Annotated in this window: 108 protein-coding genes and 1 pseudogene (2 of these 109 cut by a window edge); 43 read left to right on the top strand and 66 right to left on the bottom strand. The window is 64.2% G+C overall.

Translation table 11 applies throughout. The features are described from left to right. Positions 1-384: the 5' portion of a Gfo/Idh/MocA family protein gene (locus AC4CS3_RS07570; RefSeq protein ID WP_490782880.1), read on the bottom strand. 723 nt of this gene lie to the left of the window's left edge; only the first 384 of its 1,107 coding nucleotides appear in the window; the start codon lies at positions 382-384; its stop codon lies off the left edge, out of view. 187 nt (positions 385-571) lie between these two features. Here AC4CS3_RS07570 and AC4CS3_RS07575 point away from each other — a divergent pair, with 187 nt between their 5' ends. Then, positions 572-1,792: an ROK family transcriptional regulator gene (locus AC4CS3_RS07575; protein ID WP_490782881.1), complete on the top strand. Its 1,221-nt coding sequence runs from the start codon at positions 572-574 to the stop codon at positions 1,790-1,792. Positions 1,793-1,874: 82 nt separating this feature from the next. Next, positions 1,875-3,071, top strand: a complete 1,197-nt coding sequence (locus AC4CS3_RS07580) for an MFS transporter (RefSeq protein WP_490782882.1) — start codon at positions 1,875-1,877, stop codon at positions 3,069-3,071. Positions 3,072-3,268: 197 nt separating this feature from the next. Here AC4CS3_RS07580 and aceB read toward each other — a convergent pair whose 3' ends face one another. Together aceB and aceA are read right to left on the bottom strand one after the other, a co-directional pair. Next, entirely contained in the window at positions 3,269-4,921 is a 1,653-nt protein-coding gene (aceB, locus tag AC4CS3_RS07585) for a malate synthase A (protein WP_490782883.1), read from the bottom strand. A gap of 434 nt (positions 4,922-5,355) precedes the next feature. Beyond that, complete coding sequence (gene aceA / locus AC4CS3_RS07590; protein WP_490782884.1) at positions 5,356-6,684, bottom strand: isocitrate lyase; 1,329 nt, start codon at positions 6,682-6,684, stop codon at positions 5,356-5,358. Between the two features lie 155 nt (positions 6,685-6,839). Here aceA and AC4CS3_RS07595 point away from each other — a divergent pair, with 155 nt between their 5' ends. Then, positions 6,840-8,348 carry a helix-turn-helix domain-containing protein gene (locus AC4CS3_RS07595; RefSeq protein ID WP_490782885.1) on the top strand — a complete coding sequence of 503 codons (1,509 nt, stop codon included), beginning with the start codon at positions 6,840-6,842 and terminating at the stop codon, positions 8,346-8,348. A gap of 129 nt (positions 8,349-8,477) precedes the next feature. Here AC4CS3_RS07595 and AC4CS3_RS07600 read toward each other — a convergent pair whose 3' ends face one another. From AC4CS3_RS07600 to AC4CS3_RS07610, 3 genes are read right to left on the bottom strand one after another with little or no spacing between them, the layout of a single operon-like run. Then, positions 8,478-9,068, bottom strand: a complete 591-nt coding sequence (locus tag AC4CS3_RS07600) for a dihydrofolate reductase family protein (protein WP_490782886.1) — start codon at positions 9,066-9,068, stop codon at positions 8,478-8,480. 38 nt (positions 9,069-9,106) lie between these two features. Beyond that, positions 9,107-9,640 (bottom strand): DUF6036 family nucleotidyltransferase, encoded by a 534-nt coding sequence (locus AC4CS3_RS07605; RefSeq protein ID WP_490782887.1) that lies wholly within the window; start codon positions 9,638-9,640, stop codon positions 9,107-9,109. Between the two features lie 31 nt (positions 9,641-9,671). Next, positions 9,672-9,830 (bottom strand): hypothetical protein, encoded by a 159-nt coding sequence (locus AC4CS3_RS07610; protein ID WP_490782888.1) that lies wholly within the window; start codon positions 9,828-9,830, stop codon positions 9,672-9,674. 568 nt (positions 9,831-10,398) lie between these two features. Here AC4CS3_RS07610 and AC4CS3_RS07615 point away from each other — a divergent pair. The 4 genes from AC4CS3_RS07615 to AC4CS3_RS07630 all read left to right on the top strand — a co-directional run bounded on the left by AC4CS3_RS07615 (position 10,399) and on the right by AC4CS3_RS07630 (position 14,086). Further along, the gene (locus AC4CS3_RS07615) at positions 10,399-11,100 is read left to right on the top strand and encodes a queuosine precursor transporter (protein ID WP_490782889.1); all 702 of its coding nucleotides are present in this window, start codon (positions 10,399-10,401) and stop codon (positions 11,098-11,100) included. 121 nt (positions 11,101-11,221) lie between these two features. Next, on the top strand, positions 11,222-11,908 hold the full coding sequence (locus AC4CS3_RS07620) for an ABC transporter ATP-binding protein (RefSeq protein ID WP_490782890.1): 687 nt from the start codon (positions 11,222-11,224) through the stop codon (positions 11,906-11,908). 2 nt (positions 11,909-11,910) lie between these two features. Continuing rightward, positions 11,911-13,449, top strand: a complete 1,539-nt coding sequence (locus AC4CS3_RS07625; protein WP_490783049.1) for a DUF6297 family protein — start codon at positions 11,911-11,913, stop codon at positions 13,447-13,449. A gap of 391 nt (positions 13,450-13,840) precedes the next feature. Beyond that, the gene (locus tag AC4CS3_RS07630; RefSeq protein WP_490782891.1) at positions 13,841-14,086 is read left to right on the top strand and encodes a hypothetical protein; all 246 of its coding nucleotides are present in this window, start codon (positions 13,841-13,843) and stop codon (positions 14,084-14,086) included. Positions 14,087-14,445: 359 nt separating this feature from the next. Here the strand turns inward: AC4CS3_RS07630 and tgt are convergent, their stop codons facing one another. The 8 genes from tgt to AC4CS3_RS07670 all read right to left on the bottom strand — a co-directional run bounded on the left by tgt (position 14,446) and on the right by AC4CS3_RS07670 (position 22,147). Beyond that, positions 14,446-15,780, bottom strand: a complete 1,335-nt coding sequence (gene tgt, locus AC4CS3_RS07635; RefSeq protein WP_490783050.1) for a tRNA guanosine(34) transglycosylase Tgt — start codon at positions 15,778-15,780, stop codon at positions 14,446-14,448. Positions 15,781-15,831: 51 nt separating this feature from the next. After that, a complete protein-coding gene (locus AC4CS3_RS07640; protein WP_490782892.1) occupies positions 15,832-16,557 on the bottom strand; it encodes an SRPBCC family protein in 726 nt (241 codons plus the stop codon). Between the two features lie 61 nt (positions 16,558-16,618). Continuing rightward, entirely contained in the window at positions 16,619-17,656 is a 1,038-nt protein-coding gene (locus AC4CS3_RS07645; protein WP_490782893.1) for a DUF6707 family protein, read from the bottom strand. A gap of 89 nt (positions 17,657-17,745) precedes the next feature. Beyond that, the gene (locus tag AC4CS3_RS07650; RefSeq protein WP_059388553.1) at positions 17,746-18,285 is read right to left on the bottom strand and encodes an NUDIX hydrolase family protein; all 540 of its coding nucleotides are present in this window, start codon (positions 18,283-18,285) and stop codon (positions 17,746-17,748) included. 43 nt (positions 18,286-18,328) lie between these two features. Further along, positions 18,329-18,994, bottom strand: a complete 666-nt coding sequence (locus AC4CS3_RS07655; protein WP_490782894.1) for an RraA family protein — start codon at positions 18,992-18,994, stop codon at positions 18,329-18,331. Continuing rightward, positions 18,991-19,416 carry a RidA family protein gene (locus tag AC4CS3_RS07660; RefSeq protein ID WP_490782895.1) on the bottom strand — a complete coding sequence of 142 codons (426 nt, stop codon included), beginning with the start codon at positions 19,414-19,416 and terminating at the stop codon, positions 18,991-18,993. The genes AC4CS3_RS07655 and AC4CS3_RS07660 overlap by 4 nt, the downstream gene beginning before the upstream one ends. Beyond that, on the bottom strand, positions 19,413-20,771 hold the full coding sequence (locus tag AC4CS3_RS07665; protein WP_490782896.1) for an MFS transporter: 1,359 nt from the start codon (positions 20,769-20,771) through the stop codon (positions 19,413-19,415). The genes AC4CS3_RS07660 and AC4CS3_RS07665 overlap by 4 nt, the downstream gene beginning before the upstream one ends. Positions 20,772-20,929: 158 nt before the next feature. Then, complete coding sequence (locus AC4CS3_RS07670; protein WP_490782897.1) at positions 20,930-22,147, bottom strand: PucR family transcriptional regulator; 1,218 nt, start codon at positions 22,145-22,147, stop codon at positions 20,930-20,932. 152 nt (positions 22,148-22,299) lie between these two features. On the opposite strand from AC4CS3_RS07670, the gene AC4CS3_RS07675 reads away from it, so the two are divergent. From AC4CS3_RS07675 to AC4CS3_RS07695, 5 genes are read left to right on the top strand one after another with little or no spacing between them, the layout of a single operon-like run. Further along, positions 22,300-23,637 (top strand): MFS transporter, encoded by a 1,338-nt coding sequence (locus AC4CS3_RS07675; RefSeq protein WP_490782898.1) that lies wholly within the window; start codon positions 22,300-22,302, stop codon positions 23,635-23,637. Next, positions 23,634-25,265 carry a thiamine pyrophosphate-dependent enzyme gene (locus AC4CS3_RS07680; protein WP_490782899.1) on the top strand — a complete coding sequence of 544 codons (1,632 nt, stop codon included), beginning with the start codon at positions 23,634-23,636 and terminating at the stop codon, positions 25,263-25,265. The genes AC4CS3_RS07675 and AC4CS3_RS07680 overlap by 4 nt, the downstream gene beginning before the upstream one ends. A 12-nt stretch (positions 25,266-25,277) precedes the next feature. Next, positions 25,278-26,684 (top strand): aldehyde dehydrogenase family protein, encoded by a 1,407-nt coding sequence (locus AC4CS3_RS07685; RefSeq protein ID WP_490782900.1) that lies wholly within the window; start codon positions 25,278-25,280, stop codon positions 26,682-26,684. A 9-nt stretch (positions 26,685-26,693) separates the two neighbouring features. Then, entirely contained in the window at positions 26,694-28,400 is a 1,707-nt protein-coding gene (locus AC4CS3_RS07690; RefSeq protein WP_490782901.1) for an amidohydrolase, read from the top strand. 44 nt (positions 28,401-28,444) lie between these two features. Next, a complete protein-coding gene (locus AC4CS3_RS07695) occupies positions 28,445-29,704 on the top strand; it encodes a M20 family metallo-hydrolase (protein ID WP_490782902.1) in 1,260 nt (419 codons plus the stop codon). Between the two features lie 133 nt (positions 29,705-29,837). Here the strand turns inward: AC4CS3_RS07695 and AC4CS3_RS07700 are convergent, their stop codons facing one another. After that, positions 29,838-30,506 carry a VOC family protein gene (locus AC4CS3_RS07700; protein WP_490782903.1) on the bottom strand — a complete coding sequence of 223 codons (669 nt, stop codon included), beginning with the start codon at positions 30,504-30,506 and terminating at the stop codon, positions 29,838-29,840. Between the two features lie 60 nt (positions 30,507-30,566). Here AC4CS3_RS07700 and AC4CS3_RS07705 point away from each other — a divergent pair, with 60 nt between their 5' ends. Further along, positions 30,567-31,169, top strand: coding sequence for a YdeI/OmpD-associated family protein (locus AC4CS3_RS07705; RefSeq protein ID WP_490782904.1), 603 nt, complete (start codon positions 30,567-30,569; stop codon positions 31,167-31,169). Positions 31,170-31,179: 10 nt separating this feature from the next. Here AC4CS3_RS07705 and AC4CS3_RS07710 read toward each other — a convergent pair whose 3' ends face one another. Together AC4CS3_RS07710 and AC4CS3_RS07715 are read right to left on the bottom strand one after the other, a co-directional pair. Further along, positions 31,180-31,707, bottom strand: a complete 528-nt coding sequence (locus AC4CS3_RS07710) for a hypothetical protein (protein ID WP_490782905.1) — start codon at positions 31,705-31,707, stop codon at positions 31,180-31,182. Beyond that, the gene (locus AC4CS3_RS07715) at positions 31,704-32,915 is read right to left on the bottom strand and encodes a glycoside hydrolase family 76 protein (RefSeq protein WP_490782906.1); all 1,212 of its coding nucleotides are present in this window, start codon (positions 32,913-32,915) and stop codon (positions 31,704-31,706) included. The genes AC4CS3_RS07710 and AC4CS3_RS07715 overlap by 4 nt, the downstream gene beginning before the upstream one ends. A gap of 110 nt (positions 32,916-33,025) precedes the next feature. Here AC4CS3_RS07715 and AC4CS3_RS07720 point away from each other — a divergent pair, with 110 nt between their 5' ends. Both AC4CS3_RS07720 and AC4CS3_RS07725 read left to right on the top strand, forming a co-directional pair. Beyond that, positions 33,026-33,817: an SDR family NAD(P)-dependent oxidoreductase gene (locus tag AC4CS3_RS07720; protein ID WP_490782907.1), complete on the top strand. Its 792-nt coding sequence runs from the start codon at positions 33,026-33,028 to the stop codon at positions 33,815-33,817. Next, the gene (locus AC4CS3_RS07725; RefSeq protein ID WP_490782908.1) at positions 33,814-35,067 is read left to right on the top strand and encodes an acyl-CoA dehydrogenase family protein; all 1,254 of its coding nucleotides are present in this window, start codon (positions 33,814-33,816) and stop codon (positions 35,065-35,067) included. The genes AC4CS3_RS07720 and AC4CS3_RS07725 overlap by 4 nt, the downstream gene beginning before the upstream one ends. Positions 35,068-35,185: 118 nt before the next feature. Here AC4CS3_RS07725 and AC4CS3_RS07730 read toward each other — a convergent pair whose 3' ends face one another. The 3 genes from AC4CS3_RS07730 to AC4CS3_RS07740 all read right to left on the bottom strand — a co-directional run bounded on the left by AC4CS3_RS07730 (position 35,186) and on the right by AC4CS3_RS07740 (position 38,301). Then, a complete protein-coding gene (locus AC4CS3_RS07730) occupies positions 35,186-35,518 on the bottom strand; it encodes an L-rhamnose mutarotase (RefSeq protein ID WP_490782909.1) in 333 nt (110 codons plus the stop codon). 67 nt (positions 35,519-35,585) lie between these two features. Next, on the bottom strand, positions 35,586-36,980 hold the full coding sequence (locus tag AC4CS3_RS07735; protein ID WP_490782910.1) for an MFS transporter: 1,395 nt from the start codon (positions 36,978-36,980) through the stop codon (positions 35,586-35,588). Between the two features lie 262 nt (positions 36,981-37,242). Further along, on the bottom strand, positions 37,243-38,301 hold the full coding sequence (locus AC4CS3_RS07740) for a LacI family DNA-binding transcriptional regulator (RefSeq protein WP_490782911.1): 1,059 nt from the start codon (positions 38,299-38,301) through the stop codon (positions 37,243-37,245). 169 nt (positions 38,302-38,470) lie between these two features. Here AC4CS3_RS07740 and AC4CS3_RS07745 point away from each other — a divergent pair, with 169 nt between their 5' ends. From AC4CS3_RS07745 to AC4CS3_RS07755, 3 genes are read left to right on the top strand one after another with little or no spacing between them, the layout of a single operon-like run. Then, complete coding sequence (locus tag AC4CS3_RS07745; RefSeq protein ID WP_490782912.1) at positions 38,471-39,640, top strand: Gfo/Idh/MocA family protein; 1,170 nt, start codon at positions 38,471-38,473, stop codon at positions 39,638-39,640. After that, positions 39,640-40,854 carry a dihydrodipicolinate synthase family protein gene (locus AC4CS3_RS07750; protein WP_490782913.1) on the top strand — a complete coding sequence of 405 codons (1,215 nt, stop codon included), beginning with the start codon at positions 39,640-39,642 and terminating at the stop codon, positions 40,852-40,854. The genes AC4CS3_RS07745 and AC4CS3_RS07750 overlap by 1 nt, the downstream gene beginning before the upstream one ends. After that, positions 40,851-41,705: a sugar phosphate isomerase/epimerase family protein gene (locus AC4CS3_RS07755; RefSeq protein ID WP_490782914.1), complete on the top strand. Its 855-nt coding sequence runs from the start codon at positions 40,851-40,853 to the stop codon at positions 41,703-41,705. The genes AC4CS3_RS07750 and AC4CS3_RS07755 overlap by 4 nt, the downstream gene beginning before the upstream one ends. Positions 41,706-41,753: 48 nt before the next feature. Here the strand turns inward: AC4CS3_RS07755 and AC4CS3_RS07760 are convergent, their stop codons facing one another. Then, positions 41,754-42,557: a helix-turn-helix domain-containing protein gene (locus AC4CS3_RS07760; RefSeq protein WP_490782915.1), complete on the bottom strand. Its 804-nt coding sequence runs from the start codon at positions 42,555-42,557 to the stop codon at positions 41,754-41,756. A gap of 69 nt (positions 42,558-42,626) precedes the next feature. Between AC4CS3_RS07760 and AC4CS3_RS07765 the strand changes: the two genes are divergently transcribed. After that, complete coding sequence (locus AC4CS3_RS07765) at positions 42,627-43,142, top strand: VOC family protein (protein WP_441428459.1); 516 nt, start codon at positions 42,627-42,629, stop codon at positions 43,140-43,142. Positions 43,143-43,197: 55 nt separating this feature from the next. On the opposite strand, the gene AC4CS3_RS07770 is transcribed toward AC4CS3_RS07765, so the two are convergent. Next, positions 43,198-45,309, bottom strand: a complete 2,112-nt coding sequence (locus AC4CS3_RS07770; RefSeq protein ID WP_490782916.1) for a DUF6807 family protein — start codon at positions 45,307-45,309, stop codon at positions 43,198-43,200. Positions 45,310-45,465: 156 nt separating this feature from the next. Beyond that, positions 45,466-46,314: a DUF1684 domain-containing protein gene (locus AC4CS3_RS07775; protein WP_490782917.1), complete on the bottom strand. Its 849-nt coding sequence runs from the start codon at positions 46,312-46,314 to the stop codon at positions 45,466-45,468. A 290-nt stretch (positions 46,315-46,604) separates the two neighbouring features. Here AC4CS3_RS07775 and ppc point away from each other — a divergent pair, with 290 nt between their 5' ends. Together ppc and AC4CS3_RS07785 are read left to right on the top strand one after the other, a co-directional pair. After that, a complete protein-coding gene (ppc, locus tag AC4CS3_RS07780) occupies positions 46,605-49,403 on the top strand; it encodes a phosphoenolpyruvate carboxylase (protein WP_490782918.1) in 2,799 nt (932 codons plus the stop codon). A 159-nt stretch (positions 49,404-49,562) separates the two neighbouring features. After that, positions 49,563-49,868: a hypothetical protein gene (locus tag AC4CS3_RS07785; RefSeq protein ID WP_059388561.1), complete on the top strand. Its 306-nt coding sequence runs from the start codon at positions 49,563-49,565 to the stop codon at positions 49,866-49,868. Between the two features lie 19 nt (positions 49,869-49,887). On the opposite strand, the gene AC4CS3_RS07790 is transcribed toward AC4CS3_RS07785, so the two are convergent. Further along, positions 49,888-50,511, bottom strand: coding sequence for a DedA family protein (locus tag AC4CS3_RS07790; protein ID WP_490782919.1), 624 nt, complete (start codon positions 50,509-50,511; stop codon positions 49,888-49,890). A 57-nt stretch (positions 50,512-50,568) separates the two neighbouring features. On the opposite strand from AC4CS3_RS07790, the gene AC4CS3_RS07795 reads away from it, so the two are divergent. Further along, on the top strand, positions 50,569-51,096 hold the full coding sequence (locus AC4CS3_RS07795) for an O-acetyl-ADP-ribose deacetylase (RefSeq protein ID WP_490782920.1): 528 nt from the start codon (positions 50,569-50,571) through the stop codon (positions 51,094-51,096). A 61-nt stretch (positions 51,097-51,157) separates the two neighbouring features. Here AC4CS3_RS07795 and AC4CS3_RS07800 read toward each other — a convergent pair whose 3' ends face one another. The 3 genes from AC4CS3_RS07800 to AC4CS3_RS07810 form a co-directional block, all read right to left on the bottom strand. Next, a complete protein-coding gene (locus tag AC4CS3_RS07800; protein ID WP_490782921.1) occupies positions 51,158-51,598 on the bottom strand; it encodes an SRPBCC family protein in 441 nt (146 codons plus the stop codon). A 372-nt stretch (positions 51,599-51,970) separates the two neighbouring features. After that, a complete protein-coding gene (locus AC4CS3_RS07805) occupies positions 51,971-52,918 on the bottom strand; it encodes an RluA family pseudouridine synthase (protein ID WP_490783051.1) in 948 nt (315 codons plus the stop codon). Positions 52,919-52,949: 31 nt separating this feature from the next. Further along, a complete protein-coding gene (locus tag AC4CS3_RS07810; RefSeq protein WP_490782922.1) occupies positions 52,950-54,608 on the bottom strand; it encodes an alkaline phosphatase family protein in 1,659 nt (552 codons plus the stop codon). A 236-nt stretch (positions 54,609-54,844) separates the two neighbouring features. Between AC4CS3_RS07810 and AC4CS3_RS07815 the strand changes: the two genes are divergently transcribed. Both AC4CS3_RS07815 and AC4CS3_RS07820 read left to right on the top strand, forming a co-directional pair. Further along, entirely contained in the window at positions 54,845-55,477 is a 633-nt protein-coding gene (locus tag AC4CS3_RS07815) for an ArsR/SmtB family transcription factor (protein WP_490782923.1), read from the top strand. Beyond that, positions 55,470-56,162 (top strand): SRPBCC family protein, encoded by a 693-nt coding sequence (locus AC4CS3_RS07820; protein ID WP_490782924.1) that lies wholly within the window; start codon positions 55,470-55,472, stop codon positions 56,160-56,162. Before AC4CS3_RS07815 ends, AC4CS3_RS07820 begins: the two co-directional genes overlap by 8 nt. Before the next feature lie 69 nt (positions 56,163-56,231). On the opposite strand, the gene AC4CS3_RS07825 is transcribed toward AC4CS3_RS07820, so the two are convergent. Then, complete coding sequence (locus AC4CS3_RS07825; protein ID WP_490782925.1) at positions 56,232-56,834, bottom strand: TetR-like C-terminal domain-containing protein; 603 nt, start codon at positions 56,832-56,834, stop codon at positions 56,232-56,234. A gap of 92 nt (positions 56,835-56,926) precedes the next feature. Between AC4CS3_RS07825 and AC4CS3_RS07830 the strand changes: the two genes are divergently transcribed. Then, positions 56,927-57,415, top strand: coding sequence for a DUF4188 domain-containing protein (locus AC4CS3_RS07830; protein ID WP_490782926.1), 489 nt, complete (start codon positions 56,927-56,929; stop codon positions 57,413-57,415). 72 nt (positions 57,416-57,487) lie between these two features. Here AC4CS3_RS07830 and yczR read toward each other — a convergent pair whose 3' ends face one another. Continuing rightward, positions 57,488-58,972 (bottom strand): MocR-like transcription factor YczR, encoded by a 1,485-nt coding sequence (gene yczR / locus AC4CS3_RS07835; protein WP_490782927.1) that lies wholly within the window; start codon positions 58,970-58,972, stop codon positions 57,488-57,490. 60 nt (positions 58,973-59,032) lie between these two features. Between yczR and yczE the strand changes: the two genes are divergently transcribed. Continuing rightward, positions 59,033-59,653 carry a membrane protein YczE gene (gene yczE / locus AC4CS3_RS07840; RefSeq protein ID WP_490782928.1) on the top strand — a complete coding sequence of 207 codons (621 nt, stop codon included), beginning with the start codon at positions 59,033-59,035 and terminating at the stop codon, positions 59,651-59,653. A 115-nt stretch (positions 59,654-59,768) separates the two neighbouring features. Here the strand turns inward: yczE and AC4CS3_RS07845 are convergent, their stop codons facing one another. The 11 genes from AC4CS3_RS07845 to AC4CS3_RS07895 form a co-directional block, all read right to left on the bottom strand. Then, positions 59,769-60,692: an Fpg/Nei family DNA glycosylase gene (locus tag AC4CS3_RS07845; protein WP_490782929.1), complete on the bottom strand. Its 924-nt coding sequence runs from the start codon at positions 60,690-60,692 to the stop codon at positions 59,769-59,771. Further along, positions 60,685-65,709 (bottom strand): ATP-dependent helicase, encoded by a 5,025-nt coding sequence (locus tag AC4CS3_RS07850; RefSeq protein ID WP_490782930.1) that lies wholly within the window; start codon positions 65,707-65,709, stop codon positions 60,685-60,687. The genes AC4CS3_RS07845 and AC4CS3_RS07850 overlap by 8 nt, the downstream gene beginning before the upstream one ends. Before the next feature lie 70 nt (positions 65,710-65,779). Beyond that, positions 65,780-66,418: a DUF4232 domain-containing protein gene (locus AC4CS3_RS07855; RefSeq protein ID WP_490782931.1), complete on the bottom strand. Its 639-nt coding sequence runs from the start codon at positions 66,416-66,418 to the stop codon at positions 65,780-65,782. 105 nt (positions 66,419-66,523) lie between these two features. Continuing rightward, positions 66,524-67,252, bottom strand: coding sequence for a YcnI family copper-binding membrane protein (locus AC4CS3_RS07860; RefSeq protein ID WP_490782932.1), 729 nt, complete (start codon positions 67,250-67,252; stop codon positions 66,524-66,526). A gap of 85 nt (positions 67,253-67,337) precedes the next feature. Continuing rightward, positions 67,338-67,961: a hypothetical protein gene (locus AC4CS3_RS07865; protein WP_490782933.1), complete on the bottom strand. Its 624-nt coding sequence runs from the start codon at positions 67,959-67,961 to the stop codon at positions 67,338-67,340. Positions 67,962-68,029: 68 nt separating this feature from the next. Further along, positions 68,030-69,280: a hypothetical protein gene (locus tag AC4CS3_RS07870; protein WP_490782934.1), complete on the bottom strand. Its 1,251-nt coding sequence runs from the start codon at positions 69,278-69,280 to the stop codon at positions 68,030-68,032. A gap of 121 nt (positions 69,281-69,401) precedes the next feature. Continuing rightward, positions 69,402-69,842 (bottom strand): hypothetical protein, encoded by a 441-nt coding sequence (locus AC4CS3_RS07875; protein ID WP_490782935.1) that lies wholly within the window; start codon positions 69,840-69,842, stop codon positions 69,402-69,404. Positions 69,843-69,920: 78 nt separating this feature from the next. After that, the gene (locus AC4CS3_RS07880) at positions 69,921-71,195 is read right to left on the bottom strand and encodes a cation:proton antiporter (protein ID WP_490782936.1); all 1,275 of its coding nucleotides are present in this window, start codon (positions 71,193-71,195) and stop codon (positions 69,921-69,923) included. 36 nt (positions 71,196-71,231) lie between these two features. Continuing rightward, positions 71,232-71,627, bottom strand: coding sequence for a hypothetical protein (locus AC4CS3_RS07885; RefSeq protein ID WP_490782937.1), 396 nt, complete (start codon positions 71,625-71,627; stop codon positions 71,232-71,234). After that, positions 71,620-72,192: an SRPBCC family protein gene (locus tag AC4CS3_RS07890; protein WP_490783052.1), complete on the bottom strand. Its 573-nt coding sequence runs from the start codon at positions 72,190-72,192 to the stop codon at positions 71,620-71,622. Before AC4CS3_RS07890 ends, AC4CS3_RS07885 begins: the two co-directional genes overlap by 8 nt. A 93-nt stretch (positions 72,193-72,285) precedes the next feature. Continuing rightward, complete coding sequence (locus AC4CS3_RS07895) at positions 72,286-73,437, bottom strand: sulfite oxidase (protein WP_490782938.1); 1,152 nt, start codon at positions 73,435-73,437, stop codon at positions 72,286-72,288. A 28-nt stretch (positions 73,438-73,465) separates the two neighbouring features. On the opposite strand from AC4CS3_RS07895, the gene AC4CS3_RS07900 reads away from it, so the two are divergent. Further along, positions 73,466-73,633 (top strand): hypothetical protein, encoded by a 168-nt coding sequence (locus tag AC4CS3_RS07900; protein ID WP_490782939.1) that lies wholly within the window; start codon positions 73,466-73,468, stop codon positions 73,631-73,633. A gap of 199 nt (positions 73,634-73,832) precedes the next feature. Here AC4CS3_RS07900 and AC4CS3_RS07905 read toward each other — a convergent pair whose 3' ends face one another. Next, complete coding sequence (locus AC4CS3_RS07905; RefSeq protein ID WP_490782940.1) at positions 73,833-74,327, bottom strand: hypothetical protein; 495 nt, start codon at positions 74,325-74,327, stop codon at positions 73,833-73,835. 287 nt (positions 74,328-74,614) lie between these two features. Continuing rightward, the gene (locus AC4CS3_RS07910) at positions 74,615-74,995 is read right to left on the bottom strand and encodes a hypothetical protein (RefSeq protein ID WP_490782941.1); all 381 of its coding nucleotides are present in this window, start codon (positions 74,993-74,995) and stop codon (positions 74,615-74,617) included. A 371-nt stretch (positions 74,996-75,366) separates the two neighbouring features. Here AC4CS3_RS07910 and AC4CS3_RS07915 point away from each other — a divergent pair, with 371 nt between their 5' ends. The 5 genes from AC4CS3_RS07915 (at position 75,367) to AC4CS3_RS07935 (ending at position 77,349) form a co-directional block, all read left to right on the top strand. After that, a complete protein-coding gene (locus tag AC4CS3_RS07915; protein ID WP_490783053.1) occupies positions 75,367-75,489 on the top strand; it encodes a hypothetical protein in 123 nt (40 codons plus the stop codon). Next, on the top strand, positions 75,470-75,619 hold the full coding sequence (locus AC4CS3_RS07920; RefSeq protein ID WP_490782942.1) for a hypothetical protein: 150 nt from the start codon (positions 75,470-75,472) through the stop codon (positions 75,617-75,619). The genes AC4CS3_RS07915 and AC4CS3_RS07920 overlap by 20 nt, the downstream gene beginning before the upstream one ends. Before the next feature lie 220 nt (positions 75,620-75,839). Beyond that, positions 75,840-75,980 carry a hypothetical protein gene (locus tag AC4CS3_RS07925; RefSeq protein ID WP_490782943.1) on the top strand — a complete coding sequence of 47 codons (141 nt, stop codon included), beginning with the start codon at positions 75,840-75,842 and terminating at the stop codon, positions 75,978-75,980. A 111-nt stretch (positions 75,981-76,091) separates the two neighbouring features. Then, positions 76,092-76,694, top strand: coding sequence for a DUF1214 domain-containing protein (locus AC4CS3_RS07930; protein ID WP_490782944.1), 603 nt, complete (start codon positions 76,092-76,094; stop codon positions 76,692-76,694). Between the two features lies 1 nt (position 76,695). Continuing rightward, positions 76,696-77,349, top strand: coding sequence for a DUF1254 domain-containing protein (locus AC4CS3_RS07935; RefSeq protein ID WP_490782945.1), 654 nt, complete (start codon positions 76,696-76,698; stop codon positions 77,347-77,349). A gap of 223 nt (positions 77,350-77,572) precedes the next feature. Here the strand turns inward: AC4CS3_RS07935 and AC4CS3_RS07940 are convergent, their stop codons facing one another. Both AC4CS3_RS07940 and AC4CS3_RS07945 read right to left on the bottom strand, forming a co-directional pair. Further along, the gene (locus AC4CS3_RS07940; protein ID WP_490782946.1) at positions 77,573-78,214 is read right to left on the bottom strand and encodes a dihydrofolate reductase family protein; all 642 of its coding nucleotides are present in this window, start codon (positions 78,212-78,214) and stop codon (positions 77,573-77,575) included. Between the two features lie 76 nt (positions 78,215-78,290). Beyond that, complete coding sequence (locus AC4CS3_RS07945; protein ID WP_490782947.1) at positions 78,291-79,232, bottom strand: methyltransferase family protein; 942 nt, start codon at positions 79,230-79,232, stop codon at positions 78,291-78,293. A gap of 150 nt (positions 79,233-79,382) precedes the next feature. Here AC4CS3_RS07945 and AC4CS3_RS07950 point away from each other — a divergent pair, with 150 nt between their 5' ends. Next, entirely contained in the window at positions 79,383-79,856 is a 474-nt protein-coding gene (locus AC4CS3_RS07950) for a MarR family winged helix-turn-helix transcriptional regulator (RefSeq protein ID WP_441412676.1), read from the top strand. On the opposite strand, the gene AC4CS3_RS07955 is transcribed toward AC4CS3_RS07950, so the two are convergent. The 10 genes from AC4CS3_RS07955 to AC4CS3_RS08000 form a co-directional block, all read right to left on the bottom strand. Further along, positions 79,853-80,107 (bottom strand): hypothetical protein, encoded by a 255-nt coding sequence (locus AC4CS3_RS07955; protein WP_490782948.1) that lies wholly within the window; start codon positions 80,105-80,107, stop codon positions 79,853-79,855. The genes AC4CS3_RS07950 and AC4CS3_RS07955 overlap by 4 nt on opposite strands. Positions 80,108-80,304: 197 nt before the next feature. Further along, a complete protein-coding gene (locus AC4CS3_RS07960) occupies positions 80,305-81,090 on the bottom strand; it encodes an SRPBCC family protein (protein ID WP_490782949.1) in 786 nt (261 codons plus the stop codon). Between the two features lie 21 nt (positions 81,091-81,111). Continuing rightward, positions 81,112-81,966 carry an FAD binding domain-containing protein gene (locus tag AC4CS3_RS07965; protein ID WP_490782950.1) on the bottom strand — a complete coding sequence of 285 codons (855 nt, stop codon included), beginning with the start codon at positions 81,964-81,966 and terminating at the stop codon, positions 81,112-81,114. Then, on the bottom strand, positions 81,963-84,332 hold the full coding sequence (locus AC4CS3_RS07970; protein WP_490782951.1) for a xanthine dehydrogenase family protein molybdopterin-binding subunit: 2,370 nt from the start codon (positions 84,330-84,332) through the stop codon (positions 81,963-81,965). Before AC4CS3_RS07970 ends, AC4CS3_RS07965 begins: the two co-directional genes overlap by 4 nt. Next, the gene (locus AC4CS3_RS07975) at positions 84,329-84,859 is read right to left on the bottom strand and encodes a (2Fe-2S)-binding protein (RefSeq protein ID WP_490782952.1); all 531 of its coding nucleotides are present in this window, start codon (positions 84,857-84,859) and stop codon (positions 84,329-84,331) included. The genes AC4CS3_RS07970 and AC4CS3_RS07975 overlap by 4 nt, the downstream gene beginning before the upstream one ends. Positions 84,860-84,949: 90 nt before the next feature. Beyond that, a complete protein-coding gene (locus tag AC4CS3_RS07980; protein WP_490782953.1) occupies positions 84,950-86,116 on the bottom strand; it encodes an XdhC family protein in 1,167 nt (388 codons plus the stop codon). Continuing rightward, a complete protein-coding gene (locus AC4CS3_RS07985) occupies positions 86,109-87,254 on the bottom strand; it encodes a vWA domain-containing protein (RefSeq protein ID WP_490782954.1) in 1,146 nt (381 codons plus the stop codon). The genes AC4CS3_RS07980 and AC4CS3_RS07985 overlap by 8 nt, the downstream gene beginning before the upstream one ends. A 4-nt stretch (positions 87,255-87,258) precedes the next feature. Next, a complete protein-coding gene (locus AC4CS3_RS07990) occupies positions 87,259-88,155 on the bottom strand; it encodes an AAA family ATPase (protein ID WP_490782955.1) in 897 nt (298 codons plus the stop codon). Between the two features lie 43 nt (positions 88,156-88,198). Next, positions 88,199-89,233 (bottom strand): GTP 3',8-cyclase MoaA, encoded by a 1,035-nt coding sequence (gene moaA, locus AC4CS3_RS07995; RefSeq protein WP_441412685.1) that lies wholly within the window; start codon positions 89,231-89,233, stop codon positions 88,199-88,201. A gap of 109 nt (positions 89,234-89,342) precedes the next feature. Then, complete coding sequence (locus tag AC4CS3_RS08000; protein WP_441412686.1) at positions 89,343-90,029, bottom strand: DUF2848 domain-containing protein; 687 nt, start codon at positions 90,027-90,029, stop codon at positions 89,343-89,345. A gap of 147 nt (positions 90,030-90,176) precedes the next feature. Between AC4CS3_RS08000 and AC4CS3_RS08005 the strand changes: the two genes are divergently transcribed. Further along, complete coding sequence (locus AC4CS3_RS08005; RefSeq protein ID WP_490782956.1) at positions 90,177-91,574, top strand: MFS transporter; 1,398 nt, start codon at positions 90,177-90,179, stop codon at positions 91,572-91,574. A gap of 58 nt (positions 91,575-91,632) precedes the next feature. Here the strand turns inward: AC4CS3_RS08005 and AC4CS3_RS08010 are convergent, their stop codons facing one another. Beyond that, entirely contained in the window at positions 91,633-92,289 is a 657-nt protein-coding gene (locus AC4CS3_RS08010) for a GntR family transcriptional regulator (RefSeq protein ID WP_490782957.1), read from the bottom strand. Between the two features lie 32 nt (positions 92,290-92,321). On the opposite strand from AC4CS3_RS08010, the gene AC4CS3_RS08015 reads away from it, so the two are divergent. Further along, entirely contained in the window at positions 92,322-93,116 is a 795-nt protein-coding gene (locus AC4CS3_RS08015; protein WP_490782958.1) for a carbon-nitrogen hydrolase family protein, read from the top strand. On the opposite strand, the gene AC4CS3_RS08020 is transcribed toward AC4CS3_RS08015, so the two are convergent. Continuing rightward, entirely contained in the window at positions 93,113-93,655 is a 543-nt protein-coding gene (locus AC4CS3_RS08020; RefSeq protein WP_490782959.1) for a DUF2087 domain-containing protein, read from the bottom strand. The genes AC4CS3_RS08015 and AC4CS3_RS08020 overlap by 4 nt on opposite strands. A gap of 123 nt (positions 93,656-93,778) precedes the next feature. Continuing rightward, positions 93,779-94,924, bottom strand: coding sequence for an acyltransferase family protein (locus tag AC4CS3_RS08025; RefSeq protein WP_490782960.1), 1,146 nt, complete (start codon positions 94,922-94,924; stop codon positions 93,779-93,781). 335 nt (positions 94,925-95,259) lie between these two features. Between AC4CS3_RS08025 and AC4CS3_RS08030 the strand changes: the two genes are divergently transcribed. Together AC4CS3_RS08030 and AC4CS3_RS08035 are read left to right on the top strand one after the other, a co-directional pair. Beyond that, a complete protein-coding gene (locus AC4CS3_RS08030) occupies positions 95,260-95,718 on the top strand; it encodes a prevent-host-death protein (protein ID WP_441412694.1) in 459 nt (152 codons plus the stop codon). Positions 95,719-95,720: 2 nt separating this feature from the next. After that, the gene (locus AC4CS3_RS08035) at positions 95,721-96,071 is read left to right on the top strand and encodes a hypothetical protein (protein ID WP_490782961.1); all 351 of its coding nucleotides are present in this window, start codon (positions 95,721-95,723) and stop codon (positions 96,069-96,071) included. 50 nt (positions 96,072-96,121) lie between these two features. Here the strand turns inward: AC4CS3_RS08035 and AC4CS3_RS08040 are convergent, their stop codons facing one another. After that, positions 96,122-96,646 (bottom strand): dihydrofolate reductase family protein, encoded by a 525-nt coding sequence (locus AC4CS3_RS08040; RefSeq protein ID WP_490783054.1) that lies wholly within the window; start codon positions 96,644-96,646, stop codon positions 96,122-96,124. A gap of 307 nt (positions 96,647-96,953) precedes the next feature. On the opposite strand from AC4CS3_RS08040, the gene AC4CS3_RS08045 reads away from it, so the two are divergent. The 3 genes from AC4CS3_RS08045 (at position 96,954) to AC4CS3_RS08055 (ending at position 98,732) form a co-directional block, all read left to right on the top strand. Continuing rightward, a complete protein-coding gene (locus AC4CS3_RS08045) occupies positions 96,954-97,793 on the top strand; it encodes a DUF998 domain-containing protein (RefSeq protein WP_490782962.1) in 840 nt (279 codons plus the stop codon). A 475-nt stretch (positions 97,794-98,268) separates the two neighbouring features. Continuing rightward, positions 98,269-98,496 (top strand): helix-turn-helix domain-containing protein, encoded by a 228-nt coding sequence (locus AC4CS3_RS08050; protein WP_490783055.1) that lies wholly within the window; start codon positions 98,269-98,271, stop codon positions 98,494-98,496. A 62-nt stretch (positions 98,497-98,558) separates the two neighbouring features. Continuing rightward, entirely contained in the window at positions 98,559-98,732 is a 174-nt protein-coding gene (locus AC4CS3_RS08055) for a DUF4236 domain-containing protein (RefSeq protein ID WP_490782963.1), read from the top strand. Positions 98,733-99,350: 618 nt separating this feature from the next. On the opposite strand, the gene AC4CS3_RS08060 is transcribed toward AC4CS3_RS08055, so the two are convergent. The 7 genes and pseudogenes from AC4CS3_RS08060 to AC4CS3_RS08090 form a co-directional block, all read right to left on the bottom strand. Further along, positions 99,351-100,784: an amidase family protein gene (locus AC4CS3_RS08060; RefSeq protein ID WP_490782964.1), complete on the bottom strand. Its 1,434-nt coding sequence runs from the start codon at positions 100,782-100,784 to the stop codon at positions 99,351-99,353. Between the two features lie 22 nt (positions 100,785-100,806). Continuing rightward, positions 100,807-101,049: a hypothetical protein gene (locus AC4CS3_RS08065; protein WP_490782965.1), complete on the bottom strand. Its 243-nt coding sequence runs from the start codon at positions 101,047-101,049 to the stop codon at positions 100,807-100,809. A gap of 527 nt (positions 101,050-101,576) precedes the next feature. Further along, positions 101,577-103,778 carry an ABC transporter ATP-binding protein gene (locus tag AC4CS3_RS08070; RefSeq protein ID WP_490782966.1) on the bottom strand — a complete coding sequence of 734 codons (2,202 nt, stop codon included), beginning with the start codon at positions 103,776-103,778 and terminating at the stop codon, positions 101,577-101,579. Next, on the bottom strand, positions 103,775-104,707 hold the full coding sequence (locus tag AC4CS3_RS08075) for an ABC transporter permease (RefSeq protein WP_490782967.1): 933 nt from the start codon (positions 104,705-104,707) through the stop codon (positions 103,775-103,777). The genes AC4CS3_RS08070 and AC4CS3_RS08075 overlap by 4 nt, the downstream gene beginning before the upstream one ends. A 36-nt stretch (positions 104,708-104,743) precedes the next feature. Next, positions 104,744-105,676: an ABC transporter permease gene (locus AC4CS3_RS08080; protein ID WP_490782968.1), complete on the bottom strand. Its 933-nt coding sequence runs from the start codon at positions 105,674-105,676 to the stop codon at positions 104,744-104,746. A gap of 259 nt (positions 105,677-105,935) precedes the next feature. Next, positions 105,936-106,474 (bottom strand): annotated as a pseudogene (locus AC4CS3_RS08085) (transposase); the annotation flags it as partial. A 69-nt stretch (positions 106,475-106,543) separates the two neighbouring features. Then, positions 106,544-107,605 carry an Lrp/AsnC family transcriptional regulator gene (locus AC4CS3_RS08090; protein ID WP_490782969.1) on the bottom strand — a complete coding sequence of 354 codons (1,062 nt, stop codon included), beginning with the start codon at positions 107,603-107,605 and terminating at the stop codon, positions 106,544-106,546. Between the two features lie 94 nt (positions 107,606-107,699). On the opposite strand from AC4CS3_RS08090, the gene AC4CS3_RS08095 reads away from it, so the two are divergent. Continuing rightward, entirely contained in the window at positions 107,700-108,920 is a 1,221-nt protein-coding gene (locus AC4CS3_RS08095) for a M20 metallopeptidase family protein (protein ID WP_490782970.1), read from the top strand. A 283-nt stretch (positions 108,921-109,203) separates the two neighbouring features. After that, a complete protein-coding gene (locus AC4CS3_RS08100; RefSeq protein WP_490782971.1) occupies positions 109,204-110,769 on the top strand; it encodes an ABC transporter substrate-binding protein in 1,566 nt (521 codons plus the stop codon). Positions 110,770-110,821: 52 nt separating this feature from the next. Here AC4CS3_RS08100 and AC4CS3_RS08105 read toward each other — a convergent pair whose 3' ends face one another. After that, complete coding sequence (locus tag AC4CS3_RS08105) at positions 110,822-111,463, bottom strand: GntR family transcriptional regulator (protein ID WP_490782972.1); 642 nt, start codon at positions 111,461-111,463, stop codon at positions 110,822-110,824. A gap of 295 nt (positions 111,464-111,758) precedes the next feature. Here AC4CS3_RS08105 and AC4CS3_RS08110 point away from each other — a divergent pair, with 295 nt between their 5' ends. Further along, positions 111,759-112,773, top strand: partial view of a metal-dependent hydrolase family protein gene (locus AC4CS3_RS08110; protein WP_490782973.1) — the 5' portion only. It continues 230 nt past the right edge of the window; the window shows 1,015 of its 1,245 coding nt (coding positions 1-1,015); the start codon lies at positions 111,759-111,761; the stop codon falls past the right edge of the window.

The raw sequence follows: 112,773 nt of genomic DNA on the forward strand, positions 1-112,773 counted from the left end.
TTCCTCGCTGACCGCCGAAATCCGGGCCGCTTCCTCGCCGTTCATGGCGAAAGGCTTTTCGCAGAGGACGGCTTTCTTTCCTGCATGGCATGCGGCGATGACTTGGTCCGCGTGGAACTGGTGGGGGCTGCAGATGGCCACGATGTCGACGTCGGGATCGCCCAGGAGCGCGGCCATGCTGGTGCTGAAGTTCGCGCCGACGCGGGTTGCGACCGATTCGGCTACAGCGGCGTCGACGTCCATGATGTGGCGGACTTCCAGGATGTTCCGGAGCCGGGCGAGGGAAGGAAGGTGGATTGCTTGGGTGACCGGGCCGGCTCCAAGGATGCCGACGCCGAGGGGCGGTGGTGATCCTAAAGGTGCTGCCTGTGACTGGCTGGACAAGATCAGTTACCTCTTCGTAAACGGAGTCTTTGTAGTGTCAGCGCGGCTTTGTGGGCTACGTGACCCTTCTCACAACTAACTGAGAACAACATATGTCGACTTTTGACGATGAGCAAGCAAAAGTTGAAAATCAGTCGACAATCTTTTGCTGCGTGACACCCATAAGCAATCGTGCTATCACTGATGCATGACCTCAGCACCCGGAAAAGAGCCCGGCAAGGACGGCCCGGTACAGGACGCCGGAAGCCTTTCGCGTGCGGGAGACCTGTTTCAGCTTCTTCGCGACGGACAGGCACGAACCCGGGCCGAACTTGCCCTCACCACCGGGCTGGCCCGCTCCACGGTCGCCTCGCGCATCGACGCCCTCATGAATTCGGGACTAGTGGGCCCGGCCGGTGAGGCGAGCTCCAGTGGCGGGAGGCCGCCGTCGCGCTTTGCCTTCAACCCGGCGGCGCGCGTTGTCTTGGCGGTCGACGTCGGAGCGACGCACGTGATCGTCGCGGTCACCGATCTCGGTGGAACAGTCCTGGCCGAGCGCCGCCTCGCGCAGGAGGTCGCTGACGGTCCCGATGTGGTGCTCGGCAGGGTGGTGGCGGCAGGGCGGGAGCTTCTCGCCGAAGCCGGCCGCAACCTTGAAGACCTAGCCGGGATCGGCATCGGACTGCCCGGCCCCGTGGAACACGACACCGGCAGGCCGATCAAACCGCCGATCATGCCTGGCTGGGACGGATTCGATGTAGTCCGTTACATGCAGCGCTCACTGCCCGTTCCCGTCCTGGTGGACAACGACGTCAACATCATGGCCCTGGGCGAACGCACGGCGTATTGGCCGGACCACGACAATTTGCTCTTCATCAAAATCGCCACGGGCATCGGCGCGGGCATCATCAGCAGCGGTGAACTGCAGCGCGGCGCCAACGGCACTGCCGGGGACCTCGGCCATGTCCGGGTTCCCCGCGGCGACGACGTCCTGTGCCGATGCGGGAACTACGGCTGCCTCGAGGCACTCGCCTCCGGACCCGCCGTCGCGCGCCAGCTTCAAGCCCAAGGCCTGGCGGCTACCAACGGCGGCGACGTGCTGCGGCTCGTAGCAGAGGGGAACCTCCAGGCCATCCAGGCACTCCGGCAGGCGGGACGCGACGTCGGCGATGTCCTGGCAACCGTGGTCAACCTGCTTAACCCCTCCATGATTGTCATCGGCGGCAGCGTGGGGGAGGCCGGCGAGCACCTCGTGGCCGGCATCCGCGAAGTTGTCTACCGGCGCTCCCTTCCCTTGGCCACCTCGCATCTGCGCATCGGCATCTCGATGGCGGGCGACCAGGCCGCGATCCTCGGTGCGAGCCAGATGGTCACCCAACACGTTTTGTCCCCGGCCGTGATTGAAGCCACGCTCCAAGCAACGGGCTGACGGGCCACTATGGCGCTCGGCCGCGGCATGCCGTGATAGCAATGAAGGTGATGCCTACTTTCCCTGCCCTTCACTGCGCCCCATGACCGGCCAATTCCTCGCCAAGGTCCCGCGAGGCTGGCTGATCCTCGCGTGCATCGGCCTCATCGCCCTCAACATGCGAGGACCGTTCGTCGCGGTGGCGCCGGTGGTGGATTCCCTGAAACGGGATCTTGGATTCTCTCCCGTGGAACTCGGGCTGCTGACGGGGATTCCCGTGCTCTGCTTCTCGCTCGCCGCGCCCTTGGCCTCAATGGCCGGACGCCGGTTCGGCGCCGAGTTCGCGGTGATGCTCACGCTGGTTGGTGTCCTGGCTGGCGTCGTGATCCGCTCCAGCGGCGGAGGTGTTCCGGTCATGCTGGGCACCGTCCTCATCGGCCTCGCCATCACCATCGGCAACATCGCAGTGCCGCTTATCATCCGCCGGGACTTCGCGCCGCGCCGCCAGGCAACCGCGATGGGGGTCTACACGGCGGCGCTGAACATCGGGTCCTTCCTGACTTCGGTGGCCACTGCCCCGCTCGCCGAACTCGTAGGCTGGCGGCTTGCCCTCGCGGCAAGTGCCCTACTGGCCTTGGCGGCCATCCTGTTCTGGATCCCTACTGTCGGCGCCCGGCAAGCTTTCGTACCCGCTGCGGTGCCGGCCGCCTCGGGCTCGCGGGGCGGCAAGGCTTCCGGTGTTGGCTGGCTGACGGTTGGCCTGACGCTCGGCTTCGCCGGCCAGGCGTTTTCGTACTACGGCGTGACGGCGTGGCTCCCAAGCTTCCTGGCCGATGAGCTTGGCATGGGCACAGCGCAAGCCGGCGCGGGATCGTCGCTCTTCCAGATTTTCGCGATTGTGGGTGGGCTCGGCGTGCCGCTGCTCGCCCGTTTCGCCAGTACGACGGCGGTGGCGACCACCTTGGGTGCCTTGTGGCTCACGGTGCCCCTGGGTTTGTTGTTGGCCCCGGGCTGGTGGTGGCTGTGGTCGTCCCTCGGTGGAGTAGCGCAGGGTGGCGGCATCACCGTCATCTTCATCGCCATCATCAAGTTCGCCCGCGACCAAGCCTCTGCAGGCAAGATGTCCGCCGTCGTGCAAGGGGTGGGTTACTGCTTCGCGGCCCTGGCGCCAACCATCATCGGCTACGTGCACGGCATCTCCGGCAGCTGGACCGTGCCGCTCCTGGTGATCCTTGGCTCGGTCGCCGCGTTCTGCGTCTGCACCACCCTCTCGGTGCGCTGGGTGGCCCGGCAACGCTAGGTGCCCTGCGCCGCCGTCGTCCCTTAACCCCGCGCGAACTGGCAGCAGATGCCCCTTCCCGAGCGTTTTGAGGTCATCTGCTGCCAGTTCGCGCGTGTTGGTGGAGGGTTCCGTCGCTGGGCTGCCTCCCCGGCCATCGGGGTCACTTGTTGCGAAGAGTGCAGGCAGCCCAGCGGCGGGGGCTTTTATCTACGGGTTCAGGCGGCCACGAGTTCTTCCTTGGTCGCTTCCTCGCGGGCTTCCGTGAGGTACCGGGCGTAGGCCGGGATGGTCAGGAAGGTGGGGAACTCCTCGGCCAGGGTGACTTCTTCGAAGATGCTGCGGGCATCGTTGAAGCGGTCGTCGTCGAAGCGTTCCAGGCGTGCGAACTCTTCGTCCAGCAGCTCGGTGACCCATTCGCGGCTGATGAGCTCGCCGGTGTCGGTGATGGCGTGGGAGTAGATCCACTGCCAGAGCTGGGAACGGGAGATCTCCGCCGTTGCCGCGTCTTCCATGAGGTTGTGGATGGCCACGGCGCCGTTGCCGCGCAGCCAGGACTCGATGTAGCGGATGCCCACTTCGATGTTGTTCCGGATGCCGGTCTCGGTGATGGTTCCCTCGGTGGAGGCGACGTCGATCAGCGCACGGTCGTCCGGGGTGACATCCTCGCGCGAGCGGTCCAGTTGGTTTGGACGCTCGCCGAGTACGCCGTCGAACACTTCGCGGCACACCGGAACCAGGTCAGGGTGCGCGACCCAGGAACCGTCGAAACCGTCGCCGGCTTCGCGGGTCTTGTCAGCGCGGACCTTCTCGAACGCTGCCGTGTTGGCGGCCTCGTCCTTGCGGTTCGGGACGGCTGCGGCCATGCCGCCGATCGCCATGGCGCCGCGGCGGTGGCAGGCCCGGACCAGTTGCTCGGTGTAGGAGCGCATGAATGGCTGGGTCATGGAGACCTGGGCGCGGTCCGGCAACACGAAGCGGGGGCCGCGGGTGCGGAAGTTCTTGATCACCGAGAAGATGTAGTCCCAGCGGCCGGCGTTCAGGCCCGAGGCGTGATCGCGCAGCTCGTAGAGGATCTCCTCCATTTCGAACGCCGCGGTGATGGTCTCGATCAGCACCGTGGCGCGGATGGTGCCCTGCGGGATGCCGAGCAGGTCCTGGGCCAGGATGAAGATGTCGTTCCAGAGGCGGGCCTCGAGGCGGTTCTCGATCTTGGGCAGGTAGAAGTACGGGCCCTTGCCCTGTGCGAGCAGGCGGCGTGCGTTGTGGAAGAAGAACAAACCGAAATCGACAACGCCACCGGCAACGGGCTTCCCGTCGATGAGCATGTGCTTCTCGGGCAGGTGCCAGCCGCGGGGCCGCACCACGATGGTCGGGAGCTCCTCGGCGGCACGGAGCTTGTATTCCTTGCCTTCCGGTGAGGTGAAGTCGATCCGGCGTTCCAGGGCGTCCGTGAGGTTCAGCTGGCCCTGGACGACGTTGCGCCAGGTGGGGGTGGAGGAGTCTTCCATGTCCGCGAGCCACACCTTGGCGCCGGAGTTCAATGCGTTGATGGTCATCTTCCTGTCAACCGGCCCGGTGATCTCCACACGGCGGTCTTCCAGGCCCGGCGCCGGGGGAGCGACCCGCCAGTTCGGATCATTCCGGATGTCCGCCGTCTCCGGGAGGAACCGCGGGTCCTGTCCGCTCGCGATCTGGCCGCGGCGGGCGTGCCGCGCCTGCATCAGCTCCTGGCGGCGCTCCGCCGTCGCGCGGTGCAGGGTTGCCACGAACTCGAGGGCGTCCGGGGTAAGAACCTCGTTCTGCCGGTGGATGGGCTGGGCGGTCAGCGTGATGCCGTTGAGCGTGTAATTGTCAGTGAAGCTGTTCATTTCAATCTCTCCTCAGAGAAGCAAATGTTCGACGGCGGGTGCTGGGCTGGGTGCGTGGCTGGGTCCCGTGTGGCTGGGTCCGGCCTTCGGACCGGGGTCCGGTGCCGGGTTGCGTACCGACCAAGGCAATCCTCCGCGTGCTATTCCCCAGCCCCGCCCGAAGAGGCCTCGCAAAGCTCGGCCGTGGCGGGGACAGGGCCCCTTTTACGCACGCTTCCGGATCACCTTGCCCGGCTGCCGGAAAGGCGCCTTACGCTCAAGGCCGGAGGGCCGGTATTGCGGCAGCCTGCGTAAAAGGGGCCCTGCGTCCCGGTCCGTCCTCGCTCAGCGAGGTCGAAACCGGGACGTGGGGAATAGCAGGCAGAGCATTGCCGGTCCGCAGGCCGGAGGCACCGCAGGCCGGAGGCGAGCAGCTCGCCGTCGAGCGGTGAGTTTTAGTGGAACTGGCCTTCTTCGGTGGATCCCACCAGGGCCAGGGTTGATGCGTTCGGGTTGAGCGCAGTTGCGATGTCATCGAAGTAGCCGGTGCCGACTTCGCGCTGGTGCTTGGTTGCGGTGTAGCCGCGGGACTCGGAGGCGAATTCCTTTTCCTGGAGTTCGACGTAGGCGCTCATGCCTTCGCGGGCGTAGCCGTGGGCGAGGTCGAACATCGAGTAGTTCAGGGCGTGGAAGCCGGCCAGGGTGATGAACTGGAAGGTGAAGCCCATGGCGCCGAGTTCGCGCTGGAACTTGGCGATGGTGGCGTCGTCCAGGTGCTTGCGCCAGTTGAACGACGGCGAGCAGTTGTAGGACAGCATCTGGTCCGGGAACTCGGCCTTGACGGACTCGGCGAACTTGCGGGCCAGCTCGAGGTCCGGGGTGCCCGTTTCCATCCAGATGAGGTCCGAATACGGTGCGTAGGCCTTGGCGCGGGCGATGCAGGGTTCGATGCCGTTGCGGACCTTGTAGAAGCCCTCCGCGGTGCGTTCGCCGGTGATGAATTCCTGGTCGCGCTCGTCGACGTCGGAGGTGATCAGGGTGGCTGCCTCGGCGTCGGTGCGGGCGATGATCACCGAAGGGGTGCCCGCGACGTCGGACGCGAGGCGGGCGGCGTTCAGGGTCCGGACGTGCTGCTGGGTGGGGATGAGCACCTTGCCGCCGAGGTGGCCGCACTTCTTCTCCGAAGCGAGCTGGTCTTCCCAGTGCACGCCCGAGGCGCCGGCCTGAATCATGGATTTCATGAGTTCGTAGGCGTTCAGCGGGCCGCCGAAGCCGGCTTCGGCGTCGGCGACGATCGGGACCAGCCAGTCCTCGACGGTCTGGATGCCCTCGGAGAATTCGATCTGGTCGGCGCGGAGCAGGGCGTTGTTGATGCGGCGGACCACCGTGGGGACAGAGTTCGCCGGGTACAGCGACTGGTCCGGGTAGGTGTGGCCGGAGTTGTTGGCGTCGGCGGCGACCTGCCAGCCGGAAAGGTAGATGGCCCGCAGCCCGGCCTTGACCTGCTGCACGGCCTGGTTGCCGGTCAGTGCGCCGAGGGCGTTGGTGTACTTGCCTTCCTTGTGCTCCTCGCTGAGCTGCTTCCACAGCTTCTCGGACCCGCGCCTGGCCAGGGTGTGTTCTTCGGAGACGCGGCCGCGGAGGCGGACGACGTCGGTGGCCGAGTAATCGCGGGTGACGCCTTCCCAACGCGGGTTGGCAGCCCATTCGAGCTCCAGTGCGGCGGCCTGCTCGGTTGCTGTCTGCTGAGCGGCGGGCTGTCCTGGTTCAAATGCTGCGGTCATTGTCTGTCTCCTTTGACGCTACTTTGGCGTGTTGCTGTGTATGTAGCCCCGGCCGGTCTTCGCTGCGCCTTTGCAGTCCAGGCCGACCGGGGTTTCCGTAGTTCTTACTTTTCAGTACTTCCAAGAGGCTTTCTAGAGGAAAACCATGGAAAGAAATGCACTTCTTCGCGTATCCTCAAGAAATGTCACCTGTGAGCTGGAACCGCGAAGTACCGCCGCCGTCGTCTGCCCCTGACGCCGAACTGGACGTCATCAGCCTTGGCCGCCGCGTGCGGTATCTGCGTAAGCAGGCCGGGCTGACCCTCGACGACGTGAGCGCCGCCGTCGGGACCGCCCCTAGCCAGCTGAGCCTCATTGAGAACGGCAAGCGGGAACCCAAGCTGGGTTTGTTGAAGCAACTCGCGGCCGCCTTGAATGTGGGGATCGACCAGCTGCTCGGAGCGGAACCGCCCAGCCGCCGCGCCGCCCTGGAAATCGAGCTGGAACGGTACCAGCGCGGGCCCCTGTACGAGTCGCTGAACCTGCCGAAAATCCGCGTCAGCGCGCGCCTTCCGCTCGATGTTCTCGAGTCGCAGATAGGTCTCCTGCAGGAGCTTGAGCGCAGGCTCAACGAGCAGGTCGCGACGCCGGAAGAGGCCCGCCGCGCGAACGGTGAACTGCGTGCCATGATGCGCGAGCGCGGCAACTATTTTCCGGAGTACGAAGCCGAAGCGCAGAAGGTCCTCAAAGGGGTTGGGTACACGACGGGTCCGTTGAGCCAGCACGTCATTGCAGACATCGCGGACCACCTCGGATTCACGCTCCACCACGTGGGCGACCTGCCCCATTCCACCCGCTCAGTGACCGATCTAAAGAATCACCGAATTTATCTCACACAGAGCCAACGGCAGGACCACGATCCCCGCTCGGTCCTCCTGCAGGCACTGGGTCACTACGTGCTCGGCCACGAAACGCCCAAGAACTACGGCGACTTCCTTGCGCAGCGCGTCGCGACCAACTACTTCGCCGCGGCGCTCCTCCTTCCCGAACACGCCACCCTGGAGTTCCTGCAGAAGGCGAAGGCCGCCAAAGAGATCGCGGTCGAGGACATCCGGGACGCCTTTGCCGTCTCCTACGAAACCGCGGCACACCGCTTCACCAACCTCGCCACGAAACACCTGGGCATCACCACGCACTTCCAGAAGACCCACCAGAGCGGCATCATCTACAAGGCCTACGAGAACGACGGCGTGGCCTTCCCCCAGGACCATACCGGCGCCATCGAGGGCCAACCGGCGTGCAAAGCGTGGACTTCGCGCGCCGTATTCGACGTTCCGGACAAGTTCAGCGCCTACAGCCAATACACCGACACCGTCTCCGGCACGTATTGGTGCACGGCCCGAACCGAGCGCTCGGCGGCGGGGGAGTTTTCGCTCAGCATCGGCGTGCCGTACCAGCACGTGAAGTGGTTCCGCGGAAGGGAGACGACGGCGCGGGCTACTTCGACGTGTCCGGACCCGAACTGCTGCAAGCGCCCGCCGGCGTCGTTGGCTTCATCCTGGGCAGGCAACGCCTGGCCGTCCGCCCGCGCCCACTCGCACCTCCTGGCCGCCATGCCTCCTGGTGCGTTCCCCGGCGTCGACGAGACCGAGGTGTACGCATTTCTGGAGGCGCACTCGGGGTAGTTTTTGTCCGGGGGCTTGGTGGACGTGTCACGCTACGCAAACTTTTTGGATTCCCGTGGGGTGAACCACCCCGGAATTCCGCGGCTTGGCCAATCGCACGACCCAAAAACCTGCGCCGCGTGACGCCGACTACTTGAGGACCGGATAGCTCAAGTGAGTGACGCCCACGCCCTCGACGACGGTCGGGTTGCCCAAAGTGACCGGCGCGTTCTCAAAGCGATCGAACAACCGGATACCGGATCCGAGCAGCAGCGGAACCAGGTCGACGCGAATCTCGTCGAGCAGGCCGGCGTCGAGGCACTGCCGAATGGTGTCCGGCCCGTGCATGACGACGATTTTGTCGCCGGCCGCGGCCTTTGCCTGCGCGACAGCGCTTTCCAGCCCGTCGGTGACGAAATGGACGGCGGAGTCGGAACGGGGCCACCCCTCGGGCATCCGATGAGTCACGACGTACGCGGGCACGCCGAACGGGTGCTGGCCGCCCCAGGCGTCGGCCCGGTCGGAGGTGCGTCTCCCGGTGAGCATCGCGCCCACATCGCCTATTAAGGCACGCAGGTATTGGGCACTCGCTTCAGAAACATGGAATGTGAAACCCGGGTTGAAGGTAGGGACGTCGACGTCGCCTGCGAAGTACCAGTCGAAGACCTCGTCGACGCCGTCCTCGAGATCCGCCACATAGCCGTCGAGGGACATCGACATGAACGCCACCACCTTGGTCATTACCTTGCTCCTTCGGTTTCGGACGGGTTTGGGCCGGGTCAGACGGACATGGCCCAAGACAAAGCCGCAGCGCGGCGAGGCTCGGAGGGGTCTATCAGCCTGATTCTGTCGACGAGCCGGACGCGGTCGATGAGGGATGACTCGATGAGTGCCAGAACGAACGCGTGGTCCTTGGGGCGTGCCGCAATGAGCTTCGCCGCGCAGAGATCGTAGGGATCCAGGCAGAGCCCCGTGCTGTTCCGGGTCCGCTCATTGCGCACACCGACAAGGCGGTATTCCCAGTCCTCCGGGAGCACAGCAGTCTCCCTTTCGGCTGCCTGGACATAGAACCCGAACTCCTTGTGGAAGGGTGACCACTCACCAAGGGCGGAGTCGAGGCTGTCAGCAAGCGTGCCGGCGTCGTCGTCGGAAAACGGGGCGATATCGACGGCATCCGACATGGTGATCGACGCAGGCAACTGGTCCTCCGTGAAGGATCCCAGAATTGACTGGCTGCCGATCACGATCACCCGGTCGCCGTGGATGATATCCGTAGCGGCCCGGATGGCGTGCTCGAGCTCATCGCGGCGCATGGCTGTACCGTACCCCCGCACCGGCCGATTGTCAGTAGCCGCCCCGCTGCCGCTCGCGCTCAGCCAGCAGCGTTGCTACTTTTTCGATGAGGTCATACGGCATCGGCTTCCCTAGGGGGAACTTCAATGTGCCCTTGGCCGCCCGGAATGGGGCGATTTCCCGCTCGAAGTCCTCGTCGCCGACGGGCACTGGATAGACGGAAATGTGGTGCTTCCACGCGGCGAAATAACACCACATAGTGGCCGTCGAGCGTGATGGTGGGGATACCGTAACTGATCCTGTCCCCGGCTCCGGGCACCGCTGCCAGGGCCCGCCGTCGGATCTCCTGAAGGATGGGTCGAACCTCGTCTGGACGCGACGCGATGTACTCGTCCACCGTGTCAAAGTGCTCCGCCATGCGCGTCCTCGTTCCGTTGCGTATCCCGCCGGTCAGCCCGTCTTGGACCAAGCTTGCCCTAGCCCGCGCCGCCCAGCCAGAGGAAGTCGAAGCCGTTCCGGGCGACTCCGACGCTCGCTCACGTATGTCGGGTTTTGGTGGGACGCCCGCTCGCTTATATGGGGTTTTGGCCGGACGCTCGCTCGCTTGGGGTGACGAGCGTCGTGGGCGGTGGCGAGTTTGCCTGACTATTCTCGATTCCTCGATGCGAGAATAGGGGAGGCTACGCAGTTTTGCTGGCGGGGCCACCACCAGTGCTAATACAGCGGGGCGCCGTGCTAATTCCGGCCGTCTGCGCGAACCACTATGAACGGACAAGCGATGACGTCAGTACCAGAATCCCAGACCCTGAGTAAACCCGCGCCGCGCTTCGCGTCGATAGGCTCCCCGTACTTTGGCATCATGCTCGCATGCATGGCCGTCGTGCTGATCCTGTCCAACATCGGCGCTGCCAAAGGCGTCGTCTTCGGTCCGATCATCACCGACGGCGGATTCTTCCTCTTCCCGCTTGCCTACATTCTTGGCGACGTGATGAGCGAGATCTATGGATTCAAAGTTGCCCGCAAAGCAATCATCACCTCGTTCGCACTGTCAGCATTCGCATCGCTCTGCTACTGGATCATCATCGCGCTGCCCGGCTTCAATGACGATTACGGCAACGCCAAGCAGGCTGCCATCGAAGGCGCACTGGGCCCGGTTCCCCAGATCGTCCTTGCTTCCCTTCTCGCGTTCCTGGCCGGCCAGACCATCAACTCCCTGATCCTGGTCAAGATGAAAGCCCGTTCGGGTGAGAGAACCCTCTGGGCTCGACTCATGGGTTCGTCCGGGGTGGGCGAATTCGTGGACACGCTCATCTTCTGCAGCATCGCGGCCTCGGTCATTGGCATCACGGACTTCGGAAGCTTCGTCAACTATGTGCTGGTTGGCTTCGTATACAAGGTCGGCGTCCAATACATCCTCGTTCCCGTGACGTCGCTGGTCATTGGCTGGATCAAGAAGCGCGAGCCAAGCTACTGGGCCTGAGCAGGAAATCGGCCCGGGACGCCATATATGTGAGCGGGCGTCGGCCTGGGAAGCCGTTTATGTGAGCGGGCGTTGGCCGTCGGCTCAGGGGAACCGCAGGGAAGTCCGGTAGTTTCAGAGGATGAAGCTGGGAAACGCCGTGCTCACGGCCGAGAATCTTGTTGCAGGCTATGGCGAGCATGCAGTGTGCGGGCCGCTCGACGTCGAGGTTTTCTCCGGGCAAGTGCTCGGGATGGTGGGCGAAAACGGTGCCGGCAAGTCCACTCTGCTGCGGACGATGATAGGCGCGCAGGCCGCCATTGGGGGCGATGCCCACGTTCTTGGCTTGATGCCGGACGACCGCTCGGCCCTCTTTCGCAGCAAGGTCTCGGTTCTGCTGGACGAGGATGCCTACTTTGATTCACTCACGGTCCGCGAGCACCTTTCCTTGGTGGCCCGGGGGCATGGCCTCGCCAACCCCGATGCTGCCGTGGAGGGAGAGATCGACTTCTTCGAGCTCCAAACGGTGGCGGATGCGTTTCCCGATCAGCTTTCCTCGGGACAGCGCCGCAAGCTCCTGCTGGCCTCGGCATTCATCCGCCCCTTCGAGCTGCTGGTCCTGGACGAACCGGAGCAGCGGCTCGATACCCGCATGCGCGGCCTGCTCGCGCAGCGGATCGCCAGAACTGCCAAGAAGAGTGCCGCCGTCGTCATGGTCACTCACGATGCGGACGTCGCCCAGACCGCGTGTACCAGAGCGGTAATAGTCGACGACGGCGGGGCGCGCGTGGTTAGCACCGACGAGGCTGTGGCGAGGATTCGCCGGTGAGCATGTCCACTGGTGCCGTAGCGCAGCCGGAGTTCGTCGACTTCGACCCCGAGCGTGCAACGCGGAACGTCATTCGCCCGCGCGGCCAATCCTTGCTTTCCAGGCTCAACGAGCTATACATCCAGTTCCTGACTTTCGGAGTCGGCCTCATCTATGCGACAGGCCTCCTCAATGGACTCACTGCCGCGGCGGAGCACGGTTTCGGAGGCCATCTGATTTCAGCCGGCTACGGTATCGTCCCTGTTGAATACGGCCTAGTGGCCGGGTTCGGACTTTTGGGCTTGGCTGCCTATTGGGTGGCCGGCAGGCTCGGTCCACTGGGCATCACGGCGAATCAGCGGCACTGGTGGTACTCGCTGGCTATCAACCGCGAGCCGCTTCTAGCCCGAGGCCTGCGCCGCGCAGTCTGGGCTGCCGCCGTCGTCGGGGCCCTCACAACCATTCCGGTAGCAGTCATCAGCGGCTCGAACGCGGTGGTGTTTGCCGGACGGGTCCTGGCGGGGGCTTTGACAGGCGCGGCTATTCTCGCGCTGGCCGCGTTTGCCCAGACCCGCTTGGCAGCGCCGGCCCGGCCCCAGAGACCGGCCCAGAGGCCGGCGCGGCCGCAAGGCCGGGCAACCTCGTGGCTGTTGGCTGCCGCTTCGGCCGCAATCGGAGCAATGCTTTTCGGGACGCTGCAAGGAAACTGGATCTTCGCCGTCGCCCCTGCAATCGCTTTGATTGCCGCGGCGCTCGGCATGCGAAACAAGCTCTCCAGCGTCCGCACGACATCGCTGCTCAAGGCAGGGTCCGCGAGGGGACATGTCCAGGCTGCGCTCACACTAATGGACACGGGGGAGCTCAGTGCCTCGCTTTCCAGCGGCGGCAAACGGAGCCGGGTGAAGCTCCCGGGGATGCCGCGCACGGCAGCGGGCGCGCTCTTCCACGCGGAGGCAACCGTGCTCGCCCGGCAGCCCGGCCGGCTGTGGCGCTGGGGGCTGGGTCTCGCCGTCGTTCCCTTGACCGGGCTGGTCCGGACGTTCGATTCACCTATCATCCTGCTTCCTGTGCTGCTTGCCGCGGCGATCTTCTCTTCCACCGCGGCGGCCGGGCCGCTTTGGCAATTGCGCATGGCTCCCAGCCTCGATGCCCTCCTCCCCATTTCCAGGACGGCCTCGCGCTGGGTCCACGTCGCGCTGCCGGTCATGCTGATGGGGTTGTGGACGACGGCGGCTGCCGGATTCTTCGTGCTGGCGGGCGGCTTCCGGGTGGAGCTTCTCGTCCTAGGCGCGGCGGCGGGCGGTGGTTTGGGCGCGGGGATGTTGCGACGAGCCTTCCGCCAGCAGGAAGACTTGACCAAGCTGGTGTACCTGATGCAGCTTGGACGGAGCGGACCGGCCATGCTGGGAACCAGGATCCGAGGCTACGTTCTGTGCCTCTTCGCCTTGGTCCCTTTGGCTTTGGGCATGCTGTTCAACGCCCCAGAGCTGCTGGTGACGCCCGCCGTCGTGCTCAATGTGGTGCTCCTGGTGATCGGCGTGACGACGGCCGACCGCCCCTGACGGTCTCCCGGGCGCGAGCTCGCTGGAACGGCGCCGCTCCTGGAAAATCACTTCGGCTGTTGGCTTGAAATCGAAGTACTTGACCTCGCCGTCGAATTCCAACGCGACCTTTGCCTCCCGCCAGGCAAGGTCGAGCCGATGCCGGCCTGCCCGGCTTTGCACCTCAACCTGCGGTTCGGGCACCGGCAACTTCAGCCGGGAGATGAGTTCGCGGCACAAGGTTTCGCCCGCCGACTCGGATCGTGGATCAGCGTTGACCAGGGCCATTCGAAGGTTCCTGACGCCGCGTCGGCCATCCAATGCGTCGGCCATGGCCTGCAATAGCGTGCGATCAGCGCCAAGCCTGAGCGCATGGTCCATGATCACCAGCGCCTGCTTGTAGCTGAGCAGCATGGCACAATCCACCACTGTCCGCTCCAGGGACGTGACCCGCAAGTTCCTGATTGTCACAACGTCCGTCTCGTCGAAAGGCCTGGTGTGTCCGCGGACGTCCTTGCCAAGGCGCTCGCTCGACGGCCGGACCCGCAGCAGTATGTGGATGACGCCGTCGACATTCCAGAGGAAGAGGCGGTGCAGCCGCGCCGCCGAGGTGTGGCTATACACGAAGTCTCCCGTCGACGTCGTGAGCGTTCCATGAGCATGTGCGTAGATCAGTTGCGTGCTTCGGAGCCAAGCGGATTGCTTCTCCCAGAGCGCGGCCCGGATGTAGCAGCCGTACCGTAGCCGGACAAGCTTGCCGCGACGCACGAAGAGCTGGATTGCGCGGGAATTGAGCCCATGTGCGTGGAGTTGATCTGTGCGCCAAAGGTTTCCCCTCTCCGGGAGCGAAGGTGACTTGGAAGGCGTCATTGATCCAGCCTCGCTGGAGGCCGGGGCCCGCGGAAGCCGCTTGGTCGGCTATGTGGAAAACGTGGGGTCGCCGGAACGGTGCCGGGTCGCCCGGAGGCTCCGGCGAACCGGCACCGTTCCGGCGAGCCCGGCGAGTTCGGCAGGAAGCTACGAGTAGTACCTCCCCAAGGTCTCGGCCTTGAACTCGAAGAAATCCCCGGATTCGATCGCCAGACGGGCATCGTCCACCATCTTCACCACGAAGCGCTCGTTGTGGATGGAGATCAGCGTGTGCGAAACCATCTCATGCGCCTTGTACAGGTGGTGGATGTACGCCCGGGAATAGTTTGCGCAGGTGTAGCAGTCGCAACCATCCTGCAAGGGTCCGAAATCCGATTTGTAGCGTGCCCCGGACAGGTTGTACCGTCCGGACGGAGTGTAAAACGCCGAGTTGCGGGCCACTCGGGTGGGGGAGACGCAATCGAAGGTGTCGGCGCCGTTTTCGATGGCTGTGAAGATGTCATCCGGCTCGGAGATGCCCAGGAGATGCCGTGGCTTGTTCTCGGGAAGTTCCTCGTTGCACCACCGCACAATGGTGCCGAGGTTCTCCTTCTCCAAGGCACCGCCGATGCCGAAACCATCGAAGGGCATCCCGCCAAGATCCCGGCAGGCCTTGCGGCGGAGGTCCTCGTACTGCGCACCCTGGATGACGCCGAATAGGGCTTGGTAGGGTTTGCCCACCCGGGAAGCCGTCAGCCGCTCATGCTCCACCACACAGCGCTCGGCCCAGCGACGCGTCCGCTCCAGGGATTCCTCCTGGTAGGCACGGGAATTCTGCAGTGTGGTCAGCTCGTCGAAGGCGAACATGATGTCGGCACCGATCTGGTGCTGCACCCGCATGGAGATTTCCGGCGAGAAACGGTGCCGGTCCCCGTTCAAGTGCGACTTGAACCAGACGCCGTCCTCGTCCACGTGGGCCAGCCGCTCCTTGCCCGGGGCCACAGCGTCGTCAGGCCCGGACACATCCACGGAGGTCATGTCGATGACCTTCTTGAACCCCGAGCCGAGGCTCATCACCTGGAATCCACCAGAGTCCGTGAACGTTGGCCCGTCCCAGTTCATGAACGCGCCGAGTCCGCCCGCCGCGTCCAGAATCTCCGGCCCCGGCTGGAGGTACAGGTGGTAGGCGTTGGCCAGTAAGGCCTGCGCGCCGAGCTCCTTCATGGATTCGGGCAGCACTGCTTTGACCGTGGCTTTGGTCCCGACGGCGATGAACGCGGGCGTCTGGATCTGGCCGTGCGGTGTGGTGATGGTTCCGGTGCGGCCCAGGAACTCCCGGCGCTTGCCGCCGCCGGAGCGGCTGTCGCCGTCGGCGTTCAAAAGGCCCGACGACGGCGGGCGCGTTTCGCTGAGCCGCGCACCTACCTCGAAGGAAAATGCGGATTGCTGGGCAGCCCCGAGCGCGGAAGGATCGGACTTGGCGTTAGACCCGGAAGCAGGCAGTGAAGAATCGGCTGGCACCGTTACAGTCTGCCAGCCCCGGAGCGTGAATCGTCAGTGCGAATGCACCTCTGTGGGGTAGTTCTCAGCCTTCCAGCCGTCCCAGCGGGAGCGGATCGAGTCGAGGCTCGCGGCACCCAGGTCGTAGGTCGAAGCGATCACGATAGTGCCGCCGTCGGGCCTCTTCTCCGGAATCACGGGCTGGTCTGCCACAATCAGCAGCCCGTCCCCGTGTTCCGCATAACCGTGCACGGTGAGGCCCACCTGGTGGTTGCTCCGGAACCAGACCTTGCCGGACAGGGCCTCGCCCGTGGGGAGCATGAGCGAGTATTCCTCCCCGGGAGCCGGGACGTCGGCCAGGCCAAGTTTCTGGATTCCGGAGCCGCTACCGCCGGGCAGGGAGACAAAATGCGTACGCCGGTGCCCGTGTGGATGGCGTTCCAGAGCGAATCGGAGCTGGTGCAGGAAGGTCAGCCAGCCTTGGGTGATGTCCTCGTCCCACGCGGCCCATTCGGAATCGTGGTCCAAGGCGGCCCGCGTCACGCGGACTTCGGTGCCTCCGCTGACCGGTGTGAGTTCGAAGACGTCTCCGCCGTTCACGGTGAGGCTTGTGTGGTCAGGCCCCTCGACCACGGCGGTGCTGAAGTAGATTTGGTTGATCTCGTCGCCAAGCTCATCGGCCTCCCAGCCGTGCCATTGAGCCACGAGCGACGGTTCGCGCAGCGAAGTCCAAACTTGCTGCGCGTCGGCATTAACAACAACGCTCAGATTGTTCGTCATGGCCCGAATCTACCGCCGTTGGAGCGAACGCGACAGGTCTTGCGGAATCCTCCGATAGCGCCTAAGCCCGCACGGCCTCGAGTTCGTTCGCGATCCGGTGATCGAGTTCCCCGACGCCAAGGGTGTTCGAGCCGCCGTGCGAGCGCAGGAACAACAGGGTTTCGAGCCGGAGCAGCCGCCATTCACGCTCGGCGTCGCGATTGCCGTTGTCGATGGAGCGGAAGATTTCCTTGTCGTACAGGTTCGGTTCGTTGAGCCCGCGCTGCCGGACCTTGGCGGCGATCCGGGCCTTGAACGGGTCTGTCTCGATGGTGTCGGGGGCTTGCAGGAGTTGATCGTAGACTTCCGCACGTTCCGTTTGGCCGAGCTCGCGGCAAATGAAGCTGGAAAGCGCGAGGGAACGCTCAACGGACATCCACCGGTCGCGGTTTCCGTCGTAGGGGATCACGTTGAGAATATCGGCCACCGCGAGGGCATGGTCCGGATCCCGCAGCTCGATGAAAAGATCGTGGGCCAGGTCGCTCAGATCCCGCAGGCAGCTTCCCGACTTCGTGTTGATGCCCTTCACGAGGCGTTCGCTCAGCACCGCGACGCCGTTCCTGCCGGGGTGCGCTTCGGCAGCGGCTGCCACGACGTCCTCGGGCGAGTCTGTCGGTTCGGGGATCAGCGCGAGCCGCGCGGGATCCGACGCCGCCGAGGCCGTCGATCCGCTCACAGTCGGTGCCACAGCGGGCAAAGGAGGTACGACGACGGCGGGAACGGCTTCCGCGGGTGAGTCACCGGCGACGGGGGTAACGGCGTCGGGCTCGCCGCCGGAAACCGGCTCCGCCAGCAGGGCCGGCTCTTCGGCGAGCGTGTCGTCGTCGGGAACGACAGCTGCTTCGCCCACCGGGACGCTGGACCCGATCGCGATCCGCACTTTTCCGCCGTCGAGCGTGGTCACCAGAATGAGTGCGGGCACGCCAAAGTCGTCGTGTTCGAGCTCGATGTGCGTGATTTCCTCCGCGGGACCATCCCCAGGGAGGAACAGGTAGTCCCCGATTTGCAGGGCCCCAGCCTGCTTTTCACGGTACTGCTGGTCGGCCGGGCTGTGAGTCATCGGAAGTCCTTTGGTTCTCTTGGGGTCCGCCCAACAGTCTATAAAACCCACCCAACAAATCGGGGAGGTGGCTACTGCCCGCGCTGCCGCTACTGTCCGACGCCGGCAAAAGCCAAGGCCTGGCGTACCAGATTGCCTCGACCGCCGCTGAATTCCTGCTGGACGTCGTCGCTGAGGATTTCCTGCGGAGTCATCCACGTCAGCTCGAGGGCGTCCTGGCGCGGTTCGCACTCGCCGGTCACGGGGATGACATAGACGAGGGACACTGCGTGCTGGCGGTCGTCCGTGAAGCCGGTCTGCGACGGCGCCGGGAAGTATTCGGCCACCGTGAACGGCACGGGACTGACGGGCAACTGGGGGAAGGCCAGCGGCCCGAGGTCCTTTTCCATGTGCCGCAACAGCGCGGCACGGATGGTTTCGCGGTACAGCACGCGGCCGGACACGAAGGATCGGACCATGGTGCCGTCGGCGTCGCCCTGGAGCAGGGTACCTACCTCGTTGACGAATCCGAGTGGATCCAGACGCACGGGAACCGCCTCCACGTAAACCATCGGGAGGCGGCCGCGGGCTTCGAAGAGGTCTTCATCGGAAAGCCAGCCGGAGTACGGGTCAGGGGTACGAACACTCATGGTTAAGTTCTACCTCATCCCATGCCGTTCCATGCCGTACGAATCAGACAGCCAGGATTGCGTCGAGCGATTCTCCTGCAGCGATGCGTGCCAGGATTGCCGGTTCGGCGGCATCCGAGGCCGTGGCCCGGTCGACGACGGCGCTGGCGGCTTCCGCGCTCAGCACCAGAACGCCGTTGCTGTCCGCGAGCACCAAGTCGCCCGGGTTGACCATGATGCCGCCACACTCGACCGGTACGTTCACGGCCGAACCCGTGCCGTAAACGCGCTTCGTGGTGAGGGACGACGTGCCGCGGGCAAAGACGGGGATCGCAGTCGCCCGCAGTTCGCGCAGATCGGTCGCCACACCATCCACGACGACGCCGGCAGCGCCTTGCGCTTTCGCCGCGGCGGCCGTGACGGCCCCCACGGGGGCGTGACGGTGGTCGCCGGACATGTCCACCACCAGCACGCTGCCCGGGGTCAGGGCGAGCAGCGCGCGGTTCATGGCGATGGCGTCATTGTCGACGATCCGGACGGTGACGGCCGGGCCGGCGATCTTGACGGCGTCGAGCCCTTCGCCCGTCAGCGAGGAGTCCAGCAATGATTGGATGGCCGGATCGACAAATCCGTCCTCCAGGAAGTGTCCGATAGTGGGGTAGCCGACCTGAGCAAGCCGGGCCAACAGGCCTGCCGAGGACACGAGCTCAGCCGTGGAAGCCCCGCTCATGCGAGCACCGCCACGCATTCGATCTCGAGGGACACTCCCCAGAGGCTCACGCACACGGAAGTGCGCGCGGGCTTCGCCGAGCCGAAGTACTCCGTGTAGACGCGGTTGTACTCCTCGAGTTGGTCCTGGCTGGTCAAGTACGTGTTGACCTTGACCACGTGCGCCAGGCTGGAACCGGCTGCTTCCAGTACCGTACGCAGGTTTTCGATGGTCTGCCGGACTTGTCCTTCGAAGGTCTCCGGTTGGTCATCCAGGCCCGTGATGGCCGGGATCTGGCCGGAGGTGAACACGAAACCGTTGGCGATGACCGCGTGGGAGAACGGTCCGACGGCGGCTGCCTGGCCGGGGATCTCGGCGAGCCGCGTGATGGTGGCCGGGTTTGTGGTGTTCCCGGCCGGGTTCGTCGCCAGGGAATCGCTCATTTCGCGGCCGCTTCCACTGCATCCACGGGGGCCTCGTCAACGGCGTCGATGTTGCCGTGACGGGTTTCCGTCAGGACGAACAGCGCCGTCAGGGAGATCAAGGCCGCGGCTGTGATGTACCAGGCAATGGAGGAGCTCTGGTGCGTCAGGCCGAGGAGCCACGTGGTGATGAACGGGGTCGCGGCGCTGCCGAGGAGACCCGAGAGCATGTAGGCCACGGACAATCCCGAGTAGCGGACCTTGGAACCGAAGAGTTCGGCCAGGAACGTGGCGATGGGACCGTAGTTGGCTGCGAATGCCGTCATCATTCCGAGGTACGCGACGAACAACAAGGGTACTGACTTGGTGTCCATGAGCCAGAACATCGGGAAGGCGAACAACGCCTCAGCGGCCACCCCGGCGTAGATGATCGGCTTGCGGCCGTACTTGTCCGAGAGCTTCCCGAAGAAGGGGATGAGCACAAAGCACAGCGCGCAGGAAGCCAAGACAACCCAGAGCATGAGGCTCTCCGAGTGGCCGAGGTCCTTCTTGCCGTAGGAAACGCCGGAAGCAACCAACAGGGTGAAGGTGCTGCCGGTAGAGAGGGTGGCGATGCCGCCGAGGACAACTTGTTTCCAGTACTTGGCCATGAGGGCGGCAAAGGGCATTTTCGCCTTGGCGCCGGCGGTCTTGACTGCCTGGAACGACGGGGTTTCCTCGATGTGGAGACGGATGTAAATGCCGACAGCCACCAGCAGGCAGGAGGCCAGGAACGGGATGCGCCAACCCCAGCTGAGCAGCGCGTCAGAGCTGACGGTGGAAGCGACAATCAGGAACGCGACATTGGCGATCAAGGTGCCTGCAGGAACGCCAACCTGAACGAGGGAACCGTAGAAGCCACGGCGGGCGGAAGGAGCATGCTCAACAGTCATGAGTACCGCGCCGCCCCACTCGCCGCCCAACGCCAGGCCTTGGATGACGCGCAACAGAAGCAGCAACAGCGGCGCCATGATGCCGATGCTGTTGTAGTCAGGCAGCAAGCCGATGGCGAAAGTTGCCGCTCCCATGGTCAGCAAAGAGATCAGAAGCATGGATTTGCGGCCGAGCCGGTCACCGAAGTGGCCGAAGATGATGGCGCCCACCATGCGGGCAATGTAGGCGGAGGCAAACGTGCCGAAGGCCAGCATGGTGCCGACGATCGGGTCGAAGCTGGGGAAGAAGATCTTGTTGAAGACCAAGGCGGACGCTGTTCCGAACACGAACAGGTCGTACCACTCGACTGTGGTGCCGATGACGCTGGCGAGGGCGATTTTGCGCATCTTGGCCAGGTCAAGCCTGGCTGCGGACACGGAGGCGGTATCTACCGTTTGGGCCATGAGAAGCTCCAGATGAGTGTGGGGGCGAGTGCCCGGGTGAGGATGCAGATAACTATCCTGTGTTGCGTACCACACTTCAATGGCTGAATTTCCAGCAAAAAACGGCAGAAAATGTGTGTTCACACAATGGCTGCTTTCCTTTGTAGTACGCCCCAGCCTCAGGCCCAGGCCACCACCAGCCGGGCCGCTTGCGCCGGCACGGCCAGATCGATGCCCGTGAGCTCCTGGAAGCGGTTGATCCGGTTGAGGATGGTGTTCCGGTGGCAAAACAGTTCCTGCGCCGTGGTGGTGATGTTGCCCGTGTGCAGGAAATGGCGCACGGTCTCGGTCAGCCGCTCGCGCTCGCCGTCGCGGCATTCCGAGAGGGCGGATTCAAGATCGGCCCAGAGGTCCAGGCCCGCATCCTGGAGTTGCTGCTTCGCGAGCCGGGCCCACGCTGCTGCGGCCGTCAATGGGCCTCGGTCCGCGGGCTGGAGCAGCAAAGCGAGGCGCTCTGCCGTGCGTGCTGCCGAGGGCAGAGCGCGCAGGCCGGAAAATCCCTCGACATAACCGCAGGGTATTCCGGTGATGGGGGCTGGAATGTAGGCAGGTCCTTCGTCTTGCCGGCCTGCGCCGCCGGACCCTGCGCCATGGGCCCGTGCCAACGCCCAGAAGACGTACGTGCTGCCGCCGAATTCGTGGACGTAGAGCCGTTGGGACGGTTGGAGCCAGCCCCCTTGGGTGGCAATAGTCCGCAGTTTGGAGGCTGCCTCGCCGCTTGCCGCCACGATGGAAAACCTTGCTTCCGGGTCCGTGACCAGGGCCGCCGCGGCCTGGCTGATGGTGTCTGCCGATAGCTCGGACTTGCTGAACAGCCGGGCGATGAACTCCCGGCGGATGTTTGATTCCTCCTGGGCCATGCGGACCCGCTCGCTTGAATAGCTGGAATGGGTTTGGGTGGCAAACTCATCCACCACGCGCCACACCTGGTCTACATGGGACGTCAGGAGCACGGCATCCTCCGCATCGGAGATTTGCAGGAGATCTGCCCACAGAATGCTGAAATCGAGGCGCACAGCTGAAATCAGGGCCTCGGGCGAGATTCCGGCACGCGCCCGTTTGGCACCCAGTTCTGAAGAAAAACGCGCCAGCGAATCCTGGCTGCCATGGGAGTTTGAATGGCGGAACCTCTCGTCCCGCAGTCCGTCGATGAGGCGCCGGAAAGTTTCACGTGCTGTGCTCTGCAATTCCGGCAAGCTCACCCTGTTGTCGGCATATTCGGGGATCTCCTGGACGCGCGTCACGAAGAGCTCGACAAGTTCCTCCAGCCGCCCGTGCAGGCCTTCCACGAGCTCTCCCCAGCGTGCGGCGTCACCAGCCCTCTCTGCATTGTGCATTCACACATTCTACGGCCGATTTTCCGTGGCACGGAGCTAGTTTTTTTGGGCGGATCTACTGGCACTATGGGAGTAGTCACTGCCGAGTGAGGCCAATCACAAATGGCAGTTCCCCGGTTTTTACGGCATCGTTCGAATCTTTTGGAGTAATCATGGCCAGCAGCGCAGGCAGCGCCCCCACGCATCTGACTCCCGGGATGCCTCGCACAGTCGATGAGAGGGTCACCAGGAAGGTCGCCCTCGCCGCCCTCGTAGGCACAGCGCTGGAGTGGTACGACTTCTTCCTCTTCACCACCGCGGCCGCACTCGTGTTCAACGCCCAGTTTTTCGTCTCGCAGGATCCATTCGTGGCGGCAATGGGCTCCTTCGCCACCCTCGCCGTCGGGTTCGTCGCGCGTCCCATCGGTGGATTCATCTTCGGCGCCCTCGGCGACAAGGTAGGCCGCAAGAAGATACTCATGGTCACCATCGTCGGAATCGGCGTCGTCACCGGCCTGATCGGCCTGCTTCCGAACTACATGACCATCGGGCTCGCGGCACCCATCCTTCTGGTGGCCCTGCGGATCGTCCAGGGCCTCGCCGTCGGTGGCGAATGGAGCGGCGCAGTGATCATCGCCGTCGAAAACGCCCCGGTTGCCAAGCGCGCCCGCTACGCGGCGCTGCCGCAGATCGGCTCTCCGATCGGCACCATCCTCTCCTCCGGAGGCTTCTTCGGCATGCTCTTCCTGGTGGGTCAGAGCAACTTCGACGCGTGGGGTTGGCGCATCCCTTTCATCGCAGCCATCCCGCTCCTGGCCATCTCCATGTGGATCCGCAGCAGGCTCAGCGAGTCGCCCGAATTCGAAGCCCTCATGGAATCCGGCGAGACAGAGCATGCCCCCATTCGCGGCGTGCTGAAGAACAGCTGGCGCCAGATCCTGGTGGGCATGTGCTCGGCACTGCTCGGCATCGGCGGCTTCTACCTCATCACGAGCTTCGTGGTCTTCTATGGCACCAAGGTCCTGAAACTCCCGTCCGAACTGCTTCTCCTGGGCACCCTCCTCGCGGCCGCACTCGAAATCGGGGCCCTGGTCTGGGCCGGCAGAATGGGCGAAAAGTTCGGTGCCAGCAAAGTCATCTTGTGGGGCGGCGTGGCCTCGGCCATCATTGCGGTCCCTGTTTTCCTTGCCATTGACAGCCGCAACCCCGTCCTGGTGATCGTCGGCATGATGATCGGCGTCGCCGTCCTCTCCATCCCGTACGCCGTCTCGGGCACGGCGCTGACGGCCCTGTTCGCCACCAAGGTCCGGTACACCGGCGTCGCCATCACTTCCAATACAGCGGGCGTCATCTCCGGCTTCGTGCCCCTGATCGCCACGGCGCTGGTGGCCGCCAACGGCAACTCGTATTGGCCGGGCGCCATCATTCTCCTGATTGTTTCCGTACTGACCGCCCTGTCCGGCATCTTCCTGCCCGGCCTGAGCATCAAAGAAGAAGGAATGAAGCATTGAGCACCACTACAGCAGGCCACCTCATCGTCGAGCAGCTTGAACGCGCAGGCATCAAGCGGGTCTACGGCGTCCCCGGCGAGAGCTACCTGGACGTTCTGGACGGACTCCACGACTCCTCGATCGAGACCATCGTGACCCGCCACGAAGGCGGAGCGGGTTTCATGGCGCTGGCCGAGGGCCGCCTCACGGAACTCCCCGGCATCGCCATGGTGACGCGCGGCCCCGGCGCCGCCAACGCGTTCATCGCCATCCATACGGCACACCAGGACGCGACGCCCATGATCCTGTTCGTGGGCCTCATCCCCGTGGCGGACCGCGGCCGTGAATCTTTCCAGGAATTCGACATCAACGCCTGGTTCGGCAGCACCGCCAAGAAAGTCGTGACTCTCGACGACGCCGCTTCCGCCGCCCGCGTGGTGGACGACGCGATCTTTGCCGCCCTGAGCGGACGCCCAGGCCCTGTCGTGATCGGCTTGCCCGAGGATGTGCTGGTGCACACCATCAACGAAGGCACCGTGGAGCCGCGACGGGTTTCCCGTCCCGGGCCCGCTGCCGCGGACCTGGCCGAGCTGGAAACGCGTCTCGCCGCGGCCAATAAACCGCTCATCGTGGTGGGTGGCGAGGCTTGGACACAGGAATCCGGGGACGCGCTGGCCGCCTGGGCGGCACGCCACAGCATCCCGGTCGTAGCCGATTTCCGCGCCTACGACGCCGTCCCGCACTGCAGCGAGTCCTACGCCGGTTTCTTGGGCTACGGCCGCAGCGACGCCACCGCGGCGCTTCTGGACGACTCCGATCTGCTCGTTTTCCTTGGCTGTGTCCGCGGCGACGTCCTCTCGGATGGCTACACCCGAGGCCTCAAGGCCGCCACCGTCGTGATCAATCCGGACCCGGAACTCCTCGGCCACTTCGGCCGGGTGGACCAGCACCTTACCGCAGACGTCTCGGCGTTTTCTCTCGCCATCGCGGACACAGGCTCTGCCGTGCGGCCCGCCGCCGGCTGGTTCCAGGATGCCCGGGCAAATTACCTCAAGTTCTCCTCGGCCCAACCCGACGGGGTCCACGGAGCGGACACAAACACAGTGGATCTCGGCGTCGTGATGGAGATCCTCAAACAAGAGATGGACGACGACGCCGTCCTCACCTTCGGCGCGGGCAACCACGCCCTGTGGCCGGCCCGCTACCTGAAGCACAACAGCGCCAACTCCCTGGCCGCTCCGCGCAACGGAGCCATGGGCATGGGAATCCCGGCAGCCGTTGCGGCCTCACTGGCATACCCCGGCCGCCAGGTCATCTCGGTGGCCGGCGACGGTTGTTTCATGATGAACGGCCAGGAAATCGCGACGGCCATGGGCCACGGCGCACAGTTCATTGTGTTGGTGGTGGACAACGGCATCTTCGCCACCATCCGCGAGCACCAGGAAGCCCACTACCCGGGCCGCCCGTCCGGCACGCACATGACCAATCCGGACTTCGCGGCCCTGGCCCGCTCCTACGGAGGCTACGGCGAGCGCGTGGACAGGGCGGAGGACTTCGCTGCGGCGTTCCGCCGCGCGGTCGACTCCGGCCTCCCGGCCGTGTTGCACCTCCCGCAGGACCCCACCACCCGTTCCCCCAAGAGCAACTGACTGGAGCCCCACGTGATTACGCTCAAGAACATCATCAACGGCCAAGCAGTGGACGCCCCGGCGAGCCTGCCCTTCTTCGATCCCCGGACAGGCATCCAGATCGGCACGGCCCCGGATAGTGACGCAGCCGCCGTCGACCTCGCCTTCCAGTCCGCCGCCGCCGCTTTCAAGAGCTACAAGCGCACGACGCCGGGCGAGCGCCAGGCGCTCCTGTTGCAGCTCGCTGACCTCATCGAAGCCAACGTGGACCGGCTCCTGGACGCAGAAGTGGCGTGCACGGGCAAGCCGCGGGCCGTGACCCGCGAACTGGAGATCCTGCGCGGCGCCGACCAATTGCGCTTCTTCGCCGGAGCTTGCCGCGTCGTGTCCGGCACTGCGTCCATAGAGTACGTGCAGGGCTTCACGTCCACCATCCGACGCGAACCGCTGGGTGTGGTCGCGCAGATTACTCCGTGGAACTACCCGTTCATGATGGCAATCTGGAAGATCGGGCCGGCTTTGGCGTCGGGAAACACCTTGGTTTTGAAGCCCGCGGACACCACCCCTTGGTCCACCGTGATCCTGGGCGAGCTGGCCCAGGAGGTCTACCCGGCCGGAGTCGTGAACATCGTCTGCGGAGGCCGCGAGGCGGGTGCCGCCATGGTGGACCACGAAATCCCCGAGATGGTGTCCATCACGGGGTCCACCAGGGCGGGCGCACAGGTCATGTCCGCTGCGTCCAAGACGCTGAAGGATGTCCACTTGGAGCTTGGCGGCAAAGCGCCTGCGATCGTTTTCGCCGACGTCGATATCGCCCGCACAGCGCAGGAAATTGCCCTGAGCGCGTTCTTCAACGCGGGCCAGGACTGCACTGCCGTGACCCGGGTGCTCGTTCACGCGGACATCCACGCGGAGTTCGCCGAGGCCCTCGGCGCTGCGGCCGCCGCGCTGACCCTCGGGGATGACGCCTCGGACCTCGGGCCGCTGAACAGTGCAGCGCAGCTTGCGCGCGTAGAGGGCTTCATGACCAGGCTTCCGGCCAACGCCACTGTGCTGTCGGGCGGCAAGCGCACCGGCGCGGGGTACTACTTCGAACCGACAGTGATCGACGGCGTCTTCCAGACTGACGAGGTGGTGTGCGACGAGATCTTCGGCCCCGTGGTCACGGTCCAGCCTTTCTCCACCGAAGAAGAGGCGCTTGAGCTGGCCAACGGGACGAAGTACGCCCTGGCCTCCAGCGTTTGGTCCAACAACCACGGCGTGGTCACCCGGGTGTCCAATGAGCTGGACTTCGGCGCCGTGTGGATCAATTGCCATCAGGTCATTCCGGCCGAGGCGCCGCATGGTGGCTTCAAGCACTCGGGCACGGGCAAGGACCTCTCCGTCTTCGGGCTGGAGGACTACACCCGGATCAAGTCCGTCACAACTTCGCACCGCTAGGCCATTGGTATGAAACTCGACCTGCTCCTCCGCAACGCGGACATCATCACGATGGACCCGGACAGGCCCAGCGCACGGTCCCTGGGTATCTGGCGGGGCCTCGTGGTGGGACTCGATGAAGACCTGGATGACCTCGCGGCCGCTGACGTCCTGGACCTTGGCGGCGCCACCGTCACGCCCGGCTTCATTGACGCACATTGCCACACCACGTGGTTCGGGCTGGGCCTGGCCGAGCTGGATGTGTCCAAGGCGCGGGGCCTGGAGGAGTTGTATGGGCTGCTGCGGGGCGCCATGGCCGGCGACGGCAGCGACGCAGGCGCAGGCCACGGGGCTGGCGCAGGCCACGGGGCTGGCGCCTGGCTCATGGCCACGGGCTTCAGCCAGCAGCGGCACGGCGGCGAGTTCCCGGACATCCGTGAACTTGACCGGATCACGGGGGAGCGGCCGCTGTTCATGCGGCACAACTCCGGTCACATGGCCGTGGTAAACACAGCCGCGCTGCGGTTGGCAGGTGCCGAGTCGCCGTCGTGCTCAGATCCCGACGGCGGCGTGATCGTCCGCGACGCGGCGGGGAGGCCCACTGGGCTTGTCCAGGAAACGGCGCAGGAATTGATCCAGCAGCTGATCCTGCCGTATTCGATCAGCGAGATCGAGGCGGCCTTGGAGCGGGCCACGCGGCACTACGCCTCCGAGGGCATCACGAGCTTCACCGAAGCGGGCGTGGGTGGCGGGTGGATCGGCCACAGCCCGGTGGAGCTAGCCGCTTACCAGCGGGCCGCGGCCAACGGTAAGCTCCATGCGCGCGCTCAGGTGATGCCGGTGCTGGACGTTTTGCGCCTGCTTGGTGGCCATGCCGACGACGGTTCCGGCGCGGCTGGCCTGGATTTGGGCATCACGAGCGGATTCGGCAACGAGTACCTCTCCCTAGGCCCGGCCAAGGTCTTCCTCGACGGCTCGCTCATGGGTGAAACCGCCGCGGTCAGTCATGAGTACTGCAGCCACGGGCAGAAGGACAACACGGGCAACACGGGCTACTTCCAAACCGAACCCGCCTTGCTGCGGGAGCGGATCGAGGCCGCCTACGCTTCCGGATGGTCGATTGCGGCCCACGCCATCGGAGACCGGGCCGTGGACTTGGCGATCGATATTCTTGCGGATTGCGACGCCACGTACGGCCCGCGCACTATGCCGAACCGGATCGAACACGCCTCCATGACCAGGCCGGAACAGCTCGGGCGGCTCGCTGCGGCGGGGATCGCAGTGACGCCTCAGTCCAGCTTCTTCCATGAGGGCGGCGACGGCATGTCGGCGTCACTCGGTCCGGAGCGACTGCCCTGGGCCTACCGCGCGTCGTCGTTCTTGTCCGCTGGGGTGACCTTGGCAGGGAGCTCCGACCGTCCCGTCGCGGACGGCAAGGTCCTCCGCGGCATGCAAGCCTTCGTAGACCGGAGGACATCCTCCGGCGCGGTGTTCGGCAACCCGGCGGAGCGGCTTTCCCCGTACGAGGCACTAGCCGCTTACACCACGGGGGCGGCCGCGGCCACAGGGATGTCGGCCGTAAAGGGCTCTTTGGCCCCGGGCAAGCTTGCCGACTTCACCGTCCTGTCCGGCTCGCCGCTTGACGCCGGCAATATTGCAGAGCTGCACGTGCTCGCGACAGCCGTCGGCGGCCGTTTCACCCACAACACTTTGACCGCGCTTCAACACAGTTCATAGATTCAGCACTCTTCTTAGATCGAACACAGTTCATAGGGGAACCAATGACGTCCACCACCAGCTTCACTGCCCAAGACACCGCATTCGTCCAGGACTTCCACACCATGAGCGCTTTCGGCGCCACTGCTAACGGCGGTGTGGACCGGCAGGCTGCCAGCCAGCCCGACGGCGAACAGCGCCACTGGCTCACCAGCTTGTTGGAAGCCCGGGGCTTCACCGTCCGTTTTGACCAGGTCGGCAACCAGTGGGGACTTTATGAGGCCGTGCCGGGAGCTCCGTTCGTTGTGGTTGGCTCGCACATGGATTCCCAGCCGACCGCGGGACGTTATGACGGTGCCTACGGTGTCCTGGCCGCCGCGCATGCGGCCTTCCGGCTGGTTGACCAGTGGAACGCGCCCGGAGCTGAAGCACCCAAGTTCAATATCGCCGTCGTGAACTGGTTCAACGAGGAAGGCAGCCGCTTCAAGCCGTCCATGATGGGGTCTTCCGTGTACACCGGCAAGCTCCCGCTGGACACGGCGCTGGCCACCACGGATGCTGCCGGAATTACTGTGCAGGACGCCCTGGACGCCATTGCTTGCCGTGGTTCCTTCGAAGGACCCAAGGCGGTGTACTGCGCCGAGATCCACATCGAACAAGGCCGCAGCATGGAACGGGAAGGCATCACGATTGGCCTGGTGTCCTCCAACTGGGCAGCCAACAAGTACGAATTCGTGGTCCACGGCGAGCAGGCACACACAGGCTCCACAGTCATCGCGGACCGCAAGGACGCCCTCCTGGGAGCCTCGATGCTGGTGGTGGCCGCCCGGGACATCGCCAACCGCTTCCCCGGAGTGCTCCACACCTCGGTGGGGCAGTTGAACGTCTACCCAAACTCGCCCGTCGTTGTGCCATCCCGGGTCAGCCTGCTGCTGGACCTGCGCAGTGCCGACGAATCCGTCCTCGCCCAGGCCGATGCCCTGCTGCACGAGCGCATTGCGGAAATCGAGGCGCTTGCCAACGTTTCCGTGGAACAGCACCATTCGCACTCGTGGCCGGTCACTCCTTACCAGCCCGAGGGCGTGGAACTCGCCGCCAAGGTTGCCGCCGACCTGGGGCTGTCCAACAAGGAAGTCATGACCTTGGCCGGGCACGATTCCACCAATATGAAGGACATCGTTCCCACGGTGATGCTCTTTGTTCCCAGCGTGGACGGGATCTCCCACAATGAGCACGAATACACCAAGGACGAGGACATCGTAGCGGGCCTGGCGATGCTCACTGAAGTGGTCAACAGGCTCTGCAACGGAGCGCTGGAGGACTAGCCAAACGCCCGCTCGCGTATGTGGCCAAAATCGGGATCCCGCGCTCAGATGATCTGAGCGAGCGTTGGGGGAAAGACCGATATAGGTGAGCGAGCGTTGGCGGAAAGGCGCATATAAGTGAGCGGGCGTTTGGTTAGAGGGTCCCAGTCACACTGATGGATCCGCCGCGCGGCGCCTGGACCAAGAGGCGCGATCCGGTCCGGGCTGCCTTGAGTCCGGCGGCGGCGAGCCGGGCTTCCAGGGCAGCCAGGTCGCCGTCGTACTCGAAAGCGAGGCCTCCCGCAGCCGTCTCCGGAGACTGCTGGACCAAAAGGATGCCGCCGTTCTTCGTGCTGAAATCCGCGAAGTCCGCGGACGCATGCCTCGGTCGCGCGCCGATGTTGTGCAAATCCGACGCGGCCCCCGGTACATCGGGCGTGAGCCAGGTCCCGACGACGGCGAGCCCCGGATCCGCTTCCGGGCTGGTCGTGCGGCTGCTCGCCTTGTCGGCGAGGAAGGTGAAGCCGTCCCGGGCGGTAATGCGCACAGCCTGGCCGTGATCGGCGTCGAACAGTTCGGCGCGGGTCCCGTCCGCTACAGTGCGCCGGGCGAACTCGGCCAAATCCCCGACCTCGACGCCGAACACGGTAGTGCCGTCGTCGAGCGAGCCCGCGGAAGCACGGTGCATGGCCACCCGGCCCGAGCCGGCGTCTAACTCCACCCAATCGCCGTCGTCCTCCACGCACACGAGGCCTAGCGCCGCAAGAAGGTGCTTCCAGCCGGCGACGTCGGACGTGAACTGGATGGGTCGTACGCGCAGCATGGATCCTCCGCAGAAGTCAGTGGGCTTTCGCCACAGCCTAGCTGGCACCAGAATGGGGCCATGGCTGTTGAACTTGAAGAATTGATCGTCAAAGACGCTGCCGAATGGCGGTCCTGGCTCGAAGAGAACGGCGCCGATAGCCCTGGCGTGTGGCTCGTGCTGCACAAGAAGGGCGGCAACGTGACGGAACTCGATTACGCCGCTGCCTTGGATGAGGCCCTTTGTTTCGGTTGGATCGACGGCCAAGGCAGAAGGCGCGACGACGAAAGCGTCTTCCAGCGTATGACCCGTCGCGGCCCCAAAAGCCCATGGTCCAAACGGAACGTGGGGCACATTGCCCGTTTGGAAGCTGAAGGCAAGATGACCCCGGCCGGATGGGCCGCCGTCGACAGCGCCAAGGCGGACGGGCGTTGGGAAGCCGCCTACGTGGGCCAAGCGGACGCGGAAGTCCCGGAGGACCTCGCAGCCGCCATCGCCGCAGTTCCCGAGGCCCAGGCGATGTTCGATGTGCTGACCGCGGTCAACCGCTATTCCCTGATCTACCGCACCAACTCGGTGAAGAAGGCGGAAACGCGGGCCAGGAAGATCGCTGGCTTTGTCGAGATGTTGGCGCGGCAGGAGGCACCGTATCCGCAGAAGAAAAAACCTGCGGTGGCGGAGTAACCGCGGGGATCTACTTGGGCTTCCCGGGCTTTTCGGGCTTCTCTCGGGATAGAGCGACGATCCAGCCTGGAGTGTCTTCCCCGAGACGCTGGTCCAGCACGACCCTGGCCTTGGCTGCGGCGATCTGGACCTTGCGGTCTTCAGCGCTCACCGAATCGGGACGCTGCGAGGGGGCGACGGCGCGGGTTTCGGATGCTGTGGCAGCTGCCAGGAGCTCATCCTCTGTGCCGACTTTGAGGAGGGCGAGTTCCTCCCGTGACGCGAGTTCGCTTTGGCCCAGAATCTCGATGGCTTTCTGGCCCATTTCGGCCTGCGAGCGGCTGCGGGACAGGGATGCGTCCAGCGCCCATTGAGCGCGACGCCACCATTCGGACCTGTTATCCGCCCGCGCCTTCTGCCGCAGCGACAGGAGGCCTACGATCGCGGCAACGATCGCCGCGACAAGGACAGCGAGCGGGCTGAGCGCTCCAAGGATCTGCCACCATTCCGCCGGCGGAGCCACCACGGTGACGGGTAGCGGACTCGGGATCGGGTTCACAGCTCCAGACTAGGCCCCGGCCCTGACAATTGCCGGACGCGCGCGGCGGCTTCGAGCACCATCCACGCCTGCAGTTGCGTGGAGAGTTCGACGGCGGTGGCCGCCGGATACGTCTGGGAGGCCGGACGCTGTGGTTCCGTCGAGAAGACGAGCCAGCCGTCGTCGTCGTACTTTCCGGACGTCCCGTGGGCAGCGTCGGTGCGCACAGTCCGCCCCGCCCAGACCGCCTCCGCGGTGTCGAGCACGAGATGCCCGGCGGTAATGCGGGTAACGGAGGGCAACCGCGGGTCCCCGGCGGCGAGGGCCAGGTAACGGACGAGGATTCCAGTGAAGAGTCCGCCGTCGCCGGTGCCTTCGCCGCGAAGAACGAGCCTCCCCGCCCCGTCAGGCGGACCGGGGACCGTCAGATGTTCAGCCACCGAGCCCACCAACGCGGCTGCGCGGGCCAGGTTCGCATCTCCACCCAACTCCAACAAGGCGCCGAGGACAGGACCCTGGTTGTAGGTGTAGATGTCTTCCGCGAGGACGAGCTTGCCCTCCTTGATCCAAGCGCCGTCGAGGTACAGGCCGCGGGTGGGTTCGAAGAGCATGGCATCGAGCCAGTCCAGGAGCCCTTGGGCCCGCTCCTGCTTGCCGGTCCGGGCGAAGTGCAGGGCCACCGGCGCTGTGGCCGGGGTGTTCTTGAAATCGCGTTTGGTGCTCCAGAAGATGCCGCCACCCATGTGTTCAGTGGAGGCCGACTCGAATTGCTGAGAGAGGTTTTCCTGCAGCCGGGCGTTGCGTCGGCGGCCGGGCTGGTGCGCCTTTTCGGCCAAGACCTCCAAACGCAGGACGGCGAGGGCGAGCCACGCCATGTCGTCGTAGTAGCTGTTGACGTAGCGCAGGAAGTTGCGCAAGCGGATGGTGCTGACCAGGCGTGAAGCGAGCCGGCCCGCGCTCGGGTGATCCCCGCCGTCGAACCTTGATCCCGAGGCCAGTTCGCGCAACCCCGCGTCAACCAGGCAATCGACGTAGTGCGCCTGCCACCAGTAGTTCAACGGCTGATCCGGAAAACTGCGGGACGGCCGGACCGACGCCGCGAGGTGGGTTCCGGGAAGGAAAAGGAGGCGCCGCCCGAAATGCCGGGTCACCGAACGTGCGGCGTGGTCGGCTCGCGCGGCCCAATCCGGTGTTCCGGAGGTGCGCTGCGGCGTGTCGGGAGCGGACATGGTGACAGCCTAACGCCGCGCGCTTGGCCGCAGGCCCCTCCCCAGTGCACAATCAAAGTGATTCAGTTAACATTCATTAACGGATTTTGGTTCTGCATCGAGGAGGATGGATGGACATCAAGGGCGCAGTTGCGTTGATAACCGGCGGGGCTTCGGGACTGGGGGCCGCAACCGCGAGGCGATTGCTCGACGCCGGAGCATCGGTGGTGCTGCTTGACCTCCATTCCTCTCCCGGCGAGTCCCTCGCTGCCGAACTCAATGCCTCGGGAGCCGACGGCAGGGCCGTGTTCGTTCCCGCCGACGTCACCAACGAAGAACAAGTGCAGGCCGCCGTCGACGCTGCCGTCGCGCTGGGTCCGCTCCGGATCCTGGTCAACTGTGCCGGCGTGGCAACCCCGGGCAAGGTGCTCGGCAAAGACGGCGTGCTGCCGCTGGAGAACTTCAACAGGGTCATCCAGATCAACCTCGTTGGCACCTTCAACGTGATCCGCCTGGCCGCCGCCGCGATGGCCCAAAACGAACCTGCGTCCACCGAGCTCGGTGGCGAGGAACGCGGCGTCATCATCAACACGGCCTCCGTGGCGGCTTTCGATGGGCAGATCGGGCAGCCTGCGTATGCCGCGTCCAAGGGAGCCGTGGCCGCGATGACGTTGCCCCTGGCCCGTGAATTTGCGCGCTCGCTGGTACGGGTCATGGCCATTGCACCGGGCATCTTCGAAACACCCATGCTGGCCGGCTTGCCCCAGGATGCACAGCTCTCCCTCGGCCAGCAGGTACCGCACCCGGCACGTCTTGGCCGCCCCGCCGAGTACGCCAACCTCGTGGCGCACATCGTGGAAAACGCCATGCTCAACGGCGAAACCATCCGCCTCGACGGCGCGATCCGGATGGCACCGAAGTGAGCCAGGTGCACAAGCTGGCGGCCGCCGTCGAGCACCCGGCTGGTTCCCTGCCTTCGGCGGATTTTTTCGATTTCGAGTCCCTCCTCAGCGTCCAGGAACAGCGCAAACTCGACGAGCTCCGGGAGTTCCTGGCCACGGAGATCGCGCCGTATGCCAAGGATTGGTGGGACAAGGCCGAGTTCCCGGCGCACATCCTGCCCAAGCTCGCAGCGCTTCGCCTAAGCACCCCCACGCACCGCGGCTACAGCAACCTGTTCGCAGGGCTGGTGATCGCCGAAATGACCCGCGTGGACACCTCCATCGCCACGTTCTTCATGGTTCACCACGACCTCTTCATCGAGGCGCTCTACGAGTTCGGCTCCAAAGACCAGCAGGACCGCTACCTCGACGACGCCTCCAACCTCCGGACGACCGGTGCGTTTGCTCTCACGGAACCGGATCACGGTTCCGACGTGGCCGGCGGCTTGCAGACGGTGGCCCGCCGGGTCACCGGAGGAGCCGACGACGGCGGCGACTACTGGGTGCTGAACGGCGCCAAGCGCTGGATCGGCAACGGGACGTTTTGCGACCACATGCTGGTCTGGGCACGGGACGAGGCTAACGGCGCCGTCCGAGGCTTCATCGTGGATGCCACGTTGCCCGGCGTGACGCGGACCAAGATCGAGAACAAGATCGCCCTGCGCACCGTGCAAAACGCCGACATTGTCCTCAAAGACGTGCGGATTGCCGAGGCGGATCGTTTCGCCGGGATCAACAGCTTCGCCGACACCAACCACCTGCTGCGCGGATCCAGGCTCATGGTGGCCTGGCAGGCTGTGGGGCAGCAGTTGGCGGCGTTCGACGTCGCCCGGAAGTACGCGCTTGAACGCCGGCAGTTCGGCCGACCCCTGGCGAAGTTCCAGCTCATCCAGCAGCAATTGGTGGACATGCTCGGAAATGCCGTGGCCAGCATGGGCATGATGGTGCGGATCGCCCAGCTGCAGGAAGATATCTACACTGACAGCAAGGGTGTGCGGCACGGCGGAGCCCAAATGGCCCAGGTGGCCCTGGCCAAGGCGTACTGCAGCGCCCGGATGCGCGAAACCGTGGCGATGGGCCGGTCCATCCTGGGCGGGAACGGCATCGTGACCGATTACCGGATGGCCAAAATCTTTGCCGATGCCGAGGCGATCTACACGTACGAAGGATCGTTCGAGATCAACTCGCTCATCGTGGGCCGGGCCGTGACAGGGGTCTCCGCGATCGTTTGAGGGGTTTTCCGGGACCTCGCTTGTGACGGCGACGCAGGGCGCCATTCCGGGGCTCGTTTCCCAGGCCGGAGCTTGAAGCGCGGCGATGGGAAACAAGCCCCGGTTTGAGCGTGAGGCCTCAGTCCATGGACAGCTGGTCCTCGAGATTGAAGATTTCCGTGAGTTGGACGAATCCTTGGTCCGGCGCCAGTGCGTGGTCTTCGAACAGCAGTGCCATTTCTGCCTGCCAACGGGCATTCACATCAGTCAGGGCCATGCGGGCTCGTGCCGCATCGAAATCGTCGCATTCCACGTATCCCACTAGCAGCCCGTCGTCGGCGAGGAACAACGAATAGTTGTTCCAGCCGGCCGCCTTGAGTTCACGGAGCATCTCGGGCCATACGGCCGCATGACGGCGTCGATATTCGGGAATCTGGCTGGGTTTGACCGAGGAACGGAAGCAGACGCGCATGTGGGTTCTCCTCCTACTGTGAATCGTTTCATTCGAAGGCCGCGATTCGCTGCCTTGATCGCTCAGCTTACCGGGTGCCGTTCCTGAGTCGGCGGTATTCCTCGCGGGGAACCGGCGTCGCGTCCGGCGTGCCCAGCTGATTGAGGGGGATGCGGTACGTTTCCCGGGCCGACCAGGCGGCCACGGCTCCGATGATGCAGATTCCGAAGCAGATGGACCCGATGATGAGCGGTACGTTCGCGGACCCCGGCGGGGCGATCGCCGCGAAGATACTCGGAAGGAACGCGGTGATGACGAGGCCGATGTTCTGCGAGATGGCGAATCCCGTGACTCGGGTGCGGGCGGGGAAGAGTTCCTGGAAGTAGCTGGCGAACGTTGCATTCCAGACTTGGTAGAGCGTGCCCCACATGAGGATCGAGAGGATGATGGTGAGCAGTACGTTGTTCTGGCTGACTGCGTACAGGTAGGCGTAGGCCAGCACGCCGGAGCTCAATGAGCCGAAGATCATCAACGGCCTGCGGCCGAAACGGTCCGACAGATCTCCGAACAAGGGGATGAGGGCCAGTGCGACGACGTTGGCCAAGACCGGGATCCAGAGGTAGACGGTGGTGCTCATGCCGACGCCGTAGCCCGGCTGGGTGGCGTAAGCCGCACCGAACACTGCCACGGTGACGCCGACGACGTTGACCAGGGTCATGCAGATTGCGCGAACCACGTCGAGACCGCTTTCGCGCAGCACGCGGACGATCGGCATCTTCGGGATCTCTTGGTGCGCCTTTTCTTCGGTGAAGATGGGGGTTTCTTCGACCCGGCGGCGGATCATATACCCGGCGAACACCACAAGGGCGCTGAGGAGGAACGGAATGCGCCAGCCCCAGGATTTGAACGATTCACTGGAGAGCATGGCAGAGAGTGGGAGGAAGACCGCGGCGGCGATGATCTGCCCGGCCTGGGTGCCCTGGAGAGCGAAGCTTGCGTAGAAGCCCCGGCGGCCGAAAGGTGCGTGCTCCACGATCATGGCGCTGGCACCGCTCAGTTCGCCGGCCACCGCGAAGCCTTGGATGAGGCGGACGGCAACCAGCAGGACGGGTGCCAAGACGCCGACCTGGCCGTAGGTGGGCAATAATGCGACGGCGAAGGTCGACGCACCCATCATCAACATGGCCAAGACCAGAACGTTCTTGCGGCCATGTTTGTCGCCCCACTGTCCTAGGACGAATGCGCCGATGGGGCGGGCCACATAGCCCACGGCGTAGGTGCCAAGCGAAGCGATCAGCGCAACGGTCGGGTTTCCCGCGGGGAAGAAGACGCCGGGAAACACCAGCGCGGCGGCCTGTGCATAGATGAACCAGTCGTAGTACTCAAGGGCGCTACCGATCCAGCCGCTGGCTGTCGCTTTCCTCGTGGTGCTGGACTGTCGCGGTTCGATTGAACTTCGCTGCCTGCTCGCGTCGATCTTCATATTGTCCTCCTTTGGACAAGTCGTTGGGGCCACTGGAAGGGCCTTCCCGCCTTTGGGTGTGGTTTCCAGTAGGAGTGCAGCGCCATCGCAAGAATCGGAGTGAACTTCCGCTTGGTATGCGCTTTCCCATTTGGTAAGCGCTTTCCATAAGACACCCGCACAGCCCCGCTGTCAAGGTTAAGTTGTTGCGCCGGTCACACTGGCGGGACCTATCGGCCTGGCATGATCGGGTCATCGGTAGAGCCGCCGCGAACCCAGGGAACTAGGGCGAACTCGTGCTCCTGCGGAGGGTGACGCTCCCCGCGACGGCGGCCGGACCGCCGTCGTCGTCGTTGGAAAGGGCCGCCATGGTTGCCAGCCGTCCGATTTCCTCCAGTGGCAGGCTTACGGTGGAGAGCGCCGGCCGGAAGTCCCGGAGCCATTCGATGTCGTCGAACCCTGCGAGGCTGGCGTCGTGGGGGACTCTGAGCCCCTGGTCCCGCAACGCGGCGGCCACGCCGATAGCCATGACATCGTTCGTGCCGAAAATGCACAATTGTTGATCCGGCCCCGATCGGTCGGACGCCTTGATCTGCCAGGCCAGTTCAATGCCGGCGTCGAAACCGCCGTTCCGGTTGAACGCGACGTGCACAACATCCGCGGCGGGCTGGCCGGCGTCGGACAAGCCTCGTTGGAATCCCAGGACGCGCTCATCCGAAGTGGTCAGCCCCTCCGGCCCGGCCACAATGACGAACGGCCCTTTGTGGGTGCGCGCCAATTCGCGCGCTAGATCCCGCGCAAGTTGCTCGTTAGGGACGGCGATGGTGCGGTAGTTTGCCGTTTCGGCGACGCCTAGAATCGCTTGCCCGACGACGCCCACGCGCCCGCCGTTGCGGCAGTAACGGTCCAATTCGGCGGCTAGCTCGGCGTTCGCGCGGGCGTCTTCGGAACGTGTTGAACGCGATCCTGCAATGACGATCGACTCGGCCCGCCGTGCAGCGAAGGCGGCGACAGCTTCCTTCTCCTCGGCGGGTGTGCCGTTGGTGGTGGCGAGCAGGACCATGCGGCGCTCCTGCCGCGCGGCGGCCTGGACGCCTTGCGCTATGGCGGAAAAATATGGGTCCGCGATGTCGTGCACGATCAGGCCAATGAGCCCCGTGCTCGATTTCGCCAGGGCCTGGGCTTGGGCATTCGCGATGTAGCCGAGGGTGTCGGCCGCCTGCCGGACGCGCTCGGCGATCTCCGGTGCGGGTGTCCTGACGGAACCATTGAGCACCCGTGAGGCCGTCGCCGGGGAGACGCCGGCCAGTTTGGCCACTTCGGACAGCGTGCTTGCAGTCACGGACAACTCCTCTTCAAAAGCCTCAGCCTCGGCACTTTCAGCAACATCCGATTATTGCAGTCCTGACTAGCCCTGGGAAAGCGATTGCCAGACCTCGAGCTGCGTGTCATCATGAATGCATTGGGAATGCGCTTTCCCACCTAATTATTTTCCACCTGAAGAAGGACTCATGGGCTACGAAACAAAGACGATCCGAATCGCCATGAACGGCATCACCGGCCGGATGGGCTACCGCCAGCACCTGCTGCGTTCCATCCTCCCCATCCGGGACGCCGGGGGCTTCACCTTGGCGGACGGCACGCGCGTCCAGGTCGAACCGATCCTGGTGGGCCGCAACGAGGCGAAGATCCGCGAACTCGCCGAACTCCACAAGGTTTCCGAATGGTCCACCGACCTCGACGCGGTCATCAACGACCCCACGGTCGACGTCGTTTTCGATGCGTCAATGACCAGCCTCCGTGCTGCGACGCTGAAGAAGGCCATGCGCGCCGGGAAGCATATTTTCACTGAAAAGCCGACAGCGGAGACGCTGGAAGAGGCAATCGAACTGGCCCGTATCGGCAAGGAATCCGGCGTGACGGCGGGCGTGGTGCACGACAAGCTGTACCTGCCGGGCCTGGTCAAGCTGCGCCGGCTCGTGGATGAGGGTTTCTTCGGCCGGATCCTCTCGATCCGCGGCGAGTTCGGCTACTGGGTGTTTGAAGGCGACGTCCAGTCAGCGCAGCGGCCATCTTGGAACTACCGCAAGGAAGACGGCGGCGGCATGACAACGGACATGTTCTGCCACTGGAACTACGTCCTTGAAGGCATCATCGGCAAGGTCAAGAGCGTCAACGCCAAGATCGCCACCCACATCCCGACCCGCTGGGACGAGCAGGGCAAGGAATACAAGGCCACGGCCGACGACGCCTCCTACGGCATCTTTGAGCTTGAGACCCCGGGCGGAGACGACGTCGTCGGCCAGATCAACTCCTCGTGGGCCGTCCGTGTCTACCGCGACGAACTCGTGGAGTTCCAGATCGACGGCACGCACGGCTCCGCCGTCGCGGGCTTGAACAAGTGCGTTGCGCAGCAGCGCGCCCACACGCCGAAGCCGGTCTGGAACCCGGACTTGCCCGTCACGGAGTCCTTCCGCAGCCAGTGGCAGGAAGTCCCTGCCAACGCCGATCTGGACAACGGCTTCAAGCTGCAGTGGGAAGAATTCCTGCGCGACGTCATCGCCGGCCGGGAACACCGCTTCGGGCTCCTTTCCGCCGCCCGCGGCGTGCAGCTCGCCGAACTCGGGCTGCAGTCTTCGGCCGAGCGCCGCACCATCGATATCCCGGAGATCGTGCTCTGATGACTTCCCTTCTCCTTCCAAACCACGACGGCGGGACCCGCCTCTACAAGGTGCAGCCGGCCACGTCGTGGTCCAGGCCGACGGCACCGCTGACGTCCCGGCGCGCCTACGCCGCGGCGCACGTCATCCCCGAAACGACGGCCGACAACACCCCGGGCGCCCCGGCGCACTTGGACTGGGACACCACGATGGCGTACCGGCACGAGCTGTGGTCCTACGGCCTGGGCGTTGCCGATGCCATGGACACCGCCCAGCGCGGCATGGGCCTGGACTGGGCCTCGACGCAGCAGCTCATCAAGCGAACCGGCGTCGAAGCGGCCTCCGTGGTGGCGTCCGGCAACGCAGCCACCGCCGGCAAGAGCGTCCGGGACCTCGTCTCCTGCGGCGCCGGGACAGACCAGCTGGACCTGGACTCTGTTCCCGAGGGTCCCTCCGGTATCAAGGCCGTGCTGGACGCGTACCGCGAGCAGATCGCCGTCGTGAGTGAAGCCGGGCCGAAGGTCATCATCATGGCGTCCCGGGCGCTGGCTAAAGTGGCTGCAAGCCCCGAGGACTACCTTCACGTCTACTCCACGCTCCTCAGCGACGTGGACCAACCCGTCATCCTGCACTGGCTCGGGACGATGTTCGACCCTGCACTGGCCGGCTACTGGGGCTCGGACGACGTCGCCGAGGCAACAGAGACCTTCCTTGGCCTCATCCGCGATCACGCGGACAAAGTGGATGGCGTGAAAGTCTCGCTGCTGGACGCTTCGCATGAAGTTGCCCTGCGCGCGGCCCTGCCGGAAGGCGTCCGCCTCTACACCGGCGACGATTTCAACTACCCGGAACTCATCGACGGCGACGGCGCCCACCACTCGGACGCGCTGCTGGGCATCTTCGCCGCGATCTACCCCGCCGCCTCGGTAGCGTTGCAGAAGTACGACGCCGGCGACGCTGCGGACGCGCGGGCCATCCTGGACTCCACCCGCGAACTTGGCAAGCACATCTTCAGCGCCCCCACGTTCTACTACAAGACCGGGATCGCCTTCATGTCGTGGCTCAACGGCAAGCAGCCCGGATTCCAGATGGTCGGCGGGCTGCATTCCGGCCGCTCCGTGGTCCACCTGGCGCGCACCTTCGAACTCGCCGACCAAGCCGGGCTCCTGCGCGATCCAGCGCTGGCCGCCTTCCGGATGTCCGATTACCTCCGCATCAACGGAGTGGGCGCATGAGCGACTTTTCACGGCTGTCACTGAACAGGCTTTCCTTGAACACTGCCACCACCAAAAAATGGACCCTCGCCGAAGCCGTGGACGGTTGCGTCCGGGCCGGAATTCCTGCGATCGGACCGTGGCGGGACATCGTTGCCGACACCGGCCTGGAGAAGGCCGCCAAGCTGATCCAGGACGCCGGACTTCGCGTCTCATCCCTCTGCCGGGGCGGTTTCCTCACAGCGGCCGACGCCGAAGGGCAGGCGGCTGCGCTGGCGGACAACCGCGCGGCCATCCTGGAAGCCGTGGCGCTCGATACGCAGGAGCTGTTCCTGGTGGTCGGCGGGCTCGCGCCCGGGGAGAAGGACATCGTCGCAGCCCGCCAGCGCGTTGCCGATCGCCTCGAGGACCTGGTGCCCTTCGCCGTCGAACACGGGGTCCGGCTGGTGCTCGAACCGCTGCACCCGATGTACGCCGCGGACCGGGCCCTCATCTCGACGCTGGGCCAGGCACTCGACCTCGCCGCACCGTACGACGCGAAGGCGGTCGGCGTCGCCGTCGACACCTTCCACGTGTGGTGGGATCCGGAACTGAAGCAGCAGATCCAGCGGGCCGGCCGGGAAGACCGGATCGCCTCCTACCAAGTGTGCGACTTCAACCTACCCATCGCAGCCGACGCCCTGCTCTCCCGCGGCATGATGGGCGACGGCGTGATCGACTTCGCGACCATCGGCACCTGGGTGCGCGACGCCGGCTACACGGGCGACATCGAAGTGGAGATCTTCAACCAGGACATCTGGGATGCCGACGGCGATTCGGTCCTGGAAACTATGAAGCAGCGCTACGCGGAACTCGTGCTTCCGTACGCCTAAAGGCTCGGCGCGATCCCGATGACCAAATGGCCGGGAGCATCGCGGGCCTTATTCGAGAGGAGGGCGATTCGATGCAGCGTTGCGGTACGCGCCGGGCGTGAGCCCTAGGACGGTGCGGAAGTCGTTGGCGAGATGCGCTTGGTCCGAGTAGCCAAAGTCGGCCGCAACGGTTGCGATGTCGGAGTCCGGGTCGTTCCGGAGACGCTCTGAGGCTTCCTGTATTCGCCGACGACGGATCATGGCAGCGGGCGAGAGGCCGACGTAACGTACAGCGAGCCGCTGTGCTGTTCGTGCAGAAACTCCTAGACGCCCGGCTACATCATCCAAGCGCACTATCGTCGAATCAGTGTCTATGAGGTCGGCCATCATGTTCGCACGCAAACCTTCCGCGCCCGGAGTCGGCACGTTCTCAACGAACCAGCTCGTGAACGCTTCGGCAGCCCGGAGATGCCGGCCGCTTGCATCCTCGGATCCCGTCATTGCGCGGACGACCGCGGCATGGACGTCCGGGAAGTGTACCGGCCCGTATGCATCTCGATGTGCTGCGGGGGCGGCCGTGAAGTGCGGGACGGCAGCGGGCCTTAGCAGGGCGCCGACAGTCCATCCTCGACCCGTGAGGTCACGGGTGGAGCGACGGCTTGTCGGTCCCGCGAAACCGACAAACGCTGGCTCCACGGTGAGATTTGACGCGGGGAACGAAATCAATTGTTGGCGCGACGTGCATCCTGGTGCGATGTCCCACTCAGCGATCCAGAACCACCGCACCAATGAGGAGATCCGGTCCGAGGAGGGCAGCCGGGAGAACCGTGGCAGGCTCGCGGGATAGAGAATTCCGCGTGAATCGCCGGTCATACTGCGGCATTCATGAAGTTGTCGCGAATCTTCAAGCCCCGCATTGCGCCGTCCTTTTATCGTGAAGACATGTCCGAAAAAACTGAGAAAACCGCCGCTGCACACGGCGATCACACGTCCCACGGTATCCCGCATGGTTCGACCAGCCTGACGCCGTTCCTCGTTGTACCGAACGCCCCCGCGGCGATCGTTTTCTATCGCGATGTGTTCGGCGCACGCATCGTCGACGTGACGGAAATCAATGCCGTCGTTGTTCACGCCGTCCTCGATTTCGGCGACGGTCGGCTCCAGATTGGTGAACCGGCCGTCGACTACCATCTCGTACCTCCTCCTGCTGGCGACGATGACTGCTGCTCGATGGGTTTCTATTGCAATGACGTCGACGGCGTCGTCGAGCGGGCCGAGGCGGCTGGCGCTACTATCCGCGAGCCGTTGATGACTTTCGTGTCCGGGGATCGGTTCTGCAGCATTCGTGATCCGTTCGGTATCCGCTGGACCATCATGACCCGAGTCGAGGACCTCTCCGATGAGGAAAGTGCTCGCCGGGTCGCCGAGTGGGCTAAAGAACAGACCCCCTCGTCCTGACGGGAGCTCCGTCGGCGCAGCCGCTGTCGCTAAGCTGCACTCAAGTTTTACGGGTCTATCCTGCAGCGGAAGCCCTGCCGGCCGTCAGCTCGGCGACCTCGGCCGGAGACAGCTTGGCGTCGACGATCCACACGGTGAAGGAGCGGACCAAGGATTCGCCTGCGCCGAGCTTCACTGGTCGGTCCCAGGCCAAGGCGGAACCCACTGCGGGGTAATCAGCCATCCGGACGAACCAGGGATCCTGTGCCTCAGCCGGGGTGGCGAACACCAGAGTGGCGGGGCCTTCAGGAAAATCCGCGGCCCAGGCCAGCCACGGCGACGCCGAGCCGTGGACTTCGGATTCACCGGCCCTCTCAGCTGTGAAGACTTCTGCCCCGGAGCACGCAGGCAGGCGCCAGAAGAAGCCGCCGTAGCCGCTTCCGAGGGCTCCGTTGGAGCCGGGGCCGCCCAGCGAGGAATCGACGACGGCCCTCAGTTCTGTTCGGAGCTCGAGTTGCCACGTGCCGGGGTCGAGCAGGCTGGACCGGGCGGTGCGTCGTTCGCGGAGCAGTTCGGTGCCGTCCGGTGCCTGCCAGCTCAATTCCTGCTCCAGCAGGCCTGGACCGGACATTGTGGAGCGTTCGATGATGCGCCCGTGGTCTTGCCGTTCTTCGTAACGGCCTGCAGCGCGCGTGTACGTCTTGCCGCCCCAGAAATTGGTCCCGTTCACATCCTGCAAGGCGAATCCCGCGCCGAGGTGCCAGGAGTGGTCCGCTGGCAGATGGTCGGTGACGGTGACTCCGGCGAGGGTTCGGACCGGGTGCAGATAGGGCCGCGGGGAGAGCCGCGCGGCGAGGCCTGCGCCGCTCTGCAGGGTTGCCAATGCGACAGCGGCCTGGCCGCTTTCAATCGCAGAGGCGCCCGGCTCGCCGCCGCCGCTCGGCAGGCCGCCGTCGGGCAAGCTCAAAACCGGCCGATCGCTGTCGACGGCAGGCCGCGCCCACGGCACGCCAAGTTCGCTGAAGGTGGTGTGCGCCGCCGTCGAGCGTTCCAGGGCGTCTTCGATTCCGTTGATCACGGCACGGGCGGCGTCGCCTTCGCCCTCCCAGGTGACGTACTGCCCGGGGATCAGTGCGGGAGATTCTGCGGTGCGGATGGCCTCGAGGACCTGCATGAAGGCGCCGCTGTCCGCGAGCGGACTGATCAGCGGCGCGCCGGTTGCAAGGCCCTGCATGGAGCGTAGCTGGTGACGATGCTCCAGCAAGTCCTCGGTGAGGTCCACCCGGCTGTAGACCGTTTCGCGCTTCCCGGCGGCAGAGCTGACCGTGAGGCGGTCTTCGGTGTAGTGGAACACCGCCGTGCCTTCGCTGCCCTGCAGGGTGATGTACGGTTCCACGGATTCGGCGGCACAAAGAGTGAGCGCGCACGTGATGGGGAGGCCCGCGGCGGTGCGGATCCGGATCACGGAGGTGTCGTCGGATTCGATGTCGTTGGCGCGGTACAGGTCTGTTTCCACAGAGGCAAGATCGTCCACCGTCCGCGCCCCAGCGATCCTCAGCGCGGTGGCGATCGCGTGTGCCAGCGGGTTGGTTGCCACCCCGTCCACGACGTCGATGCCGTCCAGGCTGCGTTTGCCCGCCCATCGCGAGCGTTTGTAATAGGCGCGGTCACGCACCCAACGCCCGGTGGCCGAGATGCCCAGGAGCGTGCCGATCTCTCCCGCCGCAAGCAGTTCGTCAATGGCAGGGAGGGCCCGGGATCCGAGGCTTTGGAAGCCTACCTGGACGCTTCTGCCGGCCGCGGTGGCGGCTTCCTGCAGCTGATTGAAGTCGGCGAGGGAAGCGACTGGAGGCTTCTCGAGGTACAAATCGGCGTGGGAGAGCGTCGTGAGGGCGAGTTGCGCGTGCGTCTGGATAGGGGTGGCCACAATGACGAGGTCCAGCGCTGGGGTTCCTGCCAGAAGTTCGTCCAAGGTGCTGAATACCGCGGTTCCGGGCGGGAGGGCGCCGGGGGCAGGCGGATTCGGATCCGCTACTGCAACAAGGCGGACGACGCCGTTGGCCTGGAGCCTTTCGAGGTTCTGCAGGTGGTGCGCGCCGAAGCCGTGGACCCCAATAAGGGCCACCCTACTGGGCTCATGGCCGGGCTGTTTGTGTTCTGCCGGGACGGGTGTGGACAGGGTGCCCATGGCTCTCCTCATCTGTCCCCGAAGGCGGGGTAGCTGACGTCAGTGTCGGTTCAAAAGCTCCTGGTAAGCGCTTTCCAAGAAGAGTGTACCTTGGGTCGGGGGGAGATGTAACGCCCTCGGGTTACTACGTTTGGGCGACTGCGTTAGGGGCGATGTTTAGACGATCCGGCCGGCCGGTAGCTTTTCCCCCGCCTCGACCGCCACGTCGATCGAGTTTCCTGACACCGGCATAGGGCACGTGCCATACGGGGTGAAGGCGCTGGGGTAGTTGATGGCGCGGTTGAAGTCCAGGACTACGGACGCCCTTCCCTCGGAATCAACGCGGGGGCGCGAGACGGCCAGCTTGCGCCATTCGTCCGTGGTGTTGCCGTTCGTTTCGTCGTGGAAAGTGACAGTGAGGGCTCCGAGCTTCTCGGCCTCGGCGTGCAGCCGGATCTCGTGGGGAAGGCCTGGCGCCCGGAAAACGACTTCGCCGACGGATCGATGCACTCCGTCCACCAAAGGGTTGGCTGTCCCGATGGGCACATCCACCGGTTCGGGGTAGGCCTCGAACCGGCCCTCAAGCACCCAGTCCGGGGCGTATTCATATGTGGGAACGGCGTCGAACTCCGTCAACACCGGCGAAGAGCTGTCCCTGGTGCGAATGGCGTACTTGTCCGCGCGCATGGCCAGTTCCACCACCACCTCCGTGCCATCCGCGCCGCCGAACTGCACCCACATGAGCGATTCCTCGTCCTGCAGGGTGGCCGAAATCGTGCCGTCCACGGGAGCTCCCGTCTCCACGAGCGAGAGTCCATCGGCCGCGCCCGCGGTGAGTGTCGCCGTCGTGCCGTCCGTTGACCAAAGCCCCGGGACGAGCTCGACGGCGGCGGGCGCGGATTCGAGCCACTGGAAGGAGGTGAGGGTGAGCCAGCCGTGGTCCGCGGCGAGTGCGGCGTTGCGGCCGTTGCGGAAACGCTGCCAGCGTTCCAGCTGGGCGTTGCTTGCGGGGGCTGTTGCGCTCATGGTTCCTCCAGCGGCTCGGGATCTGTCGTTGGCTTAACCATGCACCGGTCACCACCATTCCCGGAACCCAACTGAGTCGCATTTGTTGTCGTTCTGAGGGCTGATAACGACAACAACTGCGAGCTAGTTGGGCGGGCAGGGCGGGGCGCGCGTGGAGCCAGCGACAACATTTGAGACGGATTGCCACCCCCGCAAGAGCTGCGGGTAAGATTCCCTAGGAATATTAGTAATCCGGCTCACAGTATCCAGCGCAGTGTACGGGCCACACCCAACGCCAGAAGGTATTTTTCATGGTTGACACTGCACATCTCAGCACCGATCTTGCCGCGGAACTGCGGGCCGATGTCCGCCGAGTCTCGACGCTTCTCGGGGAGTCGTTGGTCCGCCAGCATGGCCCCGAACTGCTCCAGCTCGTCGAGCAGGTTCGCCTGCTCACCAAGGAATCCAAGGAAGCCGCCCGCGGCGGCGCCGACGCCACAGGCCCGTGGAGCGCGCACGACGTCGTCGCCCAGGTCCGCGAGTTGCTCGCTTCGTTGCCCCTTGAGGAAGCCACCGAGCTGGTCCGTGCCTTCGCCTTCTATTTCCACCTTGCCAACGCCGCCGAGCAAGTGCACCGCGTCCGCGGACTCCGCACCCGCCAGGAAAAGGACGGCTGGCTGGCCAAAGCCGTGACTGAGATCGCCGACGAAGCTGGAACCCAGGCCCTGCAGGACGTGGTCAACGAGCTGGACGTTCGTCCTATTTTTACGGCGCACCCCACCGAAGCCTCGCGGCGTTCAGTACTGGACAAGATCCGCAAGCTCTCGGACGTCCTGGCCGAATCCACTGTTGAGGGCACGGCCGCGCGCCGCCGACAGGACCGCCAGCTCGCCGAGATCATCGACCAGATGTGGCAGACCGACGAACTGCGCCAAGTCCGCCCCACTCCCGTGGACGAGGCCCGCAACGCCATCTACTACCTGAGCAGCATCCTGACCGATGCCATGCCGGAAATGCTCACGGACCTTTCCGAGCTGCTCGCCGAGCACAGCGTTGTGCTGCCGGCGCACAACGCTCCCATCCGCTTCGGTTCCTGGATCGGCGGAGACCGCGACGGCAACCCGAACGTCACCGCTTCCGTCACGCGCGAGATCCTGCAGTTGCAAAACCAGCACGCCGTGCGGATCAGCATCTCGATGATCGACGAACTGATCTCCGTCCTCTCCAACTCGACGGCCCTCGTGGAGGCGGAAGAGGACCTCCTGGACTCGATCGCAGTCGACCTCAAGAACCTGCCCGGCCTGGACAAGCGCATCCTCGAGTTGAACGCGCAGGAGCCCTACCGGCTCAAGCTGACCTGCATCAAGGCCAAGCTCATCAACACTGGCCGCCGCGTGTCCGCATCCAGCCATCACGAACCCGGCCGCGACTACGCATCGACCTCGGAGTTGTTGGCTGAACTGGAACTGCTGGAAGCCTCGCTGCGGAAGCACTCGGCTGTGCTCGTGGCCGACGGAGCCCTGGCGCGGGTCCGCCGCGCGATAGCTTCCTTCGGGCTGCACTTGGCGACCCTCGACATCCGTGAACACGCCGACTACCACCACGACGCCGTCGGGCAGTTGGTGGACCGGATCGGCGTCGGGACCCCCTACGGCGAGTTGAGCCGCGCCGAACGCTTCGAACGGCTGAGCGCGGAGCTCGCTTCGCGCCGACCGCTGTCCGGCCACCCCATCAAGCTCGACGGCGACGGCGACCGCACCTACGACGTCTTCCGCAGCATCCGCCACGCCCTCCAGACCTACGGGCCCGACGTCGTCGAAACCTACATCATCTCCATGACCCGCGGCGCGGACGATGTCCTGGCTGCCGCGGTGCTGGCCCGCGAAGCCGGACTGATCGAGCTATTCGGCGCGGCTCCGTACGCCAAGATCGGCTTCGCTCCGCTCCTGGAAACCGTCGAGGAACTGCGTGCTTCGGCCGAAATCGTGGACCTGCTGCTCTCCGACCCGTCCTACCGTTCTTTGGTGCGGCTGCGTGGGGATGTCCAGGAGATCATGCTGGGATATTCGGACTCCAACAAGGAATCCGGCGTCATGACCAGCCAATGGGAGATCCACAAGACCCAGCGCAAGCTGCGCGACGTCGCCGCCAAGCATGGCGTCAACGTCCGGTTGTTCCATGGCCGCGGCGGCTCCGTGGGCCGTGGTGGCGGGCCGACCTACGACGCCATCATGGCCCAGCCCAACGGAGTGCTCGAAGGCGCCATCAAGTTCACGGAACAAGGCGAAGTCATCTCCGACAAATACTCCTTGCCGGAGCTCGCCCGCGAAAACCTTGAGCTCTCCTTGGCCGCCGTGATGCAGGGTTCCGCGCTGCACCGCACCCCGCGCACCTCGGACGACGAGCGCGAACGCTACGGCCACGTCATGGAGATCATTTCCGACGCCGCGTTTGCCCAGTACCGCACGCTGATCGACGATCCTGATCTTCCCGCGTATTTCCTGGCTTCGACGCCGGTGGAGCAGCTCGGATCCTTGAACATCGGCTCGCGGCCCTCCAAGCGCCCCGATTCCGGTGCAGGGCTGGGCGGTCTTCGGGCCATTCCGTGGGTGTTCGGTTGGACCCAGTCGCGGCAGATCGTTCCGGGTTGGTTTGGCGTGGGCTCAGGCCTGAAGGCCGCCCGCGAGGCAGGCAACACCGCCGAGCTTGCAGAGATGATGAAGCGCTGGCATTTCTTCCAGTCCGTGATTTCCAACGTGGAGATGACGCTGGCCAAGACGGACATGGACATCGCCGGGCACTACGTGTCTTCGCTGGTTCCGGAAGAGCTGCATCACCTGTTCAAGGCAATCCGCGCTGAGTACGATCTCACGGTTGCCGAAGTGGAACTCCTGAGCGGCGAAACCGAGCTCCTGGAAGCGCAGCCGACGCTCAAGCGTTCCCTCGAAATCCGCGACCAATACCTCGACCCCATCAGTTACCTGCAGGTGGAGCTGTTGCGCCGCGTCCGTGAAGTTTCCATTTCCGGTGCCGAGATCGACGAACGCCTCCAGAGGGCCATGCTCATCACGGTCAACGGCGTGGCCGCCGGCCTCCGCAACACTGGATAGCCCTCACTAACCTTCCTTCCGACGCTCGCTCACTTATGTAGGTCTTTTGGCGCACGCTCGCTCACATATGCCGGCATTTTCCTCGACGCTCGCTCACATGATGTGAGCCGGCGTTCTCGGCGGGAGCACCATTGGTGGGCGAGCGTTTAGGGTTGAGGGATGCCGTCGTTCCAGACCAAGTTGAAGATCACCGGGCTCAAGCCAGGCAATCCGCCGGAGTCGGTGATGGCCGCTGCGCTTGAGGCCTTGGAGACGCGTCATCATGTCGAATCCAATCAGCTGGACATTGTTGGCGGCGTCGCCCAGATCAGCCTCCGCTTCCTGGTGGAGCCGCGCGACTATCCCGGTGAGAACAGCGAGGCCCGCGCGTCGGCAGCCATGATGCGCGACGCCGTCGAACGCGTAGCGCTCACTGGGAACCTTTACGTTCTGCGCCGCAAGCGCGGCAAATGGTCGCCGGTTTGAGCCCGACGTCGGGACGCGCCTAAAGGTGGGGCGGCTCGCCAGGCTCGTCCACCGGCGAGCGGTCGCCCCGGCGACGCGTGACGATCACGCCCACCACGACGCCGATCAGCAGCCCCACGCCGACGCCGATCAGTGAGCTCGCCCAGAACGGAAGCTTCGTCGTCGAGCCCGTAAAGTAACCCAGCCCTGTCTGCCACGTGGCCCACAACAGGCCGCCCAAGCCGGCGCAGAGACTGAAGCCGCGGGAGGAAACCTCGGCGATCCCGGAAGCGGCCGACGCAGCAAGCCGCCCACCAGGGATGAACCGGGCGCCGATAATCGCGCCGTAGGTGGAGGATCGCCCGGCCCTGGCGATGGCCCGGTGGATGCCCTGATGGACTTTGCGGCCCCAGGCCCAGCGATCCAGGACATGCCCCAGGCGGCGCTTGAATAGTTGGAAAACGATCATGTCGCCCAGCCAAGAGGCGACGGCGGCCATCAAGCCCACGAGCCACAGGTTGACCCGGCCCTCGGCGGCCAGCGCGCCACCGGTGATCACCAGCATCTCGGACGGGATGGGCGGGAAGATCGCGTCGCCCACCACCATGGGGATGATCCAGAGATAGATCGCGGCTCCCCAGCCATCGGCGGTGGTGATGTCCATGGGCACAAATTACCCCACTTTGGTGCATCCACCGGAGTGTCGTGCAAGACTGGCGCCATGCGGCTCGAAATCCTGCAAGGTGACATCACCACGCGCGACGTCGATGCGATCGTCAACGCTGCCAACTCGTCGTTGATGGGTGGCGGGGGAGTGGACGGCGCGATCCACCGCGCCGCGGGCAGGGAGCTCTTGGCCGCGTGCATGGAGGTGCGCGGGCGGTACCCGCACGGACTGCCGGTGGGCCAAGCCGTGGCCACCCCCGGGTTCAGATTGCCTGCCCGATGGGTGATCCACACCGTTGGCCCCAACCGCCACGCGGGTCAGAACGATCCGGAACTGCTCGCGTCGTGTTTCCGCGAAAGCCTGAAAGTGGCGGCGTCCCTCGGGGCGAGTTCCGTTGCGTTCCCCGCAATCAGCGCGGGTGTCTACGGCTGGGACGCGCGCGACGTCGCCACGGTAGCGCTCGACGCCGTCAGCCGGTTCGGCGTCGAAAGCTCCAGCGGGCTGGAACTCGTCGAATTTGTGCTGTTCAGTCCCGAGACGACGGACGTGTTCCGGAGCGTGTTCGGGGATTCGGAAGGTTGAGGGAAGCCCGCGGGCTTTCGCGGGTGGCCTTTGCAGGTGGCGCGCGCTTTCGCGGGTGGCGTCAGGCGGACTGCGCCTCAAGCACGGATTTCAACTGCCCGAGCTGTCCGACTTCCGACTCCATGGTCTTGGTGATCATCGACCCCATGAGCTTCATGAAGCCCTTGGGCTGGAGATCCAAGGCAAAGCGTACGGTCGTGCTGCCGTTGTTCTCGTCCAGCGTGAAGGATCCTGTTGGGCGGGCCGGGCCGGCGACGACCTGGAAATCGAGTCGTTTGCCCGGCTGGGCTGCGATGATCTCGTAGTCTCCGGCGATCGTGCGGCCTCCGGGGCCTGCAATTGTCTGGGAGTACACGGCGCCTTTGTTGCCTGCTTCTCCGCTTGCGAGGGCGACAGTCTTGACGGCCGGACGCCACAGCTTGTTGTTCAGCCCGTCCGCCAGGAAGGCATAGACGTCGTTTGCGGGGCGGTTGATCGAGACTTCGTTTTCAGCGTGGGCCATGTGGTTCCTTTTCGCGGGACCGAACACCGCCCGCGGTCGTCGGGCCGGCAGAACTGAGCATATACGCCCGGTCCGGTTGGCAACGCCGAAACGCGCCACTGTTTCGGCGCCGCGGCGCAGGCCACCCACCCGTTACCCGGCGCTCGCTCACTTGTGTGGGTGTTTGACCGGACGCTCGCTCACTTGTGCCGCCCCCTTTTGCCCAGCCCTCCTGCAGATATGGCCTCAAGGTGGACATGTTCCTCGATTTAGGTGAGCGGGCGTTTGGGGAAAGGCCGTGATAGGTGAGCGGGCGTCCCGGGAAAGGCCGTGATAGGTGAGCGGGCGTTTGGGGAAAGGGCGTTATTGGTGAGCGCGGGTTTGGAGCGAGCGTCAGGCGGGGTGGGCTTCGCTTAACTCGAGTCGGCTCCGGTATTCCACGGGCTGCTTGCTGATGGGGTCAACGAATCGGATGCCGCGGGCCAGCAACTGGAGCGGCTTGGAGTAGTCGTCCGGGGCTTTGTCCAGCAGTTCGGGGTAGAACGCGTCGTTCACGATTCCCAGCCCGAGCGAAGCCATGTGCACGCGGAGCTGGTGGGTCTTGCCTGTGTGGGGCTCAAGCCGGTACAGCGCTCGGCGAGCGGCGGCGCCGTCGTGAGTGCCGCCGTCGAACGTTCTCAGCAGCTCAATGCGGGTCTCCGCGTTGGGTTCACCGTCGATCACTTCGGCGAGAAGGTAGCTCCGGGATTTGGTCATGCGATTGCGCACGACGGCGGGAAGGTCGACGGCGGGAAAGCCTGCGGCGGGTGCCGCGGCGGAGACGCACTCGTACTCCTTTTGCACCTGCCGTTTTTCGAAGAGTACCTGGTACTTGCCGCGGGTCTCCGGGTTGGTGGAGAGCAGCAACACCCCGGCGGTCATGCGGTCGAGACGGTGCATCGGGATGAGGTCTGGCAGGTCGAGGTGGTTCCGGAGCCGGACGAGCGCGGATTCCTGGATGTAGGTGCCGCCCGGGGTGGTCGGCAGGAAGTGCGGCTTGTCGGCCACCAGGAGGTGCTCGTCCTGGTGGAGGATGTTGATCTCCACCGGCATCCGGGTCTCCGGCGGGAGCGTGCGGTAGTACCAAATGAAAGTGTGTTCTTCGAGGGGCGTACCGCGGTCGAGGGGCGCGCCGCCTTCGCCCACGATTTCGCCGGCGTCGAACCTGTCCTCGATGCCTTGGGGGTCGATATGGCCCCAGCGGTGCATCATGTAGTCCATCGCGGTGTCCCAAGGCCCCTCGTCCGGGAGGCGCAGGCGGGTGGCGTTGACGCCGTCGCGCACTGGAAGGGGGGATTGCATCACCGGTCTATTCTACCGGGGCCGTAAACACCTAGTACGTCGTCCCGCCCGGCAAGATGACGGGTTTGATAGGTTGCTGGTTGAAGTTGAAGTCGTTCACCAAGCTGCCGAGCTGGGGGTTGTCCTCGCGGACGCCGGGCCGGGGATCTGGCCGTCCGTCCGTGGCCGGGTCGAGGCGTTGGCCGTGCAGGAAGTCGTCTTCGATGAACTTGGCGTAGGCATCGTGGCTGAGAATCTGGTGGTCGATATTGCCTTGTTTGGCGTAGGGGCTGATGACGATTCCCGGGACCCGGAGGCCGTAGCCGTTTTGGTCCACGGTGGGCGGGGCGACATGGTCGTAAAAACCGCCCCAGTCATCCCACGAGAGGAAAATGGCGGTGCTGTTCCAGTCCGGGCCGGACATGACTGCATTGATCAGGCCCGTGGCGTATGCCTGCCCGGTGCTGATCAGCGCCGGAGGGTGTTCGCTGACCGCTCCGGTGGGGTCGATCCAGCTCACGGCGGGCAATGTGCCCTTCTTGGCGGCGGCGTAGAAGTTGGTGAGGGACTGGATGTTGCCTAGCTGGCCGTCCTGCTTGACGGTGTCGAAGTAGGGTAGCGGATTCCAGATGCCCGGCGTCTTCGCGTTCTGGGCGACGGGAGCGCAGGACATGGCTGCGTCGTCTTGGCAATCGGGCTCTGTGCCGTTGAAGACGTAGTAGGCCCAGGGCACGTTCTGTTGGTGCAGCAGGTAGGTCAGATCGGTCCAGGCGTAGTCAGGGGGAGCAAGCAGTTTGGCGGCCGCCAGCAGCTTTTGCTTGAGCGCTTCGGGGAGGGTTGCTTTGTCGATGGCGGCCTGGCAACTCGTATAGGAATCCGAGCCGGCGCAGTTTTGCGTGATGAGGGCGTGCAGTTGCGCGGCAATGTCCGGGGTGATCCCGGCTGCAGTGAGCGCGTCCTGGCAGGCCTTGTTCTGCAGGCCGGCCCGGCATTTGCCGATGAGGGTGGACTGGATCGAGGTGGTGAAGTCTGGTGGACTGCCCGGATTCTGGAGGGCGTTCACACAGGATTGCGGGTCGCCCGCCCGGCTGCATTTGGCCGACCATTCCGAGACCATGTACAGGTGCTCGGGCAGGCTCCAGGAGGCGTTGGGTTCGAACATGTGGTCCTGCAACGTGAAGTCTTTGGCATACGCCCAGTAGTTGGGTAGGTCGCGCGCATCGTGGTAGCCCATCACGTCGCTTTGGTTGCCGCCCGCGCAGGCGGGGGCATTCGGTGCGCAGTTGCTCAAGGCCTTCTCGGCCTGGGCAATGAAGCCGTCCATTTTCCCGCCGTCGATGTCCGCAGTGGCATTGCTCTGGCTGTGCGGGCCACCGGAGTTCCGGTCAGAGGGGTCGTAGTACGGTTTCACGCACGAGCCATTGGCCGGATCCGGGACACACACCGCAGGGGAACCGTTCTGCATCGGAATCCCGTCCGCTCCCGGGAACGTCCCGAAGTAGCTGTCGAACGAGCGGTTCTCTTGCATGATGACGATGACATGCTGGATCTTAGAGATCCCCGGATCCACGGCAGAGGCGCCGGACTCCCCGCTGGCCGCGCCGGCCGCCACCAGTGTCCGGGACCAGAAGGAGCCGAAAAAGACGGCAGCGCCCACAAGCGCGATGACCGCGACGATCGACACGGCAGCGAGTGCGGGATGGTGTAACACCCAGGCCCGAATCCTCCCCTTGCGACGCCCGATTGGCCGATCGGCTCCGGACCCAGCGGGCGGACTATTGAACCTCATCTTGCACCTCAAGGACAGTGATACCCGCAGGGTACTCCTTCCCTGACCGCTGCGGTACAGCCCGGTACGGCAGCGTCGACGCGCCTGACGGCGTCCCGCAACCTCCGACGAGAAAAAAGTTCTTGACAAGAAAAGTTGTCGGTGAGCAGAATAGAAGCATGTTGGACATCGAAGTGATCGAGGACCCCGCCGCGGCGGAAGCGTCGCTGGACCCGATCCGCACCCGCATTCTGCAGGAGCTTGTCGAGCCCGGTTCCGCTACCCAGCTGGCGGTCAAGGTGGGCCTGCCCCGGCAGAAAGTCAACTACCATCTCAAGGCCCTTGAGCGTCATGGGCTCGTCGAGCTTGTGGAGGAAAGGAAGAAGGGCAACGTCACCGAACGCGTTTTGCGCGCGACGGCGGCGTCGTACCTGATCTCGCCGGTGGCGCTTGCATCCGTGGCGCCGGACCCCCGACGCTTCTCGGACCGCTTTTCCGCCTTCTGGCTCCTGGCCCTCGCGGCCCGGACGGTCCAGGAGATGGGCAAGCTGATAGCGGGCGCGGCCGCGGCCAAGAAGAAGCTTGCGAGCTTCGCAATCGACGGCGAAATCACCTTCCGATCGGCGTCGGACCGTGCCGCTTTTGCCGAGGAACTCGGCGTCGCGGTGACCCGGCTCGTGGACAAGTACCACGACGGCGGAGCTTCCGCGGCGGCGAGCGGCGCACGCAAGCACCGGCTCGTCGTCGTACTTCATCCCGCACTCAAGACAAATACGCAGCACTCTCCAGAAAAGGAACAGGACAATGACTGACAACCGTGAATTCGAAATCGTGGCCGACACCGAACTGCCCGGCACTCCTGAACGGGTCTGGCAGGCTGTCACCAAGGACACCTCGGCCTGGATGTTTCCCACCGATCAGTGGCCGGCCGTGAAAACCGTTGACGAATACCCCAGCCACCTTGTGACCCGCATGGACGGGCCGGACGGCTGGTTCAACCAGTTGGAGCACGTACTCGAACCGCTCGACGGCGGCCGGGCCAAGCTGCACTATGTCCACAGCGGCATCTTCGCGGACAACTGGGAGGGTCAGTACGACGGCGCCAGCAAGCACACCGAGTTTTACCTGCACACCCTGGGCCAGTACCTTCAGTACTTTGACGGCAAGCCCGTGGTCTTCACCGACATCCAGGGCCCGGCGGCCTCGCAGGCGCCCGACGGTTTCGTGCACCTGAAGAAGGCCCTCGGCGTGGATGGCGTTGCGCAGGGTTCGACTGTTGAGGTGGACGTCGACGGCGTGGGGCGGCTGAGCGGGGAGCTCGACTTCTCCAACCAGCACTTCCTGGGCCTGCGGACGGCCGACACCCTCTACCGCTTCTTCGGCCGCAACTCCTTCGGAGCCCCCATTGGCATGACGGTGCACGATTTCAGCGGCAGCGGCGATTCCGAACTGACCGCCAAGGCCTGGGGCGGGTTCCTGGAGAAGGTGTACGCCTGACCCCCCGGCCCGCCCAACTGACTCGCAGTTAACGTCGTTTTGAGCCCTCTAAACGACAACAAGTGCGAGTCAGTTGGGCTGGGGAAGCGAATCTGGCTCAGGCTGCCAGCCGCGTGCCACAGCATCCAGCGCCGCGTGGTAGATCCCTTCCCAGTCGGTTCCGGAGTCATTCATGTTCGCCAGTTCAAGGCTCACGAGGCCGTGGACCTGTCCCCAGATGGACATGGCGATCGTCGCGGCTTCGGCATCCCGAACGGTCCCCGCTTTCTGCGAGGCGGTCACGGCTTCCATGAGGGGAAGCATGGCTTCCGAGGCGACTGCCGGCGTCGGGCTGCAGTCCACATAGCTGGCAAGTGCGCCGCCAAACATGAGCCGGTATAGAGCTGGATGTTCCAGCGCCCAGGAGCGGTAGGCGAGGCCCAAGCCTCGGAGTCCACCGCTTTCGGCGAGCCGTTGCGAGTCGCCGAAGGAGCGGAATCCGTCGTCGACGGCGGCCGTCAGCAACTGTGCTTTGCCACCGAAAAGCGAGTAGATCGCTGTGGTTGAGGTCTGGGCAGTCGCGGCGACGTCCCGGAGCGTGACCCGCGTGGGGCCATCCCGGTCGACGAGTTCGGCCGTTACCTGAAGAAGCCGTTGCCGCACTAGCTGGTCGTGAACGATGGGTCTTGCCATGCCTCCAAGTGTTTCATAACATTGTTTCGTAACAATGTTATGAAACTTGATGAACGGAACTTGAGCTATCGTTCCCAGACCGAAGGATTCACATGGCACAGGAAATCTTCCCGGGACGTTTCACGGCGGACACCGGGCGCGAGTCGGTGACGGTATTCCTTATCGGAATGCGGGCCAATCGGTGGTGGAACATCGGCAAAGTGGCGCGCGTGGCATCGGCAATGCCCACCATGCTCCGCCATCTCGCAACACATCCCGAGTCCGGGATGCTCGGCTGCGAACAGTGGTTCGGGCGCACCACCATGTTGCTCAGCTATTGGGAGAGCCCCGAGCATCTAAGGCGCTTCGCCGCGGACAGGGATTCGCCGCACTTGGGGCCGTGGCGACGTTTCATGAAGGAAGTCTCGGGAAGCGGTGACATTGGCGTCTGGCACGAAACCTACCAGGTGCCGGCGTCGGGAATTGAGGTGGTCTACAACGGCATGCCGCAGTTTGGCCTGGCCAAAGCCACCTCGCATGTCCCGGTCGGTCCGGGCACCAACACCGCCAAGCAGCGCATGGGTGCCGGGCAACCCAACTGACTCGCACTTAATGTCGTTTTGAGCCCTCAAAACGACAACAAATGCGAGTCAGTTGGGGGGGCGGGTAGCGCGCTACGCGACGGCGGCGGCTTCCTTGGGTGCCTTCAAGGTCCTCCGGAGCTGCGGCGACGCGTCGATCCTGGCTTGGGCATCGCGGAGTGCCAGCACCGCCGTCTCAAGCTGGGTCGGCGCGAGCGTGTACGGGACACGCATGAAGTGCTCGAAAGCCCCGCCGACGCCGAAGCGCGGCCCTGCTGCCAGCCGCACGCCGAAGTCCGGGGCGACGACCGTGAGCGCGGTACTCGACGGCGTGGGCAACCTGCACCATGCCGTCAGCCCGCCGCGCGGACGCTCCACGTGCCAATCGGGCAGATGCTCGGCCAGTAGTCCAAGGAGCGCTTCCCGGTTCCGCCGCAGCTCCGCAAGCCTGGCGTCCAGCGGTTCAGCGAAGGCCCGGAGCAGCCGAGCCGCAGCCAATTGCTCGACGATAGGGCCGCCCAGATCCATCGTCGTCCGCGTCTGCACAAAGCGGTTGATCAGGTCCACTTCAGCGCGGATCCACCCTGTCCGGAGCCCGGCCCAATGGGATTTGCTGAGCGAACCGAGGGTCACCACGGCCGGACTGAACGCCGCGAGCGGCGAGGTGCTGACATCGTCGAGGTTCAGCTCCCGCAGTGTCTCGTCCACCACCAGGACGGTGCCCGTTCCTGCCGCCTCGCGGACCAGGCGGCGGCGCTGAAGGTTGGACATTATCCGCCCAGTGGGGTTGTGGAAGTCCGGCACGAGGTAGGCCATGGCCGGACGTTGGTGGCGCATCGCCGCCACCATGCCGTCGATATCCCAGCCGCCCGACGTCGGCTCCGCTCCACCGCCCGACGTCGGCTCCGCTGCAGGCGGCATCGGCACCGGAACCGTGCGGGAGCCCGAAGCTCGGATTGCGTCGAGAGCGTTGGGGTAGCTGGGATGCTCCACGAGGACCTTCTGCTGCCGCCCGGCGAGGGTCTTCAAGATAATGTTCAGTGCGTGCTGGGCCCCCGAAGTCACCAGTATCTGGGCGGCCGTGGTGGGGATGCCGGCTGCCGCGTAGCGGTCCGCGATGGCTTCCCGGAGGCTCGGGAGGCCGACCGCGTCGTAGCCAAAACCGGGCAGCAACGCCGGAAGGTCAATCAACGCATCGGCGAATGCGCGGTGCACCACTTCACCCGTGGCCGGCAATGAAGCATAGGCGAGGTCAAGAATCCCATCCGGAACCGCGAGGCCGGGTCCGCTGACGGGAACCGTCCGGTGCGGAATGCCCGTCCGGCCCCGGCTGCCCTGGCCGCCGCTGAGGAACCCTTGCTCGCGCAGGCTGGCATACGCGGCGGTAACGGTGGTCCGGCTGACGCCCAACGTGACGGCAAGCGCGCGTTCACTCGGTAGCGCGACATCGAGCGGGATGCGCCCGTCCATCACCAAAAGGCGCACGACGTCGGCAAGCTCGCGATACGCGGGAGCGGCGCCAGTGTTCCACGGGCCGAGGAGACGCACCATGGCTGTGGGGTTCAGGGATCCGGGCATAAGACCAGTATTGCAAACTGGCTATGGAAAGCAATGCCAGTTTTCGGGGAGCATGGTTTCATGATGACCCGCAGAATCACCCAGCTCCTGATCGGCCTCGCAATGTATGGGATCTCCCTGGCCATGTTCATCCGGGCCGGCCTTGGCCTGGATCCCTGGGATGTGTTCCACCAGGGCGTCGCGGGAAGGATCGGGTGGAGCATCGGCACGGTCGTGGTGGTTGTCAGCTTCCTGGTCCTTCTCCTCTGGATACCGCTGCGGCAGATGCCCGGTTTCGGAACCCTCGCCAACGCCGTACTCGTGGGTGTCTTCGCGGACATCGGCCTGGCCCTGATCCCCGCGTTCTCGCACCTGGGTGGCCAGATCGCCATGCTCGCCGGCGCCGTGGTCCTCAACGGCATCGCCTCCGCTTGCTACATCGGCGCACGTCTTGGACCGGGAGCCCGCGACGGACTCATGACGGGACTCGCCCGCCGCACGGGCTGGTCCGTGCGCTTGTCCCGGACGTTGATCGAGGTTGTCGTTCTCGGTGTGGGCTGGCTGTTGGGTGGGTCCGTCGGCGTGGGAACCGTTGTCTATGCCTTGGCCATTGGGCCGGTGGTGCAACTATTGCTACCCCTGTTCACGGTTCCGGTGAAGGCTCCCCAGCGTCCGGTGGAAGCGGTGCCGGCCGCGCCGTGACGCGGATACTCCCTGGCGTCGCGCGAACTCGTTGGTGACACCCGAATCCGGGTGTCACCAACGGAATTTCTGTGTCACTAACGAATTTCGGTGTCGCCGCGCGATTCCTCCAGCGTCAAGGACCGGGCTGGCACTTCGGGCAGAAGTAGATGGTCCGGTCTTCCAACCCCGACGCCGGTCCCAGTAGCCCGCGGCGAATGGGCGTACCGCAGCGAAGGCACGGCTGGTGCTCGCGGCCATACACCCAATAGCCGGAGCGGGGAATCCCCCGGACTCCAGGGAACGCGGTGCCACGCGTCATCCTTCGCCCCGGTCCTAGGTTGGCCTCGAGCAGGCCCTTGGCCTCGCCGAGCATCTTCGCCAGATCCGGCACAGCCGACACCGGCGAGGCCGGATGCACCCCAGCCAGGAAACACGCCTCGCAACGGTAGATGTTGCCGATGCCGGCGAGGTTCCGCTGGTCCAACAGTGCGACGCCGATCGGAGTGTCCGGTGCGGCCCGCAGCCGGCGAACGGCCTCTTCGGCGTCCCAGCCCGGCCCTAGCAGGTCCGGGCCAAGGTGCCCCACTACGCGGGACTCGTCCGGGGTCGGGATTACTTCCAGGATTCCCAAAGAGAAGCCGACGACGTCGGCCGTCGCCGTGCGGAGGACGCACCTGGCCGTGTGGCCGGGTTTCCTCCAGCCACCGCCGGGGGCATAGACCTGCCAGCTTCCCTCCATTTTCAGGTGCGAATGGATGGTCAGGGCGCGCCGGGGCCGTGCGGCCGCAGCCCAACCGGCCTCGTCCGGCGAGGCCGCCGCCGATCCGGCCTCGGCGCTCCCGGTCGCCGCCGATCCGGGGGCGGCCGAACCCGCAGTCGGCTCCAGCAAGCGCATAAGCAAGTGCTTTCCGCGTGGCACCACTTCGGACACAGTCCATCCGGCCAGGTTTAGGGTGGCGAACCTGGGTACCCGGAAGTCAGAGGAGACAAGTGTCTGCCCGGCAAGGGCCTTGTGCAGCTCCGCGGCAGCCCGCCAGATCGAGTCGCCCTCAGGCACGGATCCTCAAACCCTTCGGCGTGGAGTACGCTCCGGCAGCCGCAAGGGCAAAAGCCACGGGGGTGTCGAGGAGGTCATGGCCATTGACCTTTTCCATGATCAATTTGTCCACTGCTCCCCGCCGCACCACGCCTACAAGCGCCGCAGCGGCAGCCGCCAGGACGGCGTCGTCATGGCTGAAAGTGAGCAGGGTCTTCCCTCCGCGTTCGACGTACAAAACCAAAGCACCGTCGACCATGATCACCAAGGCCCCTGCCTTCCGCCCCGGACGGTGACCCGATCCGGCGTCGACTGCCAACGCGGGCCACGGGAGGGCCGCGCCGTACGGGTTGGCGGGATCCGTGGAGGCCAGGGCCAAGGCGACAGGCTCGGCCTTGGCGAGTTGGGCATCCTCCGTGAATGAGCGCAAACGGTCCACAGTCGCCGGCACGGCAAACTGGGCGGCCCCGAGGTGCTCGATGAAGTAGCCGCGACGGCACCGCCCTGCTTCTTCGAGGCGCGCGAGGACCTTGTACATCAGCCCGAATCCGCCCACGATGTTCTCCACCATGACAGAGCCGCGGGTCACGACGCCGTACCTGTCGAGGAGGAGTTCGGCGGTGCCGCGTGCATGGATCGTGGGGTCGAGCTCAGGAGCCGGCAATGCCGACCAGCGTCCAACGGCGAGCGGGGGAGTGGGAGCCGTTCCGGTGACCGAGCCGTAGCGTCCGCCAGTGAGTCCTGGCGATCCCATCAAGCCCGTGCCGTGCGAGCGGCCGAGCCTGCTCATGCGCAGGGACCTGGCCCGCGGCGGCCGGGCTGGCTGCTTGTGTGCCGTGCGGCCGCCTGCGATCATCGCACGGACGGGGGCGAAGGTGTCGCCCGTGATGCGGCCGGCCCAGACGAGATCCCACAGGGCGGCGACCACGGCGTCGTCGCTGAGGACCGCATCCATGCCGCCCGCAACCTCGGTGAGCTGCCGGAAGAAATAGGCGCCCCCACCGGTCTCCAGGTATTCCAGAAGGCGGAGTTGGGCATCGCCGGGCTCGAAATCAGGGTCCGGGTTGAGCGTCAGTTCCGCGGCTTCGGCCACGTGGAGGCTGATCCAACCGTCGTTCCCGGGCAGCGAGCCGGCTCCGGACCACAAGACTTCGCCTGCGGCCATGAGCTCGTCCAACATGGCCGGTTGATAGTCGGAGATCCGGCTGGCCAGCACCAGAGGCTCCCAGGCCGACGCCGGAACGGGGACGCCGGAGAGCTGATCGATGGCGGTCATGATGCCGTCGAGCCCGCGCAGCGCCGGAGCACCCCGGGAACGGCCGGCAGAGGGCACGGACACGTTTTGCCAGGCGGGGAGGAACCGGCCGTAGGCGGCAGCGTCCACCGGCTCCACTTCGGCGCGCAGCGCGGCCAGTGAACGACGCCGGAGCTTGCGCAGCACTTCGGAATCGCACCACTCGCTACTAAAGGGGACTCCGCGGATCGGCACAGCCGGGAGTTCCGGCGCCTCCAACAACTCCGCCCGTTCATCGGGAACCGTGTCCGGCGCGCTCGGGTGCGGGCGGAACTCGCCCTCAACAACACGGCCGTCCGCCGCCAAGCGCTTCAGTGCGGTGCCCACGACGGCGACACCCAGTCCGAGCCTCGCAGCAGCTTCCTCGGCCGTGAACGGTCCGTGGGTCCGCGCGTAACGGGAGACCAGATCCTCGAGTGGATCGTGGACGGGTTCGATGAAGGCGAGCGGCACTCCCATGGGCAGTGGAACGCCGATGGCATCCCGGAGCCGGGCCGCATCCTCGATTGCCGCGAATCGTTCGACGCCGCTGAGGGTCACGGTGAGGGCGCGATTGGCCTTGCGCAACGCCGCCAGATGCAACGCAGCCAGATGCGATCCGGCCGCCAGCTGCATCGCCGCCGGATCCGGGGAGGCTTCCACCCCTTCGGGCTGCAAGCGGGCAGCCACTTCTTCGATGCTCAGGGGGCCCAGCAGGCGCAGCAAGTCGGCGACGCCTTCCATGCCACGGACCCGCCGGTCCGGTGCCAGCCGCTGGAGCTCAAGCTCGGTGGCCTCAATGACCTTCGCGTCCAGGAGTTCGCGCAGTTCCACCCTGCCCAGGAGCTCGTTCAGGAGCGTGGAGTCAAGGGCCAAAGCCGCGGCCCTGCGTTCGGCGAGCGGAGAATCGCCCTCGTACAGGTACTGAGCCACGTACCCAAAGAGCAGCGACTTGGCGAAGGGGGAGGGCTGCTGCGTGGTGGTTTGAACCAAGCGCAGTTCCCGGCGCTCGATCGAGGCGGCAATGTCTTTCAACGCCGGGAGGTCGTAGACGTCCTGCAAGCATTCACGCACGGTTTCGAGGACGATGGGGAATGAAGGGTATTTCTTGGCGACGTCCAGCAATTGCGCCGAGCGTTGCCGTTGCTGCCAGAGGGGCTGCCTTTTCCCAGGATTCTGCCGCGGCAACAACAGCGCACGCGCGGCGCACTCGCGGAAGCGCGAGGCGAACAAAGCACTGCCGCCAACCTCCGCCGTCACGATCTGCTCAAGTTCCTCCGGATCGAACAGGAACAGCTCAGCCCCGGGCGGTTCGTCCTCCATCATCGGCACCCGCAGCACGATGCCGTCGTCGGCGGCCATGGCGGAACCGTCCAGCCCGTAGCGCTGCTGGAGCCGCTGCCCGACGGCGAGGGCCCACGGCGCGTGGACCGGCATGCCGAAGGGGCTGTGCAGGACGACCCGCCAGTCGCCGAGTTCGTCGTGAAACCGTTCGACGACGAGTGTCCGGTCATTGGGGACGACCTCTGTCGCCTGCTTCTGTTCGCCCAAATACTGGAGCAGGTTGCCGGCGGCGAAGTCGTCCAGCCCGCTGGCCTTGCAGCGTTCCAGCGCAGGACCTTGATCCGAAGCGGAAAGTTCACGCACGAATGCTCCGAGTGCCCGGCCGAGATCCACCGGCCGGCCCAGGGAATCGCCCTTCCAGAAGGGGAGTTTTCCAGGCTGGCCGAAGGCGGGCGAGACGAGGACGCGGTCGTGCGTGATGTCCTCGATTTTCCAGCTGGTGGCGCCGAGGGCGAAGATGTCCCCGACGCGTGATTCGTAGACCATTTCTTCGTCGAGCTCACCGACGCGTCGGCCGCCTTTGGCAGCGCGCGACGCCGGACTGGGCTCCTGTGCGGACGCCGCACCGTTCTGGCCGGATCCGGAAGCAGATCCAGAACCTGAGCCTTCCGTCTCGGTGCCGATGATGTAGACGCCGAAGAGTCCGCGGTCGGGGATGGTTCCGCCCGAGGTCACGGCAAGGCGCTGTGCTCCCGGGCGGCCTTCGATGGTGCCGGCGTTCCGGTCCCAGATGATGCGCGGCCGGAGTTCGGCGAATTCGTCAGAGGGATACCGTCCGGCCAGGAGGTCCAAGGTGGCTTCGAAAGCCGAGCGTGGCAGGGTGGCGAACGGAGCGGACCGGCGGACGGTGGCGAACCATTCCTCGACGTCGATGCTTCCCAGAGCGGTGGCGGCGACCGTTTGTTGGGCGAGGATGTCCAAGGGATTGGCGGGAACATGGAGGCGTTCGATTTTCCCGCTCAGCATCCGTTCCACGGTGATGGCGGTGTGGACGAGGTCTGCCCGGTGTTTGGGGAAGAGCACGCCTTCGGAAATCTCACCCACTTGGTGGCCGGCGCGGCCTACCCGCTGGAGTCCGCTGGCCACCGATGGCGGCGACTCGACCTGGACCACCAGGTCCACGGCACCCATATCGATGCCGAGTTCCAGGGATGACGTCGCTACGACACACCGCAGACGTCCTGACTTGAGGTCGTCCTCGATGAGTGCCCGCTGGTCCTTGGACACGGAACCGTGGTGCGCACGGGCCAGGACCGGATCGGCGCCGCTCGTGCTTCCGGCCTGGGCCATCATGTGGGCGGGCGTCGCCGTCGAGGACGGCAGCCCCGAGGGTGTCGGCCCCGCGGACGGCCCTCCGAAATCAACCGCCACCGAATCCGACGCGGCAGAAAACACATCCGCCGCCATGAGCTGGCGCTCAGCGTAGATCTCGTTCAGCCGTGCCGTGAGTCGCTCCGCGAGACGCCGGGAGTTGGCAAACACAATGGTGGACTGCTTCGACAGCACAAGATCAACGATCTTCTCCTCGACATGCGGCCAGATAGACGCTTGCGGTTGAAGTCCGGAGGCTGGCCCGGAGTCGAAGGCGCCCGCAGCTCCCGCCAGGTCCGACATGTCCTCCACAGGAACGCTGACGCTGAGGTTCCAGTTCTTGTGCGATGGCGGCGCGACGATTTCCACGGGTGCCGAGCCCGCCAGAAACTGTGCGACCAGCTCGCGCGGCTCCACGGTGGCCGAGAGGCCGATCCGTTGGGCGGGTTTCGGCAGCAATGCATCAAGCCGTTCCAACGACACCGCGAGGTGCGCGCCACGCTTGGTACCTGCAACCGCGTGGACCTCGTCGACGATCACGGTGTCCACCTCGCTGAGCGTCTCCCGGGCTTTGGACGTCAGCATGAGGAACAAGGACTCGGGCGTGGTGATGAGGATGTCCGGCGGGTGGCTGAGCAGCGCGCGGCGGTCCGCCGTCGTCGTATCTCCTGAGCGGACGCCGACGCTGACAAGCGGGGCCGGCAATCCGAGCCGTTTGGCGGTCTGGGTGATGCCGATCAGCGGCGAGCGGAGGTTCCGTTCGACGTCGACGCCGAGTGCTTTGAGGGGCGAGATGTACAGGACACGGGTCTTGCGTTTGGGGGTTCTGGCGCGGCCGCTTGTTTCCTCAAGACCCGGAAGGGCGTCCGGCGAAGCAGCCGGCGACACGGACAAGAGCCGGTCCAGCGCCCACAGGAATGCTGCGAGCGTCTTGCCGGAACCAGTAGGTGCCACCACGAGGGCGTGCGATCCGGAAGAAATGGCTTTCCATGCACCGTCCTGGGCAGGTGTGGGCGCGGAGAAAGCACCGAGGAACCACTCGCGCGTGGCAAGGCTGAAACGGGCCATGGCCGTATGGCCCGGACCGCCCGGTAGCTCCTGCTCCTGCATTCCTCCATCATGCCTCACGGCGCTGACACAATCAGGAACAGCGCAGGATAAGGCTCAGGCGCTAACCCGCCTACCCCGCCTGGAACGCCTGGACGCTCAGGAGGTTGATATTTGTGTTGCTGCAGCCCGTACGCTGCTGCGGGATGAACAGCGAAGCGGTGTCCTCAGGTGGGTAAACCCGGAAACCGGCGGCAGGGGTCTGGGTGCATTCGGGGTAGTTCCCGGCCTGGGTGTAGCGGAGTTGGGCGAAACCGGCCTTCCCGGGAGCAAGAACCACTTGTGTCACAGGCTGGGAGTCGTCCCGCGCGGCGGCCGCGCCGATCGGATCGCCCGTGGCTCCAGACGTGAGTGAGACGCCCGGGAAGCCATTGAGGACGCAAGGTTCCGTGCCGGAGTTGGTCAGGATGAGTTTCATGTAGACGCTGCCTGCCGCTCCGCCCCCTGTGGAGTCGACAGAAGCTGTCAGCGAGCCCGCCTTGCAGAGCGCGACGCCGGATGCCGTCGTCCCGGTGCTCGATGGCGTGGCGCTGCCGCTTGAAGTAGGAGTACTTGAGCCCGAGGCCGACGGTGACGACGAGGCTGAAGCCGTGTCGCTGGGTACGGCTGAGCCCGAGGGCTGGGCCTGGCTTTGGAAACAGCCGGAGAGCAGGAATACCGAGGCTGCTGCCATCGTGAGCAGGAGACCGTTCTTGACTCGCATATTCGTCATGCGCACAGCTTTTCGTCGTCATTTGCCGGAGTCAACTGCGGCGCGGCAGCGGAGCCGGATTGGCGTCCGGATCGTGATGTTCCGGACGCCGACCCAGCGGAGCCGTTACTTGGACACTGAAGCCTTGGCGGAGCGGCTGCGGAAGAAGGCCGCGCCACCCAGCCCCAGCCCTGCCACACCGGCGATCAGGCCGGCCCAGCTGCGCGCCTGTGAGCCGTCGTCGGTCACGGAAGCTGCCTGCTCTGTGGAGATTGAAGCAGCCATGTGACCATCACCTGCGGCCGTATCCGCGGCTGTGACGGCCACCGACGGAGCCGGAGCCTTCAGCGAGTGCGGGTCCTGGCCGTCCTTCGGGATTTCAGCCCAGTTTGTCTGGCCTTGCTCGCAGTTCTGGAGCGTGGGGAAGTAGAGGGTCTTGCCAGCGGTGTCGGGCAGCTTCACGGACAGGACCAGCGCGTCGCGCAAGTGCGGGTCCAGCGGAGCCTTGGCGGTGTAGACGATCTGGCTGGTGCGCTTGGTGATCGAGGTGCCGTCGGCCAGCTTCTTGGGTTCAGGCAGCGTCTGCGTCACCTTCTCGACCGTCCAGTTGGGGTTCACCGTGGGCGTGGCGTCCGTCAGTTCCTCGGGGAGGTTGATGGTCAGCTTGGTGGTGCCCGAGGTGTCGCAACCGTGCGGGACGCCGAAGGTCAGCAGCGCGTACGAGTTGGCGGTGGTTTTGTCCGGGTTGATGGAGACGTGCGCAGATGCGCCTGCGAGGCCAGCCAACATCAGTGCGGCGGTGCCGCCGGCGATTCCGGTGGCGGAGAGGGCGCGGCGGAGTGAGGACTTGTTCATGGTTGTTGCCTTTCAACGGGCGCGCGAAAGCGCGCCAAAGTGCGGGGATGTGCCCGTCACCAGTTGAAGGCGGTGCCGGGCGGAGTCAGGAGGGTACGACGACGGCGGGCGGGCCGCGTCTGCTGTCTTGCCTGAGGTTCCGCCACGGGCGGGGGACGAATACGGCAGGTGCGCTGAACGCAACAGCTGAGCTGCCGGCGTCGGGCCTGAAGATCAGGCGGATGAGCTGCAGGAGGGGCCGGAGCCAGGCTTCGAGCTGCCACAGTGCCTGCTCGCCCTTGGCAAGGAGCAATGCCGAAGCGGCAGTGGCGAGGGCGTGCCCCGTCAGCATCAACCAGCTGAGGGGAGTGTCGACCTCGTGAAAATGCACTGTTTCAGCGCCCAGCGGCGGGGAAAGGTGCTCGGCCGCCAGGTGGTGTGCCGGTGATCCCGGAGCCGGGACGGTGAGCGGACCGAATGCCGTGAAGGCTTCGTGCAAGACCAGCTGGCCGGCTCCCAGAAGCGCGGCAATGACCGGGAACCCGAGCTTGAACCGGGTGGCAAGGGTGGTGACGAGCCCGGTCAATGCGAGGACGGCCAGCAGCAGCGGCGCGACCGGAAGCACTCCGCCGGAGAGGACGTGGGCCCCTGCCGCGAGAGCAACAATGGCGACCGCTAGAGCGCCCGAACGCATGGCATGGAAGGGCGTCCGGGCATGCGATGCGCGCACGGGTTCCTCCCTCGGTAGCGTTCAAGCGGTGGTTGACCGTCCAGTTCCGGCTGGCCAACCCGGTCATTCTACCGGTGGTTCGTGGCTGGGCCGCTGTCGGATGGGTCGTGTGACGATGTTTCAAAGTCCTCCAAAGCAAGGACAAGAGCAAGCGCTGGCGGGACGCACTGGATGACCACCGGGGAAACTGTGTAGTGGGTATCCACCTGAATGAGTCCGAGTTCGGCGAGCTTGGCCAGCTGGATGCGCGTGCGCCTGGCCGAGAATGCGAGGAAGATGTCGTCCCCCGCACCGGGCTCTGCTGATTTGCTGAGTTCTTCCACGCCCATTGGCTCCCCAGTGGTGCCCTTTATAAGGACCGTTGCAAGAAGCTGGTCGAAACCTTCTTGAAATATGCTTCCCGAATTCATCACGGCACTGGCAAGGAACACCACGAGGAACTCGCGGCGGATCCCAAGCCTCGACTCGGGGTCTTGGGAGTGCCAGGAGTCTGCGCCTGCCCCGGGTACGGCACGGGTTGCCCCGACGGACAAGATGCGGGAGTCGACGAGTGCTGCCCAGATCTCGCGCAGCACGGGCACATCGTGCATGGACCTGACCTCAAAAGTCTCTGACTGGCTTTGAGCGCGTCCATCCTCTTCGACCTCGGGTGCCAAGGTCCGCTTGCCACCCCTCTTGCCCTTGGCTTTCACCCCTACCGCGGCAGCGGCACCTTCAACGTCCTTCAGCCGGAGCGCCCTTGTGCTGGTGACGTCCTTGCCTTCTTCGAGCCATTCGAGCAAACGGTTGGCAAGTTCAAGAACGGGTAGTTCCCGGAACGCTTGGTCCTGCTCTTCAGCCGTGAGTTCCGGAAGGGCGATCGGGGGAAAGCCTGGCCCATCGTCATCTAATTCTTCGGTGAGGAACGAATGGACGATTGAGTATTCTTCCTCGCTTCCAGACCAGCGCCCAGTCTCGGAAAGAAAGTCAACGTACAGGTGCAGGTAATCGTAGACCTCGCCTAAAGCGTCGTCCATGTCAGGCTCGTCCAGGACGCCGACGAGCGCAAAGGCGGCGTCCTCCAAGGTGTCCGGGTCGATCCTGGTAGCTGAGCTCTGATCGCTGACCGCATGGCTGGTGGTCATGAAGAGTTTGACCACTTCCAGGGCCTGCAGAGCGTCAGGGGTATCCCCGAATTTGTCGAACCAGTGCACGAAATCCGGGGTCAAAGAGTCAACCGAGCGATGGTTGAGGACCAGTTGCAAGGGCAGTTTAGGCGCCGAAGGCACTGGCTTCAGGTGGCCGCCGCGGGCCTTTGGTTTTTTCGTTTTCCGGCTCATGGCCACTCCTTCGTTCCGAGCGCACAGCTACTGCATTGACGTTACCCGACGCCGCGTAGGCGAGTTCAGCTGCTTTGTTGGCAGTACCGGCCCATGTCGCGGTAGCTCCACAGACTGTCCTCTAGTCGGTGTTCGTGCCAAAAGTGCCGGCGATGACGTAAAGGGTATCTTCACGCGTTGACACTTGCTTGGCGATTTCGCTGAAGTGCAGCCGCCAGGCCAGCTTGTACAGCTCCATCTGCCCCCGGGCGCGGACAGCCTCATAAGCATTCGCTTTACAGAGAAAAGTAGTGTCAATTCGAGGCTTCTGCCGGTGGATTGCGGCAAAGACCTCGTTCCGAACGGCATGCCGGTCATTTTTCGCGTGGAAGCCCCTGGCCAGCTGGGTTCCTTCGCCTTCGAGCCGTGCGCGGAGCGTCAGTCCATCCCAAAGATGGTGTCCGTGATCTTCTCGGAAGACCGCGGAACCGAATCCGAAATAGATGCTGGCCGCGGAGCCTTTGGCGGCCCCGTCGAAGTCCAAGTTGCCAGTCTCATCCACGTACATGATCACATCAGCCATCGGAACCCACGTCCGCGGCACTAAAACTTCTAGCTTGCTCTTCCCCCTGGTACAGCATGGACCTGAGAATACCGGATGTCACGCCGCGGGTTCGGGGGACCCTGCCGCAGTCGCCGGACCACCTTCCGACGGCTTGCCTGCCGGGCCTTTTGCCGGCCCCTCGCTCGCTTGTCCCCCGCTCGCCGGCCCCTCGCTCTTTGCCTCGCCTGCCGGATCGGGCGCGGCTTCCGAAAAGCTGCGTGCCGCCCGCGAGCCCGCGATGGTGCTTGCCCCGATGCTGATGAGGGCGCCGAGGATCATGGCGGCGGCTTCTCCCGGCTCCAGCAAATGCAATTGGGAGCCGATGGTGGCGGCTGCAACCGGTACTCCCAATTGGGACGAGGCCAGCACTGCGAGCGGCAGGGGCTGGCCGAGGGCCCGGAGGCTCCCGTGCACCAGCAGCGTGCCGAAACCAAGGCAGATCCCGAGGAGGATCATCCGTGGGCTGCCCGCAAGGGTCCGCAGGTCAAGCGATGCGCCCAGCCAAACGAAGAACACCGGTCCCAGGAAACCATCGCTCACGGCGAAGAGCTGGTGCGCCAGGCGACGAGGTTCGCCCACGGCGGAGACCACGAGGCCGAAGGAGAACCCGGCCAGCATGATGGAGACGTGACCCAGGACCGCCAGTCCCGAAAGTGCGAAGAGCAGGGCCAGTTGGATCCGCAGTTCCAAGGCGAACTTCCGGTCTTCGGACATGTCATGCAACCGTCCGCGGTTACCGCTGTTCTCCAACCAGCGAAGCACAAAGAACAAGACCAGCGCGCAAGCCGCGACGACGGCTGCCCCCACGGCGGCCCGGCCCGCGTTAGGCGGGTCAACGGCTAATGGAAGCGCCACAATGCAAGCGATGTCAGCGATCGCCACTTGCGCCGTCGTCGTCAGGACCTTCGGCCCTGTCAGCCGGAGCGAGTCGACGATCGGCAAGACCAGCGCTGCAGAGGAGGAAGCGAGCAGCACGATGTAAAGGGGAGTATGTCCGGTGCCGAAGGCGAAAGCGATGACGACTCCGACGACGGCGGCCAGCACCGCGGCGACGCCGGCGCGCAAGGCGCCGCTACCCAGGGCAGGGCGGATGGCTCTGTCCCGCACAGGGACATGCGTTCCGGCGACGAACATGATGAGGGCGAACCCGACGTCGGCCACGAACGTGAAGGTTGGGTCCGAGGAATCCACCAGGCCCAGACCCGTGCGTCCGATGACGATGCCCGCCAGCAACTGCCCCAATACAACCGGAAGGTGCCATTTCCGGGGCAGCGCCAGGAGCGGCCCGAGGAGCGCGACTGCGGCGATCAGGGCAAGCTGAAAGAACGACACGTTCCTCCTTCTCCGGGCATGGCGGTTGATCTGGGGTTACCGGGGCGCATCAGCCAGTTTCAGGGGGATGTCCGTGTTCTCGTCGGTGTAGTAGCTTGCGCACACCCGGTGATAGCCATCGGCCACCTGCGCGGGCATGCCCGTGGCCAGGTCTCCCCGGACCATCAGGATGGGCGAGAGCTTCTTGCCATCCTTGATCTTCTTCAGGTCCGAGGCCACGTGGGCGTTATCTTCAGGGAGCAACGCCAAGCGGGCCGCTCGAAGAATGTCCTTGGCTTTGCGGTGCTGGATGGGCGCCTCCTTGAGGGCGGCGACAACCGAGGCCACCACGTGGTCGGATTCCAGGAGGGAAAGGTAGTCTGCGGCGCTCGGATAGTCCTGGTCCTCGGGCTCCGGCAACCAGCGGACTTCGCCTTTGCTATCGTCAGGCATGCGTTGTACTCCTTGGCCAGCGGTATCGGCTTGCAAACGTAGGCGGCGCCGGACGGGGGACCTTGGAAAGGTCCGTGCCGGGGCGTCGCCGTCGTAATTCAAGGGCGAGGCTTTCTTGACCGCGGGCCATCGCCCAGTGGTGATTCGCGGCAAAAGCGGGCTTGAGCAGCCAGCTTAGCCGCCGGAGCAGTGGTTTCGATGTACTGACCCGCCAGTCGTAGGTGACCACGGTTTCGGGGCCGTCCTGTTCGAAAGTCCAGCGACCGGTACCATGCAGGTCGCCGCTCGCCGCGATCGCGAAACCTCGCTCCGTGATGGGTTCGGTGACCGTGAACCTCCAGCGAAGCGTGTACGGCAGCCAGCCCTTGGAGTGCAGGGAGAAGGCTTTTCCCGTACCGTCGGCATTTCCCGGATCCAGCGGAACAACCCTCAGATACACCGAGGGCCACCAGCGGGGCAGTGTTGCCGCGTCGCCCAAAATATCCATGACCTCATGCGGGGTCCCCGCGACGCGCCAGACAGTGAGGAACTCGTAGTCGGCGTTGCTCTTGGAAGTGCCGCCCATTGCTGCCTCCAGGGCGCGGATGGATAGTGGACTCACAGTACTCATGCCGTTGCACACGGTCAACGGCCCGGCTTCGGCGTGCACGCGGGCCGGTTACTCCCGGACGGTCACCGTCAGCCGTTGGATGTCGTTGTTTCCCATGCCTTGATAGTTCCACTCCGGCGTCTCGGGCTGGATCTGCCCGGTGGAATCCGTCGCACGGCATGCCAATTCGTGGGAACCGGGAGTTGCGATCCACGTGAATGTCCATCCGCGCCACGCATGCCGCCCGGCGGGAGCTTGAAGCTGGGCCTGCTCCCAGACCCCGTCCACAGAGACTTCCACGCTGTCCACGGTTCCTTTCCCGGACCAGGCCCGGCCGCTCAGCTGGACCGGTCCCGCCTCCACGGTGCGTTGCCGCGTGAAGAAATCGGGAACGCCGGGCGGAACCATGAGGGAGCGGACCTTGATCCGCTGGACGGGCTCGCCGGGATCGTCTGCATCTTGGGTATAGCGATAAGAGTCGAGCTGTTGGTAACCGTCGAAGCTGTGGTCAATTGCCTCGATGGATTGCAGCCATTTGACGCTCGTCATCCCGTACCAGCCCGGGACGAGCAAGCGGACGGGGTAGCCATGCTGCGGTGGCAGGGCTTGGCCGTTGACCTCATAGGCGAGCAGGACGTCGTCGGACATTGCTTCCGCGAGGGTCAGGCTGCGCGCGTACTGATGCTCCACGCCGCCCTGGATCCCGCGGTCCGCGCCCGTGAAGACGAGTTCGACGGCGTCGGATGACACGCCGGCGTCGAGCAGCAACGGAGCGAGCGGGGTACCGGTCCACTCGGCGGTGCCCACTCCGCCCTGGTCCCATGGCTGGCTCACAGGCCGCGGTTCCAGCCGCGAGCGGCCGTTGCCGGCGCACTCCATTGTGACTGCCTGGGTGCGGCGCTCGCGGTGCTGGAGGTCAGGCAGGGTGTACTCGTGCGGATGGTCCACGAGCCCGCTGATATTCAGCCGCCACGAAACGGGATCGATCTGGGGAACGTCGAAATGGACCAGCAGATAATGCATGCCCAGCGGTGTGACGGGCCATCGGAGCATTTCCAACGGCATGGCGTGGTTGCGCGAAGCTAGTTGCAGTTCTTCGCGGGTGATGGGACCGGTTGTTGGGGCGGCCGGTGCGGTTGGTTCTGTCGGAGCAGCGGGGGCGGTGGGGGCCGGGGTGGCAACAGCGGCGCCTTCCGCTGTGCGGCGGGTATTGACGCTCATGCTCCCAGTATGGGCGCCCGGGACGGTAGTGTCACTGGAATTTGCCCTGGGCAACGAGGCGCTGGTCCCGGTAGCGGGGGCTTTCGGCGACGTGGGCGCTGCGGTCCGGCCGGGCGACGCGCTGCGGTCCGACGTCGGGCTGTTGGGAAAGTATTCTTCATTGAGTTGGTCTTTGGTGCTCGCGCTCCTGGACTGAGACAGATGAAGAAGGAGTGCCTCCATGAAGAACCGAGCCCCACGACTCGACGTGAGTGGCGTTCTCCTTGTTTGGGCGCTGATATTCGGTCTTTGGCAACCCTTTATATGGTGGCGGGGGATTGTCGCTGCCGTATGCTTGATCGTCGCGCTGTGGGGCTTTGTTGCTTGGTACCGGCGTCGTTCTGCGAGTGCCAGGTCTAGAAGACCTTGATGCGGAAACGACGACTGGCTGCCTCAAGGTCAGGGTCGTTGAACTCAATATGGCTTGATCCCAACAACACAAGGCCGTCATCGCCGGCAATTCCAGAGTCGAGGGATCGTAGCCAAACGGCCCAGTTGACAAACCCGCCATGGCGGCTTCCGAACTGAACGCCGAGAGCTTCGGAGCCATCGAACAGGATCTGGTCCCGGATTAGCTCCGCAACAGCCGTTGTGACGTCCCGCTTCCCGGATCGCAGCACCGCGGTGTCCAAATGTACGACGCCTAGTTCTTTGAGAGTGTCCGGCATGGCCCTTTCCAGTGCGGCGATGGTGTCTGGATGTTCAACGTCCACCCACCATCCTGGAAAGGGCAGCTCGACGATATGGATCAGCCGTTCTGTCCGCCACAGCCTCGGCAAGGTGCCCGAGTTCAAGAAGGAGGCTTCCTGCCACTGCTGGGCAACTTCTTCGTAGAATTCCTCTAGCGTCATGCCGAGGGACTCGGCATCCTTGCGAAGTGGATCTGCGGCGCCGATTGCGCGTTTGAACGGCGCCAGTGTTTCCGAAAAAGCGCACTCCGCAGTTTCCGCGACGTAGACGGTGCTCCCAGGGGTGTCATATCTACCCCACGCAGTCCGTTCTGTTCCAGCAGTGCGGAGCGGGGCAGAAATGGGCGCAAATCCGGCTTTCTGGATGCGGTATGCGGTCTGTCGTCGCGCAGGCGCCAGCCGAAAACCCGTCGCTGGGCAGGTTACTCCGGTGTGCCGTCGGCCAGCCCTCATTCTGCGTGGGAGCCTTCAATGAAAGCTGTTACCGCTGCCGTTACTTCCTTGGCGCGGTCTTCCCGGATTGCGGTAAGGGGAGTGTCCTCGTCGAGGAGCGGGTTGCCTCCGATAAACCATGCCCGGGCAACATGCTCCCCGTCAGCCTGCTCCAGTCTGGTCCATTCCCGGTGGGCCAGTTGCAGCCGCCGGGTGAAATCCGTTCCCGGCTTCGGTCCATTCGGCCGAGCCCAACGGATCGGCTGCTTCCGGTCCTTGGAACCCGTCAACGCAGCAACCAGTGTCGCACCCAAGACAGCGTTGAGCTGGCGGACGATCTCGTGGATGTCCATGCGAGACGTACGACCGTGAATTTCAGTGGTTGTTAGGGTGGCCATGTACCCAAAATACACCGCAAATACACCAAGAAATCCCAAAATGTGACCAATCCCACAAAATCGGCAATCGCTCATGGTCATCGCTTCCAGTCAAGTCCACATCTCGGCGGCGAAGGGGATTTTGGTTGCCTATGAGAGCGCCGCAGGCACGAGACTGCTGCGCAACTACTCAGATTCAAAAGACCAAAACGGGCGCTAGCGATCGAGGCCGCCGTACGTGCGATCGGCGGGGTCGCCCGACACGATGCTGATCCTGGGCGGGAGCAGGTTGGTCAATTCGCCTAAGAGACCGATTCGCCAACTCTGAACTGCTTGATGGCTTAAGGACGACTGTCCGGACCGCACGGATCAAGGTTCTGCGGACCGTTAATATTCAGCTGATTGAGCTGTATTGGGCCATCGGCCAGGGCGTCAGGCTCCAGCAGGAGAAGCACGGCTGGGGGAGCGGGGGTAATCAAACGTCTGTCCTCCGATTTGCGTGCGGAGTTCCCTGAGATGAAAGGCCTTTCATCGCGCAACATCCAGTACATGACCACGTTCGCGGGCGCGTGGCGGGAAGGTCCAATTGCGCAACAGCCTGTTGCGCAATTGCCGTGCCGGCACACGTCCCGGTCTGGCATATAGGCCGGGAAGGTCCAGGATGATCACTTGGACCGGTCTCGTGCGATTTCACTCCGCTGCCGAGGGTGGGCGTCGATCGGGCCCTCCGCCTGGCCTGACCTATAAGACTACAGCGGTCCCCTGCTTAGGCGGCGAGTCCGAAGTGCTCCCGGGCTGGCCAGCAACGGGTCCGCAATTCAGCACTGTGCTGGAACTGCTCAGCCGCCCGGACGAAAACGGATGGATGAACGCATCGGTCAGGGTCCTCGTCGAGGATGCCCAGGGCTCGGAGGCGCTTTATCCTGGGGCGCAGCTAGTCGTCCTTGAAGGGCCGAATGAGGTTGGCCGAATGGTGATCGACCCCGATGAGGCGCGGGGCAACTGATTCATCGGCTCGCCATCTGCTTCGGCGCTGCCCAGCGCATCGCAAAGTCCCCGCTCACCGGGTCGGTGCGGAACAGCACTCAGCCACTCAGCGCAGTGGTAGTTTGCGGTTATGGCAAATGCCCTCGCGTGGTTCTCACAGTCCGGTGTCGTGCAAGGATTGATTCTCGGTGCCGTGCTGGCGTTCTTGACGGCGATCCTCGTGATGAATGCCGTGGGGAGGGCGGTCACAACGACTGTCAACGGTTGGAGCGCCATCCGCAAATCCGGCCAGCCTGGCAACGGAGTCCTCGTGCGGGCCGCCTGCGCCAAAGCCCTACCCGTCGTGAATGTCTTTGAGGAGGCCGCGTACTGGACGACTACGGTGGATGGCTCAGGGCAAACGCTGAGCGGCGGGCACGGATACGTCCTGCATTTTCCTCCCGGGAAACTTCCGCCGAATGACGCCTTCTGGTCGCTCACTCCGACCGATACCGTCGGGTATATGGTGAACAATCCAACTAATCTCTACAGCGTTGGTGACCGTTCACCTCTCGCGCGGAATGCCGACGGTTCAGTCGATATCTATCTCCAGCATCAGGCTCCGAGCGGGCACGAGCAGAACTGGCTGCCCATTCCTTCCGGGAATTTCAAGCTGATGCTCCGCGTGTATCTGCCTGGCGCGGCGATTTTGGACGGCACGTACCAATTGCCGCTCATTGTCAGGGCGCAATGAAATGAACCGCCTCATCTTGAAGTACGGACGTCCCCTTACGGCCGTCATTCTGGCGGTCTTCGCTTGGGTCATTTACCGGCGGATCGCCAGTGGGGACGGGATCATTCCACTCGTCATAGCGGCAGTCATCGTATGGGGGCTCGGCGCGCCCGTTTTCATCTACCTCTGGCCGCGACTCACGGTCAATGGGTACAAGAGGGCGATCCTCAAACATGGATTCGGTGACGGCCCCATCCCCGTCAACACGCTGTACGCCGTGCCTGGCACTTCGTCCCCGTCGACGTCGCGCGGGAGCCTTATGGCAACCGGAGCTGACGATTTGCTCTACGTCGGCGGCTGGCTCGACTTGAGCAAGGGACCGCAAGTCCTGCACGTACCGGATATGGCCGGGCGCTACTTCAGCGTGCAGTTCACCGACCCGTCGAAGAGCACCAATTTTGCCTATGTCGGCAAACGCACGACGGGAACCAAAGCCGGCGACTATGTTCTCAGCGGGCCCGGGTGGGACGGAATGGTACCGAACGGCATGACGCAGATTTCATCGCCAACCGATTCTGCGCTCGTCATTGGCCGTGTCTTCGTTGAAAGCGACAGCGATCTTCCGACCGCTTACGCGCTTGCGAAGCAAATACAGCTTGCGCCGCTGAAGCAGTAGCGGTCGACGTGACCGGCCCAGATGTACGACGGCGAACGGCTCGCCGCCGATGACTTGCCGAAAGGCCCTTTCAGGACACAGGGGGAGATCAGAATGTCTGCAACGCTCAAGCTGACGCTCAGGGCAAAGCCCCCTACCGAACTTTCTCTTGTCCTTTGCCGTTCCCAGCCTGGCACTCACGCTCAAACGGGAGTAGATGCGGCCCGCCGATCCCGTGTGAGCGTTATCGGCGAAAGGTGGCGTGGATGATGCCGCTTTCGGCGGTCTCTGACGTGACGGTGTAATCGCTTTCCAGCCCCCGGAGATCGTCCCAAAGCCGTATTCCACTACCGAGCAGGATGGGTGTGATCGCAACGTGTAGCTGATCGACAAGTCCGGCCTTGAGGTAGTCGCGTACAACGGTAGGGCCCCCTCCGATACGCACGTCCTTTTCACCCGCCGCACTGAGTGCTCGTTCAAGTACTTCTTCCGGGCTGGCACTTACGAAGTTGAAGGTCGTACCGCCGGCCATCGAGATGGCAGGGCGGGGCGTGTGAGTAAGGACGAACACCGGGACGCGGAAGGGAGGCTCGTCGCCCCACCAGCCCTTCCACTCAGGGTCATCAGGGAAGTTATGGAACCCGAACATGCCGGCACCCATAATCTCAGCTCCGACCCCCTCGAAGTAGGCCGCTGCGTATTTGTCGTCGACGCCGGACGTTCCTTCTCCACTGGTGTCATGCAAGACCCGCTCACGGAACGTGCGGGTGGACGTATATGCATCAACCAGGCGGCCCCAATCCGACCCGAACGGATTCTCCGGAGTTGCGTCGGTGGTCGTGGCGAAACCATCTAGCGAGATATTCAGGTCAACTCGAACAGCCATGGTGAAGGTCCCCTCAGATCAGTGGTTGCGTTATGCAACCACCATACTGGTGGTGAGATCATCGTCACGGAAGAATTCATTGTTTCTGAGAGCGCAGAGCCTTCGACACCCGCGGTACCCAGCAGCGCACGGCGTCGCGGTATTGCCGGAATTCTTCGCCGAACCGTTCCTCCAGGTCAGATTCCTCGAGCGGCCAAACAACGTAGTTCCACACCAGCGAGCCGACGACGGGGTAGGCCACGACGAGCCATGACTGCAGGATGACACCGACTGCGGCGCCCTGGAGAATGCCCGCGGCCGCCATTGGATTACGGATCCAGCGATACGGACCTGCGATGACCAGATGGTTGGGCATTGCCGATGGCAGCGGGGTGCCATTTCCCAACGTCGACATCGCTACGGCCGCCGAGATGCCAAGAGCGCTGGCGAGTACGAGAACCGCGACACCGACGGGAGCTGCAAACGACGGAAACGGGAGCACCACCGCCCAGCGCTGTTCGAGAAACGCGACGGTAAACGGAATCACCGCCAGGAAGAACCCCCAGAAGAGGACAATTTGCCCAAATGTTGAGGCCACGTGGGATGCGGTCAGTCGGGGGATTGCGGGGCGGAATGCGAATGGACCGCGGACGATCCACGCGGTCGGTACATGCCCAAGCAAGACAAGGCAGAGCGCGATCAGCGAACCCGCGGTCGCAGCGCCCATGCCGACTACGCCCCAGCCCGCTTCGGTTGTGACGGTGGCGTATACCGCCAGTGCGACGGCGACAGCACCTGTCCAGCCGGCACTCACCAGCGCGGCGGCCTTAACGCCAAATGCCGCCACGGCCGACCCCACGACGAACAGAGGAATGTCGAAGACTGCAACCGCAACCGTGTCGAGGTTGCCGAGGGTCGCCTCGCGGAGCACCGGAGACAGGAAAACCGCGGCCCACCACGAAAAGCCGGCAATCGCCTGCGCGGCGAAATATGCCCTGCCCCACCAGATAGCTCCGCCCCGCCGAATCAAGGGCGACACCCGCTCAGCCCAAACATCCGTAGCCCCAATCGAAGACAATTTTGGCTCAGCCTACCGAATTCGAACGCTGCGTCCGTCTTCACAGGTGACCCCCGCAGGATTAGTTACCCCCAACCTCCGCAAAATCCCCTCACGGCTACAATGAGACATATGCCGGACATCGAGCGTTGGCCCACCGGAAGGTTGCTGTCTACAGCGGCCCGGCTGGTGGAACACGCTTGGGACGAGAATCTCAGGGCGATCGGCCTCACCCACGCCGGCGTGATCGCGCTGGAGGTTCTTGCAGCCACTGGCCCCATCACCCAGACCACACTGGCGCAGATCGTGCGCGTGCAGGCCCAAACGATGGGGCAGACCCTCAGCAGGCTCGAGGCCCACGGGCACGTTAGCCGCCGTCGAAGTTCCGAGGACCGCCGGGTACACGTCGTTTCGCTGACCGATGCCGGCAGGGACGCACTTGAGCGGGCGGCGGAATCGGAACGGCAGGTCCTCGCCCAGGTGTCGATCGATACGTCGATGTTCAGGCAGGAACTGAAAACAGTCGTGCGCGAGCTGGCAGACCGGCAAGCACCAGAGGGAGACAGCGCCAGCGCCCCTCTTGCCTCCGCGGCACTGGAAGACTAGTCCGAGGAAACGTCGACGGCGGTCCGCTCATCGGGCGTTGGATCCCCAACGCGAGCGGACCGCTGGCCGCGCGCAGCCAACTCATCCAGAACCGCGTCGTACCAGGACTTGACCCCGAACTCAGGCTTCCCGACGTCGAGCAGCCTGAAGAGGGCGTCGGCCAAAAAGTTGAGCTCCGCAACAGACAACTTCGCAAGCCCCTGGATTGGGTCCAGTTCGCCCTCCAGACATGCGGTGAGTAGCGCGTTCACAGCGCGGCTCCGCGCGCGGGGGCAGCCACGAAAGAAGAGCTGGAAGAGCGGGGAGTCCGGCGGGTCATGGGGTCGCTCCATGGAAAGAGTTCCGAGGGCCGCTGCATAACCCACCCTGATGATATCGACACGCCGAGGCGCGCGGCAAGCGCGCCGCGCTGCCCAAAACCAGCATCAATACAGCCCAAATAGCGCGTTCAGTCTCGTCCACGTCGCCGGACAAGCCAAGCCACCAAGATCACGGCAGCGGCGGCGCAAAGCACGGGGCCGAAACGACGAACCAGCACCGGCCACACGGCCGAGCCCAGATCCAATTCCGACGACGGCGCGGACGGCGGCGCAGTTCCGACTGCGGCCGCAGGCACGGGCGACGCCGGGGGCCCGGCCATCGGCGCTGCAGGACCCGCGGCGGGGGGTCCGACGGCGGCGGGCCCGGCCGCAGTCGCGGCAGCAGGCTCCCCGGGCTCCGTTGCCCCAGCCGTCCCGGACGCTGCCGACGCAGCCGAGCCTCCGGCGTCGGGCTCGGTATCGCTCGGAGCCCCGCCGCCCGCCTTCCCGATCACGCACTGGACAAACTGCTCCAGCAACTTGTCGGAGATGTCCTGGATGACGCCCCGGCCGAATTGGGCCGGTTTCCCGGTGACGTTCATGTCGGTGGTCACGTCCACGGAGGTGCCGTCGCCCTCGGGCGTCAGCACTGCCGTCACGGTGGCGCCAGCCGTGCCGTTGCCGCGTTTGTCCTTCCCGGTGGCCGAGATGACCACCGTATGCGTCTCCTGGTTGCGCTCGAGGAATTCACCGGTGCCGGTGTAGATCATCGCGATCGGCCCGAGCTTGACCTTGACCGTCCCAGTGAATTCCTCGCCGCTGACGGACGTGAGGGTCGCCCCTGGGAAACAGGGCGCGATGTCTTCCAGCTGGTTGAAGGAATGCCAGGTGTCCTCCAGCGAACTGGGAACCACGAAGTGATGTTTGAGTTCCACGTCTCCCTCCGCCCGTTTCCGCTAGAGCCCGGCGGCCGCGATGACGGCCCGCTTGGTCAGGACCCCGGCCAGGTGGCGGCGGTAGGCCGCGTCCCCGTTGAGGTCGCTGGCAGGATCGGTCCCCTCGGCAGCGTGTGCGCTCGCGGTGGCGATCGCTTCCCGGGTCAGCGGGGCCCCCGCGAGTGCCTGTTCGACGGCGGTCGCCCGCAATGGCGTGCTGGCCATGTTGGTCAGGCCGATCCTGGCCTCGGCGATGGCGCCGCCTTCCACCCGGACCATCGCGGCCACAGAGACGATGGACCACTGCTGGGCCGCGCGGGTGAATTTCTGATAGTGCGCGCCCCACCCGGTGTACTTCGGCACCCGAATATGGGTGAGGATCTCGCCGTCGTCGACGGCGGTAGTGAAGTACCCCTGGAAGAAATCCGCCGCTGCCACCCGGCGTTCCCCGTTCGGACCTGCCAGGATGAACGTCGCGTCCGCGGCCAGCACCGGCGCGGGCATGTCGCCCGCCGGGTCGGCGTGCACCAGAGCGCCGCCGAACGTGCCGCGGTGGCGGACCTGCGGATCCGCGACCGTCGCCGCGGCCTTGGCCAGCAAGGGCACGTGCTGGGCAATAAGCGGGTCGGTGGCGATCTGGTGGTGCGTTGTCATCGCTCCGATCAGCAGAGCATCGCCGTCGTCGCGGACCCCGGACAGCTCGCCGATCCGGCCCAAGTCGACCACCATGGCCGGGTCGGCCAGGCGCAGCTTCATCACGGGGATCAGGCTTTGGCCTCCGGCCAGCAGCTTCACGTCGTCGCCGGCGTCGGCTAGTACGCTCAGCGCCTCCGCCACCGTAGCCGGAGCGGCGTAATCGAATGCGCTCGGAATCATTGCACACCTCCTGTCGTCTTGGCTTCTTCAAGGGCGGCCCACACGCGCGACGGCGTACAGGGCATCTTGATGTCCTTCACTCCAAGGTGCCTTACCGCGTCCAGCACGCCGTTGACAATGGCGGGCGTCGAGGCGATGGTTCCCGCCTCACCGACTCCCTTGGCCCCCAGTTGGTTGGTGGTCGAAGGGGTCTCGGTACGCGCCGTCGTGAAGTGCGGCAGGTCCGGCGCACTGGGCACCAGGTAGTCCACGAACGAGCCCGTGACCAGGGTCCCGGCGTCGTCGTGCACGGCCTCCTCATAGAGGGCCTGCGCGATTCCCTGCGCCAGGCCGCCGTGGACCTGGCCCTCCACAATCAGCGGATTGACCACCACCCCGACGTCGTCCACGCAAACGTACTTGCGGATAGTGACCTGCCCGGTCTCGGTGTCCACTTCCATGGCGGCCAGATGGGTGCCGTGCGGGAAGGAGAAGCTCTGCGGATCGAAGGTGGCATCCGAGTCCAGATTGGGCTCAAACCCTTCTGGCAGGTTGTGCGCCGAGAAGGCGGCGAAGGCGACTTCACCGAATGCCGTGGACTGATCAGTGCCCTTCACGCTGAACTTGCCGTCCGTGAACTCGATGTCCTCTTCGCTGGCCTCCATCATGTGCGCCGCCAGAACCTTGGCCTTCTCGATCACCTTGTCCGCAGCGGCCAGCACCGCCATGCCACCGACGGTCAGCGAGCGGGAGCCGTAGGTGTCCAGGCCGCGCTGGGAGACCTGGGTATCACCATGCAGCACTTCGACATTTTCGAACGGCACGCCGAGCCTGTCCGCCACGAGCTGGCTCCACGCGGTTTCGTGACCCTGACCGTGGGGGGATGTGCCCGTGACCACCTCGACGTTGCCGGTGGGCAGCACACGCACCTGGGCATGCTCCCAGCCGCCGGCCGCGTAACTGAGCGCGCCAAGCACGCGGGACGGAGCCAGGCCGCACATTTCCGTGAACGTGGAGATGCCGATACCGAGTTGGACCGGATCGTTGGCCTCGCGGCGCCTCGCCTGCTCAGCCCGTAGCTCGTCGTAGCCAAAGAGCTCCAGCGCCTTCGCCGTGGCCGCCTCGTAGTTGCCGCTGTCGTATTCGAGCCCCGTGACAGTGGTGAAGGGGAATTCCTCGTGCTTGATCCAGTTCTTTTTGCGCACTTCCAGGGGGTCCATGCCCAGTTCGACGGCGAGTTCATCCATCAAGCGCTCGATAGCGAAGGTTGCTTCCGGCCGGCCTGCGCCCCGGTAAGCGCCCGTCCACGCCTTGTTGGTGAAGAGGTTGTTGCACTCCAGTCGGTACGCCGGGAACTTGTAGATGGCGTTGTACATGAACGCGCCCAGGATCGGGACTCCCGAGCCGATAATGCCCAGGTAGGCGCCCATGTCCGCCAGCAGCTGGATGTCCAGCCCGGTGACAATCCCGTCCTTCGTCGCCGCGAGCTTCACCTTCTGCACTTGGGCCCGGCCGTGATGCCCGGACTGAAGCGATTCGCTGCGGGTTTCAGTGTACTTGCAGGGCTTGCCGACCCGTCGCGCTGCCATGAGGGTGATGAATTCCTCCGGGATCACCGTCAGTTTTCCGCCAAAACCGCCGCCCACGTCGGGGGCGATCACACGCAGCTTGCTTTCCGGGATTCCCAGCGTCAATGCCAGAATCAGCCGCAGGATATGGGGTATCTGCGTGGACGACCACATGGTGATTTGCTCACTCGTGGGGTCAACCACGATCGAGCGCGGTTCCATGAAAGCCGGGATGAGGCGCTGTTGATAAAAGGTGCGTTCGATGAGCACCTCGGCGTTCGCCAACGCCTCGGCGATCGGCTTGCCTGTGCCTGCCTCGCCCGAGTCAAACACCCACGTCGCCGACAGATTGGACTCCAAGCTGGAGTGGGCGAGCACCTTGTCCGTAAACGCCTCCTCCAGATCCAGGACCACCGGAAGTTCTTCGTAGCTGACGTCCACGAGTTCGACGGCGTCCCGCGCCGCTGCGGCGCTGCGGGCAACGATGCAGGCCACTACCTCGCCGGCAAAGGCCACCTCGTCGACGGCGATCGATGGGAACGCGGGCGCCTTCTGCTCGGCGGTAACGGGCCAGACGTTCGGCAGGCTGCCCTGTTCCGCGGCCACGTCGGATCCGGTAAGCACGGCGACGACGCCGGGCGAAGACTTCGCTGCGGACGCGTCGATCGACGTGATCGTCGCATGGGCGAACGGGCTGCGGACCATGGCCAAATGGAGCATGCCGGGCAGCGTCATGTTGTCGGTGTACCTGGAGCGTCCAGTGATGAGGTGGGCATCTTCCTTGCGGAGGCGGGGCCTGCCGATTTCGGCGATGGTCATGCCACACCTGCCGTTTCCGTCTGGTCGCTGTCTGCGGGCACGGTGCTGTCGGAAGAAACGGTTCCGTCAGCCGCGGCCTGCACCGCGGCAACGATGTTCTGGTACCCCGTGCACCGGCAAAGGTTCCCCTCAAGGCCGTCCCGGATTTCCTGCTCGGTGGGGTGTGGGTTTTCGGCGAGAAGGGATGCCGATTGCATGATCATGCCGGGTGTGCAGAAGCCGCATTGCAGCGCATGGCATTGGTGGAAGGCTTGCTGCAGCGGGGCGAGCTTGCCGTCCCGGGCCAGGCCTTCGATGGTGGTGACGTTGTGGCCGTCTGCCTGAACCGCGAACATGGTGCAGGATTTGACGCTGACTCCGTCCAGATGGACGGTGCAGGCGCCGCAGTTGGTAGTGTCGCAGCCGATCAATGTGCCGGTCTTGCCGAGCCGTTCGCGCAGGTATTGGACCAGCAGCAATCGTGGCTCGACATTGTCTGTGTAGCTCACATCATCGACTTCGACGGTGATCGTCTTGGAACTCGCCATTGGGATCTCCTGTCGCGTTGGAGACGAGCACGGCTGCCCGGCATCCAGTCCTGATGTGACACAGGTTACTCCTCGGAGGAGGCGAGCGCCCTAGCTCGGATTGAGTTCGTACCCCGCATCTTCGTGGTCCGCTTCAACCGTGGGTTCGTGGTGGATCCGGGCCTCCATGGTGCTCAATCTTCCGCCAGCGCCACCCCAGTGCAGGGCAATGATTTCGGCGGCGATGGAGACTGCTGTTTCCTCCGGGGTGCGGGACCCTAGGTCCAGGCCGATCGGGCTGGAGAGCCTGGCCAATTCGGCCTCGGTCAGGCCCGCTTCGCGCAGCCGTTCCAGCCGATCGTGGTGCGTTCGCCGGGATCCCATCGCTCCCACATAGGCCACGTTGTGGCGCAGCGCCAACTCCAGCAGTGGCACGTCGAATTTCGGATCGTGGGTCAGTACGCAGATCACGGTGCGTTCATCCACTTGGCCGGCACTGATCTGCGCCTGCAGGTAGCGGTGCGGCCATTCCACCACTACCTCGTCCGCCTGGGGGAACCGGGCAGCTGTTGCGAAAACCGCGCGCGCGTCGCAGACCGTGACCCGGTAGCCCAGAAAAGTGCCTTGTTTCGCGACGGCGGCGGCGAAGTCAATCGCGCCGAACACCAGCATCCGCGGCTGCGGGGCGAAACTGAGGGCGAAAACGCGCATGCCCTCCCCGCGCCGCTGCCCGTCCGGTCCGTACATGAGCGTGGCGTTGCGGCCTGCGGCCAGCAGGCCCTGGACGTCGTCGGATACAGCATGATCGGCACGCTCGCTGCCCAGTGAGCCGACAAAACCATCAGGGCGGACCACCAGGTGGCGGCCCAGCCAGGCCGGATCGGGGTGTTCGATCACGGTGACTATGGCAACCGGGCTGCCAGCACCGACGTCGTCCGCTACCTGCGGCAATTCCGGGAAGATCTCGGTAGAGACCGGCTCCACAAAAATGTCCAGGATCCCGCCGCAGGTCAGGCCGACCTCGAACGCCGCGTCGTCACTGATGCCGTAGCGCTGGAGCACTGGCCGGCCGGACTCGACCACCTTGGTGGCCAGTTCGTAGAGCGCTCCTTCGACGCACCCGCCGGACACCGAGCCGACCGCGCTGCCGTCTGCGTCGACCATCATGGCGGCCCCGGCCGGCCGCGGTGCGGAGCGGAAGGTGCGCACTACCGTTCCGAGTCCGACTGTGTGGCCGGCCGCCATGGCGGCGACCAGATCTTCCAAGACCTCACGCATTGGCAACCACGTCCAACAACTCCTCGAAACTCTGCATTGAGTGCCCCCCTATAAAGGAGTCAACGTGCGGCAGCACCGCTCTGATTCCCCGTTGCAGGGGCTCGTACCCCGCCTTGCCGCGGTGCGGATTGGACCAAATGATCCGCCTCGCCAGATGGTGCAGCCGCTCGGCCTGGCGTCCCAGCAGTGCAGGGTCGCCCCGCTCCCAGCCATCGCTGGCAATCACGACGACGGCGCCACGCACCATCACGCGCTGGCCCCAGCGGTCGTTGAACGCTTGCAGCACCTCTCCAAGCCGGGTTCCCCCGGACCAGTCGGGGACAGTGCGGCCGGCGAGGGCCAGGGCATTGTCCGGGTCCGGCACCCGCAGTGCGCCTGTCACACGGGTCAGGCGGGTGCCAATGGTGAACACCTCCACCTGGCGCGGAGCGGCTTCCACTACCCGGTGGGCCAAGCGCAGCAGGCTGTCCGCGTAGGGTGCCATCGAGCCCGAGACGTCGATCAACCAGACCATCCGGCGGGTTTTGCGCGGAGCCCGGGCGCGGCGCAGCGGCCCCGGTTCCCCGCCGCGGCGAAGTTGGTCGCGCAAGGTCCGTACGCGGTCGACGTCGCCGTGCCTGTCGAGGTGTTTGCGCCGGGTCTGCCGGGTGGGCAAGCGCACCGGCAGCTCCTCGAACATCCGGTGTAGGAGCGCCCGTTCGGCGTTGTCCAGGACGGCTACGTCGCGGTGCCGCAGCAGCTCACGGCGGCTGGCGAGTGCCCGCAACTGTTCCCGCCCAGCTTCCGTGCCGCCGTCGTTGTCGTCCAAAGCGGCGGCGCTGACGGACGTCGCCGAGGTTTCCAAGTGTTGCGCGGCGGAATGTTCCACGGCGAACCAGGCCTCAAACGTCCGCTGGTAGGCGGGCAAATCCTCCGGCGAGGCGCAGAGCGTGGCGCGGCCGGCCCAGAACACGTCCGAGCGGCGGTCCAGCGCGAGCCTGCCAACGGCGTCGACGAAGCTGCGCGAGCGGTCCGCGGTCACTTTCACGCCTGCCGCGCGTACCGCGGCAGCAAAGGCCAGGAGGATTTCTTCGGCGCTGTGCCCGGCGCTGTGGCCAGTACTCTGGCCTGCCGGGGGGCTCCCTCCTTCGAGTGGCATGGGCTCAGCCGAGCATCCGGGCCAGGGCCGCCGAGACCCGCTCGGTGTCTTCGCGGTACTTGCACAGCGCGCCGATGCTGGCCGCGGCCGAGGCCAGGTCAAGCTCGGCCCGGCCGAGCTGGTGCAGCGCGCGGGCCCAGTCCAGGGTTTCGGCCACGCCGGGAGGTTTGAGCACGTCGTCGGTGACCCGGATCTGCTGGACCGCGCGCACTACCTGCTCGGCGAGCAGCGCTGGCACCTGGGGGAGCCGGGTGCGCACAATTTCCACTTCGCGGGCCAGCCCGGGGTGGTCGATCCAGTGATAGAGGCACCGGCGTTTGAGCGCATCGTGCAGGTCGCGGGTCCGGTTGGAGGTGAGCACTACAATCGGCGGGGTGTCGGCCTTGACCGTGCCGAACTCGGGAATGGAGACCTGGTACGTGGAGAGCACTTCCAGCAGGAACGCCTCGAACTCGTCGTCTGCGCGGTCGATTTCGTCGATCAGCAGCACGGCCGGGCTTTGCTGCAATGCCTTAAGGATGGGCCGGGCCAGCAGGAACCGTTTGTCGTAGAGCGAGCTTTCCAGCTCGGCCACGCTTAATCCCGCGCTCATTCCCGCGCCGCTGCTGGCCTCCACGCTGCGCAGGTGCAGGATCTGGGCGGTGAAGTCCCAGTCATACAACGCCTGCGAGGCGTCGATTCCTTCGTAGCACTGCAGGCGGATCAGCGGCAGCCCGAACCCGTCCGCCAGGGCCTCGGCGAGGGAGGTCTTGCCGGTGCCCGGTTCGCCCTCCAGAAGCAGCGGCCGTTCCATGCTCAGGGCGAGGTAGCCAATGGTGGCCAGGCCCTCGTCGGCGAGGTAGCCGGTGGCGGCCAGCATTTCGGCCAGCGCTGTCGCGGAGCTTATCGACGTCTGCGTCATGGCACCAGCATAGGGTCACTGGCTCGGAGGCGGTCTGCTTGGGCTATCCGCCGATGTACGACATCTCGATCTTGTGGGCGCTGCGGTTGGCCGTGTGTGAACTGCGCAGTTCCGAGTAGCGGTCCGTACGGCCGCCCCACAGGGCGGACAACGCCGTCGAAAGCTCGACGTCGGACGCGCCGCCCCTCAGGAGGGCCCTTAGGTCAGTGCCGGTTGTGGCGAAGAGGCACGTGAACAACTTCCCGTCGGCAGATAGCCTGGCCCGGGTGCAGCCGCGGCAAAAGGCTTGGGTCACGCTGGAAATGACTCCGATTTCGCCGCTGCCGTCCGCGTAGCGCCAGCGATCCGAGGTCTCGCCGGGGTAGTTGGGCGCCACGGGCTCCAGCGGGAACACCGCGCCGATGCGGGCCAGGATCTCGGCGGAGGGCACCACTTCATCCATTTTCCAGCCGTTGGACGCACCCACGTCCATGTATTCGATGAACCGCAGAATGAACCCGGATCCCTTGAAATGGCTCGCCATGGGAAGAATGTCCTGGTCGTTCGTGCCGCGCTTGACCACCATGTTGATCTTCACCGGCCCCAGTCCGGCGGCCTGGGCAACGTCTGCGGCGTGAAGGACCTTCGCTACGGGATAGCCGACGTCGTTCATGGCCTGGAAGGTCTCCTCCCGGAGGGAGTCGAGCGAGACCGTCACCCGGTTCAGCCCGGCATCCTTGAGGGCCTGCGCCTTCTGCGCCAGGACCGAGCCGTTCGTGGTCATGGCCAGGTCCGGTGCCAGCCCGTCGGGGGTGCGCAACCGGGCCAGCATCCGGACCAATTCCTCGATGTCCTTCCGCAGAAGGGGTTCCCCGCCGGTCAGCCGAATCTTGCGCACCCCGTGCCCCACCGCGATCGACGCCAGCCGGGTGATTTCCTCAAACGTCAGCAGCTGATCCCGGGGCATGAAAACGAAATCCCGCCCGAAGATCTCCTTGGGCATGCAGTACACGCAACGGAAATTGCATCGGTCCGTGACGGAAATCCGCAGGTCCCTCAGGGGCCGGTGGAAGGTGTCGGTGATGGAATTGGCGTCCATGCAGCGCCCTCTCAACGCGGTAGTAGTGCCAACCGCTTGTGCCTCTCCCAGCGTATGCCCGGTCCCGGGCGCCCACAATGGAGGAGGCTGAACGACGGCGGAGCCGGACTCAGCCGATGGGCTCCGCCATCCGCTCCACAACATACTGTGCGTCCACCGACGTGCCGGTCACCGGATCGCTCATTTCCACTTTCCAGCTGCGGGCAAATTGGTCAACTCCATGCTTCATTGCCACTGTGCCTGAAATGAGGACCGTGCCCGGCTGGTTCAGGCCGCGCTCCGCCAGGACCTGGAGCCAGTAGTCAGGGCTGAGGAGCGCCTCCAACGAGCTGTCCTGGATAAGGGTGTCCGGCGTTTCGCCGTCGCCCACCCAGCCCTTGAGCGTGATCTTGTCCAAATGGTCGCGGACATCATCCAGGCGCCAGGCTTTGCGCCCCAACACGTCCGGGCTGGCGTTCTTGCTCCAAGCCACCCCGTGGACCTCGAGTTCGCGGTCGGTGTGGTCGCACGCCACGGTCAGGAGCACGTCCTCGTCAGTGATCACCAGAGCCCATTCGGCTTCACCCGAGGTCCTGCCGTGCTGGACGCGGACTTCCGAAACCTGCTGGGCCAAGTATGGCGACACGGGGTACAGCGCCGGCGTGGTCGCGGGGCCGGGAACGCCAAGTTCGGCCAGTTCGGCGATGTGGGCCTGCACTTCTTCCTGCTCGCGCCCCGCGTAACCGGCGTTCAGGAGGTGCTTGACCTGGACGTTCCTCGTGGTGCCATCGGGAAGCTCAAAGCTCAGAGTCGTCATTTTCTGTCCATCCTTTGCGTGTCCTGCTGGAGAAATTTTTCAGATCGGAAACCGGAAACAGTCGCCAATGTACATCCAGTATGCGTAATGTATACATTTAACGCCAGTGTGGCAGGCGTCACCGTAAACTTCTCGTGGAGGAAACCCATGGCCAACGTTCCAGTTCCGGCTTCCAGCGCAGCGCCGCGTCCGGGAAAGCCGATGCATCCCAAGGGCCTGTATAAGGCCTTTGCAGCAAGCCTCACCGGCACCGCGCTCGAGTGGTACGACTTTGCTGTCTACTCCGCCGCGGCCGCCGTCGTATTCCCCATCGTCTTTTTCCCGTCATCGGATCCCTTGACCGGGACCATCCTGGCGTTCTCCACCTATGCCGTGGGCTATGTGTCCCGTCCCGTTGGGGGCATCATTTTCGGACGGCTCGGTGACCGCATCGGCCGCAAGAAGGTGCTGGTGACAACGCTGATGATCATCGGCGTCGCCACCGTACTGATCGGGGTGCTGCCTGGTTACGGCAGCATCGGCATCTCGGCCCCGATCATCTTGGTATTGCTGCGCTTCGCCCAGGGCGTGGGCGTCGGTGGCGAATGGGGCGGCGCAGTGCTGCTCTCCAGCGAGTACGGCGATCCCCATAGGCGCGGGTTCTGGGCTTCCGCGGCCCAAGTCGGACCGCCGGCCGGCAACCTCCTGGCCAACGGCACGCTGGCCGTCCTGACCGTTACCCTCAGTGAAGCGCAGTTCATCAGCTTTGGCTGGCGCGTCGCATTCCTGGTCTCGGCCGTGCTGGTCGGGTTCGGCCTTTGGATTCGGCTGAAGCTTGAAGATACCCCGATATTCAAGGCCATCGAGGCGCACGGTGAGCAGCCCAACGCTCCGGTCCGTGAAGTCTTCAGCAAGGAACTCCGGCCGCTCGTCGCCGCCACCCTGTGCCGGGTAGGCCCGGACGTGCTCTACGCCCTGTTCACCGTCTTCACCCTGAGCTACGGGATCCAGACGCTTGGCTATGACCGCAGCCAGGTCCTCACTGCCGTATTGATCGGCTCGGCGTTCCAGCTCTTCATGATCCCGCTGGCCGGAGCCGTCTCCGACCGCTTCAACCGGCGCCTCGTCTACGGGATTGCGGCAGTGGTTGGAGCCGTCTGGACTTTCGTCTTCTTCGGCATCCTGGGCGGGCACAGCGAGCCACTGCTGATCGTGGGAATCGTCCTGGGTCTAATGGCGCACTCCTTCATGTACGGACCGCAGGCCGCCTTCATCGTGGAACAGTTCTCCCCGAGGCTGCGGTCCACCGGAAGTTCGCTGGCCTACACCTTTGCCGGCGTGATCGGGGGCGCCATTGCACGTTTGATGTTCACGCTGTTGCTATCCCAGTTCGGCACCTGGATTCCGGTTGCCATCTATGTGGCCCTAGCCGCAGTCGTCACCGTAGTCGGCTTGGCGCTCGGCCGGGACTCCAACACCGTGGAGGATGAGGACTACCGTCTGCTGCTCGAAGGATCTGCGGCAGGAATCCGACCGTCCGCCGTCGCGGAAACGCGCCGGCGCTGACCATCCGGAGGAGTCGTGAGGATCTCGGCGAGCTGCGCTGGTGGGGGCGAAAGCCGTCTCAGGTCCGGAGCAGTATGTCCCGGGTCACCGCGAGGTGATGGTCAATGGCTTTCTGGGCCGTAGCCGCGTCGCCGGACATCAGGGCGTCGAGTATGTCCTGATGTTCTGCGCACACCTGCTCGCGCCGGCCTCCGGTACGGAACAGCGCGGAGACTCCCACCAAAATTTGCCGGACGTGGAGCTTGCTGTACGTCCGGGAAATGAGCTCGTTGCCCGCCGCGTCGATGAGCTGCTGGTGGAACAGGGTGTCCAGACGGATAAACTCACGGGCCGCTTCCGGGCTCAGTTCCTCGGGAAGCTTTGCCTGCTGGTCAAGGGTTTCCTGCATCGTCCCGGCGGGGACACGTCCCTGCTCGATGACCAAGCGGGCGGCGTGGCTTTCGAGGATCCCGCGCAGTTCCATCAATTCGGACATTTCCCGGCCGGTCACCGGGGGAACGTAAGCTCCGCGCTGGGGAATCAGTTCCACCAAGCCGTCCGAGACCAGCAGCAAGAGCGCCTCACGCACCGGCGTGCGCGATACGCCGATTTCCGCGGCCAGTTCCTGCTCATTCAGGAACTTCCCCTGCACCTCGGGGTCGATCAGGATATTTTCACGCAGGTACGCGTACGCCTTCTCGCGGCCGGACGCCGCAGTCCCCGAACTTTTTCGCATACATCATGTATACAACAATCTGGAGTAAATTCATGCGTTTAGCCGTGGCACAAATCATCACCGGGGCCGATGTGGCCGCCAACCTGGAACTGATCCGAGAATACGCCACCCGAGCCAAAGCTGCTGGAGCCGAACTCGTCATCTTTCCCGAAGCAGCGATGCGCGCCTTCGGCAGCAGCCTGGCCGACATCGCCGAACCGCTCGACGGACCGTGGGCAGAAGCGGTCCGCGGCGTTGCGCTGGAGCTGGATATCGCCGTCGTGGCGGGAATGTTCACTCCGGGCGAGGGCGGCCGGGTCCGGAACACCCTTTTGGTCACGGGCGCCGGGGTGGACACGTCGTACGACAAGATCCACCTCTTCGATGCGTTCGGTTTCGCGGAATCCGATTCGGTCGACGCCGGCACGTCACCCGTAACGTTCGAACTCAACGGCACCGTGTTTGGCCTTGCCACGTGTTACGACGTTCGTTTCCCCGCCCTGTTCACCGCCAACGCCCGGGCAGGAGCGCAGGTCAACATCGTCTGCGCCTCATGGGGCGCCGGCGAAGGCAAAGCCGAGCAGTGGGAACTGCTGGTGCGGGCCCGCGCAGTGGACAGCACCACCTTCGTCGTGGCGTGCGGCCAAGGCGATCCGGCGAGCGTCGGCCTCCCCTCCACAGGCACGGCGCCCACAGGCATCGGGCACAGTGCTGTGATCTCGCCACTGGGTGTCGTAGTCGCCGCCCTCGGGGAAATGCCGGAACTCGCCATCGTGGACATCGATCCGTCTGTTGTGGAAGAAGTCCGGGGCAAGCTTCCCGTTCTGGCGAATGCCAGGGACCTCTAGCGGCCGCCGTCGGCGTCTTCTTTGGGGGCAAGCCAGTACGCCGAGCCGTCCGACGTGCGGCTCATGATGCTCGAGTCCACGAGATACCGCCTGAGCATGGGCACGTCTCCAGTGAACCGGGCGAGGCGTTCGTTAAGCTCCCGTTCCGCCACCCGCTCGCTGGTCTTGAGGACGCGCGTCGCAACCCAGGCGAGAACCTTGAGTCGGTCTGCCTCCCTCGCCGGATAGCGATCAATGCGGCCATCCGAGGTCAAGAAGCGCTCGACGCCGGACGGGCTGGGTGCCGACGAGAGGCTCGCCAGCGCGTCCCGGAAGGCATGCTCGCGGATGCGGTAGAGAACATCGCCTTCGGTCTCAACCATTTCGACCAGCCCCGCTTGGTCCAGGAGCGCGAGCGCCCGTTCGAGTTTCGCTGGCGAGAGCGAACTGCCCGGGGTACCGCCAACGCTGATCTCAGCGAAGACCCTCCGGGCTTGGGTGTTTGCCAGTGCGGCGAGGAGGCGCCGCACATCCGGCGTCGTCAATGAGTCGCTCCCCATGAGCCCAGCTTAGGCACAAATCGGCGTCGAAAGGTCACGGACCACGGAAGGGGTGGGAGCGGTCGTTCCAGCTGTTGATGAACGCACCGATCATGCTCGTGGGGTCACCAGCTTCCCGCGCCGCTATGGATGACCTGGGCTGCTGGTGGCCACGCGGGCGGCGAGGCGGCTCATGAGAGCGCGCCGGACCCGCTGGGCTGGCTGCTCGACGGCCACGCAACTCAGGAAACCAAGGGGCCAGGCCGCAACGAGAGCGAGCGCAGCAAAGCCGAGTACGGGAACGTGTGCCGGTGTGTGGGCGGCTGCGAGGAGTTGCTGGATTGGCCACCCGTAGATGTAGATCCCGTAGGAGATGTCATATCGTGACCCGATGGCGGACGCGCTGCCGATTGAACCGATCGACAGGACAAGGTAAGCAAACGGTAATGGGGCGAGGGCTGTACCGTAGCCGGTGGCGAGAGCGCCCCAGACGGCCAGTGCGGCGAGAAGGCTTGGCACCGCACCGACGCGGACCGTTCGCCTCTGCGTGGCAAGGAGAGACCCCGCCATGAAGATCGCGAGCAGCGGGAGGACGAATTCGGTGCGGTTCGGCCCGAAGCTGCCTGCGAGGAGCTTTCCGAAGACTGCGCCCGTCGATGCAGCAAAGAGCAGGAATATTGCAGTGGCCGTGCCCCGCTTGCGCTCTGGAATCCTGCGGAGCAGGAACACGATCGCAGCGATGATGACGTAGCACAGCCCTTCCCAGGTGAGAGTCCACAGGGGGCCGTCCCAGTCAAAGCGGTCGTTGTTGCCCCAGAGGGACGTCCCTATGGTGGGTGTGTCCATGACACCGATGCTGAGCCCCAAGGCGGCGCCGAGGAAGGCCAGGGCTCCGCGCAAGTCGTAGGTCCCGTGGGTCAGGAGAGCGCCAACCGGCGCGGCCACGAAGGCAACAGCAAGCGCAGCGACCACGAGGGCCGGATAGATGCGGGTCAGGCGGGCTGCGGCGTACTCCAGCACGGTGTCGGAGCGTTCGGCACTGACGGTGATGAGATAGCCGGAGATGGCGAAGAAACCCATGACGCCTGCGGTGCCGAGCTTGATCCCGTATAGCGAGGGTTCCGGGCCGTAGCCGCCCAGCCACCACGAGTGGGAGACGATCACGGCTGCGGCGAAGACCAGGCGCAGGGCGTTCAGCGAGTTTCGTCCGGAGCCCAGTGCGTTACCCAGGGTGCGGTCGCCGAGTATGGCCGGGCTCGGACGGTCCCATGCTCTCGTTGGGGTCTTCATGGGCTGGTCATCTCTTTTTCGGGCACCAGGGACTGTTCGGGTGTCCATCACGGGTGTGACGCGGCTAACATTTCATCTGAATCTACACGAGTAGATCTGAGGGGGTCAAGCGACTTTACCTTCGTCCCGGTTCTCGCGCGAAACAATGAGCGCGCTTCTTGTGCTGTCCCAGAGAAATCGTTCAACGTAACACCCTAGTCGCGCGTGTTTGCCGAAAGATTTCCGCGGGGGGAATTAGTGAGGCGCCGCCATCTAGCCACAGTGTAATGCCCTCCTGCCCGCGCAGTTCCGCCTCCTCGCTGGACTTCCGAACACGTTCCGAATATGATGGATGCATGGCCATCGCAGCAGATCTCCCCGTGGCAACCCGACGCTCATCTGACCTGAGCAAGCACTCCGCCGAGGTTTTCGCCGAGGCCGAGGACCATCCCGTGACGGTGACCCGGCGCGACGGCGAGACGCTGGTTCTGATGTCGCAGCGTGAAGCCGAGGGGCGCTCCCTCCTGCTGAACTTCGCCGCGCAGCTCATCACCGTCACTCTCGATGACCGCGGCACGCTTGCCGAGCGCATGTCGAAGGCTTTCCCCTGGATGCTCGCCCTCTCGCCAGTCGACAGGGAGTCCTGTGCGCAGGACCTCGTCGATGCTGCGCGTGCGTCTTTCTCAACCAACCAGCCGCACCTCGCCATTGCCGAGCTGACCAGCTGGAAAGAGACGGCCACGGCCGTCGCCGCCGGGCTTGGCAGCGCCGACCTCGAGTGGCTTGACGATGACGAGACCGTGGAGCGGCCGTAACTGTGGCCGCGGCCAAGAAGGGCGAGCTGGTCCCCCGTCCATCGAAAAAGATTGAGTACGAGATCCAATTCGCCACCGCCGACGCGCAGAAGGGGTGGCGGGATCTCGTCGCAACGATCCGCAACCCCATGACGGAGACCTGGGACTTCCTCACCCGGACGCCGTTGGCGACGACGCCGACGAACTACCGGCTGAAGGGCGAACTCGGCGTCATCGAGCGAGGTGGCGCGACTTACGAGCGCTGGCAGCACAAACCGACGGCGAAGGGCACCGCACGCATATGGTTCTACCTTAACGAGCGCACGGTCTTTCTGGAGCAGGTGCATACCAGTCATCCGAACGAGACGAAGTAGCCCGAACCAGACTAGTTTCAGCCGAAGCTCACCGGCGACGGCAGTCACCCTCAATCAGCCAGTCGATAGTGCAAGGCGACCGCGCCGTTGCTGAGCGGCTCCGCCGAGATGAGATCGAGGTGTCGGGTGCTAGGCAGTCCGCCCTGGTACAGGGTGGGACCGTGGCCGGCAATCATGGGATGGACAAGGAACTTGTACTCGTCGATCAGATCCAGTTGGTCCAGCTCTGTCGCAAGTTTGCCGCTGCCGACGAGCACCCCGCCGGGAGTCGCATCCTTGAGATCCTGCACCGCCGTTCGCAGGTCGCCGACGACGTGGTGGCTGTTGGTCCACGGGAAGTCACTTCGCGTCAACGACACAACGTACTTCGGCTTGGCCTCCAGCTTGAGCGCCCACTCGCGCATCGCAGGCGGCGCGTCCTCCTCGCCGCGGGCGACCGCCGGCCAGTAGCTCTCCATCATCTCGTAGGTGGTGCGGCCCCAGAGCATTGCGCCCCCCTCGTCCATGAGGCGGGTGAAGTAGGCGTGCGTCTCGTCGTCGGCGATGCCTTCCTGGTGGTCGACGCAACCATCCAGGGTGACGTTTGATGCTGAACGTTAGGAGACCCATACGACGATTTTAGGCCGCCCACTTACCGACGCCTCAACTATCACCGCCTTGCTACGGAGGCTATTCACTGGACTAGTTAACGGGTAGCACGGCGGGCTCTCCTCTACTCAATTCCGTGCAAGGATGCGCAGGTCTTCATTCGAGTAGCGGAACCTCTAGTATTTTGTCCAGTCGAGCGCCTTAATCTTTGCTATGAACAAGGTGAACAGCTGGATCGAGCTACTCGGCGGCTGGTGTTTGGGGCGGCGTCCAAGGACGTCAGATACTCGGCACATGATCGGATCGTGGGCCGCGAAAGCGATGCTTAGTTTCATCGTATTTGAGTGGGTCGTTCAGCTTGGGTGGAAAGGCAATGGCACTTACAGCTACGTGTCGAACTACGTCAGCGACCTCGGCGCGGTACATTGCGACGACGTCGGCAACCCTACCCGCTACGTGTGTTCTCCGTCCTTTGCTGCGATGGATCTGGCTCTTATCTTCATCGGCGTGAACGTCGTGGTAGCGGCCTGTCTCATCACTTCGCCGGTGCTCTGGATTGCAGCACATGCCGGCGACCTTGATGACGCTTACAAGGCGGTACGCCGGGACAAAACTGACGGCAAGATTCGAATGCAGCCCACCGGTTTTGCCAAGGTAACGACAACCATCATTCGTTGGTCGCTCGCCGTCACCGGGCTGGCTATTTTCGCCATCGGCGTCTTCCCCGAAGACTATCCAAATGCAGGCCACACTATTGGAATCCACGACCCGGCCGTCGTCATTCTGTCGTTTGGTATCTTCGTAACCCTCGTCTCGGTCGGCGTGCTCTGGTTCAGGCGGACCGACGCAAGCCTTTGGTTTTTCGGACTGGCCATCGTCGCCGGCGTATCGGGGTTGTTGATGCTGCTCACCGGGGGTAAAACCGATTTCTCAGGCATTTTTGAGCGTGGCGTCATCTACGCGTTCATTGCTGGTCTGGCCATCCTTGGCTTCATGGTCAGTTCTGCGGCCCATCATGAGCGCATTGGCCAACTTCAGCCGCGACCAGTCACAAAGCCGCTATGGGGGCCTCGCCAGGCTGGGCGGCTTGTCGCACCGTTCAGGCGGCGTCACGCGACCGTGCTCGAGATTTAGCAGTCGACCATGCCGCAGGAACCCACCTCTCGTTGGCGAGTCTTGCAGCGGGCCCGGAACGCGGGGTAGCTGTCTCCGCGGCAAGCACTTTGGCCAGTCGTTTCGGCCAGAGCACGTGAACGCCACGAGTCGAGAACGCGCCCCCGATCAGGGGCCAGTTGGCCTCGACGAAGCAGAGCACACCGGTAACCGGAACATCCCCGACGCGGTCGCGCACTACGTCGACCTGTTTGAGCACCCCATCGACCAGTTTCGTGCAATCTCAGCTGGCGAAATCTGCACCACCACACCCCGAGAAAGCAGAAAACCCCTGGCTGACCAGGGGTTTTCTTTGGCGGTGACGGTGGGATTTGAAACCTTTTCAGCACTCTTGCTGGCGGGGGGGAAACCTCTAGATTACGGCACGCCATTTCACACCCGATGTGCCCAAATTGTGCCCTCCCGGTAAAGTCAGCGGATGAATGACGCCCCGATCATGACGGTCGCGGATCTAGCGACTCGGCTAAACGTGTCAACCGAAACGGTCTACCGGATGTGCAGGACCCGCAAGTGGCCAAATAGCAGGATCAGCCGGCTCTATCGATTCGGTGAAGAGCACTACCAAGCGATAATTGCCACTCCGGTGATTCCGGAGCGAAGGCCGCGCACGCAGCGTGAGAACATCGAGTGGCTACTTCGTTTGGTCACTATTCCAGACGAATAGCGTTCAGTGCCGACCCTAGAAAAGCCATTGCTTTGGCCCAACTGATAGCAGAGGATACGGGCATGGGATTCATCTACCGCAAGCGCGTCAAGCTGGGCAAGAATGGCCACATCAACATCTCCAAGTCCGGGGCATCCGTCTCCGAGAAGCTCGGGCGCGTGACGGTGAACAGCCGCGGACGGGTCACTGTGCGAATCCTGCCCAGGCTGACCTTCAGATTCGGCAAGCGCCGCTGAGGTCCCTGGCCGCATGCCAGAATGTGCCAATGAGCCGCTGGGGCGGAGGGCCTTGTCTTTTCCGATTTTGGGGCAACCGGACGAGGCTTCCTCGAAGGCGAGGGTCCCGGAGTCTTGCGTCAGCGCTCACTCCGCACTGGTCGAGCCAAAGGTGTATGAAGGTCTTGAGGCAGGACTTGTGCCATCGAAAGTGTTTGGAGGGCCGCCGGATAGGCGGGGGACAATCAAGGCGATGGACCCAGCGAGAGAGGGCCTGACGATTCCATCTGCATGTAACGAATAGCTCCGGTGCAACTTCCCGACTGGTGGCGTCATCTGGTGCTGGCCGTTTTTGGCTGAAGGATAGAAACGTGCTGGTGGACTCAAGGGCTCGGACTCCGATTCATCACTGTCTCGTCAGCGGAGACGCGGCCTGATAAGAGTTTGTACGTGACGTAGCCGTTCGTTGTTCTGAAGAATCTTCCGACAAGAACTCGAACGTCGTGACAGAGCAGAAGCAGATGCTGGTCGGCTGCATGCCAGTCCCGAAGAGGAGCGCGCACAGCCATGCGCAGACATGCACTTGGCACGCCCTATAGCCAGCTAGGCAGGGTCCTCCGCCTTCATTGAACCGTTACTTCAGTGTGAGTTCCGCGCCACCAGCAGCTGTGGCAGTTTCTGCGCGAAACCGGTAGCCTGCTCGAAGCCGTGCCCCAGTTGGAGGAGTTCAAAATCCTTTCCGTGGTTCATTGCGATTTGAATACCAACGGGCAGTCCGTCGTCGCTGAAGCCGGCAGGGACGGAAATCGCGGGGATGCCGGCTGCGGAGACCAGGGAAACTGAACGCATCCAATCGAGATAAGTTTCCAGAGCAACACCCTCTATTTCTGTGGGATACCTCGCCGCTGCATCGAAAGGAAGCACCTGGGAACAGGGACTGATGAACGCGTCGTAGCGACTAAAGTACTCTTGGATACGTTCATGGAGTCTTGTGCGAGCAAGCGCGGTTTCAACAAGATCACGACTGGTCAGGCGGCGCCCCCGCTCAATATTCCATCGCACTTCGGCTTTTACTTGGTCACCATGGGTATCCACGACATCACCGAAGCCGAGCACGAAATCGAACGCCCTCGTATTTGCGAACACGAGATCCGCGTCTCGAAGGTCCGGAGCGGCCTCCTCGAGATGAGCCCCGAGATCCCGGAACACATTCAGCTGCCCTTCGAGCACGCTAAGGACTTCACGCTGCACTGGGACACCGACGCCGAAATCCGGTGACCATCCGACCCGCAGTCCGCTTAGGTCTGTTTCCAGGGGTTCGGCAAATCGGCGCGGTTGAACAGGGCTGTCAAACGGAGTCCTGGCATCGCGGCCGCTAACAGCCGACATCGCGAGAGCGACATCGCCGACTTCTCGTGCCATGATGCCGGTCCTTCCCAGCCATGCCCAAGCGTTGCGTGTCGGCGCCGAGGGGATGAGCCCAAGGGATGGGCGAAATCCGACGACGTTGCAGAAGGAGGCCGGGATGCGCAGCGATCCCCCCATGTCGCTGCCATCACCGATGGACTGGATGCGTGAAGCGAGAACTGCTGCCACTCCGCCGCTGCTTCCTCCCGCGCTGAGGCCGGTGCTATAGGGGTTGGTGGTGGTGCCGAACACGTCATTGAATGTGTGGGCACCGGCAGCGAATTCAGGAACATTGGATTTTCCGGTGCTGATTACCCCTGCTCTTTTCAACCGATGGATGATGACATCGTCGATGGAGGGGACGTAGTCAGCGAAGATTGGGGAACCTTGGGTCGTCCGCATTCCTTTAGTGTTGTGTGTGTCCTTATGCGTCATGGGAACCCCGTGAAGCGGCGGAAGCTCCACACCGGATGCGGTGAGATTATCGGCGGCGGCGGCAGCGGCGGCGGCGGCCACCCGGTCCTGCGTCACCACGGCGTTGACTGCGGGGTTTAGGGCGTCAATCTGTCTGAAGTGCGCCTCCAGGGCTTCGCGCGCGGAAATGTTCTTCTTCCTGATCTCCGCAGTGAGAACCACGGCCGACAGCAGGTTGATGGGGCTTGTCATCTTTCATTCTTTTCTATTGTCGTCATTTGCCCACCTTGGACAGGAGGGAGGTCAACGCGGCACGGACACCGGTGGTGAGGGTGGGCTCAATAGGGTGCGAAGTACGGAGATTGACATCCAGGGAGTTGTCCGCTGCGGTCATGCGTACCTGAGAGTACGCACTGAACATCGCGTACACGGAGGGTGTAGCGCTCGCTTTGGCCAGGAATCCGAAGCATTCCCTGCCATCACCCCGCGAAACCTTGAAGAACGGCATCGTCGCCATTGACCCGACGGGCACCATCGATCAGGGCGTTCGCGGCAGCGGGATCGTTGGAGCACCTGGGAAGCTGGAAATCTGTTCGATTAATTCGGGGAGAGCCCCCCAGAACTGTGGTGCGGACGTCCTCGTCGAAGTTCTGATGTTGAGGGTGAACTTGGCATCGGCCGGAACGATGTTCTACTTCAACCTCCTTGAACGTTCCGATGGACTGTTTGAGGTGGGAACCGGGGCCGGACTCTTCGACGAACTCGTGACCCGAGCGTGGGGGACGATTTACCGCAACGGGGGTGCGTCCCGGCGCGCCTTCGTGCATCCGGTCGGGAAGTGCGGTGTTCCTTACGTGTCTGACCAGCACCGATGTCAGCAACGCAGCCAGCCGAGGACGTGTCTCGGTGTACCTCGACAGGCCAAGCCCGAGCTCACGGAACGTTCCGTCCGGGTCCATGAAATCGCGTTGGATGTCGATCGGAAGCAGTGCTGTGTGCGCCGGGTTGACTAGGTCTGCAAGCTCGGTGAATACAGCCTTACCCTCAATGTTGATCGATGTCATTCCTTGTTAAACCCCTACTGCCGAGCGGCTTTCCCGCCGTCGTTGGATACTGCACAGATGGCGTACGGTCGTTGCTGATGGGGCGGACGGTCACGATCCCACCGTCCGCCGTAAGCGGAAAGTGGCAGGCGACGGCGTGGCGGCCGCCGCTCACTTCGAGCTTCGGTTCTTCGACTGCGCACAGGGCCGTCGCCAGAGGACACCTGGTGCGGAACCGGCAGCCGCTTGGCGGTTCGATTGCAGACGGGATCTCGCCCGAGAGCCCCGCGCTCTGCTTGCTCCGCTCCCGAGCCGGGTCCGGCACTGGAATCGAACGGATGAGGCCAGCGGTATAGGGATGGCGGGGCGCATTGTAAACATCATCGCTCGGTCCGATCTCGACCAGCTTGCCCAGATACATGACCCCGATCCGGTCTGCCATGTACTTCAAAAGCGAAAGGTCATGCGAAATCACAACGTAGGTGAGCGAAAACTGGGCCTGGAGGGAACGCATCAGGTTCAGGATCTGCGCTTGAACGGACACATCGAGGGCCGACACCGGCTCGTCGGCGACGATGACTTTCGGTCGCAGCACGAGTGCCCGGGCCATTGCGATTCGCTGACGCTGACCGCCCGAGAACTCGTGCGCGAAGCGTTCTGCCGCGTCACGGGGCATCCCTACAGCGTCCAGCAGTTCGTTCACCGTGGTGCGGCGGTCGCGGGCAGAGCCGATGCGCTGGGCATCGAGCGGCTCCGCGACGAGATCGGCGACGGTCATTCGCGGGTCGAGGGCGGCCGAGGAATCCTGGAACATCATCTGGAGGTCGCGTCGCCGGCCACGCCACTCACTTGACGACATGCGTGCGATGTTGTCGCCGCCGAAGCTCACTGTCCCGTGGGTGGGGGATTCGAGTCCGACGAGCATCCGGCCGATCGTCGTCTTACCGGAACCAGACTCGCCGACGATGCCCAGCGTCTCACCCTCATGAACGTCTAGGCTGACTCCTGACACAGCGTGAAGCACACGACGCGGCTTGAACGCGGCCGGGTTCTTGACGTGGAACTCCTTCTCGACTGCGTATAGCCGCATCAGCGGCGCACCGGCGTCGACCAGAGTCTTCGGCTCCGGGAGACTTGCCGTGACGAATCCGTCCCCAACCGGATCACTCCCGATGCCGACCGAGCGCGGGTGGAAACACGAGTGCGTGTGCACAGGTCCAACCTTGATGACCGGCGGGTTCTGGGTGCGGCACTGTTCGTCGGCGAATCGACAGCGCGCCGCAAAACGGCACATCTCGGGGAGATCAATCAGTCGAGGCGGTGTTCCGGGTATGGAAGCGAGGGCTTGCCGGGAATCGAGGTCGAGGGTCGGCATCGATTCGAAAAGTGCCTGCGTGTAGCGATGCCGGGGATCTGCAAACAACGCCGGTGTAGGGGCCTCTTCCACGATCCGTCCACCGTACATAACTGCTACTCTGTCGGCGTGGCCCGCTATGACGCCGAGATCGTGGGTGACGAGGATGATGCCCATGCCCAGTCGCTTCTTGAGATCGTCGAGGAGTTCCAGGATCTGCGCCTGGATCGAGACATCAAGTGCCGTCGTCGGTTCGTCAGCGATGAGGAGCCGTGGCTCGCAGATCAGGGCGATCGCGATCATGGCCCGTTGACGCATGCCGCCGGAGAGCTGGTGTGGGAAATTGTTCAGGCGATCCTTTGGTTGTGGCATTCGGACCAGGGAAAGCACCTCCACTGCACGTTGATCCGCAGTGCGGGCCGACGATGAGGGGTTATGGATGCGATAGGCCTCTCGCAACTGGCTGCCGATCGTCCGCGTCGGGTTCAGCGACGTCATGGGGTCCTGGAAGACCATCGCGATGTCATTGCCTCGGAGGCGTCGAAGGTTCTTGGGGTGCATCGTTGTAAGCTCGCGGCCGGCGAACCCGATTGACCCGCAGACGATCGACCCGCCCGGAGGCAGCAACTGCAGCACGGACATGCCGGTCATCGTCTTTCCCGATCCGGATTCTCCGACCAACCCGACGGTCTCGCCGGCCTTTACGGAGAAGCTGACCCCGTCCACCGGACGGACGAGGCCTGTCGGCGTGCGGATTTCGACCTGTAGGTCCCGGATCTCCAGCAGGACGTCGTCCCTTCTGTTGTTCCCCCCACGAGCCGAGGGGCCTATTTTCGTTGTAGCGCTCATGCCGTCTCCTTGGATCCGTTGTTCGTGCGGCGACTGAAGCTGATGGGCCGGAAAAGCATGCGCTTCCTTCGACCCTTGTAATCGATGAGCGTCATCACCCAGTCGCCCGCGAAGTTCGATATGAGAATGGTGGCCGTGATGGCGATACCGGGGAAGGTCGACAGCCACCACGCGGTGGAAAGGCTCGTAGCGCCGGCCGCGAGGTCGCTGCCCCAGTCAGGATTGGGGAGCTGGACCCCTAGGCCCAGGAAGCTCAGAGTCGTCGCGGTGAGCACAGCCCAGCCGACTGCGCTACTGGCCATTACGATGACCTCGGAGGCCAGATTCGGCAACAGATGACGCACCGCGGTGCGAAGGCCACTCGATCCGAAGACTTTGGACGCCTGAACATACTCGATCGAACGCAGTTTCCGCACGGAAGCCTCGACGACCCGCGCGAATCCGGGCGTGTAGGCGACGCCCAACGCGAAAATGATGCTGTTGACGCCGGAGCCAATCGACGCGATCAGGATGAGGGCGATAAGCAGGACCGGAAGGGCCAGCAGCACGTCGACTACTCGCATCACCATGATGCTGAGGACGCGGGGGGCCATGCCACCCACGACACCGATGGTCACTCCGAGAAGAGTTGCCAGCAGCACTCCGCCGAGGCTCGCGGCGAGTACAGGTTGGGCGCCGTACACGACGCGGCTGAACAAGTCTCTGCCGAGCTGGTCGGTACCGAAGATGTACGCTCCACCCGGTGGAGCCAGGAACTCCGGGCCGTTGAAGAGGGGGCTAATGGGCGCGATCAGTGAGGGACGGATCAGCAGGACCACAAGCAGAAGGAATGAGATCGACATCCCGCCTGAGCTCAGGATCTTGGCGACGCGACCCATGTTGTGACGGCGGGGAGCGGGCGTTGCCCGAGCGATAGGTGCAGTTATCATAGCTGGCTCCTGTTGAGAATACTGTTCGTGATTCCGCTATGCCGACGATGAGGCGAGCCGGGTGCGTGGATCGATAGCACCGACAGCGAGATCGACAATGAGGTTGATCAGGATGTACCCGATCCCAATCAAGACGATTGAACCCTGGACCACGGGTATGTTCTTGGTGGTGATCGAGGTGGCCAGAAAGCTTCCGACGCCGGCGCGGCCGAAAATGATTTCGGTGACGGCGGCGCCGGTGAGGATGTTCCCGAATTGCAGGCCGATCATGGTGACGGCAGGGATGGAGGAATTGCGGAAAACGTGGCCCATAAGGACCCGCAATTCCGAGCATCCACGGGCTCGCGCCGACTTGACGTAGTCGCTCCGGTACTCCACGATGACGCGGCCGCGGATGAGGCGCGTCAGGATCGCCGAGTAACCCCAGCCAAGCGAGATGGCGGGGAGGACAAGCGCCCCTAGGGTGCCGTCATCGATCGCCGGGAGCCAGTTCATCTGGATGCTGAAGAGGAGCACCATAACCAGTGCGAGGAAGAAGTAGGGGACAGCGACGCCGAAGAACGAGACGCTGCGGGCAACTTTGTCGAGAAGCGAGTTCGGGCTGACCCCGGCTACCAGGCCCAGCGGGACGCCGATCACTATAGCGACGAGCATCGCCGCGCCGGTCAGCATCAGGGTGCTCGGGGCTCGCGACAGCAACTCGCTCGCGACCGGGTTGTGCGTGACATACGATGTGCCCAAGTCGCCGCGGAGAAGTTGCTGGATGAAATTCGTGTACTGCACCCAGAATGGATCGCTGAGCCCGAGTTGGCGGCGAAGATCGGCGACCTGTTGCGGTGTCGCATTGGAACCGAAGAGCATCGCCTGTGCGGGATCGCCGGGCACCATGTGGATCAGTGTGAAGGCGATCATGGTCACTCCAATCACAACTGGGATTGACGCTAAAAGGCGGCGCAGTATGAAGGCCATGATTCAGCCCTCGAAGCTGTTCGCTGATCGCGGCGCCGGTGTTGTGCGTTGCTCGTGGATCATGGACGTCTCCCTCAGTGCTCTTCGTTGAGTACCGTTCTGCAGCACGATTGCCACAGACATGTTTCAGATATATCAGAGTTTGACTTCTGATTCTAGGGTCTGGGGGTGGCATATGGTCGCCTACTGACGTGAAAAATAGGTGACCAAGGATAGTGATCGCAAGGGCCGGTGTTGGGGGGGCGTGCGCGGTTATCCGCTGCTGGAGCGGTTCGAGGGTGACGTGGTAGCCGAGTGCTTCGAGCTGGCGGAGGATGCGGACTTTGCTGAGCAGGGCTGGTGCCGGGGTGTAGTAGTCGGGCCGGGGTCGGCACAGCATTCACCCGTGGTGAGCCGTGCCAGGCGGCGGTCAGCATTGAATGTTCGACGGCGACGAGCCCCTTCATGGTCCGCGGCGGGACTTGATGCGGCGGTACTTCGCCTCGAAGTAGGTGGTTTGGGAGCGCGAGACCGCGAGACTGCGGTGCCCAGGGCGCGTTTGAGGCACTTGTTGCCGGGCCCTGGTTTTTTGTCAAAAGGCTCCATGAGTTCACCGATCCGCGCGGCGAGGGCGGCGATGTCCGTGCTGTGGGCATCGATCCGGTTCAGAAACAGCCGGGCAATGAATGCGTGGTGGGCGTTGAAGCGGCCCGTCAGCGCCTCGGTCAGCGCGGGGATCTTCCGTCGCATGCTCCTCTTCGCCAGTTCGGCGAGCGCTGCCGGGTCGTTCTGACCCTCGATCAGCGTCTGGAGCCAGAGAGTCACCGCTTCTGGGCGGCCCGAGTAAGGATCTTCCATCCCAGCGCGGAGCGAAGCGCCCCTCAGGAACTAACCCGTCAACGGGGCCGGATGCTCCAGCGGATGTTCCCAAATGTTGATGGGAACCACACCGACCGCACGACCCTGGGCATCGATCAGTCTGCCCATTCGCTTGACGGTTCTCAGCACGATAAGCCGGTCGACGATTCGCACCTGGGGCAGCTTTAGGGAAATCGCCGACTCCAGTCTGTGCACCTCTTCGACCGTCCTCAACCATGCGGAGAGAATCAGGTTCGACGCGGCGGCAACGGTTGCGCAAAGTCTGACCTGCCGGAACCGGCTGAGCACTCTGGCGGAGTCGGCGAGAACGTCGATGGGCGCGTCCGCCCAAAGGTAAACCTGCACAGGCCATTCTGAGAGTTCAGCCGACACATCGGTGCGGGGAAGCATGATCCCGCTCCGGATTAAACGATTCGTGTGCCGGCGCACGCTGGTCGCACTGACGCCGGTGAGGCTGGCAAGCTCGGAATACGAAGCGCGCCCGTTCATCGCGAGTAGCCTCGCGATCGCCTTCAACTCTTGTGTCATGGTGATTGGATTGGCTTCTCTCGGGCCGGCGTCCAGTTCGAGGCGGGAACGCTCCAGAATCCGTTGCGGGTTTTGGTCGAAATTGATCAGGCGCCAGGAGGATCCCTCTTTATAGAGCTTCGTCGCAACACGCGCGCGGGCGCTAAGGATGTTCTCCGCCACGCCGAGATGCTCAAGCAGATAGTGTGCGAGGGTAGCCAGGTCCGACACTGCGATCGTGATGAGCATGTCCGCGCTGCCTGTGGTGAGCTCCACGCTGACCACGAGGTCGTGCTGGGCCAGTTTGGTGGCGACGTCGAACCGCTGCGCCGGCGCACAGTTGATCTCGACATAGGCCAAGCATTGTTCCGCACGCCACGCAATCCCGGGCGAAGCGGTCACCCACGCCGTCCCCTCATCGGCGATGCGTTGCCAATGGCGCGCCGCGGTCACGGGACTGATCCGTAGCGCCTCGCCGATCGCCGACCAAGGAGCGCGTGGGGCCACCTGGAGAGCGCCAATCAACATCTGATCCTCGGTGCTCAATTTGGTGGATTCCTTCATTTTGTCGCCTCTTTTGGTTGATTTATTCAACGTTAACCGCACGATACAAACGTAATCCTAGGCTGAGGCAACTATCCCAGAGAGGAGCCTTGAAATGTCACTGCATGAATCATTGCGCCTAGCGGCGAAGGAATTGGCTCCGGAACTAGTCGAGTTGCGGCACCGCCTGCATCGTCGGCCTGAAATTGGGCTGAATCTGCCCCGGACGCAGGAAACTCTGCTCGATGAGCTCGAGGGCCTCGGGTTGGAAATCACGCTGGGGCGGAAACTCACTTCGATCACCGGTGTCTTGCGAGGTGAACGCCGCAACGGCCGAGCCGTCCTTCTGCGCGCCGACATGGATGCTCTTCCGGTGCAGGAGCTAAGCGGGGTGGACTACACAAGCGAGATTGAGGGGGCCATGCACGCCTGCGGGCACGACATGCACATGTCGATGCTCGTCGGAGGCGCCCGATTGCTGGCTGCGCGCCGTGACTCGCTGGATGGCGACGTCGTGTTCATGTTCCAGCCGGGCGAAGAAGGCTGGGACGGTGCAGGCGCGATGATCGAGGAAGGTGTACTCACCGCTGCCGGGCCGATGGTCAGCGCCGCCTACGGAATGCATGTGCTGTCCGGGAAGAGTCCGGCGGGCGTCTTCACGACGCGCGGCGGCACGATGATGGCCTCGAGCAGCCGTTTGAAGGTGACGGTTCAGGGCCGGGGCGGCCACGGCTCGACACCGCACCTAGGTGCGGATCCGATCACCGCGGCTGCGGAAATGATTATGTCCCTCCAGTCGATGGTTACGAGGCGATTCGACGTCTTCGATCCCGTTGTCCTGACTATTGGAACCATCCGTGGCGGCACGCGCTGCAACATCATTCCGGACACTATTGAATTCGAGGCGACAGTCCGTACTTTTTCGGAGCGCAGTGGCGAACTCATGAGGAGCGCCGCAACGGATGTTTGCCAAGGAGTCGCCAGGGCGCATGGACTGTCGGTCGAGGTGGATTTCATCAGAGAGTATCCGGCAACTGTGAACGATCCATCCCATGCCGCCTTAGTCGCGGAGGTCGTGGGAGAGCTGTTTGGCCCCGACCAGTTCCAGATCATGGCCTCTCCCGATACCGGCTCGGAGGATTTCTCACGAGTACTGCAAGCGGTGCCTGGCAGCTACATGTTCCTCGGTGCTTCCATGTCGAAGGATTATGAAAGGGCGCCGTCCAATCACAGCCCTCTGGCGACTTTCGACGACGACGTACTCGGAAACGGCGCTCTACTCCATGCCGAACTTGCGATCCGTTCGTTGGCCGGCCTCGCTGCGCCAATGCACTAGAGCAACGGCAGCAGGAACTTGGCGATTGGACTTCGCATAACGGCGGCATCTTCAAACAGGCAGTTGAGGTGCAACTGATATGTCACACCGCACCCGAATGCTGGAGTGGGCAACAAGAGAGAAACGATGATGAGAGTAAGGGTAGATCGTGAGCGATGATACAAGTTCGTACGGAAGCTCCTTCCGTCAAGGCGCACTGCCGATAAGCAGTGTGTTACCGGTGTCGGCTTTCTCGCGCCGGAGTGTTCTGAAAGCAGGTGGCCTTTCGCTGGCCGCAGTTGGCATGAGTTCGATGCTCGCCGCGTGCTCAGGGTCGAACTCCGCCGCGATTAAGAGTTCCGATTCGCTAACCGTCGGGGTTTACCAGGAGCCCGACTCGCTCGATCCGGCTGCTACCGGTTTGGCCATGTCGTCCATGATGATCTCGGGCGTCTTTGACCCGCTTGTGTGGTGGCTGCCGAATGCGTCCGGGGTGAACGAGTTCTTCCCGGGTCTGGCTAAGACGTACAGGGTATCGGCCGATGCTACGACCTATACTTTCTCGTTGCGCGATGACGTCGATTTCCACGATGGCACCCACTTCGACGCCACCGCCGTCAAGGCGACGCTGGACCACATTGTGGATCCAGCGACGAAGTCCCGATCGGCTATTGGCTCGCTCGGCCCGTACAAGGAAACCGTCATTCTCGACAAATACACGGCTCAGGTCGTGTTCAGTGAGCCGAACGCGGCCTTCCTGCAAGAGATGACGACGGTTCTCATGGGCATGGCATCGCCAACAGCCCTCGCGAAGTACGGGCCCGCCGGCTTCGCCAATAACCCGGTCGGTACTGGCCCGTTCAAATTCGTGGAATACGTGTCGCAGGACCACGTCACGCTGGCGCAGAACCCGTCGTACAAGTGGGGACCGAGTCTGTTCGGTGCGCCGGGACCAGCCAAGCTGAAGAATATCACTTTCAAGATCCTGCTCGACACGAATGCACGGTACAACGCGCTGCGAGCTGGTCAGATCCAGCTCGCCATGAATCTCGATCCGGACACGATCCAGACGATCAAGGGTTCATCGCAGTTCACGCACTTCGACGTCCCGTCTACCGGGCAGCCGTATGGCTTCCCGATCAACGTCACGAAGGGACCTACCGATGATCTGCGTGTCCGTCAGGCGATCCTGCACGCCATCGACCAGGATGCGCTGAACAAGTCGGCGCTCAGGGGAGCCTACACCCCGGCGCACAACGTACTCACGCCGAGCACCCCGGGCTACAGCAAGGCGGCCGACTCGATGTACCCCTATGACCCCGAAAAGGCCAAGAGCCTGCTCGACGCGGCGGGGTGGACCGTCGGAAGCGACGGCACGCGCAGTAGGAACGGCGCTCCGCTGGACCTCAGCATCCTGATCCAGTCCGCGAACGGATTCGACTTGCCAACCCAGTTCGTGGTCAATGCGCTGAAGCAGGTTGGATTCACGTCGAGTACGACGTCGCAGCCGTTCACTACAGCGATGGCGTCCTACAACCAGGGAGGCCAAAACCTCTCGGCGATCTTCTATTACGACGTCGATCCCTTCATCCTCAACAACTTGGTCTCGACCGGGCAGATCAAGTCAGGGTTCAACTGGGCGCACTACAGCAATCCAGCGATCGATGCCGCGCTGAAGGAGGGGAACGCCATCGTCGACCCCGCCGCCCGGACGGCCGCTTTCGAGAAGGTCACCACGACTTTGATGGAGGACGCGATCTTCTTGCCCCTGTGGAACGTCAGCGGTTCTTACTCCGCTGCCTCGAACCTCAAGGGACTGCACTTCGGGCCAACCGGCTACTCGCTGTTCCACACCGCGGAATTGGCCTGAGGATGGGCCGCCCGTTGTCATCAGGACCGATAGCGGGCGGACCGTCGACCACTCAGAAAAGCAAACGCAACATATGTCGTGAGGCGGCGATATGCTCGCGCATAAGCGCTTGCGCGCGTTCGGGGTCGTTGGCCCGCAGCGCGGAGACCAGCGGGGCGTGGGAGAGCATTGACGTGTCATGGTGGTGGTGCGTTGAGAAGTAGAAGCGCCATAAGCGCAAATTGTGCAGGAGCAGACGGTCGGCCGCGCCTTGCAGCAGCGAGTTGTCGATCATCTTCACCAGGAAGTGATGAATCTGATAGTCGGCCAGTAAGTATTTTTCGGTGTCGGCGGACCCTCGGGCTTCGTCCGCTAACTCAACCAGACTCTCGATGTGCGCGAGATCGTCATCGGTCGCACGGAGGGCGGCTATATAAGCGACACCGCACTCTATGGCCTCGCGGGCCTCGAATAGGTCCAGCACGCCCTTCAGGGTCAGCGGGGTCACCGTCGTGCCGCGCCGCGGCATCACGGCAATAAATTCGTCCGAAGCAAGTCGCGTGATCGCCTCGTGTATGGGAGTCCGTCCGATGCTGAGCTCGGCAGATAAGGATTGTTCGTTGACGACTGTGCCCGGAGGCAAACGTAAGTCGAGAATCATGTCGCGGAGCAGTGAATATGCGAGTTCGCTGTTACGCAGCTTTGGTGCGGGCAATGGATGGTCCTTCCCCAGTGCAGTGAGCATATGACAGGGACGGTCGTGGATCGTTCATGCCCGTTTTGTAACATATCAGCTTCCCTGGCGGGTAGCTGTCAGCTCGTACGCGGCCAGTTCTGATCTTCGGGCTGCATCCGTTCCTTGATTCTATGGCTGGTCCCCGAGGGCTCAGCATTTTGCAGATTTGATCTATCCATTTTGATCTACCCATAAGATATTTTTCACACATCGCAAGTCGGATGTTGGTATATCACAGGTATCCGACTCGCCCCGAATTCAGGAGTTGCGATATATGTCTGGTGTTCTCGGTCCGAACGACTTGTTGCTTAGGAACGGTATCGCTTTGGTTGGGGAGGATCTGCGGTCGGAGCCGTTTGGTTCGCTCATCGTGCGCAACGGCCTCGTCAGCGAAATCTCGAGCGAGGAGCTGGACTCCGGCGGCGCACCCGAACTCGATGTGCATGGCGCGTTCGTGCTGCCAGGATTGATTGACAGCCACGTCCACTTCGACTTGGCTGCGCATCCGGACCCGTTCATTCATTGGGATCGGATCCCGTTTGTGCGTTCGATGACGTGCCTGCACAACGGGTTGCTGGCGCTGCGCGCCGGTATCACGTCGGCTCGCGATCTTGGATCGGTGGACCACATGGTCCTCGACTACAGCCGTCAGGTGAGCGATGGTTACCTGATCGGTCCGCAGGTCATCGCGGCCGGGCGCCCGATTACGATGACCGGAGGACACTGTGCAGACTACGGGCGGGTCGCCGACGGAACGGAAGAGCTCAGGCTAGCTGTCCGTGAGCAGATCGCGGCCGGCGCCCGGGTCATCAAGTTGATGGCGACGGGCGGAATCTCCTCTCCAGGCAATCCCGGGCTCGCGCAGTTGACGGTGGAGGAAATGTCCGTGGCAGTGGAGGAAGCGCACAAGGCGGGACTGTCCGTCGCAGCACATGCCCACGCCCCCGACGGCATCGCCAACGCCATCGAAGCCGGTGTCGACACGATTGAGCATGCGGCGTTCGCGGGCGACCAGTCCTTCGAATTGATGAAGGCTAATGGGACGATGCTGGTTCCGACGGTCAGTGCGCTCAACCCGATCGAGGCAGGCATCGGCATCCCTGCGGCCACTGTGGACAAGAGCCTTCGGGCCCGGGAAATCTTCCGGCAGAGCACCGCGCGAGCGATCGCGGCGGGGGTGCGGATTGCAGCCGGCACTGACGCGGGAACGGCTTTCAACCCCATCGGTGGCCTCCTCGGCGAGATGCAGATGTACGTCGAAGGTGGATTGACCGCGGCCGAGGCCCTTA

Source organism: Arthrobacter sp. SE2 (assembly GCF_058244265.1).

Coding starts and splice junctions, on each gene's coding strand:
- AC4CS3_RS07630 (WP_490782891.1), top strand. CDS start 13,841: ATGGCACAATCCACCACTGTCCGCTCCAGGGACGTGACCCGCAAGTTC.
- AC4CS3_RS08030 (WP_441412694.1), top strand. CDS start 95,260: ATGGCCATCGCAGCAGATCTCCCCGTGGCAACCCGACGCTCATCTGAC.
- AC4CS3_RS07670 (WP_490782897.1), bottom strand. CDS start 22,147: ATGCACAATGCAGAGAGGGCTGGTGACGCCGCACGCTGGGGAGAGCTC.
- AC4CS3_RS07855 (WP_490782931.1), bottom strand. CDS start 66,418: ATGACGAATATGCGAGTCAAGAACGGTCTCCTGCTCACGATGGCAGCA.
- AC4CS3_RS07755 (WP_490782914.1), top strand. CDS start 40,851: ATGAGCGACTTTTCACGGCTGTCACTGAACAGGCTTTCCTTGAACACT.
- aceA (WP_490782884.1), bottom strand. CDS start 6,684: ATGACCGCAGCATTTGAACCAGGACAGCCCGCCGCTCAGCAGACAGCA.
- AC4CS3_RS07800 (WP_490782921.1), bottom strand. CDS start 51,598: ATGGCCCACGCTGAAAACGAAGTCTCGATCAACCGCCCCGCAAACGAC.
- AC4CS3_RS07675 (WP_490782898.1), top strand. CDS start 22,300: ATGGCCAGCAGCGCAGGCAGCGCCCCCACGCATCTGACTCCCGGGATG.
- aceB (WP_490782883.1), bottom strand. CDS start 4,921: ATGAACAGCTTCACTGACAATTACACGCTCAACGGCATCACGCTGACC.
- AC4CS3_RS07715 (WP_490782906.1), bottom strand. CDS start 32,915: ATGTCCGCTCCCGACACGCCGCAGCGCACCTCCGGAACACCGGATTGG.
- AC4CS3_RS08090 (WP_490782969.1), bottom strand. CDS start 107,605: ATGAAGGAATCCACCAAATTGAGCACCGAGGATCAGATGTTGATTGGC.
- AC4CS3_RS08080 (WP_490782968.1), bottom strand. CDS start 105,676: ATGGCCTTCATACTGCGCCGCCTTTTAGCGTCAATCCCAGTTGTGATT.
- AC4CS3_RS08070 (WP_490782966.1), bottom strand. CDS start 103,778: ATGAGCGCTACAACGAAAATAGGCCCCTCGGCTCGTGGGGGGAACAAC.
- AC4CS3_RS07895 (WP_490782938.1), bottom strand. CDS start 73,437: ATGAGCGTCAATACCCGCCGCACAGCGGAAGGCGCCGCTGTTGCCACC.
- AC4CS3_RS08060 (WP_490782964.1), bottom strand. CDS start 100,784: ATGACAAGCCCCATCAACCTGCTGTCGGCCGTGGTTCTCACTGCGGAG.
- AC4CS3_RS08065 (WP_490782965.1), bottom strand. CDS start 101,049: ATGGCGACGATGCCGTTCTTCAAGGTTTCGCGGGGTGATGGCAGGGAA.
- AC4CS3_RS07775 (WP_490782917.1), bottom strand. CDS start 46,314: ATGAGCGCAACAGCCCCCGCAAGCAACGCCCAGCTGGAACGCTGGCAG.
- AC4CS3_RS07820 (WP_490782924.1), top strand. CDS start 55,470: ATGACTGACAACCGTGAATTCGAAATCGTGGCCGACACCGAACTGCCC.
- AC4CS3_RS08005 (WP_490782956.1), top strand. CDS start 90,177: ATGGCCAACGTTCCAGTTCCGGCTTCCAGCGCAGCGCCGCGTCCGGGA.
- yczR (WP_490782927.1), bottom strand. CDS start 58,972: ATGCCCGGATCCCTGAACCCCACAGCCATGGTGCGTCTCCTCGGCCCG.
- AC4CS3_RS07705 (WP_490782904.1), top strand. CDS start 30,567: ATGGCTGTTGAACTTGAAGAATTGATCGTCAAAGACGCTGCCGAATGG.
- AC4CS3_RS08000 (WP_441412686.1), bottom strand. CDS start 90,029: ATGACGACTCTGAGCTTTGAGCTTCCCGATGGCACCACGAGGAACGTC.
- AC4CS3_RS08015 (WP_490782958.1), top strand. CDS start 92,322: ATGCGTTTAGCCGTGGCACAAATCATCACCGGGGCCGATGTGGCCGCC.
- AC4CS3_RS07615 (WP_490782889.1), top strand. CDS start 10,399: ATGACGTCAGTACCAGAATCCCAGACCCTGAGTAAACCCGCGCCGCGC.
- AC4CS3_RS08055 (WP_490782963.1), top strand. CDS start 98,559: ATGGGATTCATCTACCGCAAGCGCGTCAAGCTGGGCAAGAATGGCCAC.
- AC4CS3_RS07640 (WP_490782892.1), bottom strand. CDS start 16,557: ATGACGAACAATCTGAGCGTTGTTGTTAATGCCGACGCGCAGCAAGTT.
- AC4CS3_RS07575 (WP_490782881.1), top strand. CDS start 572: ATGACCTCAGCACCCGGAAAAGAGCCCGGCAAGGACGGCCCGGTACAG.
- AC4CS3_RS07620 (WP_490782890.1), top strand. CDS start 11,222: ATGAAGCTGGGAAACGCCGTGCTCACGGCCGAGAATCTTGTTGCAGGC.
- AC4CS3_RS07890 (WP_490783052.1), bottom strand. CDS start 72,192: ATGGGCGGCACTTCCAAGAGCAACGCCGACTACGAGTTCCTCACTGTC.
- AC4CS3_RS07700 (WP_490782903.1), bottom strand. CDS start 30,506: ATGCTGCGCGTACGACCCATCCAGTTCACGTCCGACGTCGCCGGCTGG.
- AC4CS3_RS08010 (WP_490782957.1), bottom strand. CDS start 92,289: ATGCGAAAAAGTTCGGGGACTGCGGCGTCCGGCCGCGAGAAGGCGTAC.
- AC4CS3_RS07625 (WP_490783049.1), top strand. CDS start 11,911: ATGTCCACTGGTGCCGTAGCGCAGCCGGAGTTCGTCGACTTCGACCCC.
- AC4CS3_RS07660 (WP_490782895.1), bottom strand. CDS start 19,416: ATGAGCGATTCCCTGGCGACGAACCCGGCCGGGAACACCACAAACCCG.
- AC4CS3_RS07925 (WP_490782943.1), top strand. CDS start 75,840: ATGAACGCATCGGTCAGGGTCCTCGTCGAGGATGCCCAGGGCTCGGAG.
- AC4CS3_RS07850 (WP_490782930.1), bottom strand. CDS start 65,709: ATGCAGGAGCAGGAGCTACCGGGCGGTCCGGGCCATACGGCCATGGCC.
- AC4CS3_RS07750 (WP_490782913.1), top strand. CDS start 39,640: ATGACTTCCCTTCTCCTTCCAAACCACGACGGCGGGACCCGCCTCTAC.
- AC4CS3_RS07885 (WP_490782937.1), bottom strand. CDS start 71,627: ATGCCTGACGATAGCAAAGGCGAAGTCCGCTGGTTGCCGGAGCCCGAG.
- AC4CS3_RS07765 (WP_441428459.1), top strand. CDS start 42,627: ATGTCCGAAAAAACTGAGAAAACCGCCGCTGCACACGGCGATCACACG.
- AC4CS3_RS07595 (WP_490782885.1), top strand. CDS start 6,840: ATGCACTTCTTCGCGTATCCTCAAGAAATGTCACCTGTGAGCTGGAAC.
- AC4CS3_RS07815 (WP_490782923.1), top strand. CDS start 54,845: ATGTTGGACATCGAAGTGATCGAGGACCCCGCCGCGGCGGAAGCGTCG.
- AC4CS3_RS08100 (WP_490782971.1), top strand. CDS start 109,204: ATGAGTTCGATGCTCGCCGCGTGCTCAGGGTCGAACTCCGCCGCGATT.
- AC4CS3_RS07600 (WP_490782886.1), bottom strand. CDS start 9,068: ATGACCAAGGTGGTGGCGTTCATGTCGATGTCCCTCGACGGCTATGTG.
- AC4CS3_RS07965 (WP_490782950.1), bottom strand. CDS start 81,966: ATGATTCCGAGCGCATTCGATTACGCCGCTCCGGCTACGGTGGCGGAG.
- AC4CS3_RS07720 (WP_490782907.1), top strand. CDS start 33,026: ATGGACATCAAGGGCGCAGTTGCGTTGATAACCGGCGGGGCTTCGGGA.
- yczE (WP_490782928.1), top strand. CDS start 59,033: ATGATGACCCGCAGAATCACCCAGCTCCTGATCGGCCTCGCAATGTAT.
- AC4CS3_RS07690 (WP_490782901.1), top strand. CDS start 26,694: ATGAAACTCGACCTGCTCCTCCGCAACGCGGACATCATCACGATGGAC.
- AC4CS3_RS08075 (WP_490782967.1), bottom strand. CDS start 104,707: ATGATAACTGCACCTATCGCTCGGGCAACGCCCGCTCCCCGCCGTCAC.
- AC4CS3_RS07930 (WP_490782944.1), top strand. CDS start 76,092: ATGGCAAATGCCCTCGCGTGGTTCTCACAGTCCGGTGTCGTGCAAGGA.
- AC4CS3_RS07650 (WP_059388553.1), bottom strand. CDS start 18,285: ATGAGTGTTCGTACCCCTGACCCGTACTCCGGCTGGCTTTCCGATGAA.
- moaA (WP_441412685.1), bottom strand. CDS start 89,233: ATGGACGCCAATTCCATCACCGACACCTTCCACCGGCCCCTGAGGGAC.
- AC4CS3_RS07905 (WP_490782940.1), bottom strand. CDS start 74,327: ATGACGCTAGAGGAATTCTACGAAGAAGTTGCCCAGCAGTGGCAGGAA.
- AC4CS3_RS07875 (WP_490782935.1), bottom strand. CDS start 69,842: ATGGCTGATGTGATCATGTACGTGGATGAGACTGGCAACTTGGACTTC.
- AC4CS3_RS07970 (WP_490782951.1), bottom strand. CDS start 84,332: ATGACCATCGCCGAAATCGGCAGGCCCCGCCTCCGCAAGGAAGATGCC.
- AC4CS3_RS07695 (WP_490782902.1), top strand. CDS start 28,445: ATGACGTCCACCACCAGCTTCACTGCCCAAGACACCGCATTCGTCCAG.
- AC4CS3_RS07805 (WP_490783051.1), bottom strand. CDS start 52,918: ATGCAATCCCCCCTTCCAGTGCGCGACGGCGTCAACGCCACCCGCCTG.
- AC4CS3_RS07665 (WP_490782896.1), bottom strand. CDS start 20,771: ATGGCCCAAACGGTAGATACCGCCTCCGTGTCCGCAGCCAGGCTTGAC.
- AC4CS3_RS07735 (WP_490782910.1), bottom strand. CDS start 36,980: ATGAAGATCGACGCGAGCAGGCAGCGAAGTTCAATCGAACCGCGACAG.
- AC4CS3_RS08095 (WP_490782970.1), top strand. CDS start 107,700: ATGTCACTGCATGAATCATTGCGCCTAGCGGCGAAGGAATTGGCTCCG.
- AC4CS3_RS07770 (WP_490782916.1), bottom strand. CDS start 45,309: ATGGGCACCCTGTCCACACCCGTCCCGGCAGAACACAAACAGCCCGGC.
- AC4CS3_RS07760 (WP_490782915.1), bottom strand. CDS start 42,557: ATGACCGGCGATTCACGCGGAATTCTCTATCCCGCGAGCCTGCCACGG.
- AC4CS3_RS07645 (WP_490782893.1), bottom strand. CDS start 17,656: ATGACTCACAGCCCGGCCGACCAGCAGTACCGTGAAAAGCAGGCTGGG.
- AC4CS3_RS07985 (WP_490782954.1), bottom strand. CDS start 87,254: ATGCCACTCGAAGGAGGGAGCCCCCCGGCAGGCCAGAGTACTGGCCAC.
- AC4CS3_RS07860 (WP_490782932.1), bottom strand. CDS start 67,252: ATGAACAAGTCCTCACTCCGCCGCGCCCTCTCCGCCACCGGAATCGCC.
- AC4CS3_RS07870 (WP_490782934.1), bottom strand. CDS start 69,280: ATGAGCCGGAAAACGAAAAAACCAAAGGCCCGCGGCGGCCACCTGAAG.
- AC4CS3_RS07980 (WP_490782953.1), bottom strand. CDS start 86,116: ATGCGTGAGGTCTTGGAAGATCTGGTCGCCGCCATGGCGGCCGGCCAC.
- AC4CS3_RS07935 (WP_490782945.1), top strand. CDS start 76,696: ATGAACCGCCTCATCTTGAAGTACGGACGTCCCCTTACGGCCGTCATT.
- AC4CS3_RS08025 (WP_490782960.1), bottom strand. CDS start 94,924: ATGAAGACCCCAACGAGAGCATGGGACCGTCCGAGCCCGGCCATACTC.
- AC4CS3_RS07605 (WP_490782887.1), bottom strand. CDS start 9,640: ATGCGCCGCGATGAGCTCGAGCACGCCATCCGGGCCGCTACGGATATC.
- AC4CS3_RS07830 (WP_490782926.1), top strand. CDS start 56,927: ATGGCACAGGAAATCTTCCCGGGACGTTTCACGGCGGACACCGGGCGC.
- AC4CS3_RS08050 (WP_490783055.1), top strand. CDS start 98,269: ATGACGGTCGCGGATCTAGCGACTCGGCTAAACGTGTCAACCGAAACG.
- AC4CS3_RS07745 (WP_490782912.1), top strand. CDS start 38,471: ATGGGCTACGAAACAAAGACGATCCGAATCGCCATGAACGGCATCACC.
- AC4CS3_RS07795 (WP_490782920.1), top strand. CDS start 50,569: ATGCGGCTCGAAATCCTGCAAGGTGACATCACCACGCGCGACGTCGAT.
- AC4CS3_RS08020 (WP_490782959.1), bottom strand. CDS start 93,655: ATGGGGAGCGACTCATTGACGACGCCGGATGTGCGGCGCCTCCTCGCC.
- AC4CS3_RS07990 (WP_490782955.1), bottom strand. CDS start 88,155: ATGACGCAGACGTCGATAAGCTCCGCGACAGCGCTGGCCGAAATGCTG.
- AC4CS3_RS07790 (WP_490782919.1), bottom strand. CDS start 50,511: ATGGACATCACCACCGCCGATGGCTGGGGAGCCGCGATCTATCTCTGG.
- AC4CS3_RS07910 (WP_490782941.1), bottom strand. CDS start 74,995: ATGGCCACCCTAACAACCACTGAAATTCACGGTCGTACGTCTCGCATG.
- AC4CS3_RS07975 (WP_490782952.1), bottom strand. CDS start 84,859: ATGGCGAGTTCCAAGACGATCACCGTCGAAGTCGATGATGTGAGCTAC.
- ppc (WP_490782918.1), top strand. CDS start 46,605: ATGGTTGACACTGCACATCTCAGCACCGATCTTGCCGCGGAACTGCGG.
- AC4CS3_RS07940 (WP_490782946.1), bottom strand. CDS start 78,214: ATGGCTGTTCGAGTTGACCTGAATATCTCGCTAGATGGTTTCGCCACG.
- AC4CS3_RS07950 (WP_441412676.1), top strand. CDS start 79,383: ATGCCGGACATCGAGCGTTGGCCCACCGGAAGGTTGCTGTCTACAGCG.
- AC4CS3_RS07825 (WP_490782925.1), bottom strand. CDS start 56,834: ATGGCAAGACCCATCGTTCACGACCAGCTAGTGCGGCAACGGCTTCTT.
- AC4CS3_RS07730 (WP_490782909.1), bottom strand. CDS start 35,518: ATGCGCGTCTGCTTCCGTTCCTCGGTCAAACCCAGCCAGATTCCCGAA.
- AC4CS3_RS08045 (WP_490782962.1), top strand. CDS start 96,954: ATGATCGGATCGTGGGCCGCGAAAGCGATGCTTAGTTTCATCGTATTT.
- AC4CS3_RS07785 (WP_059388561.1), top strand. CDS start 49,563: ATGCCGTCGTTCCAGACCAAGTTGAAGATCACCGGGCTCAAGCCAGGC.
- AC4CS3_RS07655 (WP_490782894.1), bottom strand. CDS start 18,994: ATGAGCGGGGCTTCCACGGCTGAGCTCGTGTCCTCGGCAGGCCTGTTG.
- AC4CS3_RS07580 (WP_490782882.1), top strand. CDS start 1,875: ATGACCGGCCAATTCCTCGCCAAGGTCCCGCGAGGCTGGCTGATCCTC.